We start from the raw sequence: 115,343 nt of genomic DNA on the forward strand, positions 1-115,343 counted from the left end.
CGGTGCTTCATCCAGAGAAGCGAAGTCGATTCCGGCGCTGCTCTTGGCGAAGACCACCGTGGCTTCGTTAACGGCTGTAGTCTTGGCATGAGGCATCGCAATGCCCCCGCCGATTCCTGTACTGGACTGGGCTTCACGGTCCAGAATTTTATCTTTGAACAGCTTCGCATCATTAATGCGTCCGCTGGCCGAGAGACTTGCAATCAGCTCGTCGATGGCGGCTTCCTTGGTCGTAGCCTGCAGCTCCATGATCATTGTGTCCTGGATCATCAAATCTGTAATTTTCATAAATGCTCAACTCCCCGAATGTACTTGAACTTCTTACCTTTGTAATTCATAGCGGAGACATTACAATCAGCGGCCGAAGCTGTTCAATGAGCGCCCTGTCTGCCAGATCATCGGAGAACGCTGTCGCACTCCCTGAAGCAACACCGGCCCGGAAGGCTTCCAGCACGTTCCCCGTCAGTGACAAGGTGCCCACGAACCCGGCAATCATCGAATCACCCGCACCCACTGAATTCTTCACCTGGCCTGCAGGAGCGCTGGCATGGTAGACTCCCTGCTCCGAAATAAACAATGCGCCTTCACCAGCCATGGAGACCAGCACATGCTTGGCACCGCCTTCCAGCAGCTTGCGTCCGTAAGTAATGATCTCCTCCCTAGTGCGGATCTGAACGCCGAACAGTTCAGCCAGCTCATGGTGATTCGGCTTAACCAGCAGCGGTCCCTGGGGCAGAGCATCCTGCAACGCTTGCCCGGTGGTGTCAATGACAAACTCCGCGCCCTTCTGCTTGCATACCGTAATCAGCCTGCTATAGAAATCTCCGCCAAGCGAAGGTGGCGTACTCCCCGACAGGATCACAATATCCCCCGGCTTCAGAGCATCCAGCTTGTGCAGCAGAGAAGCAGTCTCAGACTCCGTAATCACAGGCCCGGCCCCGTTAATCTCCGTCTCCTGACCGGCCTTAAGCTTGATATTGATCCGTGTGTCATCCTCTATAGGAACGAAATCGGAGGATATCCCCTCCTGGCGCAGCCAGGTCTCAATGTATCCCCCCGTGAAGCCGCCCAGGAACCCGGTTGCCGTATTCTCAACCTCTAACTGCTTCAGTACACGGGATACGTTGATTCCTTTCCCGCCGGGCAGCTTCATATCCCGCTTCATCCGGTTGAGCCCGCCTAGTGTAAGCTCTTCAACCTCCACGATGTAATCGACGGAAGGATTAAGTGTCACAGTGTAAATCATCATTCATCCCTCATTTATAATGTTTGTCTTGCGATCCAATCACACCAACGTATAATCAACGTCCAACTTGTCAAGCTGCCGGCGGAAGCTGTCCGGGGTATCCGTGTCGAGAATACAGTGGTCCATCTCCGTCAGATCCGCAACCTTGCAGAAGGAGATTTGCCCGATCTTGCTATGGTCTGCCAGCAGGATCGTCTGTTTCGCCACAGCGATCATCTTGCGCTTGGTGGCGGCTTCCAGCATGTTCGGCGTCGTGATGCCTTCGCGTATATCCAGCCCGTTGGTCCCCAGGAATGCCTTGTCAACCCGTACCATATCCAGCGAGCGTTCCGTCATCGGTCCGACAAAAGCCAGTGTGTCCGGCCGCAGCATCCCCCCTGTAATCGAAACCTCGATATGGCGGCAATCCTTCAGCTCATTAAGCGCCATGATCGAGTTGGTGATTACCTTGAGATCACGGAACGATTTCAGCGCCCGGGCAATGTGCAGAGTGGTGGTTCCCCCGTCCAGAAGAATCGCATCGCCTTCCTCTATCATCTCTACAGCCTTGCGTGCAATCCGCAGCTTCTCCTCCAGGAACCGGTCTTCCTTATCGGGAACAGCCGCTTCATAGTTCACACTCTGCAGAGACACCGCCCCGCCATGCGTGCGCTTCAGCAGCCGCGCTTCCTCCAGCTCCCGCAGATCCCGGCGGATGGTGGATTCAGAGACGGACAGCTCCTGGCCCAGCTCCTGAACAGAGGCTCTTGTATGCATCTCGATATACTGCAGAATCATCCGCTTGCGTTCCTCTTCATACATGCAGCTCACTCCTTAGGATGTGCAGCTAACCGCTGCCGGATTCCTATATACACATCGTCTATTTGAGTTGGATTATAAGATGGACTGGTTAACAGTCATTCGTGACTATTATTGATCGGTTATGCTCATTTATGATTGTAACAGCGTTTTCATAAGCTGTAAAGAGCTTTTTTATACTTATTCCCCTCCCTCAAAAGGCTTCAATTTCACTTTCGTTTGAAGACCTTCCTGCTTAATTCCGTAAGCATTGGCGCATCCATGCTCATTATTGCTCATTTCATCCCGGATCATTCCGGTTCATTCCGGGCGTGGGCAGCAAATTACCTCCTATTCGCCTATTTCATAACGGCAGTCCGCGACATATTTATATTACATATGGGGAAAAGCGGGTGAACAGGAGATGGCCTACAACAGGAACAATGGATACGGCAGCGCAGGCGGCATTGGCAACAATGCCGGCGGCAATTACAACAACGCAGGAGCAGACAGTGACGGACTCCTGGAAACCGAGGAGCTCAGTGCTGAGGATTATGCGATTATTTCCGCCGGCTTCGGTGTTCTCGGGGAACTGTTCGCCTTTCTCTCACTGGTTAAAGCCAAGCAGGTGACCAAGGAAACCGGCGGACAGGTAGGCACGGGTCTGGACCCGTTTCTGTTCGTGCAGTCGCGCACAAAAAAAACAGCCCGACGAAAGTCCCGCCGGCTGCGCTGATCTCTGGTTAGTCTGAACCCAGTGGTATTACATTATGCTTCGCAAAAATAACCTCGACACTCTCCCGCAGCTCCTCATCGGAGAGGAGAACGATCACAATAATATGCTCCAGATTAGCATGTCTGGCATAGGCCTCTGCGTCCTCCTGCGGAATTCCTATCCCGATCAGACTGACCGCAAGACTATCTGTCTCCAGCTCTGCCCCCGCCAGCTTGCGTGCTGCCGGACCTGCGGCGACCGCAGAATCGGCCACCATATCCAGCCCCACTCCAAGGCCGCGGGCTGTACCGAACAAGCCCCCGTTCCCCAGCCCCGTTTGTGCAGCGCCAATTCCGGTATCATGGCTGATGATCTCCAGTGTATTTTTCTGCTTCGTGACTGCGGATATATGCTTGGCCTTCATTCCATTCTCCTTCAATTCTTCGATTGCAAGCGCAGCATCACTCCGGTGTCCAAAAATCCCCAATACCAATGTAGGCACTCGGCATCCCTCCTGTAATCTTGGTATTACCACTCTGCCTGAGGCTTGAACCTGGCGGGGTTATGGCCCGAAGTGAATCAATCTCTTCTAATTCGGTTATAAAGATACGTATACATAAACTATCTTAAGAGACAGGGGGGCTGCTGTGCTTCAAAGCAAGTATTTCCGGACCTGCCTGGCCATTATCGCCTTTTTGACGATTCTGTATCTGGGCTCCAAGGTCATTTTTCTATTCACGCCGCTCGTATCTATCATTAATCTGCTGCTCGTACCGATGATGCTGTCAGGCTTCATGTTCTATCTGCTGCGGCCGCTCGTCAATTACCTGGGGACCAAAAAAATCAACCGCGGGCTCGCCGTTCTGCTGATTTATCTGGTGTTTGCCGGGCTGTTCGTCCTATTCTGGGTGCTGGTCTGGCCGACACTGCGCGAGCAGATCCAGAATTTCATCGACAATACGCCTTTTCTGGTAGAGGGTATACAGAATCAGTTCAACAAGCTGCAGAATGATCCGTCACTCTCCCGCTTCTTCAAGGGCGACACGGATATGACCACACGCCTGACCGATTATCTGAATGAGGCTATTAACTGGGTAACCAATTCGATGTCCAATCTCATCTCAGTCGTCTCCAGCATTGTGGTGGTTATCGCAACCTTGCCGATCCTTCTCTATTACATGCTGAAGGATGGCCACAAGCTATCGCCGATTCTTCAGGGTCTGGTCCCGAGAAAATACCGCAAGGAAGGCCAGGATATCCTGAAGGCTATCGACACTGCGCTCAGCGGCTTCATCGTTACGCGGGTCTTGCTCAATGTGGTGCTGGGCATCTTGCTCTACATCGGATTCCTGCTGATCGGCCTGCCTTATTCGCTCCTGCTGGCCGTAATCTCCATTCCGCTGAACTTTATTCCTTATGTCGGTTCACTGCTGGCGGCGGTTCCCGTTATTATCGTAGGGTTCATTGAATCCCCTTCGATGGCTATCTGGTCGCTGGTTGTCGTTCTGATCGCGCAACAGATTCAGGATAATGTGCTGTCTCCGATCATCTACGGAAAGTCACTGGATGTCCATCCGCTGACAACCGTTGTGCTTGTACTGGTAGGCGGCGACTTCTATGGTATTATCGGCGTGCTCATTGCGCTGCCGGTATATATGATTCTCAAAATCCTCTTCATGAGTATTTACGAGATCATTGTCGCGGAACGTGTGGACCAGGCCGTTGCCGAGTCCGGCGCTCCGCCGGGGATTGAGATTGAGATCACCAAGGAGGATAAGGTGTAACACGTTCTCTGGCGGACCGCCTGGGGAGATTGCTTAGGTGGGGGCTGCTGAGTGCGGACCGACATGGGATTGCCGGGGTGGAGGCTGCTGTGTGCGGACCGACACGGGGATTGCCGGGGCGGAGGCTAGTGCGGACCGACATGGGATTGCCGAGGTCGGGGCTGCTGAGTGCGGATCGCCACCTATGTAAGCAAGTGGATAAACGTATCCTAATTTGCCCATTTCGGAGGATTACCCGGAAGCAAGTGGATAAACGGCATCTAATTCTATTGGTTTTTGCTAACTTGGGTGAAATGTGACTATTTAAGTGCTGTTTTTCCAACTGCTGTTCCAGACGCGGCCATTCGTTCATCAGCAAGTGGACAAAATCCAACTAATTTCTGGTATCATTACAGCGGGCCTCTCGCGCTCATGCTCTAAGTAGCATCACCTGGGGTCATTCACGTTCATGCTCAAATCAGCGCTTCTTCCACCGCATTCATCCATGTTAAATCGAAAAGGCGGGCAGGTCTCCGATATAGAGACCTGCCCGCCTTGCTGCATGTGGTAATACCTCCGCGCCGGTATCTCAGCCCCGCAAGGAGCGGACCACGAAGATGTGGTTGCCCTTAGGCAGGTTCTGGCCGTCACGCAGCGTAACCGCACCTTTGGTATGGGCGACGATGGTCGCATTAAGCGCAACCAGCTGCTCCCCTCTCCAGACGGTAACCGCTGATTTGAAATAGACGGCATTGTCAAACTGCTGGCGTTCTCTCATTATGTATCCTACGGAATGGAGAACCGGGGGCAACGCCCTCTCTTTGGGAGCCAGGGCTTTGATATACACTATATCGCGAAAAGGGACGGCAATCTCCTGATGCCCGATGACGGCTACCGAAGCTGCAAGATCCCATCTGCGCAGAACGCCTTTCATGATCGTATATGGCTGCTCCCCGCAGTACATAATGACCGGTCTGCCTACCCAATGCTTCATGGCTCCACCCCCTTCGCTGTGCCTGTGCTGCTTATACGTTCGGTATGGACCAGTCTATGCCTGTAAGCCCATGCTGCTCCAGATACTGGTTCGCCTGCGAGAACGGACGGCTGCCAAGAAATCCGCGGTGCGCAGAGAACGGACTCGGATGTGTAGACTGGATAACCTTATGTTTGCTGCGGTCGATCGCCGCTCCCTTGAGCTGGGCATGACTGCCCCACAGGATGAACACCATCGGTTCCGTGCGCTCATTCAGCTTCTCCATAATCGCATCCGTGAAGGTCTCCCAGCCCAGACCCTTATGCGAGTTCGGCTGGCCTTCCCGTACCGTCAGCACTGCATTAAGCAGCAGCACCCCTTCTTCCGCCCAATGCAGCAGAGATCCGTGATTCGGCACCGCCACCCCGAGATCACTATGCAGCTCGGCATAGATATTGCGCAAAGACGGCGGAATCCGTACACCAGGCTCTACCGAAAAGCTTAGGCCATGCGCTTGTCCCGCGCCGTGATACGGGTCCTGTCCCAGAATGACTACCCGGGTCTTACTGTAAGGCGTCAGCTTCAGCGCCGAGAACAGCTTGTCCTTCGGGGGATAGACCGTATACTGCTTGTACTCACGTGCCAGGGCATACCGCAATTCCTCAAAATAAGGCTTCTGCGTCTCCTCCTGCAGCACCTCATCCCAATCATTCCCAAACATCCTATTCTCCTCCCACATACTCTACGGTTAGTATTGTTTCATTATCTGTTATTAACCAAAATAAGAGGAACTTATTTGCGGCCATAGTCCGCCTTGATCTCTCCCCATACCTTCGTCTGCCATTTCAGCACCTTGTTGTCATAGGTATGGCTCCGCAGCCAGCTCTCCGCCCGGTCAATCAGTACCCAGATCTCCTCTGTAGACGCGTCGCGGGGCAAGGTTGTGGCTACCTTCTTCTGCTTGACCCATTTCATCGCATTTACCGAATCACTATAGACCGTTTTGCTGCTGCCTTCTTGCTTAAGCAGAGCCAGCGCATGAACAATCGCCAAGAACTCTCCGAGGTTATTCGTCCCCTTGCGGATCGGACCACAGGAGAAAATAACGTCCCCGGTCTGTGTATCCACACCCTTGTATTCCACAGGTCCGGGGTTCCCCCGGGTTCCGACATCCACCGAGATGCTGTCATAATCAATCTCTTCAGAGGTCTCGACACCTGCACTCCGGCTCCAGGTCCGGGCTGTCTTGCTCTTGCCGGACGCACCGGAGGACGCAGCACCTGTGCCCCAGTTACCCTTCCAGCCTGCCTTGAAGGCCGTATCCGCAGCCGCTTTGCTCTCATAGGACTTATATTTCGCTCCGGTATAATGATCTGTCTGCGCCTGGCATTCCGCCCATGTGCTGTAGACTCCAGGCTGCTTGCCTTCCCATACAACATAGTATTTCTGCTTAGCCATTCCTCGCGTTCCCTCCTGACGGGCATAACAATCGTCCGAAATCATATTGTAATCCAAACAAACGCGATATTGAAGTACAAATACACCTCAGAGCCTGCTGGTAATCTGAAATATAAATTGGATAATTCGCAGCAGGCGCGTTCATACTATTACGGCAGTGTTATTCCAGCACGGCAAGCGTAGTGTCAACAATTGTCTGGAGCTTGTCTTTATCCCTGGTGGCCTTGACCATCACCCGCAGTCCGACAAGGGCATTATGCAGGTAAGCGGCAAGCGCCGCAGCCTCGTAACGGGAGGAGAGCTCCCCGGCTTCCTGCCCGTGCAGGATCAGCCGTTCTATCAGACCTTCAGTGTTCAGGAAGGCCTCATTGGCTCTGGCAGCCGCTTCCGGATCATGGTTCGACAGCTCAACTGCCGTATTCACCAGCATGCAGCCTTTTGGTTCCGCTTCAGCTCTAAGGATCGTTGCCTCAAATAAGAGGCGGAGCGCAGCTCTGGCGGAGGTAATCCCTTCGATACGGCTCTCCAGCCGTGAACTCTGAATGGATGCAAACCGCTCCAACGCTTTTATATATAAGGTATGCTTGTCTCCAAAGGTATCATACATGCTTCGCTTGTGAATTCCCATGCCGGCTACAAGATCCTGCATCGAGGTTTTTTCGTAACCCTGCTGCCAGAAAATATTCATTGCCTTGAGCAAAACATCATCAATGTCAAATTCTTTGCTTCTCGCCATGATCATGCTCCTTTCGGGGTCTATTTTACCATTTATAGAACGCTCGGTAAATATTATGTTGCCAATGTTAAATACATCACATTAATTCCGCACTAATCATTCTATATTAATTTTAAAGCAAAAGCACGTTCAAGCATTACACACCCCAAGGAGGTTATTCACATGAGAAAGATCGCAGTACTGCTTGCGGCATTCACCCTGACCCTGATGCTCGGATGCGGCAACTCGAACAACAACGCGGCAAATACAAATACGCCCGCAAACCCAGGCAATACCGCCGCCGCTACAGACGCCCCGGATGCTGTAACCTCGGCTTCGGTGGTCAATAACGGGGAAGATTTCAAGAAAGCGATCAGCAAAGACGGCACCTGGATTGCAGCAACCCTGAACGACCTGACCTTCACCGAGGAGCTTGTGGTAGACGGACAGTTCATCAATAAGGAAGAGCCTGCCCGCAAAATCGCGCTCTATACCCAGGATGCCGATCACAACATCACGAATTCCTTCAAGCTCACGGCGCCCAAATTAACGATCCGCAGTGAGAATGCCCGGATTCAGGGCGGCACCTTTGTGGGTGATGTCTATGTGGAGGCGGACGGCTTCGCCGTAGTGAATGCGACTATCGAAGGCAATGTGTATTTCTCCGATGCCAAGTACCAGGCTACCTATTCGGCAGCGGACCAGGGTAAGGTAACCGGTGTAACTGAAGTGAAACAATAATCCGGTCTGTTCAGGGGTGCTCCGCTTCGGGCAAGTTGGCCGGGGAGAGCGCCCCTTTTGGGTTTTTATCCGCGAAAAAGAGGTGTTGTCCTGTCATGATCACTATCCGTAAATACGCCATACTCCCCCTTCTGCTCCTGATGCTCTCCTCCTGCAGCGGACAAGAAGCGCAGCATGAGCTGCAATACCGTATTCAATCCGGCCATGATCTTAGTATTCTTGCAACGACCGATACACATTATTTATCGCAAAGCCTGAGGGATCTCGGACCTGCCTTCCATCAGTTCCTGGCTGCCGGAGACGGCAAGCAGCTCGGATACAGCAATGAGATGCTGGAAGCGCTGGGTTATGACATCGGTATCCGCAAGCCGGACGCCGTCATCATCAGCGGGGATCTCAGCAACAACGGCGAAGAAGCCAGCCACAAGGACCTGGCCGGGCATCTGAAGAAGATTGAACGGGAGACCGGAACGCGGGTATACGTGATCCCAGGCAATCATGATATCCGGAATCCCTGGGCCCGGAAATTTCAGAATAAGCGCCAATACGCTACCGATTCCGTTAGCGCCAAAGAGTTCCGCAAGATCTATGGCAGCTTCGGTTATCAGGAAGCCCTGCTGACTGACGAGGATTCGCTCAGTTATCTGGCCGCCCCGTCAGAGGAGTTATGGCTGCTTATGCTGGATACTGCACAGTACGGGAACAACACAGCCCTGGGCCATCCCCAGCTGGAAGGCAGAGTAAGCGCCCATACCCTGGAATGGATTGATAAGTGCGGGGAGATGGCAGCATCCCAAGGTGCGCAGATTGTAGCGGTCATGCACCACAGCCTGATGGATCACAGCGACTTCATTCAGGAAGGCTTCACCGTGGAGGACAACGAACAGGTGATTGCTGCCCTTATGCGCAATGGAATTCAAATTACACTTAGCGGACATATTCATATTCAGGATATCAGTGAATATCAGGAGGACGGCAACCGCATATATGACATTGCGGGCAGTGCATTATCGGTTTTCCCCCATCAATACGGACTCTTAAGCTACTCATCCGCCCGTCAGACGCTGGATTACAGCACAGCCCGATTAGGCATGGAGCCTTGGGCTGCAGCCACAGGCCAGACAGATCCGAATTTGCTTGGCTTCAGCGCCTACAGTGAAGCTAGTTTCCGCAAACGGTCGGCTTCCCGCAGTCTTGCCCGGTTGGCAGAGGACCCCGCTTACGCCAATTATACGGAGTCTGAGCTCAGCGAGATGGCTGATGTGGTGGGAATGCTGAACGAGAATTATTTTGCAGGCACCGGCAATGCTGCCGTGATTGCCACAGAAGGCTACCGGCTCTGGCACAAGGCTCCCGCCAGCGGGATGAGGAGTTATGTCCTGGGAATGGCCGCACAGGAACCGGAGAATAACCACAGGCTGCATGTGCAGCTACAGGAGAGGTGATGTTTGAAGAAGTGGAAATAGGTGTAAAATAGACAAGTATAAACACACCTATTTTGCTGAGGAGATGATCATTATGTTCACACGTATGGATGAGATTATGATTGAAATCCCAGACGTTGAGAAACCGGACCCTAACGCCGCTGCGGCTGTACAGGAGCTGCTTGGCGGTAAATTTGGTGAAATGTCCACCCTCAACAACTATCTGTATCAATCCTTCAACTTCCGTTCCAAGGAGAAGCTGAAGCCCTTCTATGATCTGGTGATGAGCATCACTGCAGAGGAGTTAGGCCATGTCGAACTGGTCTCCCATGCTGTGAACAAATGTCTTAGAGGTTCAACAGCATATAAGAAGCCCGACTCCACTCCGCTGGATGCGGTCAAGGATGCAAGGCTGTCCTACCACTTCCTGGCCGGAGCCCAGGGTGCCATGCCATTCGATTCCATGGGCAACCCGTGGACCGGAGCCAATGTGTTCAACAGCGGGAATCTGGTCGAGGATCTGCTGCATAACTTCTTCCTGGAGTGCGGTGCGAGAACACACAAGATGAAGGTGTACGAAATGACTGACCATCCGGCTGCACGCGCCGTTGTCGGCTTCCTCCTTGTCCGCGGAGGCGTTCATGTGGTTGCCTATGCCAAAGCACTGGAGATTGCCACCGGCGTCAACGTAACCAAGCTGGTGCCGATTCCGTCCCTTGACAATAAGGCATTCAATGAAGCCAGAAAGTACGAGGAAAAAGGGGTTCACACCAAGCTGTACACCTGGAGCGATAAGGATTTCAGCTCCATTGACCAGATCTGGAAAGGCACCCATCCGGAGGACGGCCTGCCGCTTGAGGTGATCAAGGGTGTTCCTGAAGGCGTGCCGATTCCTGAGGCTCCCGAGTCCAAAGAGGAATTCGCACCGGGGATCTCCGAAGAAGAATTCAAGGAAATTGCCAAACGCCTTAAGATGGCGGGCAATATCAAGGACTGACGCACTTACGTATTGAACTTGAAGCTTCATCGTCACTGCGGTGAACATTTGGACTTCCGGCCGCTGTTGTCCCCAGATTTCTTAATTTATTCCGCTCTTCACGGTGGAAATCCGGGGACTGCTGATGCTTACGATGCTAGCTTTCCTACGGAAAGCTTTCAGGCGGTCGCTACCGCTCCTCCAGTTCCAAATTTCCCCTCCGCTTCTTTTGCTTTTTGTTTTTTTCTTTAGTGCTTCTTATATAGGGAACAAAAAGCGGATGCAGCGGCAGTCCTCAGAGGGCTGTCGCTGCATCCGTTTTGTTGTGCCTTATTGTATGTTCACAGTCACATCCTGGCCTTCAAGCAGTAGAGATGTGCTTGCAGCTTCCCGGCCGTTCACCAGCAGCGTGATCTGATGTCCGCCGGGATAATGACGGCGGGTGGTCAGGTCAGCCCAGCGGTGCGTCCGCGTTCCGCTCAGTCTGGAACCTCCAGAGACGGTTTTGTCGGATAACAGGAAGAGCTTGCGCGAGGTCTTGCCTGCGGCCTTCACGAAGTCGATCCCGTACTCGATGCGGATACGCACCGGCTCCCCCTCCCGGATGGTGAGCGTATATTGCAGCTCACAGCTGTCACCGATCCTCAGCACAGCCGGCTGAGCCGCGAGGACAGCCGCGGAGACAAGTGGCGCGCCGCTCTCCTCGGGAGCATAGCCGAACAGCTCCATAATCTGCGGATCTGCCTTACGGATCAGCGAGCGGCAGCCATGCCGCACGATCCAGTCCGTGTTCTCATTACCGCCCTTCCAGCGGCGGGCTGTCGCTATAACGATATCAGGGTGATCCTTCGCGATATCATTCAGATGGTTGGCAACACTTTTGCGCACATAGCGGGACGGATCTGCCTTCAGCTTCTCCAGCACCGGCAGCACCGGAGACGGGTCGTGCTTGAACATCGGCAGCGCCTGGCCCCAGGGCAGACGGGGACGGCTGCCTTCACTGGCCAGCCGCCGGACATGCTCGCTGGGATGCTCTGCCCAGAGCAGCATCCGGGCCATCACTGCTTGCGGATCACGCAGCAGGAACGGCCTGATGGCAAATTCCGCTGAGGATTTCTCAGTAAACCGTTCCAGCGCCTCCATCGACAGCTCCCAATGCTCCCCGCTTCCCCCGTATACCTCAACGAAGTCGGGGAAGATCAGATACGGGAAGCCGACACAGTCTTTATCTATCGCATATAATATTCTCAGCGCTTCTTCATAGGCCGGGGGCAGGAAGCTGCCCAGCGTCTCCGTGATCCGCCGCATCCGCGCCTTAAGCTCCAGCTCCTCCCAAGGCTCCTTCATGGCTGCTGCAACGAAGCGCTCCACCTCAAACGAACCGTAGACGGTATGAATTTTCATACCGAAGCTGTGCAAGAATTCCTTGTTGTACATTGCTTTCAGGGGTTCCGCCATTCTTCAATTCCTCCTGCTGATGTTGTTCCATCCCATTGTTTGTATATCGTAACATACCAAACCGGACAGCCTTGTGTCATATTCCCCGGAGTGACTTTCTTCGGCTGGATATATATACACAAGGCTAAGCCTATGTTCAAAACCGTCAGCCTGTCGTAAAATATGATGAATAACCCGATGAAAGGACTGGGACTTTTGCCACAGACGCTTGTTAAAAATATTGATTTTTTCGTTGCCGCCCTGTCACAGACCTTTGTGTCCGCACTTCAGCTTGATCCCGACGGGATGTACTCTCAGGTAGGCACCGGGGTCGTTGAGAAGTTCTCCGAAGAGTATGTGCGGCTAAAAAGATACGACGGCACCACCTCGCATTACGCCCGGGACATCACGAAATTCCAGCGTAACCACAGCTGATGTTTCCCGCTCCTCTGCTGAGAATAAGCCGTTTTCAATAAGCCTCCCCTTCTTATGCTTAAGACAGACCCAGGACCGGAATCCGGGTCTGTTTTTGCAATTATTTTTCACAAAATATTAACGTGTGCATTCCATTAAACTATTGACTTGACGCTGCCGGAGAACTAAAATGAAATCGTTAACAATTCTATTTTCCCGGAGTGAACCTATGATTACCATCAAAGATATTGCCCGCGTTGCCGGCGTGTCCCATACTACCGTATCCAGGGCACTGAACGGCAACCCGCTGATCAAGAAGGCCACCCGGGACAAGATTGAACGGATCGCCGCAGAAATGAACTATGTGCCGAATTACAGTGCCAAGAGCCTGGTCACCAAGCGATCCTTCATCATCGGCCTGTTCTTCTCCAGTATTGAGCAGGGGACATCGGCCAGCTTCCTGGTGGATGCCATCAAGGGCATTACGCATATTCTCGACGAGAACTATAATCTGACGGTCAACGGGATAGACGGTGTTCGGCATTACAGCAACATTCAGCCGCAGCGCTTCGACGGCATTCTGGTCATGAGCCAGAGCGATGAGGACAATGCCTTCATCTATCATGTGAAGAAGATGGGCATTCCGCTGGTCGTGCTGAACCGCCAGCTGGAGGACCCAAGCATTATGAATGTTGTGGCCAATGACCGCGAAGGTGTCAAGGAAGCTATTGATCATGCTGTTCAGCTAGGACACCGCAAGCTGGCTATTATTGAAGGCAAACCCGGCTTCAAATCCTCAAGCGAACGCAAGCAGGGCTTCCTGGACAGCCTGATTGCCGGACGTCTTCCGCTGAATCCCGAGTATTTCATCTCCGGAGATTACAGTATTGAGAGCGGATATGCGGCGATGAGCAGGCTGCTTAATCTGGAGGATCGGCCTACGGCTGTATTCTGCTCCAATGACGATATGGCGATTGGCGCCATGAATGCCTGTTATGCCCACAAGGTCGATGTGCCGGAGCAGATCTCGCTGATCGGATTCGACGATATCATGTTCGCCCGCTATACGAATCCTGCCCTGACCACCGTCCGCAAGCCCATTGCAGAGATCAGTGAGCTGGGCATGACCATGCTGATCCAGCTGCTTCAGCAGCCGGAGACCCTGCCGCAGCAGCTATTCGTTAAGACCTCGCTGGTTGTACGGGATACAGTGGCGGGTGGATAGCCCGGCCGGATGACAAGCTGCTATTTTCTGCAGGGTACGGAGCCTTCCTGGACAAGAGAAGGTGATCCGTATCCTGTTCAAAATAAAATGTTAACGTGTGCAAATTATCTTGTATGTTAAAGGAGATCATGACCATTATGACAAACCGTTTATCCAGAAGCACTCATCCGGGGTTACCCCTGCATCGTGAACGGATGATCCAATTCGGCGGTGGCAACTTCATGCGTGCTTTCGTTGACTGGCAGCTGCAGCAAATGAACAATCAGGGATTATTCAACGGAAGCGCTGTAATCGTCCAGCCCATTGCCCAATCCGTCGGCAGAGTAGCCGAGCATATGGCTGAGCAAGACAATCTCTATACGGTGCTGCTTAACGGCATCATGGACAACGAGACCGTCAATTCCCGCGAGATTATCAGCTCTGTCAGCCGGGTGATTAACCCATATATGGATTATGAAGCTTATCTTGCCCTCGCAGAGAATGATGATCTGGAATTCATTACTTCCAATACTACCGAGGCCGGCATTGCCTATCTTCCCGGTGACCGTGCGGACAGCACGCCTCCGGTGAGCTTCCCGGGCAAGCTTACCGCACTGCTCTACCGCCGGTTTGAGCTTGGCAAAAAAGGCTTCGTTATCATCCCCTGTGAGCTGATTGACCGCAACGGCGAGAAATTGCAGGAGATCGTAGAGCGTTACGCAGCCGACTGGAGCCTGGGCGGGGAATTCCTGCAATGGCTGAAGTCAGAGAACACCTTCTGCTGCAGTCTGGTAGACCGTATTGTCCCGGGCTATCCGCATGAACAGGCCGCTGCTCTGGAAGCTGAACTCGGTTATACCGATCTGGTTATGGCGACAGCTGAGCCTTTTCTCTTCTGGGTGATTGAAGGCCCTGAATCCCTGACGGAGCGTCTGCCGCTGGCCAAGGCAGGACTAAATGTTGTGATGACTCCTGATATGACGGCATACCGGGAGCGCAAGGTTCATCTGCTGAACGGTCCGCATACCGCTATGGTCCCTCTGGGTCTGCTCGCGGGTCTTGAGACCGTTGAAGATGTGATGAATGACGGGACCTTCTCCCGCTTCGTGAAGCAATTGATTGAAGAAGAGCTGATTCCTATGCTGGATCTGCCCGCTGAGGAGCTGTTGTCTTACGCCGGTGCTGTGCAGGAGCGGTTCAGGAATCCGTTCATCCGCCATGAGCTGACCTCCATCTCGCTCAACAGCATCTCCAAGTTCAAGACACGCCTGCTTCCGGTAATGCTGCGATACCAGCAGGAACGCGGCAGACTTCCAGAGCGGATCACGCTCGCCTTTGCTGCCCTGCTGCTCAGCTACCGGGGAGACCGGATTGCCCGGCAGGACAGTGCGGAAGTGCTGGCCGTGTTCGATCAGGCCTGGAGCGAGCCGTCTAGCTTCGTGAATACCATTCTTGGCGACACCAGCCTCTGGGGACAGGATTTGACCCTGCTTCCAGGAATGGGCGCCGCCATCACCGCCCACCTTGAACGGCTGGAGCGTGAGGATTCCCGCACGGCCTTACAGGAACTCGTCGGCTGAACCATTTTCCGCAAGACAAACTTTTAGGAGGGCCAACATGAAGAACTTAATGAAGATGAACCCGAGAGATACGGTAGCTGTAGCCTTGCGGCCGATTGCGGCCGGGGAAGAACTGGTCATCGACGGATTGACGGTGCGGGCAGCGCAGGATATTCCGCAGGGTCATAAGATTGCCCTGACTGATTTCAGCAGCGAAGATATCATTACTAAATACGGTTCCCCGATCGGCCATGCCACGGCTCCGATTGCGGCGGGTGACTGGATTCATACGCATAATATCAAAACCAATCTGTCCGGCGAGGAAGAATACGAGTATGTGCCTGACGTTCATCCGGTGATCTATCCGCGCCGTGATCTGACCTTCCAGGGGTACCGGCGGAGTAACGGCAAGGTCGGAATCCGCAATGATCTGTTCATTATACCAACCGTAGGCTGTGTGAACGGCATTGCCGAACAAATGCTTCAGGAATTCAAAGCCGAGCATCCCGGTCTTGGCGGATTTGACAACTTAACGGTGCTGAAGCACCCGTACGGCTGCTCCCAGCTTGGCGATGATCACCGGATGACCCGCAGTATTCTACTCGACGCGGTCAACCATCCCAATGCCGGTGGCGTGCTGGTCTTCGGCCTCGGCTGCGAGAACAATATTGTCTCCGAGTTCCGCAGCATGCTGGGCGATTATGACGAGTCGCGGGTGAAGTTCCTGGTGGCCCAGGAGGTGGGTAATGAGCTGGAAGCCGGTCTTGTGCTGCTGGAGGAGCTGTACGTAGCTGCTGAGAATGATGTCCGTGAGCCGGTGCCGCTAAGTGAGCTGAATATCGGCCTGAAATGCGGCGGCTCCGACGGATTCTCCGGCATTACGGCCAACCCGCTGCTGGGTGCGTTCTCTGACTTCATTATCTCTCAGGGCGGAACGTCGGTGCTGACAGAGGTACCCGAAATGTTCGGTGCGGAGAAGGTGCTGATGGCCCGCGCAGAGAGCCGGGAGGTCTATGAAGATATCGTATCGCTGATCAATAACTTCAAGCAGTATTTCCTCTCTTACGGCGAACCTGTCTATGAGAACCCCTCTCCCGGCAACAAGGCCGGCGGCATCAGCACACTGGAGGACAAATCGCTCGGCTGCACGCAGAAGGCCGGATCGTCGCCTGTGGTGGATGTATTGCAGTATGGCGTGAAGCTGCGCAAAAAAGGGCTGAGCCTGCTGCAGGCTCCCGGCAATGATCTGGTCGCCGCCTCTGCGCTCGCCGCTTCGGATTGCCAGCTTGTGCTGTTCACTACCGGCCGCGGCACACCGTTCGGCAGCTTCGTGCCTACCGTTAAGGTGGCAACCAACAACGATCTGTTTGCCAAAAAAGGCCACTGGATGGACTTCAACGCAGGTCCGCTGCTGGAAACGCCGATGGCCGATGTGCTGGAGGAATTCATCTCCTATATCATTGATGTCGCCAGCGGCCAAAAAACCCGGAACGAGCAGAATGAAGTGCGTGAGCTGGCTATTTTCAAAACAGGCGTAACTTTATAGAACTTATCCAAATCCATCCAAAGGGAGATCCTATCCATGTTTCTAAACGAGGACTTCATGTTATCCGGCGAAACGGCGCGGCAGCTCTATCATAACCATGCCAAAACCATGCCGATTATCGACTACCACTGTCATCTGGACCCGCGCGAAATCTATGAAGATCAGCCATTCGAGAACGTGACCGCCGCCTGGCTCTACGGTGACCATTACAAATGGCGGCTGATGCGCGCCAACGGTGTCCCTGAATCGCATATCACCGGCGACGCCTCTGATTACGATAAATTTCTGGCCTGGGCCCGCACGCTTCCCAAAGCGGTGGGCAACCCGCTATACAGCTGGACCCATCTGGAGCTGCGCCGGTTCTTCGGCGTGGAGGAGCTGCTGAACGAAGCCTCAGCTCCGGCCATCTGGGAGAAGGTGAACCGCAAGCTTGCGGAACCGGCCTTCACCCGGCGCGGCCTGATCCGCAGCAGCGGTGTGAAGATCATCTGTACTACCGATGACCCTGCCGATTCGCTGGAGTACCACAAGCTGCTGAGAGATAGTGAGACCGCCTTCCAGGTGTTCCCGACCTTCCGGCCTGACAAGGCGCTGAACATCGACGCCGAAGGCTTCGGAGCCTGGATCGGCAAGCTGGAGCTGGCCTCCGGCCAGCCGGTCAAGAGCTATGCGGCGCTGCTGGATACCCTGCGTAGCCGTGTGGAGTTCTTCCACGAGAACGGCTGCCGCCTGTCGGACCATGCGCTGGATGTGCTGCGTTATGAGGCGGGTGAGCCGGAAGCCGTTGAAGCTATTTTCGCCAAAAGACTGCAGGGTGAGCCGCTCTCGCCACAGGAAATCACGCTCTACCGCACAGAACTGCTGACGGCGCTGATCGGCTTCTATCAGGCCAAAGGCTGGACCATGCAGCTGCATCTCCATGCTTACCGCAATAACAATACGCCGATGTTCCAGAAGCTTGGACCGGATACCGGATATGACGGGATTAATGATCTGCCGCTGACCACTGCGCTGTCGCAGCTGCTTGACCGGGCCGAGAGCGGCAGCGGGCTGCCGAAGACGATTCTGTACTCGCTGAATCCCGGCGATTACCCGTCCCTGCTGGCTCTGCTGGGCTGTTACCAGAAGGATACTCCCGGCAAGCTCCAGCTCGGGTCCGGCTGGTGGTACAATGATACGCGCAGCGGCATGCGCCATCAGCTGACCCTGCTGGCTGAAGGCAGCCTGCTGGGTAACTTCGTCGGGATGCTGACCGATTCGCGCAGCTTCCTCTCCTATACCCGGCATGAATATTTCCGCCGGGTGCTGTGCGGGCTGCTCGGTGAACTCGCAGAACGCGGTGAAGCGCCGGACGATCTTGAGCTACTGGGTGCAATGGTCGAGGATATCTCCTATAATAACGCCGCCGGGTATTTCGGATTCCAGACTGCAGGCAGCGAAGCCGGGCTTCCCGTCTAGATGGAGGGCTGTTGAAAATGCCGACAATCTATATCGCCGGAGACTCAACCGCTGCCCAGAAGAGCGGCGGGGAATGGCCGATGGCCGGATGGGGCGAATTCCTCCAGGCGTATGTCAGCCGGGAGGTGCGGATTATGAACCGTGCGGTGAACGGACGGAGCACACGCTCCTTCCTTGCTGAGGGCAGACTTACAGATCTGGAGCGGGATCTCCTTCCCGGGGACTTCCTGCTGATCCAATTCGGCCATAATGACCAGAAGCTTGAGGACCCTCTTCGTTACACGGAGCCGCATACCGAATACCGCCAGAATCTCAAGAGCTTCATTGATTCCGCCCGCAGCCGGGAAGCGTTCCCCCTGCTGCTGACCTCTGTCAGCCGCCGCCGCTTCACCGCGGACGGTGAACCTGACCCGCAAGCGGTCGGGCTCTATCCACAGGTCATGCGTGAGGTTGCAGTGGAGACCGGAACCCCTCTGCTCGATATTTTTGCCGCCTCCCAGCAGCTCTACCGCACAATGGGAGCGGGAGCTTCAATGGAGCTGTTCATGCATCTGCCGCCGGACAATCGCCCCAACTACCCGGATGGCATTGCGGATGACACACATTTCTCCCAGGCCGGGGCGCAGAAGATCGCAGCCCTGGTGGCTGAAGCGCTTGTAGAGTCCGCTTCTCAGTCTTCGGCGCTTGCCGGGCTACAGCCGTATCTAAGGGTGTAGCGTGTTACACGGCTTCTCTTGGATAACGAATTGGGCCGCCTGTGGACCTTAAGGACACAAGCGGCCTTATTTGCGAAGAATAACCGCTTTGCACCAACTTAAGGACTGAACTCAAAGGAGATACCTAATGACCGTTCCGTTTCACTTGGGCGTCCGTGCCCACGACTTCAACCCATGTCCGTTGCCGCAGCTGGTGGATAAGCTGAAGGAGCATGGCTTCCCGGCGATTCAATTTGCGCTGCATAAGTCTTTTCCGGAGAGTGTGGCTGGACTGGGCGCCCTGAGTCCGGGGGCTGCCGCCTATTATGGCGATGCCTTCAGACAAGCCGGTATCCGGATTGCCGTCCTCGGCTGTTATGTCAATATCATTGATTCCGATCCTGCCAGGCGCACACAGGCATTGAGCGACTTCAGCACCCATCTGCGGCTGGCCCGTGACTTCGGCGCAAGTCTGGTGGGGACGGAGACAGGCAGTGTAGGTCAGGGATATACAACGGATAATTTCACAGAGGAAGCCTTTCAACAGGTGGTGGAGTCGGTTACAGCCATGGTTGCGGAAGCCGAGAGATTCGGGGTGACTGTCGGCATCGAAGCAGGCATCAATCATCCGCTCTATACGGCACAGCTAACCCGGCGGCTGCTCGATGAGGTGCCGTCTAATAATCTGCAGATCATTCTGGATGCTGCGAATCTGATGACGGCAGAGAATTACCTTCAGCAGGAGCAGATCGTTGCAGACGCGCTTGAGCTGCTGGGCGACCGGATCGCTGTCCTGCATCTGAAGGATTTCACAGTACTGGGCGGCGTTATCACCATCGTCCCTGCCGGACAGGGAATGCTGAATTTCGCTCCGCTGCTCCGCTACATGAAGTATAAGCGTCCGCATATCCATGGCCTGCTGGAGAGTACTCCTGAAGCGAATCTACAGGACAGCGCGCAATTCCTGCGGAGATTGTATGATGAGCTTTAAATGGTAAAACCCGTTCTAAGCCGAAACGACTACGCCGTCCTTATACCTTATAAAGGACGTACCCGTTTCAGCAGGAATAAAAAGAAAATGCCCCGGCCTATTTGGCGAACGGGGCATTTTGGGTGCTATTTTCATATTTGCAATTAAAATGCTGCACAGACTGCAACTCTTCTCCTGACGGATAACGTCTCTGGTAGAATTGTTGCACCAATGTCAGCATTCTTCTGCTAATAAGCAGTTTGGCGGAGACAATTCCTGCATTTCCTGCAACAATCATCCCCCAGCTACGGTTATTCGGGACAGCAAATTGCAAAATATACAACATTTCATCGAGACACATTATTGTGTTTGCAGAGCCCGCTGCAGCGTTCATTAGGTCCTCTGCCGGAACGCAGACGGAAGCTGCGTTATTCCCCGGCGGCAGGGGAGATTACGCCTTTTTTGAGAATAATATTCCCGTACAGCGCTTCTTCCCCGGTGATCAGAATGGCATAGCTGCTCTTGGAGCGGTTATAGAAGTCGAAACGTTCTTCATATTCGATCTGCGCTGCGCGGTCATGCCGGGTTAGAATCTCCTTGTACCTCTCCCATATCACCGGAACCGTGGGGTCCCCCTCCACTACAGCCATGAAGGCTGCCTGAGCCGGGGCATAATGATCCAGCGGGAGCAGCTCCAGGATGGCATCCAGCAGTTCGGGAATGCCGATTCCGTCAGCTCTTAAGACTCTGGAATGCAGCGCATGTCCCGGATAGTTGGCATCCGCCAGGACCAGTTCATCCCCGTGGCCCATCTCCATCAGGGTGCGGACGAGCTCCGGGGAGAGCAGCTTGGGTATTTTTTTGAGCATAACCTTCCCTCCGTTCCTCTCCCTGATCACATTCCGTAGAACGACCTCAAGGCTACCAGCTCATCAATCCGGTGTTGCGGCAGCTCACGCTCTCCGCCGATCATGCGGGTAAGGAAGGTCAGCTTCGCTGTATATTCAAGCCGCTCCATGTTCATGTAAGCAGCCATTACATCCTTGCCCCAGGTCAGGGCCCCGTGACTCTCCAGCAGAACTGCGGTTTTCTTGCCAAGGAAGGGGGTTAGCGAATCCGGGATTTCTTCGGTTGAAGGCGTCCCGTATACCGCCAGTGGAATATCCCCCATGGCTATTACCGATTCAGGCATCATCATCTTGTCCAGGGCTTCACCTTTGATCGCAAAAGCGGTCGCGTACGGAGGATGCGCATGAACCACGCCGCCCATTTCGGGCAATTCATTGTAAATCTTCAGGTGCATCTTCACTTCTGTGGACGGCCGGTAGCCCTCCGCCGCTTCCAGGATGTCACCCTGCAGATTTACTTTGACGAGCATATGCGGCTGCAGATAGCCTTTGCTGACTCCGGTTGGCGAAGCAAGCACCTCGGTTGCCGACAGGCGGGCCGAGATGTTGCCGTCATTGGCCGCAATGAAGTCCTTGTTGAACAGATTCCGGCCGATATCACAGATTAGCCGCCGCAATTCTTCTTCATGCTTATTCATAATTGCCTCCTTGATTACAGTGGGTAGAAATAATTAGTTACAGCCGGCTGATACCGGACGGGCGTGCAGGAACGGGCTACAACTCTCCGGGCTTCCGGGGCTTCGATAGCTCCCAGCGCCGTCAATTGCACCACGATGTTACCGATTGCACTCGCTTCTACCGGTCCGGCGATGACTTCTTTGCCGGTGGCATCCGCAGTAAGCTGGCACAGCAGCTTGTTCTGGATGCCTCCGCCGACCATGTGAATGCAGCTCACCGGGCGGCCTGTAATGGCCTCCAGCTCGCGGATCGTGCCTGCGTATGACAAGGCCAGGCTCTCCAGAACGGAACGGATGATCTCCGCACGGGTCTGCGGCACCGGCTGTCCGGTGCGGATACAGTAAGATTCGATCCGCAGCGGCATATCCCCCGGTGTGCTGAAGAGGGGATCATTCGGGTCCAGAATGGCAATATCCGCCTTGGAACGGTCCAGATTCACAGCAAGCTCCGCTGCCTCCTGATGGGTGAGCGGCTCCCCCGCTTCGGCCCAGCTCCGCTGGGTCTCCTGCAGCAGCCAGAGGCCGGTGATATTCTTAAGCAGCCGGTTCGTGCCGCCGAAGCAGCTCTCATTCGTGAATCCGCAGGCGAAGGCTTCATCGCTCAGCACAGGCTCCGTGGTCTCCAGGCCTACCAGCGACCAGGTACCGCAGCTAATGAACGCGGCGGCTGGCTGCGGAGGATTGAGGCCGCTAATGCGGTCAGTACCGGCAGAGCCAGAGTCATACGGGATGGAAGCCACGGCGGAAGCCGTATCATGCGAAGCCCCGGCAATGATCTTGAGCGGGCCGGTGCCGAGCTCTTCCTGGAGGGCAGGCCGGAGTTCCCCCAGCACGGTGCCAGCCGGAACCAGCCGGGGGATCAGCTCCGCCGGCAGCTCCAGCCTGCGCAGCACTTCCTCCGAAGGTGCCGTTGAGTCCGCATTCAGCAGACCGCTGGTGCTCCAGATCGTCTGCTCGGCGGCTGTAACGCCGCTGAACATATAATGGAACAGATCGGGCATCATCAGCAGCTGCCTGGCCGTACCCCGCAGCCCCGGATTCCCCTGAAGATCAGCAAATAATTGATATACCGTATTAATCAGGCTGGACTGGTTGCCCGTCAGTTTGAATTGTTCTCCGGGAGGCAGGGCCGTCTCCAGGACTGAAGCGATACCCTCCATCCGCTGGTCCCTGTAATGATGCGGGGCATACAGCAGCTCGCCCTGATCATCCAGGAGACCGTAATCGACCCCCCAGGTATCAACACTTAGCGACTGGAGCGGCCCGTATCTTCCGGCAGCCGCAGCTATTCCCTGCTTCATCTCCTGCAGCAGCTGCTGCACATCCCAGTGCAGCTGTCCTGCAACCTCTACAGGACCATTAGGAAAACGGTGGATTTCCTCCACCTCCACTTTTCCGTCCGCGAAGCTGCCCAGCATAACTCTGCCGGAGCTTGCCCCAAGGTCAATGGCCAGCAGCTTAATTCCGTTGTCATCCATTATCTGCACACCTGCTTCACTTTGAAAATTTAGTAGAGCGGGCCAAAGTTACGGCAGGCTCTGTAATCGGCACTCTCCAGATCCTCTGTGCCGAACAGCGACCAGACGCGCGGGCGGAAAATACGCGATTCTTCCACATTATGCATACTGACCGGAATCCGCAGGATCGAGGCCAGCGTAATCAGATCCGCTCCGATATGCCCGTAGCTGATTGCTCCGTGATTGGCGCCCCAATTATTCATTACATCATATACAGACTGGAAGGAGCCTTTGCCTGTCAGCTTGGGCGCGAACCAGGTCGTCGGCCAGGTCGGGTCCGTTCTCTGATCGAGCGTATCATGCACTTCTCCCGGCAGCTCCACAGTGAAGCCCTCCACCAGCTGGAGGACAGGTCCCAGGCCTTTGACCAGATTCAGCCGGGCCATCGTAACCGGCATTCCGCCTTTGGTCAGATAGTCTGTGGAGAAGCCGCCTCCCCGGAAATATTCCTGCGAGGCCGGGCGGAACTGGGTCTGCGCGAGACAGGCAACCGCTTCTTCATCCGTGATGTCCCAGAACGGCTTGATGGCCGGTTTGCCGTCCATGCTCTGCTCCCCGGTGCCGTCCAGCGCCGCCGAGCCGGAATTGATCAGATGCAGCAGACCGCCTGCCGCAACTCCCTCCAGCTCATAGCCGGTCACGCGCTTCACGGCCGCCGGACTCCAGAACGTACGCACATCGGCAAAAATCTGCGCCGTGTTCGTCAGCAGATAATTGAACAGCATCGTGACCCCGTTCAGGCTGTCATTCTCGGTAGCGACAATATAAGGCGCCCGTCTGCCGTTCCAGTCGAATGAGGAGTTCAGAATCGTCTCCATGAAATCACCGTTCGGGAAGTGGTCTGTCCATTGACGCTGACCCTGGAAGCCGCCCAGCAGGGCATTGTGCCCATTCGCTTCTTCCTCGAAGCCGAGCTTCGCAAGCTCCGGGTTGCCGATCATCAGATCGCGGGCAATCAGCGCCATTTTGACACAGGTCTCCCACTGTTCTTCCTTAATCTCTTCACTGAGCTGCAGATGCGGCGGGTTATTGTCCGCTCCCACACGGCAGTTGTCCTTCACCCAGGCCAGTGCCCGCGTGAATTCCTCAGGATCATAGATCCCTTCCTCAAATCTCCGTACATATTCAGACATGTCAATATACTCATTGCGCATGCCAAGATACTCCTGGAAAAACTGCTCGTTCACGATGGAACCGGCGATTCCCATGGACACGGAGCCCATCGACAGATACGACTTGCCTTTCATCAGGGCGGCCGCCAGCGCGGATCTTGCGAATTGCAGCAGCTTCACCTGCACATCAGCCGGGATCTCCTCGCTGCTGGATTCCTGGACATCCTCCCCGTAGATCCCGAAGGCGGGAATGCCTTTTTGCGCATAAGCAGACAGAACAGCCGCCAGATACACCGCTCCAGGGCGCTCCGTTCCGTTGAATCCCCATACCGCATGCGGGATCGAAGCATCCATGTCCATCGTCTCTGAACCATAACACCAGCACGGAGTCACAGTAATGGATACGCCTACTCCCGCACCTGCGAACTTCTGCGCCGCCGCCGCCGCTTCCTTCACGCCGCCAATCGTAGAATCGGCAATAATACATTCCACCTGAGAACCATCCGGATAATATAAATGCTCCTGCAAAAATGCTGCCACGCGCTGCGCCATGCCCATCGTCTGGGCCTCCAGCGATTCACGTACCCCGCGTCTTCTGCCGTCAATCGTAGGCCGGATACCAATCTTCGGATAATGTGCTGTCACTGCTGTTCCTCCCCGTGAATGAATAGATGATTGGATAAAATAATTACATTGGAGCTGCACACTCCGATTAGTAAGCGCTATCAAATACAGCCTGCTGCTGTCTGCATACTATGGCTATTGCCCGCCGACTAATCTTTTTCTTCTCCATCATAGATTTCCAACCCCTTAAAGTCAACACTATTCCACATTATAATTTGATTTTTATGTGGATTTATGTGATATAATCTGAATATAGTGTGGGATTATTGCTGTTTGAATGGTTTATGTTTTGTGGCGGGTTGTAGTACACTAGTAGTTATAAGCAATAGAACTATGTAACTAAGGGTGGGCAACGATATGAAGGCTTTTGAACGGCGGGATCTGGTCATTAACGAACTCTATAGGCACAAAAAAGTCCACGTAGCGGACCTCGCACAGAAATTCAAGGTGTCGGAGGAGACGATCCGGCGCGATCTCGACCGGCTGGATAAAGAGGGCATTGCCAAGAAGAATTACGGCGGGGCTATTCTGAATGCCCATACCAACGAGGACCCCTCCTACTCTCACAGGCATCAGGTCAACCTTGAGGCGAAGCGGCTCATTGCCGCATGTCTGCTGGAGCTGATCAATGACGGTGACAGTGTGATGACGGACACCAGCACGACGGCTTTTGAAGGCTTGCGGAGAATCGTAGAGGACAAAAAAAATCTGACCATCATCACCAATTCCCTGGCGGTATTGTCAGAGTTCCAGCATTCCGGGCAGAAGCTTATCTCCACGGGGGGCATATTGGGGCCGGAGACCAGCTCCTTCGTAGGTCCGACGGCTTCACAGACCATTCTGAAATATAATGTGGATGTGGCGATCTTCAGCTGCAAGGCGCTCTCCATGACCGGCGGACTCTGCGATTCCAACGAAGCGGAGACCGAGCTTAAGGTACTAATGCAGCAGCAGGCGAGCAAAGTTGTACTTCTGGCGGACCATTCCAAATTCGACCGGATCGCCTTCATCCGGCTGTTCAGCTTCGACAAGGTTGATTATATCGTCACCGATCAGCAGCCGTCCGGGGAATGGATTGAGTTCCTCAGCAAATATCAGGTTTCTCTGCTCTATCCTGCTGTACAGGGTTGAAGACTTAACGCTTGTTCTGGAAAGCCTGAGCCGAAACATAGACAAACCGTTCCGCTCTAGCCATCATATGGAACTTCTGCTCCGGGAAATGGCGGTACAGGTGATCCACGAAATATCCCGGATTCTCCGCATTGCCGGCGAACAGGTCATAATGCAGCGGGATGACCGTCTCAAAACCGGAGGTCGCCGCGAACTCCGCCGCCTCCCGGTAATTCATATTGCCGACAATATGGCGGCTGCCCCGGTAATAGTCGCGTCCGTTAATCGGCAGCAGCGCCAGGTCAATCTTCCGGCTGCCGACCTCTTCAATCAGCTCAGGGAACAGAACTGTATCCCCGGCGTGATACAGCGTGACTCCGTTCAGCTCCAGGATATAGCCGACGTACTTGGGATGGCCCTGCTCATCGCGCTCCAGCTCCTCATGAGCCGCTGCAACCGGAAAGACCTTCAGACCATGGGCAGGTTCTGCTGCATCGGCAGGCACAGCAGCGGTAAGCCGCTCCTGCGGAATGCCCAGTTCCTGCAGACGCTCCAGGCAGACTGCCGGAGCCATGAACTTCGCCCCCGGATTCAGCCCGGCAAGCACAGGCAATGCTTCTTCATCCAGATGATCCGAATGGTCATGGGTAATCAGGCAGACGTCCATATTCGTAATCTCCCCGGACAGGGCCGGCGGCGGGAAGGTCCGGTCCGGGTTCGGTGATACATAAGGATCAATATACACCGTCACCTCCGCTCCCTTGATAATGACACTGGCTTGTCCCAGAAACCAGACGGCCAGACAGCCATAGGGCACCGCGGTGGCCCGGATCTCTTCGATTAGTTCTCTTCCTGCTAAAGGCATAACTGTATACTCCCTTCCTCTCGGTCAAATTCCAGATTGTTATATTAGTGTATACCCGGCTGAAGCCAAATGGAAGCGCTTGTCCAAATCCCTGCTTGTTACCGGTGCCAAATGATGGGTACAATTATTAGATAATGTACTTCAACATAAGCAACAGGTAAAGGACAGGTGAAATGAATGCAGAATTACGGATTCGCCAGAGTCGCCGCCGCCTCCCCGGAGCTACGGGTGGCCGACTGCGTATTCAATGCAGACCAGATTATTGAAGTTATTCATTCAGCCCGCGCTCAGGAGGTGGAGTACCTGGTACTCCCTGAGCTGTGCATCACCGGCTACAGCTGTGCGGATCTGTTCCTGCAGCCTACATTGCTGGACGCTGCACTTGAAGCTCTGCTCCGGATCACTGCCGCAACGGCAGAGCATCGGGTGATCGTCATTGCCGGTCTGCCGGTATCCATTAAGAGCAGGCTGTTTAACTGTGCGGCGGTCCTCCAGCAAGGCCGGATTCTCGGGCTGGTTGTGAAGACCTGCATTCCCGGGTATAGCGAATTCTACGAGCCGCGCTGGTTCGCCGGTGCCGAGGAGCTGGAAGTGTCCGAGCTGCGGATCGGCGGTGCTGTAGTGCCGGTAGGCAATGACCTGATTTTTGCCTGTGAGAGTAACGGTAATCTCTCCTTTGGCGTTGAGATCTGCGAGGATCTCTGGGTGCCGGTTCCGCCAAGCAGCCTTCTCGCCCAGGCCGGGGCCACGCTGCTGTTCAATCCGTCTGCCAGCAATGAGCTGGTCGGCAAGGCTGATTACCGCCGCCAGCTGGTGGGCAGCCAATCCGCTTCCTGTGTGGCCGGGTATGTCTATGCAAGCTGCAATACCGGCGAATCAACAACGGATGTGGTCTTCGGCGGACATTCGCTGATCGCAGAGAACGGCCAGCTCTTGGCCGAATCAGAACGCTTCACCCATGAGAGCCGGATGATAACCGCCGACATCGACCTGCCCCGGCTGCAATATTCCCGCACCGTGATGGGAACGTTCCGTGCCGGCAAGGGCGGCCGCAATTACCGCGAGCTGCTCTACGCTTCGCCGGTCAGCGGGAAGAGCCGCCGGGAGCTGAAGCGGTCCGTAGGCGTCAATCCGTTCGTACCGGGCAATCCGCTCCAGCGGGACGAACGCTGTCAGGAGATCCTCTCGATTCAGACCTCCGGCCTGATGAAGCGTATCCGCCACATCGGCACCAAGCAGGCCGTGATCGGCATCTCGGGCGGCCTCGACTCGACGCTTGCGCTGCTGGTTGCCGTGCGGGCGATGGAGCTGCTCGGGCGTCCGGCCAGCGATGTGCTTGCCGTCACGATGCCCGGCTTTGGCACAACAAGCCGGACCTACGACAATGCCGTAGGCTTGATCAAGGCACTCGGCGCCTCGCTTAAGGTCGTTGACATCAAAGCCGCCTGCCTCCAGCATTTCGAGGACATTGGCCATGACAAAGATGTGCATGACGTGACGTACGAGAATGTGCAAGCCCGCGAGCGCACACAGATTCTGATGGATCTGGCCAACAAGAACGGCGGCATTGTCATCGGCACGGGCGACTTGTCCGAGCTGGCGCTGGGCTGGTGCACCTATAACGGGGACCATATGTCCATGTACAGCGTCAATTCGGGTATTCCGAAGACACTGATCCAGTATGTCGTCGCCTGGTATGCGGATCACGAAGCGGATGAGACAGCGGGCAAGTTCCTCTACAGCATCATCGAGACCGGGATCAGCCCGGAGCTGCTGCCGCCTTCGGCCACCGGAGAGATCGTCCAGCTTACCGAGAATATTCTGGGACCTTACATTGTGCATGATTTCTTCTTGTATTATATGCTGCGTACAGGCGCTTCCCCCGGCAAAATGCTCTATCTCGCCGAGCACGCCTTCGGCGGAGCTTATCCCAGAGAGCAGTTGATCGCCTGGCTGAAGGTGTTCGTCACCCGCTTCTTCACCCAGCAGTTCAAGCGCTCCTGCCTGCCGGACGGGCCAAAGGTCGGTACGGTCAGCCTCTCGCCGCGCGGCGACTGGCGGATGCCGAGCGACGCTTCCGCCGCCCTCTGGCTGCGGGAGATTGACGAGCTGTAGCCTGTAACACAAGACAAACGCAAAGAGGCGTCCCCGATCATCATAGGATGAGGGGGACGCCTCTTGCTTTTTGCTCTATTGCCAGCTTCAATTATTCATACACATTATCAAGAATCAGTACTTCATCACTGCCGAACGGGGTCTGAATCGTTACGGTATCCCCGGGACATGCCAGCAGCAGCCCTCTGCCCATGGGAGACCAGATGGAGATACAGAATTCATCCAGCTCGGCTTCACCGGGGATTACGATCCGGTACGTCTCCGTCAGCGTCTCCTGACCAATCCGCAGCGACACGCGGGACCCGACCAGAACTATGGAACGTTCAAGCGCTTCGCCGTCACCGGACAGAATCCGCTCCACCGTCTCCTGATAATTCTTGATTATGGCCTGAACCTCGGCCCGCTCAGCCGGTGATTCCCACTTGCCTCTGTCCAGAATAGAGAATTTATGCTCATCAAGATAGACCAGCTGCTGTACTAGCTCTTCGCGCAAAGAAACCGTTCCGAGACTATGGCTCATAGTAGATTTCACCCACTTTCTTCATCAGGTCATGCTCGAAAATACGCTTGTTCAACCTCATAGCCCTCAGTCCTCCCGAATAGTAAAATAGATCCCGCGTGGGGATCTATTCTCTATGATAGCATCTTTCTATGGAAAGACAATCTCATGTAGTTATGCTCCTGTAATGTCCCTTATAATGTCACAACTTCGCTGCTGCCCTGCTGTACATATTCAGGTCCTGCAGCTTGATCAGCACCTTGCCGAACCGTCCGCCTTGGCGGATAACCACTTGTTGCCCCGGATACGCTGTATGCAAATAGTCCGTCACTGCCTTGCGGACCGACTCTGTCCCGTCCAGCTGATGCAGCGGCAGCAGCTCCATGACCTCATCAACAGCCGCCTCCAGCGGCAGCTCCTTGCTTTTTGTTTCCCGGGTTACAATAGATTCATAGCTGTAGCCCTTCAAATATAACAGCTGAAGCAGATAAGCCATGTCCGAAGACTCCATATGAGTCTCTTGTCCGGTCAGCAGTTGCAGCACTTCATTCTTCAGGCTATGCTCCTGAACACCCGCCGATGTACTGATATAACAGTATTGCCGGGCACAGCTAATCACCTTCTCCGTGCTCTCCCAGTCAAATACGGCCGGACACATGGATACAAACACCAGATCGAAGGCGTTCAGCCAGCCCCGGGCGGCAATGTCGATATGCTCAAACGCTTCACGCACCAGCTCCACCTGCCCGGGAGCCGCTCCGGCAGTGTTCTTCAGAAACAGCTCGGATAATGGAACGTTAGGCTCTACCGCTGTAACCTTGGCCCCCCGCTCGATAAAAGGGACGGTGAAGCCGCCCGAAGCTGCACCCACATCCAGTACGCTTAAGCCTTTGAAGTCCACGCCCTGCCCTTCCATCCAGCTGATAATCCGTTCGCTTCTGTCCCTCCCGGCGCTGCTGAATACCTCCTCGTTAAAAACCTCTGCCTTATGATCGAAGCTCTTGTGCGGGTCCATGCCCATCTTCTTGAACCTGTTGGCCATTGCCTTGGGATCTTCCTGCCAGGCCTTCTCCCAGACTTTAGCATCGAATAAATAGTTGTTCATCACTACTTCATCCTCTCCTGATGTTTTTATGCAGACTTAACAGACTTTGAATATCTATAAAACCCGCCAAGTAAAAACGGCTATACCGCCCTTTAGGGGACGGTATCCGTTTCAACGGGGAATAGCTGTAAAAAACAGCACACAGCCTAACGCCAGAACTTAATGCCAGGACCTCATTTTGTCGGCAAGCTCGGACATCATCTTGCCCCTCAAATAATCTTCCATCTGCCCTTCAGCCTTGACCATCTCCTGCTGAATCAGACACTCACTGGGATGGTCCAGAGTGCAGTCGAACAGCGAAGCTGTGCCTTCAATGGCATGGATAATGTCCAGGAAAGAGATCTCTTCCTGCTTGCGCCGCAGACGGTATCCGCCATTCGCCCCGGATGCAGATTCGATCAGCCCGGCCTTCACCAGCTTGGTCAGAATCTTGGACAAATACGTAGGCGATACGTTCTGCCGCTCGGCAAGCTGCTGCACCCCTACCGGCTTATCGGGAGTATGCGCCACCAGGAACAGCATCGTGTGCAGCGCGTAGTTCGTTGCCTTGGAGTATTTCATGTCTTGTTCCACCTTACATATGGACTTTGGTTCAATCACAGACTTTATTTATCTATAATATATTTTATACTGCACAATTGCAAGTGTGGGGACCTTATATTTACAAAAAAAACAGAGTCCCGTCATTTCTCAGGAACTCTGTACTCCGCTCACTTTTGAAAGGTATATTCAAATCTGTACTCCCCCGAGCCTAGCGTAAGCTTCACCGCCTGCGCTAGCTGCTCTGCGGAATGAATGCCGCGGACCTGCTGAAGCTGCTGCCCGCTCTCCAGCACCCCGGGCAGCGCCGCGTCCGGCAGATACACAGTAGCCGAGGTATTCGGCGGAACTACGGCGATCAGCTCTATCCGGCCGGAAGCTATCGTCCATTCGGAACGGATCTTCCCGTACATGGATTCCAGTCCGGCGGCAGCCGAGGTCAGTCCTCCCCCCGGATGAGGCTGGATCAGGAACTGCTTATAGCCCGGATAATCCTCCATCTGCTCGATACCGGCCACATAACGGTACAGGAAATCCCCTATCGCCCCGTAAGCATAATGATTGAAGGAATTCATATTCTTGCTCCAGAAGCTGCCGTCCTCCTTAATCCCGTCCCAATGCTCCCAGATCGTGGTTGCCCCGCGGGTGATCTGATACAGCCAGGACGGATAGTCGGTCTGCAGCAGAAGCTTGTAGGCAGCCTCCATATGGCCCGCGTCAGCCAGCACCAGATTCAGATAAGGTGTGCCGACAAAACCTGTTGTCAGGTGATACCCGCTCTCTTCCAGCAGCCCGATAAGCCTCGCAACCGTATGTTCCTTCGCCGTCCCTTCGACCAGTCCGAACATTAATGCCAGCACACAGGCCGTCTGGGTAGCTGCACCGCCCTCTCCCGCCGGGATGATGAACGCCTGATTGAACGCAGCCTTGACCCCGCTGTGAAGCAGCGAGTAATGCTGTGCGTCTTCTGTCCGGCCCAGCACCTTCGCGGTCTTCTCCATGAGCTGAACCGAATAGGCATAGAAGGCTGTGGCGATATAATTGCTGTCTGTAGCCCCCACATGACTGTCCGGCTTGGCGTCCAGACCCAGCCAGTCTCCGAAATGGACGCCGGTATTCCACAGGAACTCATCCGTTCCCTGCCGGCGGATATACTCCACCCAGCCCTGCATACTGCTGTATTGCTGCTCCAGAATCCGCTTATCGCCATAACACTGGTAGATCGTCCACGGACAGATGACCGCCGCATCGCCCCAGGCCGCAGAGGAATACTCCTTCTCCCCCAGCACATGGGGAATCACGTATGGGACTCCGCCGTCCTCCTGCTGATCCGCTGACAGATCTTTGAGCCATTTGCTGAAAAAGGGCGCCACATTCATCAGATATGCTGAAGTGCGGATGAACATCTGCGCGTCCCCGGTCCAGCCGAGCCGTTCGTCCCGCTGCGGGCAATCGGTCGGCACATCGACGAAATTGCCTTTTTGACCCCAGAGGATATTGTGCTGCAGCTGATTCAGTAGTGGATCGGAGCAGGTGAAGGTCCCGGTCGGCTCCATATCCGAATGCAGAACCACACCCGTGAAATTCTGTAACTCAGGCTGCGCGGGGAAGCCGATAAGCTGCACATAGCGGAAGCCCTGGAAGGTGAATCGCGGCTGATAGCTCTCTTGGCCCCCGCCTGCGGCAATATAGGTTACCGTCTGCCTGGCCGTACGGAGATTCTCGGTGTAGACATTGCCCTCCTGATCCAGCACCTCGAAATGCCGCAGCTGATATTCCTGCCCCGGCTCCCCTTCTACCGTGAACCGCAGCCAGCCGACCATATTCTGGCCCAGATCAAGCACGGTCTCACCCGCCGGAGTATGAATGAGGGCTACCGGTGTCAATTCCTGCACCGCCCTTACCGGAACATTCTCCTGTGCGAGCAGAATCTGTTTGGTATACGGAAGGATCTCCGCCGGCACCCAGCCCTTGTCGTCGTACTCCGGCTGGCTGAAGCCGCGCTGCTCCAGGCGGGCATCATAGGTCTCCCCATGATACAGCTCCGACATCAGAATCGGACCCGGCGATACCTTCCACTGCGGGCCCGTTCCGATGATCTGCTCCCCGCCATCCTCATAGGTGAGATGAAGCTGCAAGAGCAGCGCCGTACGGTCGCCATAGAGATGCTTTTGCTGATTCCAGCCCAGGTTACCTTTGTACCATCCGTTCCCGAGCCAGGCGCCAAGGACATTATTCCCCACCGCCAGCTGCCCGGTCATATCATACGTCTGGAACTGGAGGCGCTCTCTATAGCTGGTCCAGCCGGGGGTCAGAACCGCATCACCGACTCTTGCGCCGTTCAGCTCCAGCTCATACAGGCCGAGACTGGTCACATATATTCTGGCCTTGGTCACCTGCCGGTCCACCCGGAAATTCCCGCGCAGCAGCGGTACTTGATCTGCGTGAACGTCCAGACAAGCCAGCGGAGCCGTAATCCATTCTGCCTCCCACTCCTCCGGCGAGAGCAGTCCCATCTCCCACCAGGCCGTCTCCGACCACCCGGTTTGCCGGTTCTGCTGGTCCCATAGGGTAATCCGGTAATAATACCGCTGCCTGGACTGCAGCTCCAGCTCCTTCAGCTCCAGATGCAGAGACTCCCCGGACTCCACCCGGCCTGAATCCCATAATAAGCTGCTGCCGAAATCCTGTTCACCTGCAATCTGAATCTGATAGGCCTGCTGCCTCACATCACGCTCATCCGCTCTCATCTGCCAGCTGATTCTTGGATAACGGATATCCAGCCCCAGCGGATTCTCCCTGTATTCCACACGCAGTTTTTGGACAGCTATCATGGACCTCACCCCGTCTTTTCTAGGATTGACCCTATAAATATACAACGCTTTTCAGCTATTATAGAACCCAAGATTCGCTGCAAGACACGTAATCCTGAAGAAGGATTGATGTTAGCAGCAAATAGTGTTAGGCTATCAACGGTAAACTCATCACTACTTCAGCTCCACAGAAAGGTAATTCTATGATAAAAGTTGAACAACTGTCCTTCTCCTTTCCGCAAAAGGAGCTATATACAAACATCTCGTTCACGCTCGAAGAGGGGCAGCACTGCGCTTTCATCGGAACAAGCGGCAGCGGGAAAAGCACACTAATTGATATCCTGATGGACCCTGACCGGTACTTGTTCGATGGCAGGCTAGAGATGGAGCCCGGCTGCAGCATCGGGTATGTAAGCCAGTTCGCCCAGCCGGACACCTCTGCGGATACAACCGTTTTTGAATACATCGGGGCATCCTTCATTAAGCTCCAGAACGAAATCGAGTCGATCTGCTCTGAAATGGAAACGTCATCCGACATAGAGCCGCTGCTGGACAAGTATCAATTGGCGCTGGACGCCTTTGATGCCATGGGCGGGAATGATTTCGAGAGCAACATTCATAAGCAGCTGAATCTGGCTAATCTCATGAAGCGAAGAGATCTGAAGGTATCCGATCTGAGCGGCGGGGAATTCAAGCTGGTTCAAGTCATGAAGGAAATGCTTAACCGTCCCGACCTGATGATCATGGATGAGCCTGATGTATTCCTCGACTTCGATAACCTGAATGCGCTCAAGCAGCTGATTAATTCCCACAAAGGCATCCTGCTGGTGGTCACGCATAACCGGTATCTGCTGAATCATTGCTTCAACAAAATTATTCATCTGGAGAACATGGAGATTCAGGAGTACGACGGGCGGTATATCGAATATAACTTCTCCCTGCTTCAGACCAAAATCGAGCTGCAGGAGCTCACTCTCGCTGAAAAGGAAGAAATTGAGCGAAACGAGAATATCATCGACAACCTTAGAGCTATCGCCACTTATAATTCAGAAGCCTCCCGGGGGAGAGCACTGAAGGCCAGAGTGAAATTTCAGGAACGGCTGGAAGCGCGCCGGATTAAAGCACCCTTCGTAGATATTAAGCAGCCGGAGATCCATTTTGGAATAGATCATGATGTTCAGGACCTCACGGTGTTGAAGGTCGATCAGTATAGAGCCGCCTATGATGAGCTGCTGCTCGACAAGGTGAGCTTTGAGATGAAGTCTACGGATAAGGTCGCCCTGATCGGTCCCAACGGTACCGGCAAAACGACGTTGCTGCGGGATATTGCCAACAACCATCCGGATTCTATTACGCTCCATGCGGATGCGAAAGTCGCTTACCTCTCTCAGCTTCAAGGCGAAGTGCTGAAGGATTCCAATACCCTGCTTGAAGAATTCATTGATGCCGGGATGTCCACTTATGATGAGATCCGGGCGCATCTTGCAGGCTATGGCTTTGAAGGGGAAATCCTCAACCAGCGCATAGAATCTTTATCCGGCGGCGAGAAGAATCTGCTTCAATTGGCTAAGGTTGCAGTGAGTAACGCAGACCTGCTGCTACTTGATGAGCCGACCAGCCATTTAGACACCTACACCCAAATCGCACTGGACCAGGCCATCCAGGACTACAAAGGTGCGATTCTCATGATCTCCCATGATTTTTATTCAGTGGTCAACGGGATGGATTATGTGCTGATCATTGATGATAAGACTGTTAGAAGAATGACAATCAAAAAGTTCAAAAAGATGATCTATGCCCGGCATTTTGATAAGGACTATCTCGAGCTGGAACAGCAGAAAAAAGCATTGGAAACCAAAATCGAATTAGCTCTAAAAGCTACTGATTTTGAGCTTGCCCAAAGTTTGATGGATGAGCTGGAGGCGCTGATTAAGCTGCTGTAGACGGGTCTGGAAGTCTTACAATATCATAGCGGAGGTTCGGGCAAGACAGTGCACCGGCCCGCCCAAGTTTGCAGAGTCAGCCTTTGGCGGCTCTGTTTTGCTGTGTGCTTCCCTTGTTCGCCCTGTGCATTGACAGCAGCGAAAAAAAATCGTTAAACTGGACTTATCGCTTGGATCACAGCAGGGGGCAATCTGACATGAAGAAGCTTCTTCTATATCTGCATAAAATCCGTTTCAAAATGTTCGTAATCATTCTTGCCTGCATGCTGACGGTTGCGCTGTCCATCAGCCTGATTGCCTACAGGTATATTACAGACCTTCTGACCGAGAAACAGATGAGCCAGATGAAATCCTATGCCGACCGGCAGTTCGAGCAGCTGGAACGGATTATGTCGGACATCAGAGCCCCGCTGGGACAACTCGCCGGAAAGCTGGCCGAGACCGACCAGTCCAGCGAAGCTGTAAAGGGCGTGCTCCGGATGTACCAGTACTCGGTGTATCCTTTTTCAAGAGGCATGTATTTCATTGCCCCCGATTATTCCATCTATGAAACAGCACAGACCACCGTGCTGCCTGATGCCCTTATGAATCAGCTTTTTGCCGGAGCAAGGTCCTCCTGGACCTCCTTGCAGACCTACGGCCCCTACCAATCCGAGAATAAAGGCCTTGTGCTCACCATTGCCGTAACCGTTTACAGAGGCATGGATATTCAAGGAATACTGGCAGCCGATATCGACCTCCTGGCCATCAACGAGCTGATCACCGGTATGAACCCGTCCCCGACAACGTCCACTTTACTGTTCAACCGGGACCTGCAGCCGATCCTCAGCTCGGTCAAGGTCAGGCAGGATGAATACAGCGGTCTATTTCCCCAGATTCAAAGCTTTCTTCTGCATAACGCGGACGGTGTCCTCCCCCTCTATAATGATCACGAAGAGTTCGTGGCGCTATTTGGCGGTCCCAATTCACAGGGCTGGCGGCTGGTCAGCTTTGTCGATAAGCAGGATATTCTCGCACCTGTCACCCGGCTCCGCTATTATGCCATCTACCTGGTCCTCTTCTTCATCCTGCTGTCACTGATTCTCTCTTTCCTGCTCGCCCGTTACATTGACGGCCCCATCTCCGGCCTTATCCTCCAGATGCGGCGGATCCAGAAGGGCAACCTCGGGCTGCGCGTCCAATTGAAGAGGAAGGATGAATTCCGTACCCTGGCAGATTCCTTCAATATTATGCTGGACCATATCGGTGAGCTGATTGATGACAAGCTGCGGACAGAGAAGCTGAAGAAGCAATATGAGTTCCGTGCCTTACAGGCTCAGATCAATCCGCATTTTCTCTATAATACCCTCAATTCTATTAATGCCCTGGTCGATCTGAAGCGGACGGATGAAATCGCCAAGGTTCTGCATGCGCTGGTGAATCTGCTGGAATATTCAATGGGCAAAGGGGAAGCATTGACCAGTCTGGAGAAGGAGCTGGAAGGGTTAAGACATTATATCTACCTGCAGCAGATCAGGTATCAGCACAAATTCGAAGTCAGCATTGACGTTGACGAAGCGCTGCTGGACTGCAAAATCATGAAGCTGACCCTTCAGCCGATTCTGGAGAATGCCATATTCCATGGAATCCGGGATAAACGGCGCGGAGAGGGCCATATTACAGTGCGCGGCAGGCTATTCAACTCCAGACTGGTGCAGCTCTCTGTGGAGGACAACGGCACCGGAATTGCCCCGGAACGTCTTGCCGGACTGCTGGACCCGCTAACGCCCCCACCTGCTGCTGCCGGAGACATCCCCCATTATTCTTCGATGGGCCTGCGGAATGTACACGAACGGCTGCAGTTGCATTTCGGTGAAGCTTATGGCCTGAAGATTGAGAGCGCAGAAGGCGCTGGTACGATAATCAACATTACCTTCCCGGCGGTGAGAGGAGAACAGACAGATGAGCAGTAATCCGGTTGTACTGGACAAAATCCGCTGTATCGTGGTGGATGACGAGGCGCTGATCCGGGAACGGTTCCGTTATGCTTATCCGCTGGAGGAGCACGGGTTCGAGATCGTAGGTGAAGCGGAGGACGGCGAAGAAGCGCTGGAGCTATGCAGACAGCTCAGCCCGGATATCGTCATAACAGATGTGGTCATGCCAAGGATGAACGGCCTGGAGCTGACGGGGCAGTTGAAGCAGCAGATGCCAAGGATCAAGGTCATTATTCTGTCCAGCTTCCAGGAGTTTGAGTTCGCCCGCAAGGCCGTGATGTTAGGGGCGCTGGGATATCTGCTGAAGGTAACCTCAGGCTATCAGGAGCTGCTCGAAATCCTGGACCAGGCCCGCAGCGATATTGAGGCTGACCGTGAAAAGATGCTGTTGTCCATTGAGGAGCGCAGGCAGCTCCAGGACAGCCAGCCGCTGCTCCGCAAGCAGCTTATACTGGATATCCGCAGCGGAACGGTCCATTCTCTGACCCGGCTTAGCGGGACATGCGATTATTTGCACTGGCAAAAACCGGCACCGGCCTTCGCCCTGGGAATGGTCAGTATTGACGGTTACCACCGTCTGTCCCAGACCTTTCACCCGAAGGACCTCACACTGTTCAAATATGTGATGATGAGAATGATTGAGGAGCTTGCCGGGCAGAACGTCTCCTGCAATGTATTCGACTGGGACTCGCAGAGCATTGGTCTCTGGATACTGCTTCAGGAACCGGAGCGGCATACAGAACAGCATAAGCTGTTCTATGAGAGCATCCTCCATCACGCCCGCAAATACCTGCCCTTTACCGTATCGGTCCGGGTAAGTGCCGTACATCCGATGGATGCTTCACCGGAGGCATGGCCGGCAGCATTCGGCAGTGCATTTGAAGAATTGGAGCAATTGAATGCCGTGTTGTTCTATCACGGTCATGGCGGCTATCATGAGCATGACTCAGCGTACGGAGCCGGGAAAGAGAATGCCCCTGCCCCGGTGAGCCCTTCTTCCCCTGATATTCCGGATAACCCGGAGCTTCCCGACCCTGCCGAACGGCTTGCCGGACTGGACGATCCCTCCCACCTTCAGCGGCTGGTGCATGAGGAATACATCCGGCCCATCGTCCGGTGGAAGCCGGAGCCGCAGGTGCTGCTCCGCTGGATGAAGGAGCTCACCCTGCGCTGGACGGCTTCCGACTCCCATTCCCGCAGCCGCTATCTCACCGGTATTGACGGTATCGAAACCATCCATGATACAGAGGAATTTCTATTAAGTCTGTTCCTGTGGAGAGCGAGTGAGAGCCGCCTCTCCTTCGACCAGCCAGTGCAGCGCTCCGAAATCCGTAAGGCGCTGAGTTATGTAGCGCACCATTACCAGGAGCCCATCAGTGTGGCGGATGTCAGCGGGTACACAGCCATTAGCCCCAATTACTTCAGCCACCTGTTCAAGTCCCAGACCGGGATCAATTTCTCCGACTATGTCACCCGTTACCGGATTGAACGGTCCAAGCAATATCTTAGGGAAACCGATAAGCAGGTGGGTGAGATTGCCGAACAGGTCGGCATTCCCGATTATAAATATTTCGCCAGAATCTTCAGGCGGCTCACCGGCAAGACCCCCAGTCAATACCGGGAAGAGGAGGGTGCCCGGAAGGGCAAAAAGTAGTTTTTTCAAACACGAAAAGAAATCACCCTCCTTTCATGTGGCTGGCCGGACAGCAGCGATCCTACCTCCACCCCCGAATTCCTTCCGCCGTGCAAAACTTGAAGCCCAGCTTACCCAAAACCAAAAGACAAAAAACCAGCGATCCCAATAACGGGAATCGCTGGTTTTTTAACGTTTGAAGCTTTTGAGAAATTTGATAGCTGAATGGTCAGTAGAATATTTACTTTAGGACTGCTCTTCGCTGCCCGGTTATAATTCTACAAGGCGTCTCCTGCAACCAAGAGCTCAAAAACAGAGCCTGCGGCAAACAGCGTTCCATTCTTCGGCTTAAACGTAACGGAGGTCACGGCGGCGTTGTTCTTCCACCGGCCGCCGTACAAGGCCAGCCGCCCGCCGGAAGCGCCGATCAGGGACAGAATATGCTTATGCCGGTCAGTGTCGGCATGCCGGACAATGGCAAGCGCTCCGCAGCCGTACTGCCCGGCTTCCGCTTCGCCGCCAGGGATAACCCCGATTTCATTATCGCTTTGCAGCGCCGTCTCATGAGTATGCTCACTGGCTGACGCCCGGCGGACAGCATAGCTGGCAGCGGAAGCATCACCGTTCAGCTCCATCAGCAGCCGGTCCTCTTTCCCGGCGCCATTGGTTCTGGCAACGGCCACCGCCCGCAGTCCTACAGCTCCTGCCGGAACCTGGAGCGTAACGGAGGCTTCGCCGGAGGCGGATACAACATGCCGGGCAGCCGGTACTTCAGATTTATAGGCGCTGATGATCGACCCGGGCAGATAATATTCCCCGCCTATGCCTGGGAAGTAATGGAGGTGATTCAGCGCGTCCGTGTTCCTTCTGCGGCCGTTCTCCTGGCTGACCGGATAGAAGACCTCTTCAAATTCGGCATGCTGGCTCATCCACGGCTTATGGAAGACGGTACTCCGGTACTCCGGGTACATGACGACCAGATTGCCGAAGGAATCCGCAGGGGCTGCAGCGGCGGTTGACCAGCCCACCCGCTTCTCCGTGAAAAATTCATCAATGATTTTATTGTCCGCTATCCCCTCACCGCCCAAACGCTGAATGGGATAATTGGCGGAGACCGTATCATTATTAAGCTGCTGATAGACCCGGTCGCCCTGACGGGTGACCAGGTTCTGGCTGGATCTTAGATGCATCAGCAGGAGCAGATGATTGGCATCTGAAGGCAGGGTGCCAAAGGTGAATTTCTTCGACCGTTCGTCAGGCAGACGGTCCGCAGCCAGCCGTGCCTCATCTACCGCATACAGAGTCACAATAGAACCGGCCGCCCACTGGTTGACGCCGCCGGGAACATTCTGCCAGGGCCGCAGGGTAATGGAACTGATAGCCGCCGTGCTCTCCCAGGCCCCCGAATGACGCTGCAATCTTGTCTCCAGGGAAGAGCCCATCGTCTGCCATAACTTCAGGTTGTCGGTGCGGAAGGCAAACGGAAACAGCAGATAGCCGCCTCCGTAACCGGCAGATGCCGGAGGAACGTCCACACCCTGTGCCGCATTAATATTCGTAGTGCTTACTGTTGTTACTGCCGAGCCGGCCGCCGTGAATTCCCTGCGGTTATAGTGGCTGGCCGTATCGCCATTCAGAATGACCTCGCAGAATCTGCGCTCGGTGTAGGTCTGCGCGGCGTTCACCTCAACTACCAGATGGCGCGTGCCAGCAGGCACGAGGCTGGCCAGGGAAGTGAAGGTTACGGCAAGCTCCGGTGCACTCTCCACCCGGATTTCAGCAATACGGACAAGCGGCAGTGCAGAAAGAATAGTCATGAATAATCGCTCCTTTGGATTATAGGATGGATAACTTATGCTTGCTTGTTCAAAAACAGACTGCTTAGTGATCCGGCAGCCGGGCAGCAGCGGCCAGACCGGCGGTTATCTGGTCGGCAATGAAGGTATCCTCTGGATTCAGCCCGCTCCCCGCTTCCCCCGATAAGCCTTCCGGCCATACGTCATCCGCAATATAGGCAAGCGCAGCAGTATCAGGAATCCGGCCCTGCCAGCGCAGCTCTCCTACTGCCGGAACCATCAGCAGCTCACCTGAAGCTGCTGTACCGGCAGCTTCCTCCGGCCAGCGGATATCGAGGTATGCCTCCTCCGGATAATAACCCGGCCGCAGCCGCAGGAGCAGCCGGGAGGCGGTCCACAGCCAGGGGCTCCAGCGCCCGTCTGCCTCCTGTCCGAACGGCTCTGTACATGTGAGAACTGCCGTCAGCGTTCCCGGTGCCGCAGGGCGGGTATTCCCGTATCCACCCGCAGCCGGAACTAATTCTCCCGCATAAATGATGCAGCGCCCGTTCTTTGTAGCGAGCTCAACTACCTTACGCTCCCCTTCCTTCCATGACCCCAGGGTCCTGGCTTCATATAGGACGCTTACTCCGGCTTCCTCCAAGAAACGGTCTGCTGCCAGTTGTGTCCGTACAGGCTCCAGCTGTGCACCGTTCCACGCCCCCTCCCTACGGAGCAGGCCGATCAGCCTGCTGACCGCATGATCCTCCTGTTCTTTTGCCCCTTGGAAGGCAGTGACACGGCATCTCGTAACCTCTGTCAGCAGGGCACTGCCAGGCGCAAGCAGCACCACGCGCTTGCCGCGCAGGCCCAGGGCAGCCGCACAGATGACCGCTGCTGTTCCCGCACCGATGACTGCAAGGTCGAAGGTTCCAAGCAGCGGGACAGCGGACTCCTTGTCCAGCGTACCTGCTGCACTGCCGGGAATAAGGCGGGCAGCCGCATTGCGCACATACCCTCTTGAATCCGAGACTGAGGCTGCGGCAATATTCATACTCACCTTGTCATCCTCCCCGGCCTGTGACAGAAATGCGGCGGCCCTAAGCTCCAGACTCCAGCGGAGCGATTCAGGCCGGTCGCCGTGCATCCGGTAATCCTCCCCCAGTCCGGCGGACCCCAGCCAGGCCTTAACCGCAGCCGCCGCTTCTGCTCGCTGCTCCCTGCTTAGGAGCGGCAAGACGGAAGACAAGTAGTCCAGCAGAAAAGTGCTGTGCACAGCACCCGGCTGTTCCGCGAGGGCAATAACGGCCTCCTTCAGCCCGGCAGGGCTTCTCAGCATACGCAGGAGGACAAATGAAGCGACCCAGAAAGGCACACATTTCGGATGATTGCTGAGCTTGTTGCTGTCCCTTGCAGCTATAAGGCCAAGCAGATAAGGCACAGGCTCCTCCCTGCCGAGCATCGCCAGAGTAATGGCTGAGCAGAAGGCGGCACCGGCAGCCTCATCTTCAAGCTTGCCGGCCAGTAACGGGATGATCTCCGGGCCGCCGGCTGCGGCTGATGAACGGCCCAGCAGCCAGACCGCCTTCCAGCTCTCTTCCGTCCCGAAATATCCGGCAAGCTGCTCACTATACCTCACGGCCTTGTCCGCATCCAGCTCCAGACCGGCCAGATCCCCCTGCCTGAAGCGGAGATTCCGCCCTGTGCTCCGCTGCAGATCTTCTTGCTCCAGCACGCCGCGCTCTACCAGCCGCTTCTGCAGCAGGGAACGGTCCAGTTGCCGGGGGGTGCAGTCCGCCTTCAGGCTTAACGCCGCTGCTACCCCGGCCGCTTCCCCGGTTTTGTGCATATCCTTCTGCATCCGTATCCCCATACTGACATCTCTTTCCGCTGACAAGGCACGCCCGGCCACCAGCAGCCGCTCCAGCCCTTTTGGCAGCAGCGCCCCATACGGAATATCGCACCAGAGCCCCTTGACGAACAAGCCCATGACTGCAATCCACAACTGGCTGAATTCACTCTCATTGCCTGTATCGAAGCCGTGATTGTCGAGATGAGAATAACTGCGGGCGATAACCTCCGGGGAGGGCCGGTCTTCGATGTAATCCCGCAGCACAATGGTTGCGTCCCCTTCAATAAGTCCGCCTTCCCTCACACCGAGCATAGAGGAGACGGCGAAATAACGCGCCCCCTGTTCACCTCCTTGCCTGACCCACTCCCTGCCGCGGATGAAGGCTCTCGATACGTCCCACGGATCATAAGGGTCTACCCAGCCGGCATCCAGATTGTCATAACCAATCTCGCCGTCCAGGACTCTGCGCGGGATGAACGAATAGTTATGATAGATGCCGTCCAGTTGACGGCCGTGCCGGAGCTTGCCGCCGGCCATGCGCACCAGATGGGCGTTGCCGGTGCTGTCGATGGTAACCCCGGCGCGGACTTCAAGCGGCCCGGCAGGAGTCAGAAGGCGCACACCTGCCACCCCGTCTGCTTCCTTGATCACCTCATAGACAACAGAATCCAGCCACACCCCGATTCCTAGGTCGCGGCAGAGGGCTGCAAGCACCACCCGCTTCGCGTCTGGATGGAAGCCCTTGGTCTTCCCGCCGAAGACTGCGGCTGCTTCTGCAGTCCTGCGGTCGATCCCTTCCTGCAGCCCTCCGGGAGACCCGTAGTAATAACGGTGGATTCCTCCCCGGGTAGCGACTCCGCCGAGTGCGGTATCGCTCTCAACCAGAATAACCCTGGCGCCTTCTTCGGCGGCCGCAATGGCCGCCACACAGCCGGCTGTTCCTCCCCCAACAACAAGCACATCCGCCCGCACGGCTTGTAACTGACTCATGCCCACACCTCCCGTTGCTTAGCCTTTGATGGAACCGGCCAGACCTTCAATGAAATACCGCTGCAGGAACAGGAATACGATGATAATCGGTACAACAGACATGACTGCTCCCGCCGCCAGTCCGGTCCAGTCCACGCTATTGGTCCCGAAGAAGTTGTACATGCCGACCCCCAGCGTACGGAGCGACGGCTTGCTTAACGTAAAGGTCAGCGGGACAAAGAACGCATTCCAGGCCCCGATGAAGCTGAATATAGTCACCGTACCCAGGATCGGCTTAGACAGCGGCAGCATAATGCTGAAGAACATACGGAAGTAACCGGCGCCGTCAATCGTGGCGGATTCCTCCATCTCTTTGGGCAGCGAGGCGAAATAGCCGACGAACAGCAGGATCGATACGATCTTGGACGGGCCGGACTCGGCCAGGATGACTCCCATCAGCGTATTGTTGAAGCCCAGTCCGACGATCAGCTCGAACAGCGGAAGAATCGTGAAGCCTTTGGGCAGGAACATCGAGATGATCAGCATCGTCATAATCAGCTTTTTACCAGGCATGGCGCCTCTGCCCAGCGCATACCCCGCCATCGAGGTAATTACAAGCACAAGCATGACTACCGATGCAGTGACAATAACCGAGTTGAAGAAGTATTGATAAAAGTTAGCCAGCTCCCAGGCCCGTACGAAATTATCGAAGGTCGGCTCTTTGGGGATAATGTTAATCCCGCCCAGGAACATTTCGCTTTGCGACTTGAAGGAGGAGGAGATGATCCAGATAAACGGATAACTCCAGATTAAGGTGAAGCCCAGCAGCAGGAGCTGGACGGGCAGTTGTCTGAGCAGACGGGTTAGCCGATACATGGTTACTCCGCTCCTTTCGTGCCGGATCTGCGGGCATATTTGCCGGTCAGCGCCTGGATAATGACTACTACGAGAACCGCCAGACTGAACAGAATGCCTGCAGCCGAGGCAAAGCCGTACCGGGAAGAGCCGCTCTCCGGCTCGAATGCATAACGGAAAATATAAGTCTGGACTACATCGGTAGCTTTGACAGGGCCGCCTTCGGTCATCGTGCGGACCAGATCAAACGGATCCAGATTGTTGATAAAAGTGAGCAGCGTAATTACAAGGCCAATCGGTGCGAGCATAGGAATGGTGATACGGAAAAAGCTCTGTATCCTGCCTGCCCCGTCAATTTTGGCCGCCTCATACAGCTCAGCCGGTATTGTCTGCAGCCCCGCAAGCCAGTAAATCATCGGTGTGCCGAAGCTTTTCCAGACCGAAACAGCCAGCAGTGTGGGCAACGCCAGAGCAGTAGATCCCAGAAAGTTAATCGGCTCGCTTATGATACCGGTGTTCAGCAGCATCTCGTTGACTGCACCGCCCAGCGGATTCAGCAAAATTGAGAAAATAACACCGATAACCGCCGTTGTTGAGATCACAGGCACAAACAGCAGCAGCCTGTAGATATTCCTCCCCGCCAGAAACTGGTTATTAAGAATCACCGCCACGACAAGCGCCAGCGGCATCTGGATCAGGACATGAGTCAGTGCGAAGAGGAAGGTGTTCATAAAAGCGTTCCAGAAGCCCGGATCGGCGGCCACTTCCCGGAAGTTGCCCAGACCTATGAAATCTGTCGGCCAGCCGATGCCATCCCAGTTGAAGAACGAATAATACCAGCTTGCGAGCATCGGCCATAAGGTGAAGGCGGAAAAGAACACCAGCATCGGCAGCACGAACAGGTAATGATAGCGGTGCTTCTTGATTTGTTTGAACAGCTCCGCCCTTCTGGAGAACGGAGCCTTGCCGGCGGGAGCAGGAATCGTCTGCTGCGGTGTGCCGTAGCCCATAATGTATTCACTCCTGTCTGTTCTATAGGGTTTCCGGACCCTAAGCAGCGCTTATTCGATGATATAGTCCTGCATAGGGTCCCAATCCGGGTACTTCAGATCCTCTCTGGAGAAGGTAATACCGCCGTCATTAGCCATCTTGATCTGCTCATCAATAACCTTGTTGGCCTTGGCATCATATTCCTCTGCGAGCGGAACCGGGTCTTCATTACTCATGACCGCCTTCAGGAAAACCTCCTGGATTTTGGGCTTCGGCATCGCGTCGCTGATGTTCTTCGAGAACTGGTCATAGTTCTGGTTGTTGGTATTCACCGCCGGTGCCATCCTGATCGTCTCATCCATCACCTTCACCATTTGCTGCATATCTGCCGACATCTCAATGCCTTCCATAGCTGCCGGCATCAGCACCAGCTCTTTGGCATATTCATAATTCGCCCGCTCGAACTCTTGCGAGCCCAGGAAGTCCAGCACCTTCCACGCCGCTTCCTTCACCTTCGACTGGGAGCTCATAGCATACCGCGGCTCTGCAATCGTTGGTGTATCCCGGTATCCGCTGCGGCCCGCATCCGGAACCGGCGCTGCCGCAATGCCCATATCCATGCCTTCGTTCAGCTTGCGGATTTCCTCCGCCTGCCAGGCTGCGCCGATGAACATCGCCACGCGTCCGGCTGCGAACTGCTGATGCATCTGCGCTGTATCCCAGTTCTCCCAGCCCGGCGCCACAATCTTCTGTGCGTTCAGCTGGCGCAGGATCTCTACCACCGGTGTCGCTGACTTCGCCGAGAACTGTCCGCTCTTCAGGTTGATGATGGTATTGCCCTCGTATCCGATTACACCGCCTTCAAGCCCGGACCCCAGGCCGGACACGCTTAATCCGAACACCGCCGGAGCCTTGCCCATCATGGCAAAGCCGTATACCTGCCCTTTGCCTTCCTTCGTTATCTTCGTTGCCGCTTCCACGAATTCGCTGTGTGTCTTCGGGGGTTCACTGTAGCCGTACTGCTCCAGAATGGCCTTGTTGTAATACAACGGTCTTACTTTATCGAAGCGCGGGTCGCGGACCGGGACACCGATGATCTCCCCGTTCACCCGGGTCTGGCTGGTGCGGCTGAAGGAGCCTTCCGGGAACCGCGCCAGGAACGCATCATCCATATAGCTGTCCAGCGGTTCCACCCATTTGTTGTCGTAGACGGTTCTTGCCTGCGGCTGGCCGCCTTCGATGAAGAAGATATCCGGGCCTTCATTGGCGGCAAAAGACAGCTGAAGCGCATTGTTATACTGCTCCGTCGGGTTGGCGATGACCGTCACTTTGACGTCTGGATTCGCTTTCATGAAAATGTCCATTTGTTCCTTGTAAAAAGCCTCGTCCCCGGGTCTGGCTGAGACCATGGAGAAATTAACCTTCTGCACCACAGCAGCAGTAGCTGCAGGCGTGGCCGATGAACCGGCCGGAGCCGCCGTGCCGCTGCTTCCCGCACTGTTATTGCCGCCGCAGCCGGCAAGCACTCCTGTCAAGGCAAACATCGTGGTCAGCGTTCTCATCCATGAACGTTTTGTTGTCAATTGCATACACTCCCCTTTGGTAGGCTCGGTGATTGATGGAATCATTCTGTATCCTTACAGCCTTATTGTAGCAAGTACCGCAATTTCAGCGTATCCCATCCTTCTACGAACAGGGTGGATATATCTATCCACTTGATACGGTACGCCAAGTAGCAACGGCTATGCCGTCCCTTTAACGGGCAGCAACTGTTTCAGTGAGAAATAGAAGGATAAATTATCATGCAAAAAAGCAGTGTTTGCCCTGACAGGCAGACACTGCTTTTTTTATAGAGTAGACACGTATAGTGTACCCCCTCGAACGGCCACTCAGGCAAAGACAATATGCACCGTATGAATCTCATACGGTTTAAAATCAAGGCGGATCGCCGGTCCGTCCACCGCTTCTGTCTCCAGCGGGCGCTCCATCAGATCGCGCAGCTGCCAGGAGACGGCGGAATAATCGCTGCTGACATTCGCTGTGCAGCGTGTTCCTGTATACTCATGCAGCCTGACAATACATCCGCTGCCATCCTCCGCCAGCTTGACGGCATCGACGGCAATGTTCGGGGCATCGCAGGTGATGAGGGATTTGCCGCTTCCGGCGGCATATCCTCCTTCTACGTCCAGGAGCGGATGATTCAGCGCCCAGGCCTCCTGCACCGTTCCCGCTTCAGCCCAATCCCCCTGATGCGGAAGCAAGGCATAGGTGAAACGGTGCTCGCCCTGGTCGGCCAGCCGGTCCGGGCTGGTTGCTGATTTGATCAGCGACAGCCGCATCGTATGATCCTTAATGTCGTATCCGTATTTGCAGTCGTTCAGCAGGCTGACGCCATACCCCCGCTCCGACAAGTCGGCCCACTGGTGGCCTACACTCTCGAACCGTGCATAGTCCCAGCTCGTATTCCAGTGGGTCGGACGCTTCACATTGCCGAACTGGATATCATAGGTGGCTTCCGTTGCCCGCACGGCAACCGGGAATGCCGTCTTGAGCAGCTGGTGCTGTTCATGCCAGTCCACCAGCGTCTCGAAGTCCATCCGCGCGCTTCCGCTATAGACCTTGACCTTCTGGATAATCGTGGAATCCATGTACTTCCAGGTGAACTCCAGCACTGCCTGCAGCGGGCCGCATTCGGTCAGCTTGACGGAGCGCAGATCGGTGACCACCCGCATTTTCTCCTGATAATACAGATCAATATCCCAGGCATCGAACATCTTCGGCTTATCTTCAAATACCTGCAGCACGTTGCCGCATTCACCCGGTGCCAGCACCTCGCGTGCAGCGCTGCGGTCGAAGATCCGGCTAAGCTGACCAGCCTCATTCCACTCCAGAATATAGTGAGGAGTGGTTAATGTTGAATCCTGATGACTAAAGGGAACAGACTGCTCCCGGCTCTCTCCCGGTACACCGCCCGCCGTAGCTGTGATCACTGCACTGCCCATCGCCGGTACCGCAGCCGTCTCGACCAGCCAATGACCGCCGGAGCGCTGGGCTGGCAGGTAATTCCCAGCGGCATCTGTCCAGGTGACGTTCTCTGCGCTGTGAGGAATGGCTGCCAGCCTGGTGCCTGCAAAGAACGCACTGTTAAAGATCGTATATTCGGTCCGCAGCGGGGCATCTGCCGGGTCAGCAGATGAGGCTAGGCCGACAGGGCCAGCGTCCTCCGGCTCAGCAGATGGGGCGAGGCTGACAGGACCAGCGTTCTCCGGCTCAGCAGATGGGGCGAGGCTGACAGGGCCAGCGTTCTCCGGCTCAGCAGATAGGGCGAGGCCGACAGGGTCAGCGTTCTCCGGCTCAGCAGATAGGGCGAGGCTGACAAGCCGCGCAGCCGCAGCATCCCTTGCCTCCAGACCAAGCTGCTCTGCTTCCGCATATTCCACCCGTGAATCCTGATACACCTCATGAATCGAGGAGCCGGGAATAATATCGTGGAACTGGTTGCGCAGAATAATCTGCCAGCCTTCCAGCAGCGATTCCACAGGATATTGTGTGAATCCGCCGCTCTCCGCCGCCCATAGCATTTGCAGCCACTCCGCTTCACGGTACAATAGCTCCAGCTTGCGGTTCATTCTTTTATTATAGGCCTGGCTGGTATAGGTCCCCCGGTGATACTCCAGATATAGCTCCCCGTCCCAGGTATGCACATATTGATCGGTGCCGTCTATGGTTTCATGGAGCCGTTCGAAATATTCCGCCGCCCGCCCCGTCTTCACCTGGGGAAGACCCGGCATCGTATCCAGCCGCCGCCGCATCTCCAGCATCTCGCGGTTGACACCGCCGCCCCCGTCCCCGTAACCATAGGACAAGAGCAGTTCGCGGTTCAGGTTCTTGTCACGGTACTGGTCCCATATGCCCTGCACAGAGAAGGGCTCGATCAGGCCGTTATACGTATAATACCAGGCACCCGATTCAGGCCCCTCCGGTGTGGTGATGAAATGGGTCAGCACCTCGCTGCCGTCAATTCCTCTCCACTGGAACGTATCATGCGGCATCCGGTTGTATTGGCTCCAGCTGATCTTCGTCGTCATGAAGGTGTCAATACCCGACTTGCGCAGAATCTGCGGCAGCGCCCAGCTATAGCCGAACACATCGGGCAGCCATAAATATTTGCAGTCCACTCCAAACTCCTCGCGGAAAAACTTCGTCCCGTACAGAATCTGGCGCACCAGTGACTCCCCGCTGGTCAGATTGCAGTCCGCTTCCAGCCACATCGCCCCTCCGGCTTCCCAGCGCCCTTCCTCCACCCGCTCTTTAATCTGGCTATAAATCTCCGGGTAATCCTGCTTAATATACGCATAGAGCTGAGGCTGGGTCTGCAAAAAAACGTATTCCGGGAACTGCTTCATCAGGCGCAGTACGGTCGAGAAGGAGCGCGCCGCTTTCTCGCGGGTGTGGGTAAGCCGCCATAACCAGGCCACATCAATATGTGTATGGCCGATGGCTGTTACCGTAACCGGATGCTCCTGCTCCAGCCGGGCCAAGGCTTCCAGCAGGCTCTTCTCGGCCTCCTGGACGGAAGCATAGAACTCAGCACTTCCGGGTCTGGACCAGTCCAGCATATTGAAGGCGCGGTTCAAGGCCATCAGCAGCTCTTGCTTCTCCACCTGGCTCTCTTGAAGCTGCTTGAAGGTGCCGATCGCCGCTCTGCCGGTATAATACAGATTGTCAGCCGATTCATCCAGATAAGCCAGCTCTGCCCGCTTGATTTTGTGTTCCTGGGGAATCAGCTGGCCGTCCCCGTTCAGACCCGACCATAAGCGGAAGGTGAAATCCAGCTCCCTGCCGGCCGCACCGTCTTCAAGAAACACCTCCTGATGGTTCGAGTCCACCCCCTGATACGGCTTGCCGTCCAGGAACAGCAGAGATTCGAACCCGCTGTTGTTGCCCCCGCCCGTGCGGCCGAAATCGAACAATCCTACAATACGTCTGCCCTGCCAGTCAGCAGGAATCGTTATTTTCCTGTGCAGCCACAGATAGACATCACTGCCGGTCCAGTACTCCCCCGTCCGCAGCTTCTTCTCTCCTGCAAGTGTGGAAGGATAGACACCGTTCTCCCCCTCCAGATCCTCAGTAACCTGCCATTCATCAAGCGCGATCCGCTCACGGTACCGGTAACCCTCCAGCTCTCTCAACCGTGCGGCCAGCTTCTCTTCTGTCCAGAACATCTTCATTCTCATTCTCCTCCCATATATAACACGTGTTATTAAATGAGCAAAAGGAAGGTGCTGACTTGCACCAGATGTGCACGTTATGCCCGCTTCCGGCCGATTGAGGTACACTTCTGCTCCTCATTTCCGCCTGATGCTCGCTTTTGCCGGATTGAGGTGCACTTCTGCTCCTCATTTCCTCCTGATGCTCGCTTTTGCCGGATTGAGGTGCACTTCTGCTCCTCATTTCCGCCTGACGATCACTTTTGCCGGATTGAGGCGCACTTCTGCTCTTCATTTCCGCCTGACGATCACTTTTGGCGGATTGAGGTGCACTTCTGCTCCTCTTTCCCGCCTGACGCTCGCTTTGGCCGGATTGAGGTGCACTTCTGCTCCTCATCGCCACTCCCAGTCCACTTATTGGCACTTTCAGTGGGATTTATCCCTTTCATTTCTGCTTCCAGCCCACTTTCGGCACATTCAATGGGATTTTTCCCTCTCATTTCCGCTTCCAGCCCGCTTTCGGCGCATTCAGTGGGATATATCCCTCTCATTTCCGCTCCCAGCCCGCTTTCGGCGCATTCAATGGGACTTATCCCTCTGAGTTCTGCTTCCAGCCCGCTTTCGGCGCATTCAATGGGACTTATCCCTCTCATTTCTAGTTCCAGCCCGCTTTTGGCGCTTTCAGTGGGATTTATCCCTTTCAGTTCCGCCTTTAGCCTAATTCCAGAGGATCCCCTCCACCTAAGAAGGGGGTGGCACCTAGCAGACTATAGTAGCTTCAGTCCATCCAGCAGCGGCTCCTGCTGCAAGGCTAGAGTTGCTGCCACCGTGCTTCAAGCGCGTTTACGCGCTTTCTCCTGCCCGTAGTACCGCAGGCAGCCAAATTTTGTCCACCTGTTCTTTGGCGCCATCCCAGTCCACCTGTACTCTCGCGCCGTCCCTGTCCACCTGCACTCTCTCGCTGCTCCCGTCCACCTGCACTCTCTCGCTGCCACCGTCTACTTGTACTCTCTCGCTGCCCCCGTTCATCTGCGTATGCAGGCAGCGCACGGCCTCCTCTCCCATACTGACGTATGGAATTTCTACGCAGCTTAGGGACGGCAGGCTCAGCCGATGGCCTTGAATCGTATTATCTGCCGCCATTAGCCGCAGGTCTTCACCAATCCGCAGGCCCAGCTTATGAGCCGCGCGGTACAGGTCGGGAATCGCACTCGACCAATTGACCAGGAGCGGCGCATAGGGCTGTCGAGTATCCCGCTCCAGCTCCTGACGACTATCCCGCTCCAGCTCCCGATGACTATCCCGCACCAGCTTCTGACGACTATCTCGCACCAGCCCCTGACGACTATCCCGCGCGAGTCCCTGCCCGCCATCCGGCGCCAGCCTCTGCAGGCACTCTGTCCATCCATCGCCATGTTCCTCCAAGCGAATCACAAGCGGCTCGAATCCATGTGCGCTGCACCAGCCCGTGTAGGCCTCGCGCCGGTTCCGCTCCGCCCAGTTATCCTCTTCAAGCTCATGGTATACCTCGGCGTAGACCGGCCCCAAGTGCTGTGGTGTACCCTCCCGCATTAAATAATTCAAAGCGGTCTCCACACTGCCTGAATAATCAGCGAGTACTGAGTACACCCCGGGTACCTCGGCATATCCCTCGACGGAGACATAAGGGATTCCGGCGCTATTTATGCGGGATGCCCACTCCTCATCCTGGTAGCTGGTATGATCCAGGGTCACAATCCCGTCGATCTTTCGACGATGATACAGCTCCAGCAGCTCGGCCCTGCCCTCAGCGTTCCCCTTATGGCGCGGCGAGCAGAGCAGAATATGATACCCGCTCTGCTCACACTCCCGCTGCATGCCTTCCAGCAAGCGGGTGAACAATGGATGGCGGGTATCTCCATAAGCGGCTAACGTCATGCTTCTTCCAGTCTTCATGCTGCGCGCTCCGGCGTCCACATGGTAGTTCAGCTCCCGGATGGCTTCCAGCACAGCTTCGCGGGTATCTGCTCCAACCCCTATGCCCGGCGTATTATTCAGCACCGCAGAGACTACACTGCGCGACACTCCCGCCCGCTTAGCTACATCAAAGCTGGTTACTCTTTTTTTGCCCATATTAGCACCTCGGAGAGATTATAACACGTGTTATAAAAATTTGTATAGCGCTTTCTTCCAGCCAGTCTTATATCCTGCCTTATATCCGTTCTTATATCCGTTCTTATATCCCGGTGGAAGAAATTCATCAAGCAAAGCATACCCAAAAGAATGCCCCGCAGCCATGAATAATCAATCATTCATGGCTGCGGGGCACCCGCGTGCTGTCCATAGAGGAGACCTTCCTGAAGCATCGGTCCTGCTTCCTTTGTGTGCGCTACTCTCTTCTGCTTGGCAGCTGCTTATTTCTGCAGCTCCTGATCCTTTTCCTTCAGCAGGTCAGCGTATTCTTCCTTATATTGCTCCAGCTTCTGCTTGAGCTCGGCATTGCCGGGACTCGCTTTCAGCAGACTGCTGGTAGTCAGGATATTACTGACAACGGAGTCAATCCTGGCGTCGATCAGCTCAATTTTGCTTTTGGACACATTCAAGGCAGGATCAGGTGTACTCACCGGCACAGGACCGACCAGGGAGCTCTTCTCGTCGGATAACGGAGGGGCCGATCCCTTTTTATCATCCAGACTGATCGTTTTGCCCGCTACTGTTACCTGGAATCCGGCCAATTCGCCGATTGCACGAACAGGCGCATAGCTTTTGCCGTCAATGACGATGGCCGAATCGGCCAGCTTTTTGCCGTACACCTTCACGATATACTCCGCCTGAATGGCCTTTCCTACAAGCGTTGCAGAAGCGCCCAGCGCCTGCGCACCCACCATCAGTATCGCTCCGGCAATGAATCCGGCCGCAATCTTTTTCATAAGAAATTCACTCCCCGTAGAAGACTATAACTATCATTCTATCATCTTACAGCCGCCAATGCTGTCATTTGCTAATAAATCAGCTTATACCGGATTTTTCCAGCAGACTGTTGATAGAAAGAGTAAGACGCCTTATCCGTCAGATCAGGCAATCTTGAGGATTGACAACTCTCTTGTTCCTCTCTATTATAATTAAATGAGAATGATTATCATATTCATTTAAGCCATAAAACACCCAAGGAGCCTCACCTATGCCAACTATCAAGAAATTGTTTCTTCCGTTAACCCTGCTTCTCTTGGCATTCATCCTGGCCTCCTGCGGCCAGCCGGATAACACGACAACCGCTGCTCTAACTGCCGCCGCAACAATTGAAGCAACCGAATCTCCTGCGGCCAGCCCGTCTGCGGCGGAAGCTGTGGCCACAACGCGGACGTATACGGATTACAAACAACGGAAGGTCGAAATTCCCGCCAATCCCCAGAACATCGTGTATGTCGGCAGCAATCCGGGTGATCTGCTTGCGCTTGGGGTCAAGCCTAAGGGAGCTTCACTTAGTGTCATCGGGACACAGGTTGCTTACCCCGATCTGCTCGAAGGTATTGAAGATATCGGCTATCCTTTCTCACCTGAGAAGATCCTTGCCTTATCCCCGGACCTGATCATCTTCGACGACTGGGACGAAGCCGGGATTGAAGCGTTAAGCCAGATTGCACCGACCGTGGTTGTTGGACTTGACGGCACCTTCCCGACCGAAGAACGTGTCCGTCAAATCGCTGAATTGTTTGACCTTACAGCACAGGCGGATACCTGGTTCAATAATTATTATGCGAAGGTTGCCTCCGTGAAGAAGCAGCTCAACCTGACGGAAGGCGAAACCGCAACCTCTCTGCTGGTGCTTGGCTCCGACCTGTACATCATGGGCAACAAAGGCTTGAACGAAACGCTGTACGGTCAGCTCGGATTCAAGCCTGGTGAAGGCGTGCAGAAGCTGATTGATGCCAATGAACGGTTCGCAACTATCTCCGATGAGGTACTGACGCAATATATAGGCACGCATATGTTCATCCTGACGGACACCAGCAGCAAGACGGTTACGAGACAGACAGCGCTTATGGACAGCGGCCTATGGCAAGCTATTCCTGCCGTCAAGGAAGGCCGTGTGTACACGCTCGACAGCAAGTATAACTTCGATGACCCGATCACGCTCGACCGGCTGCTGGATGAAATCGCGGATATTTTTAGCAGCAAGGGCACCCAGTAAGCTTCTAACCGCGATCTGAGGAAAAGGGATGCCCCGGGCCATACGACGGCTGCGGGGGCATCCCTTTGGTATGAGTAAACCAGCTTAGCTTGAAAATCTTGCAGCTTCTTCTCTCTGCGGGCCAAGCGCTGACAATATCCGTCCGCACAGCTCCATCGTCTGTACATTATCCCGTCCGCTGGAGAGCGGTGCTTGCCCCTTCCGGCAGCAATCCATGAAATGCTCCATTTCCCCCACAAAACCGCGAAGGTATAAGTCCCTAAGGCCGCCGGACATTGCAGATGCCGAAGGTGACAGGACGGTATCCTCTTCAGCCAGCGATTGCCAGGGCAGTGTGCTACCAGCGTATGATCTATGGATCGTGAGTCTGTTCATCTCATCAGCCGCGGCAAAGCCTTCGTCAAACGTAACCAGCACACTCTCGCTCTCCCTGGACCAGGCGCTCATGCCGGAGAAATAGATACTGCCCACCACACCGCCGGCACACTTCATGGAGAGGCTCATCGAGATATACTCCCCGCTGCTGCCTGACATGCCTGACACCTGAATAACCTCCCCGAACAAATAACGGATCAGATCAACCATATGAATAGCCGCAAGCTTAATAAACTGTTCCTCATCCTTGCAGAAGGGGGTGCTGTCCACTGCGAATTTCACCTGAAAAGATCTGGCGGCACCCAGACTTTTCTGGTCAATCAGCTGCTTCAAGTTCATATAGACCGGGGCATACCGCTTCATAAAGCCTACCATCAGGACAACCCCGGCTTGCTCCGCAGCCTCTGCCAGCCCCAGCGCCTCCGCTGCATTCCAGCCCAGCGGTTTGTCTACATAGACATTTTTGCCGGCCCGGAGACAGTCCAGCACAAGTGAAGGCTGATCCCCGGGCTGGGCCACAACCACAACTCCGTCACAATCTTCATTCTCCAGCATGGCCGTATAATCCTCATAAGGTCTGCCGCTGCTGCCAAAACGCTGAAGCGCCGCTGCCGAACGCTCCATACTGCGGGTTGCAACGGCCTGAATCTCCGCCTTCGCTTCCACCGCCGCAGGATAGATATTCGTGGCGGCATGGAAGCCTGCCCCGATGAAACAAAGCTTGGTTGTATTCACTGGCTGAATCACTCCTCTTGGCATATAACTTCGTATTTGCCTTCATCTTAACGCAGACGGCCGCCTAAAAAAAAGGACAGGCGTCCTATCCCTAGGAGTACCTGTCCTTGTCCTTGTCTCAGTCCTTATCCTTGCCCTTATCCTTGCCCTTATCCTTGCCCTTATCCCTGTCCTTGCCCTTATCCTTGCCCTTATCCCTGTCCTTGCCTCACTGTTGTCCCCTATACCTGCGTCTCACTCAGCTTCAGCGAAACCGCGCTTTTCGGAGCCATGGAGAAGGTCAGCATCTCTTCCCCCTGAAGCTTCACGGCTACAGTCTCTTCCGCTTCTCCATCGTTGAACAAGACTACCGCAACCGATCCGTCCCTGTTGCGGAAGGCAACGGAGCGCAATTGCTCATGGCTGGCGGTGGTCCCGAGGCGCAGCGCCCGGGGCCGGATGACTTTGCTGAAATGGGCCAGCGCATAGTAGTCCAGGGTATACGTAAGCTCCCTGGTCTGCTGGTTGACCGTCACCACCCCGCGGCAGGTGCTTTTGCCGAAGCCGGGAACAGCCGGGCCGTTCTGTTCATCCAGCGCCATATTCCAGAGTACGAACGACTTGCTGTGATTCCGCAGGATCTCTATTCCTGTACGCATCACGTTGGAGAATGCCTGCTCAAATGGCGGAATCCACTCCCCGCCGGAGCCTTCGGTGAAATGCACCTCTGTATCCGGGTAAGCCGCCAGCACTTCCGATTGTGCGGCCGGAGCGCCGCCGTACCAGTGCCAGGCTACACCATCCACTTCGGCTTCGGCCTGCTCAAGAACAGTCAGCGAATAGTCCGGCCGGTCCCAGTTGTGATCGTAGCAGAAGATCTTCGTATTCAGCCCGTGCTTCCTGAAGCTTGGCTTCAGCTCTCTCTGGATGAACTCCAGCTGCTCCTCCGGCAGCATCAGCATACTCGGATAATGATGCGGTTCGTAGAGCGGCTCATTCTGCACGGTAACGGCGTAGACAGGCAATCCGTGAGCCGCGAAGGCCTGAATATAGCGGACAAAATAATCGGCATACACCCGGTAATTCTCCGGCTTCAGCTGCCCGGCGATCATCGAGCCGCTGGTCTTCATCCAGCCCGGTGCGCTCCAGGGCGAAGCCATCAGCTTGATCTCCCGATTCAGCTTCAGCGCCTGCTGTAATAACGGAATAATGTCTGCTTCATCATGGGCGATCGAAAAGCGTTCCAACGAAGGATCGGTCTCCTGTTCCGGCAGATCATTATAGCTGTAGACCGATCTGGCATAATCCGATGCCCCCATGGGATTCCGCAGGAAGGACAGGCCGATGCCCTCCTGCGGATGAAAAAGCTTGCTCATGACCTCTGTTCTTTGTGCTTCGTCAAGCACCTGATGGATCAGATAGGCAGCCGAATCGGTGAAGGATGCCCCGAAGCCATCCATCTCCTGATAAGTCTGGCCCGCATCAATCTCAACGGTGACCGTAACCGCTTCAGCAGCTATCTGCGGCGGCTCTGCTGCGGATTTTTCCACAAACAGCTCATCTTCTCCGCTGGACTGATACATGATAATATCCCGCATGTTCTTTTCCTCCCTCCTGCGCCTCGCTTATTGAATGCCCAGCTTCTCCTTGTTGGCCTTCATCTTGCCGCTGCGGACCTCCACGATCTTATCCCAGCCGTTCTTATCCAGGAAGGCTTTGTACTCAGCCAAGGTATTGTCAAAGGACGCGTCGTCCTTCGCACGGATCATACTTACCATGGAGGTGTTCCAGTTGGTATTGATCGCGCTCAGGCCGCGGGCATCTGCCGTCCCCTGATCGGGATTGATATTCTCCAGGATGAAATGCGGCTTCAGCTTGCCTTTGCCCCATTCCTGCATTTGCTTGATCGATTCAGGGAAGGCATCCTTGCTCAGCGCTTTGTGGCGGTCATGTCCGAAGAACATAAATTCACCCATCCGGTAATCCTTCTTGAACTTATCCGCATTGTTAAGCTGCAGATCCTTCACTTCCGGCATCAGTTCAACCGTTCCGTCAGCATTGGTCTTGTAGGTCACGCCTTCAACCCCGTAATTCATCAGCTTCTGTCCCTCTTCGCTCAGCAGATACGTGAAGATTTGGATCGCCTTGGCCGGGTCCTTGCAGTCTTTGGTGATGTAGCTGATCATCCAGCCCGTAATACCGGATTGATTAAGGGTAGGCTGATGTCCTACTGTGCTCTGCGGGCCGTCGATGGCAATATACTCTTTTCCCGGATTGGCACTCATGAAAATCTGCAGGTTCCCGCCCTGCTGGGGTGTACCATCGAGCAGCATTGTGGCGTATTTACCGGATTTCACCTTTTCCTCAAACCCTGTGCCGTCATCTGCGAAGCTGTCATCACTGATCGCCCCGTCTCTGTAAGCCGCATTCAGCGTCCGCAGCCAGGCCAGATAATCCTCATCCAGATTGCGGTTGTAGAACTTGCCGTCTTCGGTCTCCAGCGGAACCCCGATGAAGTCCTGCAGTACATCCCCCAGCGAGCCGGTACCCTCCCCAATCGCATTGAAGCCGAAGGGAATCATGTCCGGGAACTTGGCCTTGATCTCGCTCAGCACCTGCTTGAATTCTTCCGGGGTCCCGAAGGACGGGCTGCCCAGCGCCTCATAGACATCCTTGCGGATCACAAAAGCCGTCTTAGCCGGAATGTTACCGCTGTCATAATCGGCCTGTGTATTGGAATAGTTAGGATAGCCATAGGTTTTGCCGTCCTTCAGCTGGAACCAGTTCAGGGTGTCGGCAGCAGCCACCTTGTTGAAATACGGATCATATTTCTCAGCCAGCTCGTTCAGCGGTAGCGCCCAGGTAGCGGCTTTTTGCACAACCGGAGAATTCGAGTCAAAGATCGTCAGCAGATCCGGCATATCGCCGCCTGCGAAGAAGGTGTTCAGCTTGGTATCGTCCCCGGTAATGAACTTGATATTGATGTTCAGATCCTCTTTGATCTTCTTGGTTACAACATCCTTGCCGAAGTCCGTATTCCACCAGTCCGCGTTGACATACCAGGTTAATTCTGTAGTCTCACTCTTCTTATCCAGCTTCCAGGCCGGGGTCTCCGGGTCTGCTGTGTAGCGGTCTTCAATCGACACCTCGCTGGCTTTCTTGGAGCCGCCGTTTGAACTGCAGCCTGCCACAACCAGCATAGCCGAGAGCAGGAGCAGCGCGAGCTTCAGACTCTTTTGACCCGGGAACTTCTTCATCTTAATCATTGATATACCTCCCTATAATATTAAATTGACTTCCTTGCCCTACTCCTTGACTGCCCCCACCATCATGCCGGAGATAAAGTATCTTTGAAGAATGGGATACATCGCAACAATCGGCAGGGTAGTAATGACAATGGTTGCCAGTTGAACCCCTTTGGTGGTGGTTTCAATTACGACGGAGCCGCCGATGTTCTGCATGGACTGGGTCTGTGACTGCACAATAATCTCATACAGCTTCATCTGCAGCGGGTACAGTGCCTGATCGGTGATATATAATTTCGTGGTCATGAAGTCGTTCCATTGCCCCACCCCGTTGAACAGGGCGATCGTGGCCATAGCGGGCATGGATAGCGGAATGAAGATTTTGAGGAAAATATGCCAGTCGCCTGCGCCGTCGATCTTAGCCGACTCTTCCAGCGAATCCGGGACGTTCCGGAAAAAATTCATCAGAATCACAACGTCGTAATAGCTGAATAATGCCGGGATAATATACACCCAGAAGCTGTTCAGGAGACCGAGGGATTTAATAAGCAGATAAGTCGGAATCATCCCGCCGGAGAAAAACATCGTAATGACGCCCATCGCCACATACAGCTTGCGGCCGCGGATGTATCTTTTGCTGAGACCGTAGCCGATCATGGCGCAAAAGAACACATGGGTGATGACCCCGATGAGCGTTTTGGCGACGGAGACAATGAAGGATTGCCCGATGCTGCTGTCATTAAATACCGCCCGGTAATTCTCCAGGGAGAATTCCTTGGACCAGAAGATGAATCCTCCCTCGGCCAGCGCCTTGCCTGAACTGAGCGATGAAATAATAACGTTCCATAAGGGAACGAGGATAATAACCATGAACACACTGAGTACAATCATATTGACCGCATCAAAGATCCGGCTGTCGAGATCTTCTTTAACCACCTTTCGATTCACACAAAGACCTCCCTCTATAACACCGATTGATTATCGTTCAATTTACTGGTGACTTTGTTGGCTGTTACGAGCAGGATCACCGACACAATCGAGACACCCAGACCCACGGCTGTGGCATAAGAGAAGTCTCCCTGCGTCATCCCCATGCGGTATACATAAGAGTTGATAACCTCAGCCTTGGCCCGGTTCTGGGAGTTCATCAGAACCAGCGTCTGATCCAGATTCGAGCCGAGCAGACCGCTTACCGTCAGAATCAGATTCAGGCTGATAATCGGCTTCATGTTCGGAAGGGTGATATTCCAGATTTGGCGGAGCCGGCTGGCTCCATCTATTTTGGCCGCTTCATAGTAGGTCGGATCGATCTTGGCCATAATCGCCAGATACAGAATCGTGCCCCATCCGGCTTCCTTCCAGATATCGGACAGTGTGGCAATCCACCAGTACTTGCCTGCATCTAGCAGAATGTTGGACGGCTTCGAGATCAGCCCGAGATTCAGCAGCAGCTCATTGAACAGGCCTGAGGTGGAGAACCAGGTGATCAGCATCCCGCCGAGTACGATCCAGGACAGGAAATGCGGCAGATAGGAGATCGTCTGGACGAATTTTTTGAAGCGGCCCATACTCAGCTCGTAGATCATGATGGCGAGAATAATCGGAATGATGAACCCGATCCCAAGCTTCAGGAAGCTGATCCCCAGGGTGTTCACGACCGCATCCCAGAAATATTCGTCTGACAGAATAATCTTGAAGTTATCCAATCCCACCCAGGGTGCGGTTGATAGCGTATCAATGACCGTGTAATTCTTGAAGGCGATGCTGAGGCCATAGATCGGTATGTAGCAGAAAATAATCATAAAAATAATGCCCGGCAGCACCATCGACTGAATCTCCCACTGCCTTTTGTAATCGCTTGCAAATTCTTTGATCCGCTGCCCCATAGACTTCTTGGCGGACGGCGGTATTGAAGCTGAAGGTGCTGGAGCTGTTTTACTCATGTTCTTCTCCCCTCCCAATCAAGAAATGGTCATGCAAATGTCCGGTTCAATAAAAACGTTTTTATTTTTGGGCAAGCAGAAACGCCTGCACCGACCTTCAAAAGGATGGCATCCGTTTCAGCGAGAAAGAAAAGCAAGATTTATTGCGCGAAGCATATAAATTCTTATCTTTCAGAAAAATCCCCCTGCTATTCATGTAGTTAACACCATTCCTGCACGCTAAGTGCGGTCCTTCCGCTCCAGCTTCACATGACTTGAGCCTCTTACGATAAGTTCACCCTGCAGCTTCTGCACGGCGCCTTGCTCCTTCTCCTGAATCATCCGGACCAGATGGTCGATCGCCAGCATCCCCTGCCTTGCAATCTGATTCCGTACGGTCGTGAGCGGCGGCGAGTAATAGGGGGCAATGTCAATATCATCGAAGCCCATCACACTAACGTCCTGCGGGACCTCATAGCCGTAGCTCTTAAGCGCTTGAATACAGCCCATCGCACTGATATCATTCCCAGCCAGGAAGGCGTCGGGTAACTTCTCGGGATGCACGCGGATGAAGGACTTCACGGCATTATAGGTGCTATCCTCCTCAAAATAACCCTGAATAATATAATCCTCATCCACCGGGAGCTGATATTGGCGGAGCGCCGCCAGGTAACCTTCACGCCGCTGCACGCTGTCGAACATCGTATCTACGCCGGAGATATAGGCAATGTTCTTATGCCCAAGACTGATTAAATACTTCGTCGCCTCATAGCCGGATTCGTAGGAATCAAAAATAATGCTGCCCATCCCCTCGTCTTCCAGCACCCGGTCCAGAAACACCGCCTTAATCTTGTCTTTCTTCATGGCGGCAATGTCCTTCTCGTCAATGCCCAGCTCTTCATAGATAATGACACCATCCACACGCCGTCCGAGAATATTGCTCATAATGACATGTTTGTCCTTGGTGACAAATACATTCAGGCCATAGCCCTGGCGGTCGCATTGACGGGCCATCGACTCTACCAGCTTGTAGAAGTACGGGCCTGACACACTTGTGGTGAAGAACCCCAGCATCTTGGTGGTACCGGACTTCAGCAGCTTGCCGTTCAGGTTCGGAACATAATTCAGGCGCTGGGCGACCTTCAGCACATGGGATTTGGTCTCCGGATTGAGGACATCCACATCATTCAAGGCGTTCGAGACCGTGGAGATGGAGACCCCCGCTTCTCTGGCTACGTCTTTGATCGTTATCTTTGCCATATCATTGTTCCTCTTCAATAAAAACGTTTTTATAGTTTATAAAATAGCATGAAACCGTTTTAAATACAACACTTTTTGTCATGAGGGTTGTTCAGCCACCTTTTCCGCTAATTATTGCCCGCCGAACGCAAACATAATTTCAGCTTCGCACACCCGTTCACCGTCTACTGTGGCGGTCCCGGTTCCTTTGACAATCATTTCTTTGACCCGGGTCACTTCAAATTCAAGGCGCAGCTGATCCCCCGGCTTCACCTGACGCTTAAAACGGCAGTTGTCGATTCCCGTGAGCAGTCCGATTGTGCTTCCGCTCTCTTCCTGCTTGGACATGGCTAGACCGCCTACCTGGGCCAGCGCCTCTACGATCAATACGCCCGGCATCACCGGATATCCGTGGAAATGGCCATGGAAAAACGGTTCGTTTATACTCACATTCTTAATCCCGACCGCCCGCTTGCCTTCATCAAGCTCGGTGATCCGGTCTACCAGGAGAAACGGATACCGGTGGGGAATCCGCGCCTGAATTTCATTAACGTCCAGCATACAGTAACTCCTCTGTGTTCAAATTTATCTCATTTTACTATAAAGTATCAGGATTTAGCTATGCCGGAGTTGGGTCGATGATGATGCGTTCAGGTGCACTTGTGCTCTTTATTTCCGCCTGCCGCCTGCTTTCGGCAGATTCAGGTGCACTTGTGCTCCTCATTTCCGCCTACCGCCTGCTTTCGGCAGATTCAGGTGCACTTGTGCTCCTCATTTCCGCCTACCGCCTGCTTTCTGCAGATTCAGGTGCACTAGTGCTCCTCATTTCCGCCTACCGTCTGCTTTTAGCAGATTCAGAGGGATTTATCCCTCTCCTTGCCCCACTCTGCCCACTTTCGGCGGATTCAGAGGGATTTATCCCTCTCGATATGGGAAGTTCGTTAGTTAAATTGGACTTATAAACTTTGAAAGACAATTAACTTTTCCATACACCAAAAAACCTTGAAGATTCAAGGTTTTTTGGATGGACACTATGGATGAGTGTCCGGATATCAACTTAATAGTCAGGTGAGTGGCGGATAGCAGGACTCCCAGCCGCGTTGTTACCGGAATACTTGACCGAACCTGCCTTCCACGGTAGAAGCAACTCTTATTACACTCACCTCACGCTGTATGCTTCTAATATCTATGATCCTCACACGGTAACTCTACTCCCTACACACTATCTACTTTTTCTCCCAGCAACTTTACTCCCTACATACTATCTACTTTTTCTCCCAGTAACTCTACTCCTTACATACTATCTACATTCCCTCACAGTAACTCTACTCCCAACACACTACCTACGTTTCCTCACACCCCCACGCAGCATCCCGCTATCTGCTCCGGTTACACCTGTCCAGCTGGAGCGGGGACCGCATTCTGCGGGTTGCCCTCTTGTCCCAGCTTCCGTAGCTTGCGGTTGAAGCCGATGAAGAGGATTGCTCCCAGAAGGCTTGTAATTACCTCGGTAATGGTCATCGACCAGATCACCCCGTGCAGGCCGAAGAACTGATGCAGCAGGATAATGACCGGAATATAGAGTACACCTTGCGTAACCGCGACAACTGCGGCCTGTGCGCCTTGGCCTGTAGCCTGGAAGATACTCATGAACAGACCGGTGAACCCGTTGAACAGCGCGGATACCAGCATCGCCCCCAGGATATAGGTTCCCATGCCGATCACTGAGTTATCGCTGGAGAACAGATGCAGGACCGGCCCTCTGAATGAAAAGACCAGGGCTACAAATACTAACGAGATGCCCGCAATATAACTGAAGGCGTACTTCATGCTGGAGGTAAGTCTGGCCCTGTTCTTGCTGGCATAGCTGAAGGCGAAGAGCGGAATCAGGCCCAGGAACAGCCCCATGGACAGGAACTCCGGAATCTGCACAATTCTCAGCGCTACCCCGAACCCGGCTACCACATTCTCACCATACTGGATGGAGTAGTTATTAAGCAGCAGGGTAGACACGATCAGAAAAGCGCATTGCAGCAGCTCAGAGATGCCGACCTTATAGATCTCCAGCTGATCCTGCAGGGATATTCTGAACTGCTTCAGGAATCCCCGCAGATTCTGGCTCCGCTTCTCCAGGTAATAGAGATAATAGACCGCAGACCCCAGGTTAGCCAGGCACATGGCCAGCGCCGCACCGGCGACATGCCAGTCCAGGATCAGAATGAATAGCGGATCAAAAATCAGGCTGAGCGCTGTGCTGATAAAGATACCATACATGGACTCCTTCGACGCCCCCTCCGCGCGGACCAGCTGCTCCAGCGCAAAGTTGAGCACGACCGCGAAGCCGCCGGCGAACAGCGTCAGGGCATAGGTCTTCGTGTAGCCGAAGGTTGCCGCATCCGCCCCAAGCAGCCGCGTGAGCGGGTTAATGGCCAACATGGCCAGCAGGGCGATAACAAGGCCCGCAATAATGCTTGCATAGAAGGTATATCCGGCGATCTGCTTGCCTTTTGCGGTATTGTTCTCCCCGGCCATCCGGGTGACGAAGGTTCCGCCGCCTACCCCGAACACGTTACCGAAAGCCATCAGAACGGTGAAGATCGGCAAGCCCAGTGTAATTGCCGTCAGCATACTTGTGTTATGCAGGAGGCCGATGAAATACGCATTGATCACATTGTAGACCGTTCCGACTGACATGCCGATCATCATGGGAACCGACAAATGGAAGATCGCCTTCTTCATTGGAGCGGACTCCAGGTAATATTGATTGGACACTTCTTGTTTCATAATTAATACCTCCATACGTAATTACAGGCTTTGATTGACTTTGGACAGCAGTTTCAGCAAGGTGGCTGCCTCCTCCTCGGTGAGCTGACGGGTAATTCCTGCCTCCACCTCCGCGAACATCTGGTTGAACTCCTCCACCAGGACAACCCCTTTCTCCAGCACGGTAAGCCGCTTCTGCCGCTCGTCCTTCTCATCGGTGACGCGGGCGATGTAGCCTTTCTTCTCCAGACCCTGGAGCATGCTGGTGATGCTGGCTCCCCGCCGCTTGAACTGCTCCGCCAGATCCTTCTGGATCACGCCCTGGTCCTGATTCTCATAGATATATCCGATCATCCGGCCTTGCGCGGAATTCAGTCCCAGCTCGTTCAGCCGGACATCGGCAGAGCTCTTAAGCTTGAGGCCAATCTCACGGAACAAATCGGAATACGGTGTATGCAGAATGGGTTCAGTCATGTTCAAGTCCCCTTTTCATTTTAGATAGAATTCTAAGTAATAAGTCAAATATAATACATAGAACTCTAACTGTCAATGTTCTAACTATCCAGGTACCGAAGCAGACCCGGCTCTCCTCCTTCCGGCATTCTTCATTGCGCTGCTGTAGTCTGAATGTACAGCCGGAATGTAAACTGAGTTTAAACTGGGGCCCTCTCGAAACGGCAAATACCAGAGGCGGACCCCGTGCATGCCGGGAGCCAACCTCTGGTACGCCGTACTAATGCTTCAAGCCATAACGCCGGTACCGCATCACTCTGCGGTACATGGATTTATCCTTGAGCTGATTAAAAATATAAGGATCGGGATTCATGTTCACTTCAATAATCCACGGCTTCAGTGAGCGGTCTAGTCCAATGTCTACACCGAACTGCCGGTGATGTAGAAAAGTCTTCTTCAGTTGTACCGCTATGCGTGTGCCCAGCCGGTTCATATCCCCCTTAAGCTGCACAAGCTGCTGCGCAGACAGATGGGTGGAGAGCAAATGCTCCACTGCGGTCGGTTTGCCGCCGCTGTGGTAATTGGTCACAATTTTGCGCGGATGCCCGAGCCGGCCGATAATCCCGGTAGCTTCCCAGACCCCCTTGGGACTGAGCTGCACCATCACCCGGATATCGAAACGGCGCCCGTTATGCTTCAGCAGATGGACGCCTTTTTGCAGCAGATAACTCCTCTTACCGAGCTTCTTCACGAGACTGTGATGAAAAGCCTCAAAGGTAGTGAACCGGCGGAGGGTCTCCTCATACTGGTACGTATATCCCTCCTGCTCTCTCCGCTCCGCGCGGATTACTCCAATGCCATACGTTCCCCGTTCCGGCTTGATATAGATCATTCCGTAACTGTGCATCATCTGCTCCAGATTGCGCCTGCTCATTCTCCGGGTATCGGGGATGAAGGACTTAATCCACTCGTTCTTAAGCAGCAATTGTGTCTTATACCATTTGCTCTGTCCTGACTGAACCTTTTTGGCGGTCACTTATGCACTCTCCTGTCCGGGATGGGAGCCAGCGCTCCCTTTTTTACATATAATTACATATTCACTGTATCCTATGCCGATGGAGTTGCCCTTGAATATATCATTTGTCCCGTACGGAAAGATTAACTTGATCAGGATGATGGCCCTATCAACTGCCGCTCCCCAGGCATACCCTAGTGAAGACGCTCAAATGTCAATATATGTATGGAGATGAATCCATGTCCGTTGCTACGGTAAGTGTGACCTCAAGTGCTCCTTCGATCGACATCCTGATTCCTGCTATCGAAAAAGATCTCGCCACCCTCCCTTATGTGATTGATAGTCTTCGTCGTTATGTCCAGCACCCTATCAGCAATATCTACATTGTCTCGCCGAATAACAGTAGAATCAGACAACTGTGCTCCCGCAAAAGCTGTGTTTTTGTCAATGAAACCACCGTCCTGCCGTTCACTAAAAAAGCTATCCGCTATTCCTCCACCCGCTGGAACCGCTCAGGCTGGCTGTATCAGCAGCTGCTTAAGATGAACGGGGATCATATCTGCCGCGAGAAATATTTCCTGGTCGTTGATGCGGATACGGTGCTCATTCGTCCCCATCGGTTCCGTTCCGGCGGGAAAAGCATCTTCTATTGCCGTAACTGGAGCCAGCCGGAGTATTTCCGCACCTACCGCAAGCTGCTTGGTGCCGCTGCCTCCGCTCCCAAATCTTGTGTCACCCACTATATGCTGTTCGAGTCCGCGAAGCTGGCCAGTCTCAAACGAACCATTGAAGCAAGGCACGGAATGTCCTGGCATGCCGCCATTATCCGCAGTATCAACAAGAAGAGACAGTTCGGCTTCTCCGAATTCGAGACCTATGCCAACTACGTGTACAGCGGAAACCGCACCGCCGTGCTGCTCAAGAACGCCAAGAATAAATCGCTGAAGATCCCGGCAGGCTCCCTGACGCAATCGCAGATTCAGAAGTATGCCGGGTCTTACCGTTCACTCTCCTTCCATCAGCGCAAGGGATATTCCACTCCGGGCAAGCCCTAAGGAGGCACGCAAAGTGATGCATACTATCCTTCTGTGCGGCGGCTCCGGCCAGCGGCTATGGCCTCTGTCCGGCAGCATCCGCTCCAAGATGTTCCTGCAGCTGCTTCCTGCACCGGACGGGGGCACGGAGTCCATGCTCGGGCGGGTATGCCGTCAGCTCGCTCATGCCGGACTGGACGAATCCCTGCTCCTGGTAGCACACCAGGAGCAGGCCGCCCTCACACAGCGGTATACAGGAAGCCGATATCCGGTAATCGGGGAGCCTTGCAAGCGCGGCACCTTCACTGCAGCCGCCTTGGGCGCCCTGCACTTGCTTGCTGCCGGAAAGGCACAGCCGGAGGACATCGTCTGTATCGCTCCGGCCGATATGTTCGCGGATGACGGCTTCTTCCGCCAGTTTCACCAATTTGAAGATATCCTGGCCGCCTCGCAAGCTGAGCTCCTCCTGCTTGGAACAGGGCCTGCTTATCCCTCGGAGCAATACGGCTATATCGTCCCGGCACAGGGTGACTCCGGCGTGTATGCTCCGGTATTATCTTTTGCAGAGAAGCCTGATGTGGCTGGAGCCCGGGAGCTGATGCGACAACAGGCGTTATGGAACTGCGGGGTATTCGCTTCGCGGCTGAGCTTCCTGCTGGAGCATCTGGAGAGGCTGGGGCTGCCTGCCGAATCCGCGGCATTGACCGCGTTGTATCCGGGGCTCCCGGTCCGCAGCTTCGACAAGGAAGTGGCGGAGCGCAGCACCAGAGCTGTCGTCGTAAGACATGAAGGCGAATGGTCCGACCTGGGAAGCTGGGATACGCTGACGGACCGGCTGCCTTCACAGGTCATTGGAGAAGGCGGGCTATGGGGAGAATGCGGGAACAGTCAGCTTATTAACGAGCTGGGGATACCGCTGCATGTCATTGGTGTCCCCGGTATAGTCGCCGTAGCCAGTCCCGATGGCATCCTGATCGCCGGCAGGAAGGAAGCAAACCTCATCAAGGATATTCTGATGGAGAATTCAGCAAAGGAGATGCGGTATGGAGAAACGGGCTGGGGCAGCTATACTGTCCTTGACCGTGAGTCGGGCGGCCCCGGAGTTGTCATTACGGTAATGCTGACCCTGCTGGCGGACCATGACATATCTGAAAGGGTCTGTCCGCATTCCGCCAAGACCTGGATGATTGTGTCCGGTCATGGAGAGGTAAGCGTGAATGGACACGCATCCGCTGCAGCTGCGGGCGGTAGCTATACCATAGCCAGGGGACAACGACATACGGTCCGTGCCTTCAGTCCAATGAAGCTTATAGAGGTGCGGATAAGTGAAGCAGACGATGACGGGAAGGACTACGGCTGACAGGAAGCTCCCGGGCTTCTTCTCAGATCCCGCTTCACAATCAAAAGGGATACCGCAAACGCCAACCACCCGGCTATTTGCGGTATCCCTTATTCGCAGTGAAAGCTGTTGCCTGTCCTTAGACCATCCGCTGGCGGATCGCCGGATAGTGCAGATTCTAGAGTGACGGCGGCAGGAACTGGAACCACTTGAAGTCAAACCGGCTGCCCGGCAGGAACAGGAAGGTGACGGTCAGGCTGCCGCTGACCGGCATGTCCAGGCTGAATTCACGCTCCGTGTAGCTGCCGCTTCCGGCGAATTCGATCAGCTGCTTCGTTTCGCCGCCGGAACCGCTGAACAGAATCTGCAGGGTATTGCCCGCAAGCGCCGAGCGTCCGCAGATGACCAGCCGTGAGCATTCCGCTGCTCCGAAGTCCATTCCGGCAAATATAAGCGACACATTGTTGCCGATTCCCTCGACGGCATCCTCCGTTATAGTGAAGGTATCCCCGTAGACCGCAGTGTTGGCCAGCGCATTCAGACGCTCGAATGCCTTAGGCTTACGTACAAACGAGAAGCCCTTCAGATGAATCTTCTTGCGCACCACGAAGGACAGAGAGGTGATGCCCGTCAGCCGTCTGGGAAGCGTATAATGCTCTTCCTGATATACATTCCAGCGGGATGGCTTCTGGTAAGTCACAGTGGTGAGCCGCTCGGCACCAGGCGCTCCGGGTATACCTTCCCATATCTCCATCGGAAATTCCTGATCATCGAGCGAGAAGACCGGCAGAATGATCTCATCGGCTCCATAATCCCCGAAGTCGATCCGTTCGAAGCAAATCCGGCTCTCCCCTTCGCGGGCCGTGGCGACCCCCCGTTCATTGCCGTTGGTCAGATTCCGGCTTTGGCCGCTGCTGAACCCGGAGGAGACAAATTCATACGGATTCAGATAGGCCTGACCCAGTCCTGTCAGCTTGAATTCCATTTGTGAATAGAGCCGTATCCCGTCAGCGCCATTGGCTGTTCCGCAGCGGATATACACCTCTCCGTCTCCCAAGGCCGTAATTACCGCCTCATGCCCATTCGTCTCAATCGTGGCAATATTGGTATCAATCCCGGCGGCATTGGTGATCCGCCACTCGACATTCTGCCACGAGGCACCCTGCGGATGAAGCCTGACGCGGACTGGAAGCGACGGCTGCTCCGGCGTCAGAACATTGCCTTCGGGACAGATAATCTCCAGCTTGCGGACCGGGATCTCTCTATCCCGGGCGCTCTCCGGATACCCGGATGCAGCATCCGCCTCCAGCGGGTTATACGCGTACAGATAAAGCTCATCTTCGGCGGCCGTTCCCGGTGCTGGAAGCACCGATTGCAGGGTAAGCTCAGCAGAAGCCAGATTCTCAGAAGCTGCCCGCAGGGTAATCATACCGGCATCCAGTGTTCCGGCAATCACTGCCAGCAGCTTACCGCTGAACAACCGGCGGCTTACTCCCTTGTAGGAATCATAGTCCGTGCTGTCCCCGTTATCCAGGCCAATCAGCCGTCCCGGACCTTCAATACTGAGATGAACCCTGTTATTGGCATTCGCTACCGGGCGTCCCTCCTGGTCCAGAGTGCTGATCGTTACAAAGATAAGATCTGTGCCGTCTGCTGTGATTACCCGCTTGTCGGGAGCAAGAACAAGCGAAGCCGCATCTCCGAAAGAGGAGATTTGCTCTACAGCAACGATCTCCCCCTGCTCATCATAAGCCACCGCCCGCAGGATACCGTCCGCGTAAGGCAGCTGCCATTCTCCAAGCAGCTTGTGTCCGCGGGCATGATCAATCTCCACAATGCCCTGCGAGATTTCATTCACGAACAGCTCCATACGGGGAGCATTGGAACAGACACGCACATCAATCAGCTGGCCCGGGGAGAAATCCCAGTACGGGAAGATATGAATCATCGGATGCGTACGGTAATCTGTCCATTCCGCCTGATAGATGTAGTAGGAATCCTTAGGGAAACCGGCGGTATCCAGCTGCCCGAAATACGAATTCTTGGTGTGATACGGAGTAGGCTCCCCGATATAGTCAAAGCCTGTCCAGAGAAACTGCCCCAGCGAGAAGCCCGCATCCCGGTCAGCGGTGATGCAGGCCTCTGTACTCTTGGCCCCCCAGCTGGTCGAGCTATTCCCGAGGGAAGAGCACTGCTGGTCATCATCGGCCAGCACAGACTGGGCCAGCGGGAAATGGTAGATTCCCCGGCTCTGCACCGTCGAACAGGTCTCACTGCCGTAGATGATCCAGTCCGGATGCTCTTTGTGATGCTGCCCGTAATATTTCTCCGCGTAGTTATAGCCTGCCACCTTAACGATATCTGCGCATCGCTGCGCATTCTCCCAGGGCATATAGTTAGAGCCGATGGTAACAAACGCATTGCGCTGCGGATCATGGGCCAGCACCTCAGCCTGCAGCTCCCGGGTAAGCTCCTGGCCCCGGCTATCTGCGTGAGTGTCATAGATCTCATTGCCGATACTCCACATCAGCAGGCTAGGACGGTTCCGGTCGCGACGCACCCAGCTGGCAACATCACGCTTCCACCACTGCGGGTAGAACCGTGCGTAATCATAAGGTGTTTTGCTGCGCTCCCACATATCGAAGGCTTCCGACACGATCAGCAGCCCCATTTCATCGGCCAGCTCCATAAGCTCTACAGCCGGCATATTATGCGCGGTACGGATGGCGTTGACTCCCATCTCCTGCAGCAGGACGAGCTGGCGGCGCAGAGCCGCCCTGTTCACGGCAGCCCCCAGAGCGCCCAGATCATGATGCTGGCAGACTCCGTTTATTTTGACATGACGCCCGTTGAGGAAGAAGCCCCTGTCACTGTCCAGTTCCAGGGTCCGGAAGCCGAAGTGCTCCTTCTCCGTTTCAATGACCTCATCTTCTGCGAGCAGCTCCGATTGCAGGCTATAGAGATTGGGACTGCAAATATCCCATAACAAGGGCTGATCCACCGTCAGACGGCTCTTGCTATATACGGTCAGCCCCTCCTGCACAGGCACCTCCGTGGTATGCCCGGCAATTACCGCTCCTTGCGCATCCAGAAGGCTGTGCCGCAGCCTCAGCCTCGTACCCTGTGCCGCAGCTTCTTCAGAGAGATACAGCTCCGCATCTACATCCACTGTCCAGGACCCGCTCGCTCCTGCTCTGGCAACAATATAAATCCCGTCAGCGGCGATACGGGTCTTCGGCGTCGTCTTGAGCCAGACCGGCCGGTAGATTCCGGCCCCGGAGTACCAGCGGGAATTGGGGGCTTCGTGAATCACACGCATATATATCTCATTCTCTCCCGCTATCAGGTACGGGGTAATGTCAAATTCAAAGGTAGAATATCCGTATTTCCACTCCCCCGCCGCCTGCCCGTTCACATATAGTGCCGAGTTCATATACACTCCCTCAAAACGCAGGGACACCAGCTCATCATCAGGCACTTCATCGAAGCGGAGGCTGGTGCGGTACCAGCCCTCTCCGTTCTCATAGAGGTTACGGGTATCATAGATCAGCCAGTCATGCGGCAGCGTAACCGGCATCCATCCGTTATCTGCGGCGGCCTCCGCGAGCCCTGTATGAAGCGGCTGCTTGCAGAACTGCCAATTGTTGCTAAGTTTCTTCCTTATACTCATTGCTGTGCTTCCTCCTCTGGATTCCCATAGCCGGGCTTAGCGGTTCAAATAACGTTCATAGGCGGCTTGCTGGATTTCAAGTGCCCGTCCGATGCCCAGATCCTTCATCTGCTGAACATACTTGTCATAATGGTCTATGGAATCCATGCCCAGGATGATCTTGAGTTCGGTTTCCTTCACAAAAGTATGGATGTCGTTCATTATACTGCTCATCTCATCCGCTTCTTCGGCAGTCGGCGTTACGGGAGGCAGCAGGTGGCTCTCATGATTGGTCTGCTTCCAGATGCCGATGGATTCGGTTGTTGCCGGATATTTGGCCGGGAGGTTATTGTCCTGCTGGATCATCGGGAAGTTGGTGCCGTGCGAATATTGCGTCATGACCTGGTCGCTGCCCAGCCCGTCCGGATTCTTGACCACAAGATCGGTATAGACAGGCTTGCCGTCCTCCAGCGTATACGTAATGCCTTCAATCCCATACGTATTCAGCATGCTGCCTTCCCTGGTAAAAGCATAATCCAGCCAGCGCATAGCGGCCTCGGGATGCCGGGTTGTAGCCGAGATGGCCGCAGAGCTGGTCCCGGCATAAGCATTATCCAGCTGGCCGAACTCCGGAAGTCCGCCTTTGACAGCAGAGGGGTAGGGAGCAGCCGCGAAATCTGCCTCTGGATCACCGGCCTGCACGGCCGAATTGTATTTCTCAATATAGTACTGCCAGCCGATCGTTGCCCCGCTGACACCCGAAGTCATCTTCTTATCAACGGTAGCTGCATCAATCGAGGCGAAATCCTTGTCAATCAGCCCTTCCCGGTACCACTGGCTCATCGTGTTCAGGTACTCCTTGTAACCCGGCTCCAGATAACCGTAGACCACTTTTCCGTCGTTGACGTAGAAGTTCCCCATTACACCGAAGGCCCCGGCGAACCCGCCGGTCCGTTCCCCCAGGAACATGGTGCGTAAGGTTAAGGGGGATGCGGCCTGTTTCTTTTCTTTAAAAGCAGTCAGCACAGTATGCCATTCCTCAATCGTCTCCGGGAGGCTGAGATTCAGCTCATCGAGCCAATCCCTGCGGATAATCGGCCCGCCGTAGACCCTCCCAATCTCCGAGCGGATGAACGGGAAGGCGTAGTAGGTGCCGTCATCGGTTTTGATCATTTTGTCGATATCCGGGTTCTCCTGAAGGGTCCGCTTCAGATTAGGAGCATACTGGTCAATCAGATCATTGAGCTTCAGAATATAACCCTGCTCCACAGCTTGATCCGGACCGCCCGGGTATTGCAGCCAGGTATTGAGGAAAATATCCGGCAGCTCGCCCGATGCCAGCAGCAGACTGAATTTCTGGTCGGTCATGGGTGCTCCGCCAAGCTGCCGGATGGAGATGCCTGTGCGCTTCTCATATTCTTCATCAACCGGCAGGCGCTCCGGCGTGCCTCCCGGCTGTTCGTTCATATATGTCAGCTCCAATCCGCCCGGCACCGGATAAGTGAAACCGCCGGCGGCTTCACGCGAAGCAGACGTATTCCCGGCAGGAGAGCTTGGAGCGCTGTCAAGGTTCCTGGGGCTGCTGCAGCCTGCGGCAAGCAAGGCGAGACCCAGCAGAGCAGCAAGCGGCTTGTTCCATCTCAATGATGTCATCAATTGATAAGACCTCCTTAATAAGGTTAGTCTGAGGACTTGGTGCCTCTCCAATGTAAGCTGAATCTGGTAACCATTCAATATTCAAAATGGGGAATTGATGGTCAAAAACGCAAAAAGGCGGACAGCAGCAGAATATACAAAACCTCTTTGCCGGCCGGAGAGCCGCAGGGAGCTTCCCCGGGCCTTCTTACCTTCAAAGAGGTTCTGTTGCTATACCATATGAAAAACGGGCTGAACCGGAATGAAATGTACCGGCACGCCGGGATACCGCAAGGCCAGCCGCTCTGCCAGCAGCTTCATCCCCGGCGCTTCACTCTCGGCGTGGCCCAGCATAATCAGCGCCCTGTCCCGGCCCTGCCGGAGTGCATCCCGGATATACTCGGGGGTCTCCCACTCCGGGCCTTCTCCGGCGATAACCAGGTCGAGCGACTCCTGCTCATACAGCGGGATTGTCGATGCACCGCCGCCACGGTAGCCGACCAGCACGCCTACCCTGCTGCACCGGGCAGACAGATTACCGGCCGCACGGATATAAGGAATATGCAGTTTGCTTTTCAGATATCCGGCGATCTCTGATACCGTCATCCCGGGGATGGAGAGAATCGACACATGGGGCAGATTCCGCTCCACATACGGCTCCCATTCCAGCTCCCGCAGCAGCCCTTCCATAATCCCGTCCGGTGTATAACGGTGCACATAGTCATGGAAGCGGTAGATCCCTATCCCGGAACCTGCAATCAATGCCGATTTCTGCCGGAAGACAGAATCATTCTCCAGCCCTTCGCGCCGGTCCTGATGACTATAATACACACCTTCATGCGTAATAATCAGATTGGCGCCAAGTGTAAGCGCCTGCTCAATGACCTCGTGGGAAGCGGAGAAGGCGGTCACAATCCCCAGCACTTCCGTCTCGGGGGCACCCGGCTCCAGCTTGTCTACAGTATTGTGCGGCTCCGGGATCCCTGCTTCTAAATGCCTGATAACCTCTCCGAAGGTCAGTGTCATGCTTCCCTCCTCACGACCGGGGTACACAGTCTGTATGATCTTGTTCATGTCCCTTACCCTCTCAGGTGATCAATAGATGGTGCGGTTGCCGGCATCTTCAATTCCGCTCTTGCGGTAGAAGTACGTATTGATCTGATCACGCCACTCCTTGGCATGGGCGGCCTGTCCCTTAAGGCGTTCCTCCACCTGTGTGTATAGGCCGTCCGCGATGCTGCCCTTCAGTCCGCTCCACGCGTCCAGCAGCCCTTCGGCACGCTCCGCACCCTCAAAGTGGGTGTCGTAAATATGCTGAATCACTGTTTTGCCGGAATGCAGCACATGGGTATACGGCACATGATGGAAGAATAGCAGCAGCTCATCCGGGCATTCCTCCAGTGAATCATAACGGAGGGCGTTGCTGCCCATATACTGGGCACTATAGCCGGTGCCGGTAGCCACGGTCCGGTCTACCCCAATGCCCTGATGATCCGCATAATGGTAGGTGCCCCACATGGAATATTCATAGCCGTCCACATTCGGGCCGTAGTGATGCTCTGGATTGATCATCCAGCCCACTCCAAGCGGTGCCGTATAGGACTCATAGATCTCCCAGGAATCCAGTAAAATCCGGCTGATCACGCCAGCGGCGGCAGCCTCTGTACCAAATGTCAGAGCGATCCACTCGGCGGCAATAGCTTCTGAGCTCAGCTCCGGGTTCCAGGCCAGACGCCCGAAGCCATAGAGGTTAGCCTGGGCCAGCAGATGGCCGGTCCAATTCCCGTCATTGCCCACATTGGATACCGCAGCCACTCCGCTTAAGCGGTTGCCCCACAGCGAGCCGTCAACGATCCGCTTCACCGGAGCCGTTCCGCCCTTGGCCAGCGTATCGAATTCCATAATCTCCTTCCACTGCGGGACCAGATAGCATACATGGCGCTGCTGTCCGGTGTACTCTTGGGCAATCTGGAATTCAATGACCTGATTCGTCCGCTCCAGTGCCCCGAACAGCGGGGATACCGGCTCTCTGACCTGGAAATCCATCGGTCCGTTCTTGATCTGCAGAATAACGTTGTCGTTAAATTGGCCGTCCAGCGGTTTGAAATGATCGTAGGCTGCTCTGGCCCGGTCCGTCTTGCGGTCACGCCAGTCCTGCTTGCAGTTATATACGAAGCAGCGCCAGATCACGATGCCGCCGAACGGTTCGAGGGCTTCCGCCAGCATATTCGCGCCATCGGCATGATTCCGCCCGTAGGTGAACGGACCGGGACGGTTCTCTGAGTCAGCCTTGACCACAAACCCGCCAAAATCAGGAATGACGGCATAGATTTCTGCTGCTTTGGACTTCCACCATTCCCGTACTCCGGCTTCAAGCGGATCTGCCGTTCCCACTTCACCCTCATGCATAGGAGCCGCGAAGTTCACACTCAGGAACAGACGGATGCCATAGATACGGAAGATACCGGCGATTCGTGCAACATCCGGCAGGTAAGTGGAGATGAACAGCGTCTCGAGCGCATGGACGTTCACATTATTGATGGCAATGGCGTTGATGCCTGCTGTAGCCATCAGCCGTGCGTAATCCGTGATTCTGTCCATGTCTTGCGTGAACTGATTATTATCATACAGGAAGGACCGCCCGGAATAGCCGCGCTCCACGCTGCCATCGAAATTATCCCAATGGTTAATCATACGCAGCGAGTTCACCGGATTCACCAGCTCATCCAGATTCTCGATGTCGTTGCCGCTGGCGATGAGGCGCAGCAGATGGAAGACCCCGTATAGGACACCAGCCGGAGAGGAGGCTCCTATAGCGATGCACTTCAGGGACTGGCTGGTGCGGATCACGAACCCTTCGTCCCCCACCGCTTGAACGGTCTTGTTATCGTACATATCCTTAATAAGCGGATGACCGCCGCCAAAGGTACCGAACGCTACCCGGAATCCCTCCGGCTGCGGAGCAGACACCGCCTGGATGTCCAGCAGGGAAGCGATGCCTCTCTGCCATTCACGAAGTGCAGCCTGGAGCGTATCATGCTCTTCCGTAACGGATACGGCTCCGCACCATTTCGAGTATTGCATATATAGAGGTCCTTGCGGCAGCTTCGGATAGCTTAACCACGCATTGTATCCGCTGTCATTTCGTGCGGCATTCCCATTCCCGGATTGTTGTCCCATGTCCTTATCTCCTCCAGTTCATCTTGTATACTAGATGCTGTTCAGGTTCATCCTACCACGCAGCCGGCAGCCCGGAACATTGTCAAATCAAGCTATTATTTACCCAAATCAAGCAGAAACGGCTTCACCGTCCTTAAGAGGGCGGTACCGTTTCTGCGAGAAATAGAAGGATAGTTTATCGAGTGAACCTATACATTCTTATGTTTCAAGCTGAACTCTTGTATACTTTAATGAATAAAGCATGGCGTACATCCATTCATTCTAATATTCTATTCCAATGTAAAATGTCAGGGGGCGAATCTATTGGTGGCAGCTTTTGTACCGCCTGTACCGGGGCAAAGTCTTAGTGAGACCATCATCCCGGATGTGAAGACCACACTTAACCTGTTCGGCATGCACCTGCGCAAAGTGAGCGCGGAATGGGATTATCCGCAGCATGCCCATCCCCAGTATGAATTCAATTATGTGCTTGAAGGAGAGCAGCAGCTGATTGTTAACAACCACAGCTTCCTCCAGCGTGCCGGGGATCTGGTCCTCTTAAGGCCGGGCGATACGCATTCCAGCCGCAGCGGAAACGGCAGGCCTTTTACGTATTTCTGCATCCATTTCGATATTGATGATAAGCTGCTGATCTCCTTGCTCAGCCGTCTGAACCCTGTGCTGTTCACCTCAGAGAGCCATATTGCCCACAGATTGGGACCGGTTCTGAGCAGGCTGGTGGAGATTGCAGCCTCAGAGCCGGGCGGCATCACCATGTCTCAGCGCATGAGGCTGCAGGCTGCCGTCTTCGACCTGTTCGCCCAGCTCTGGGAAGTCTTCTCACTGGAAGCCGATATCTCCTCCCCCGGCACCTATGAGAAGATCGAGCTGGCCCACCAGATCCGCAGCCGCCTCCAGGGGCTCGTCTATCAGCAGTTCAAGCAGGAGCTGCCGGGTGACAGCCATTACGGTATAGATGATATCGCCTCTGAACTGGGGATCAGCGCTTCCCACTGTTACCGGGTGTTCCGCCAGGTATTCGGCATCTCCCCCCGGGTCTATCTCTCTGAGCAGATGCTGCATGAGGCCAAGGTGCTGCTGGATGACCATAGCCTGTCTGTCAGCCAGATTTCCGGCCTGCTCGGCTACCGCGATATCGCCCATTTCAGCCGGCAGTTCAAGCGCTGGAGCAGCCAGTCTCCCCGGGAATACCGCGAGTCCGGTGAATAGAACACTGCGTTTCAGCGGGCAGGGTGAACGGACTACTTTTTGATATAAGTAGCGAAATGCTCCTGAAGGTTCTTGGAGTCGATATCTGCACGCAGATGGTGATGGACCAGCTCGTCGATCCGGGCGGTATCTCCCTGCACGATATAATCCAGTAGCTGCTGATGCTCCTGCCGAATCGCTGCCAGCTTCTCGTCCTTCAGCATATGCAGCTTGCGGTAGCGGATATAATGCACATTGAACTGCTGCAGCACGCCCCACAGGAATTCACGGCCGGCCAGGCCGAACATGGTGCGGTGAAATTGATCATCGAGCTGCAGGAACACCTCTGCTCCCTCCTCCTGCTCAATACATCTCTGCTGCTGCGCAAGATTGTCCTTCAGCGTATGCAGTCCCTTTAACGGGAAATTCCCGGCCAGCGACTTCATAATTTCCTTCTCCAGCACATTGCGGAGGTAGATAATCTGTTCCACCGACTCCAGATCTATGTACGAAACGAGATTTCCTTTTTTGGGATAAATGTCGACGTATTGCTCCAGGGCCAATTGCTTCAGCACATCGCGGATCGGCGTTCTTGACAGCTGGAAGCGCTCGGAGAGTGCAGTCTCACTGATCATCGCCCCCGGCTTCAGCTCAAGAGAGAGGATCTCCTGCTTCAGATAGGCCATTATTTCTTTTTTGGAAGTCATGGAATAGACCAACTTTCTGTACGGGATTCTTCTCCCCCCATTATATAGAAAAGAGATACGAATTACATTGACAAAGATGAGAGCGTATTCTATGATCATTACGAATCATATCTTGTATACAAGTTAATTCTACCACACAATGATTCATCCGTAAGGTCAATTGTCCCAAGGCTTCAGATGGTTATCATTTGTATTTATGTTTATCTACAAGGAGGAAATGACAATGAATATGACTTGGAGATGGTATGGCGAGGGCAACGACAACATTACCCTTGATCACGTGCGTCAAATTCCGGGAGTAATGGGCATCGTCTGGTCACTGCACCATAAGGTTGCCGGTGAGGTCTGGGAGATGGAAGAAATTCAGAAGGTGGCCGATCAGATTACAGCCAAGGGCTTCAGTACCGCGGTTGTTGAGAGCGTCAACGTTCATGATGATATCAAAATCGGACTGCCGTCCCGCGACAAATATATCGACATCTATATTGATACGATCCGCAAGCTGGCCAAGGTTGGCGTTAAGGTCATCTGCTACAACTTCATGCCGGTGTTCGACTGGACCCGTACAGAGCTGTACAAGGAGCTGCCGGACGGCTCTAATGCACTCTTTTATGAAAAGGCTGCCATTACCGATAATCCGCGTGAGATGGTGGACCGGATTCTGAAGGGTGCCGGAGAATTCACGATGCCGGGCTGGGAACCGGAGCGTCTGGCGAAGCTGGATGAGCTGTTCGCGTCTTATGCCGATGTTACCGAGGACATTCTGTTCGACAACCTGAAGTATTTCCTGGAGCGCATTATTCCGGTGTGTGAAGAAGTGGATATCCGTATGGCGATTCACCCTGACGATCCGGCCTGGCCGATCTTCGGACTGCCGCGCATTATCCGCAGCCGCGATTCTATCCGCCGGTTCCTTGACATGGTAGACAGCCCGTATAATGGCCTTACCTTCTGCACAGGGTCGCTTGGAACCAACCCGCAGAATGATCTTCCGGCGATGATCCGCGAGTTCCATGACCGGATTTATTTTGCCCATATCCGCAATGTGAAGGTATTCGAGAACGGAGACTTCATCGAAGTATCCCACCGGGGGCAAGATGGCAGCGTCGATGTAGCGGAGGTTGTCAAGGCTTACCATGAGAACGGATACACCGGCTATGTGCGTCCGGACCACGGCAGACATCTCTGGGGCGAGGAGAAAAACTGCCGTCCGGGTTACGGTCTATACGACAGAGCCATGGGCATCATGTACCTGCTCGGCGTATGGGACAGCCTGGAGAATGCCAAGGGGGCGAAATAATGCTGAGCCTCACCAGAAGCAGCATTGCGGACCGCGGAGCCTGGGAAGCCGCAGGTGTAGAGCTGCCGCAGTTCGATTTCGCAAGGGTCGCGCAGAATACGCTGGAGAAGCCGGAGTGGATTCACTTCGGCGCAGGCAATATCTTCCGGGGCTTCGTGGCCAATGCCCACCAGAAGCTGCTTGACAGCGGTAAGGCAGACACCGGCATTATCGCTGCCGAGACCTTCGACTTCGAGATGATTGATAAGGTCTACAAGCCTTATGATAATCTGACTCTATTGGTGCTGATGAATGCGCGCGGCGACTTCCAGAAGCGAATCGTCAGCAGCATCGTGGAAGGCATCACCGCAGACAAGACCCGGGAAGCGGATTACAGCCGCCTGACTGAAGTATTCGAGAATCCCAGTCTGCAGATGGCCAGCTTCACCATTACGGAAAAAGGCTACTCCCTCACCGGTCCGAACGGCCAGTATCTCGGCATCGTCGAGCAAGATATTGCCGGCGGACCGGATCACCCGGTCCATGCGATGAGCATAGTCGCTTCCTTCGCTTACAAGCGTTATCTCAAGGGCCAGTATCCCATGACCTTCGTCAGCATGGACAACTGCTCGCATAACGGCGACAAGCTGAAGAACGGCATGGTCACCATCGCCAGAGAATGGGCAGCCAAGGGCCATGTGGAAGAAGGCTTCGTGTCCTATCTTGAGGATGAGCAGAAGATTACGTTCCCGCTGTCCATGATCGACAAAATCACACCGCGTCCGTCCGAATCCGTTCAGGAAGCGCTGCTTGCGCAGGGCATCGGCGGCATGGATGTGATCGTCACCTCGAAGAATACGTACACTGCACCATTCGTCAACGCTGAGATCAGTGAGTATCTGGTGATCGAGGATAAGTTCACGAATGGCCGTCCGGCGCTGGAAGAAGCCGGCGTCATCTTCACGGACCGTGATACGGTCAACAAGGTGGAGACCATGAAGGTGACTACCTGTCTCAACCCGCTGCATACGGCGCTGGCTGTAACCGGCTGTCTGCTCGGTTACACACTGATTGCCGATGAGATGAAGGACGCCACGCTTCGCAGACTCGTGGAGACCATCGGCTACAAGGAAGGGCTGCCGGTTGTGGTAGATCCGGGCATCCTGAGTCCGAAGCAGTTCCTGGATGAAGTGCTGCAGGAGCGGTTCGCCAACCCGTTCATTCCGGATACCCCGCAGCGGATCGCTACCGACACCTCACAGAAGGTCGGCATCCGCTTCGGCGAGACCATCAAGTCGTATATCCGCCGAGAGGATCTCGATCCTTCGCAGCTGACTGCCATTCCGCTGGCGATCGCCGCCTGGTGCCGGTACTTGCTTGGCGTGAACGATGAAGGCGCCGTGTTCACGCTAAGTTCCGATCCGCTGCTGGATTCGCTGCAAGCGCGGCTCGCAGGAATTACGCTGGGCGCGGATGCTGCTGAGGCCGCAGGCGTGCGGGCGGTGCTGGAGGATCAGGCCATCTTCGGCGTAGACCTGTATGCCGCCGGACTGGGCGGGACTATAGAGGCCATGTTCACCGAGATGCTGGCCGGACCTGGCGCGGTAAGGGCTACGCTGGAGAAGTATATCGGCTGAGCGTGGCCGTATATCCGGACACACGTAGAAATGGCTGTACCGCCCATAATTAAGGGCGGTACCTTTTCAGCGGAGTACTATTATAGAATGCTCCATGGAGCAGACGTCTAAGTCCATATTGAAAGACCGGGAGCAATGCTCCCGGTCTTCTTTTTGCAGCTGTAAGCTGCTCATTCACTCCGAATTCTATTGCAGCAAATACATTAGAATGCGATTCACAGACCTATTTGCCCTTATTCTATTGCAGAGAGTGCAATTAGAAGCTATCCTCAGTCTACTCTACTCCTGTAAATCAAACTCACGGTACTCAAAATAATCAAAATCCGCCGGATGCAGCGTCCCGCTAAGGTCCTGTGCACACATACCGATGAAGGTGCCGGTGAACCGGATATAGGCCGGGAAATCATCGGATAGATGATAGATTTCCAGCGCAGCGCCGATTTTCTCCCAGGCGGAATCTCCGGTACAGTAATAGAATTGCGCCCATTCGCCGTCAATAACCACCTTCAACCCTACGCTTGCTCCCGGCTCCAGCGGAACTTCAGGCGTGAGGGTATCTTCATAGACCCCGTCCTTGGAGCGGATGATGCCCAAGGATTTCCCATGGACTTCATCGTGAGTGATCCGCAGATAGAGATAATCCTTCGTGTCATAATAGACGATCAGACCGGCCATCTGCTGGAAATGCTGCGGCTCGAATTCAATTGAAGTCTCGGCGCTGCAATGAAAAGCCTGCTGGCGCTGTGCAACGAGGCTCTGGCGGTGCATGGAGCTCATGGATTCTCTGCCCCGCAGGCGCAGAGTTCCGGGACGCTCCTGAAGCGAGAGCCATGAATCATCGGCAGGCACACGCAGGGTACTCCAGCGGACGTCCAGCTGCGGAGCATCGAAGTCGTCGCGGGGAGCCGCTGCGGCAAAGGGATGCGCCGGAAGATCCGGGCCTTCCACCGTAAGTGCAGGAGCGTTCCCGCCGCCGGGCAGGGCCAGCCACCCGTCTGCCGTGAATGTGACACGCTGAATCGCGGTCTCCCGGCCCAGATTGCAGTAGTTGTCCTTCACGGGACGACCGCACAGATGCACCATGTACCATTCTCTGGTCTGCGTCTCGACCAGACTGGCATGCCCCGCCTTTTGCAGCGCAAGCTCACGGTTACCGGCAGAGGTTAGCAGCGGATTGTCGGGAGCGGTCTCATAAGGTCCTTCGATCTGCTTCGAGCGCGCTACAGTCACCGCGTGATTATACTGCGTGCCGCCCTCAGCCGTAATAAGATAATACCAGCCGTCCTTCCGGTACAGATGCGGCCCTTCGGTAAGCTTCAGCCCGGTTCCCTTGTAGATCGGAATGACCGGACCGGTCAGCCGCTTCTCAGCCGGAGAATATTCCTGGAGCACAATCCCGGCGAAGCTGTTATTGCCGGTGCGGTGATCCCACAGCATGTTGACCAGCCATTTGCGCCCGTCTTCATCATGGAACAGCGAAGGGTCGAAGCCGCTGCTGTTCAGATACACCGGCTCAGACCAGGGACCTTCGATATTCCCGGCAGTCACCAGATAGTTAGGCGTATCCTTGAAGGCACCCTGTCTGCTTTTGACATCGGTATAGATCAGATAAAAGAGTCCATCAGCGTAAGTCAGGCAAGGTGCCCAGATGCCGCCTGAATCCGGGTCTCCCTCCATGTTCAGCTGAGACTTGCGGGTGAGCGCATACGTCAGCGGCCGCCAGTTCACCAGATCGCGGGAATGATGAATCCGCACACCGGGATACCATTCAAAGGTTGAGGTAGCAATATAATAATCTTCTCCCGCCCGGCAGATCGAAGGGTCCGGATGAAATCCGCGCAGAATCGGATTATGAATGATGTTTCGGCTCATTATTTCTCCCCCAATGCTTGCCGTCCTGCTTCCAGTAAGGCAATGATTTTGTCGGTATCGTAGATACAGCCCTGCCAGGTTCCGCCGCTTGCCGCCTGAAGTGCAGCCCACAGCCGGGTATCATCCGGCAGGCCCGGATCTACCGCAAGGCCCGGATGTGGCGTCCGCGAAGCCAGAATCAAGGTGCCAGCTTCCTTGGACAACGGCTCTTCGCCTTCGCCCACCAGATTCACGCTTCCTTCCAGCCGCACCGTATCAATCAGTACCTCTATCCAGTCATTATCCCGTAGTTTGCCCAGGGGACCGCCGGCCAGCGCTTCCGGTCCCATATGACCGATACAAGCTCCGGTAGATACACCCGAGAACCGGGCATCCGTGATCAGCGTGACATATTTGCCGTAAGGCAGATGCTTGAGCGCGGAGGTCAGCTGATAGGTCTCCTCCATGCCGGTCCCGCTGGGTCCACGGCCGATGACTGCCAGAATATCTCCGGCCTGAACCATGCCCAGCTTGATGCTCCGGATGGCGGCTCTCTCTGTAGTGAACACCTTCACTCTGCCGGTATGGCGGTAGACTCCTTCACTGTCCAAGACGGCAGGATCAATAGCCGCCGACTTGATGACCGCTCCTTCGGGGCAGAGATTCCCGGTAGGGAATGTCATCGTGGAGGCCATGCCCTGACGCTTGGCCTCTTCCGGGCTCATGATCACAGAATCCGGGTCTACGCCGTCCGCCTCCAGCAGCCGCTGCCGCATCTCCGTCCGGCGCTGCGAGGTCTCCCACCAGTCCAGATTCTCGCCCAGTGTCCGTCCCGTCACCGTAAGCACGGACTCGTCGATCAGCCCCAGCTTCCGCAGATGGAGCATCACTTCAGGAACGCCTCCTGCCAGGAACACGCGGATGGTCGGATGCGGCACCGGACCGTTCGGCAGGACACTGACGAGGCGGGGAACCATCCGGTTGATCCGGTTCCAGTCCTCAACCGTCGGAACCTTCAGACCTGCGGCATGGGCAATGGCCGGCAGATGCAGCAGCAGGTTCGTAGAGCCTCCGAAGGCGGCGTGCAGCACCATGGCGTTCTGTATCGCCTGGTCCGTAAGAATATCACTCATTACTATCCCGTTCTGGTCCATCTGCTGAAGCGCCCGGGCGGACTGGCGGCCGATATTCTTCCAGACCGGCTGCCCCGAGGGCGACAAGGCCGAATGCGGCAGCGCCATGCCCAGCGCCTCTGCAATCACCTGGGCGGTTGCGGCAGTGCCGAGGAATTGACAGCCGCCGCCCGGCGTCGCGCAGGCCCGGCAGCCAAGATCCGCCGCTTCTTCAAGGGATAGCTCCCCGTTGCTGTACCGCGCCCCGATACTCTGCACCTTCCCGGCATCCTCCCCGTCAACCGGCGGTAAGGTAACACCGCCGGGAACGATGATCCCCGGCAGCTTATGCATTCCGGCAATAGCCAGCAGCATGGCGGGCAAGCCTTTATCGCAGGTGGCTACCCCGACCACACCCTTGCGGGTAGGCAGGGAACGAATCAGCCGCCGCAGCACTATGGCTGCATCATTCCGGTAGGGAAGGGAATCGAACATACCCGTGGTTCCCTGGGAACGCCCGTCACAGGGATCGCTTACATAACCTGCGAACGGAATCCCCTCATTGGCCGTAATCTCCTCAGCGATCTCCTCCATCATTACGCCGATTTCCCAGTGGCCGGTGTGATACCCGAGCGCCAGCGGACTGCCGTCCTCGCGCCGGATTCCGCCCATCGTTCCGAGAATCAGATATTGCGGCCGGTTCAGCAAAAGCGGATTCCAGCCCATCCCCGCATTCTGTGTCATGCCGAAGATTTCACCGCTTGGGGCGTTCCTCAGCACCTCCCCGGTAATGGGCAATTGGCCTGCCGGTCCTTCGGCAGCGGTATGTACAGGGACAGCTTCAATAACGTCTTCCTTCATAAGCTCTTGCACCGTCAATCTCATATGAATTCCTTCTCTCCCTCAGAATGTAATGACACAGATGTCTAATGACGCTTAAGATACCTAGACTCCTAAGACTCAAAAATACTTAACACAACGAGAGCTTCCCCGCCAGTAGCTGTACCTCCCGGACCGCAGCCTCCTGCTTCGCAGTGAATGCATGCTGAAGCATTGAAGTGCTTACCGCAGCAATAACCTTGCCTGCGGCATCGAGAACCGGCGCAGCCACACAGCTGATGCCTTGAATAATCTCTTCCCGGTCCATGGCATAGCCGGACTGCCGAATACCGGCCAAGGCCGCTGTGAACGCAGACCAGTCCGTCAGCGTGTGTGAGGTCACCGCTGATAAGCTTTTGCTTGGATAACGCCGTTCGAGTTCTTCCTCCGGCAGCAGCGCCAGCATCATCTTGCCCATCGCTGTCGCATGTGCCGGGAACCGCATCCCTGGACTGGACTCCAGTCTCACAAGGGATTGCCCCTCCTGCTTGGCCAGATAAATAATCTCATCCCGGTCAAGCACCGAGAGCTGAAAGGTCTCCCCCACCGCCCTGACACTCTGCACCGACTCTGCCAGGAACCGCTCCACGAGATTCGTGTTCTGCTTAAGAGATTCATTGTATACCGTGTTATAGTAGGACACTCCCGCACCAAGCGCATACCGCTCGCCCGCATCCTTCGCCACCCATTGCAGCGTTTCCATCGTGCGCAGCAGCGAGAACATTGAGCTTTTGTTAATGCCCGTTTCCTCGCACAGGTCAGTCATTTTATGCGCTCCGGGCGTTCTTGAGATTGCCTTAAGAATCAGATCAGCCCGTTCCAGCGCCGGAACCCAATACTTCTGGTCCACACTCTTCTGGTCCACACTTTCATTCCCCTCTCATAAATCCATTGATTAAGCCTTTCGAGTTCACTATAATAATCATATGTTTATAATACCAAACCAGGAGGCAAAAATAAAATGAAAATTATCCACCCCATCGCAGGTGTAATCCCTCCCGTTCCCACGATTCTGGATCAGTCCGGGAAATTCGACCGAGCCGGTATGAAGCTTCTGATTGACAGCCTGGTCTCAAAAGGGGTTCATGGTCTGTTTTTCCTTGGGACTGCCGGAGAATTCAGCCTGTTCACCGCAGAGCAGCGCGAGGAGATCGCCGAGCTCTGCCTTGAATATACCAATGGCCGCCTTCCGGCCTGGATCGGCACCGGCAGCAACACGGTCTCCGAGACCCTCCGGCTGTCCCGCCATGCTGCTGAACACGGAGCAACCGGCATCGTCGTCATTAATCCGTATTACTATAAGCTGAGCGGAGACGCGCTGTTCGCACATTATGCTGCTATTCTGGAGGCGGTCGATGTGCCGCTCATGCTGTACAACTTCCCGGCGCTGACCGGCCAGGATCTGAGTCCTGCCTTCGTCAGCCGCCTTGCCGCAAAGTATCCGAATGTAGCCGGCATCAAGGAAACCGTGGACCAGCTAAGCCATATCCGGCAGATGATCATGCAGGTCAAGGCTGTGAGTCCTGACTTCTCCGTCTTGTGCGGCTTTGACGAATATTTGCTGCCAACACTGGCTGCCGGTGGAGACGGGGCGATCGCTGCCAGCGCCAACTTCGCTCCGCAGCTGATGCTTGGCGTGTACGACAGCTTCCAGAAGGGGGACCTGGCAGGCGTCCTTCAGTTCAACAAGCAGCTCGTTGAGATTCCGGCGCTGTATGGCATAGATGATCCTTTCATCGCTTCTATCAAAGAAGCGGTTCGTCTATCCGGCGTCCCGGTATCCACCTACAGCCTGGCTTCACCAGGAGTCTGGAGTGCGGAGCATGAGCAGAGTCTGAAGGAGATTTTCAGCCGGGCGGGTATTGCTCAGGGCTAAGTAGCGGAGAAACTGGGGGAACACCGAGGGTATACCGAAGGAACGCTGATGGGATGCCGAGGGAACGCTGAAGGGACGCTGAGGGGATACCGGAGGAACGCCGGGGCGGATACCGAGGGAACGCTGAAGGGATACCGAAGGAACGCCGGGGGGGATGCCTAAGGAATGCTGAACGAATGCCGAAGGAACGCCGGGGGGGGGCCGAAGGAACGCTGAGGGGATACCGAGGGAACACCTAAGGTATGCTACCCCCGCCGCCCGCAAGCAAGTGGAAAAAGGTAGCTTAATTTCTCGGTTTCGGCGGATTGTGGGTAAGCAAGTGGATAAACAGCAGCTACTGATGGCCGATTCAGCTACTTTGGGTAAAGTGCGAGGATTTAAGTGCTGTTTATCCAACTCCTGTTCTCGCAGCGTGGAATCGTTCATTAGCAAGTGGAGAAAATCCAACTGCTTACGTTGCAGCGTGAGAAATAGCGAGAAATAGCAGGATCATTTGTAACGTGCAACTTTAGATCCAATTAAGGGATGCTGAGGGAATGCCGGGGGGATGCCGAGGGAACGCCGGGGGATGCCGAAGGAACGCTGAAGCGCTACCGCCCCCCGCCTGCAAGCAAATGGAAAAACGTATCTTAATCTCTCGGTTTCGGCGGATTGTGGGTAAGGAAGTGTATAAAGAGCATCTACTGGTGGCCGATTCAGCTACTTTGGGTGAAATGCGAGGATTTAAGTGCTGTTTATCCAACTCCTGTTCTCGCAGCGTGGATTCGTCCATCAGCAAGTGGAGAAAATCCAACTGCTTGCGTTGTAGCGTGAGAAACAGCGAGATATAGAAATAAATAGAAAGAAATAGCGAGGAATAGCAGGAACATTTGTAAAGTGCAACCTATAAACCTAAAAATACTATTATTCCAAAAGACTGCCCCGGGAACCTTCCCGGGGCAATCCCATTCAAAAATTAGTCCTGTTCGCTAAGCTTCAGTAATCTGGCGATGTTCTCGCAGGTGCGCTCGACGTTGGCCGGTCCTTCGGCCAGCAGCTTCTCCAGGCCTGAAGCGCCCGGGACAATTCCGAAGATGGCGTCGATGCCTTCCGAATAGAGCGGCTCAATGCCTTCGCCGATGTATCCGGCCAAGGCGATTACGGTCTTGCCGCTGGCTTTGGCGGTGTGGGCTACGCCATACGGGGTTTTGCCGAATCTCGTCTGGAAGTCGATGCCGCCCTCGCCTGTAAATACAAAGTCAGCCTCCACCAGCTTCTCCCGGAGTCCCGTATATTCAATCATCATTTCGATTCCCTTCTGCAGCGTCGCCTGCGTGAAGATCATAAGACCTGCACCGAGCCCTCCGGCAGCACCGGCTCAGGGAAGATCACGTACATCCTTGTGAAGCTGCTGCTTCACTACCGCCGCGTAGTGGGCCAGATTGGCGTCGAGCTGCTGCACCATATCGGGCGTAGCCCCTTTTTGCGGACCAAATACGGCTGATGCTCCCTCGTCGCCACAGAGCGGATTCGTCACATCACAGGCGACTATTAGCTGGACCTGCTGCAATCTGGCATCAAGGGAGGTAATGTCGACTCTGGCCAGTCGGCCCAGACTGCCGCCTCCGCGCGGGAGCGACTCTCCCGCTTCATCCAGCAACCTCACACCCAGCGCTTCAGCCATTCCTGCGCCGCCGTCATTGGTTGCACTTCCGCCGATGCCGATAATAATTCTGCGGATGCCGCGGTCCAGACATTCCCGGATCAGCTCGCCTGTCCCGTAAGTCGTGGTGACCAGCGGATTCCGCTCAGCCTTATTCACCAGCCCAATCCCGCTGGCCGAGGCCATCTCGATTGCCGCTGTCTGGCCGTCACCAAGAATTCCGTAGGCTGCCGTCACCAGCTGTCCCAGCGGCCCTGCTACCTGCGCATAGTGAATCTCTCCGCCGGAAGCATCGACAAGTGCCTGCACCGTCCCTTCTCCTCCATCTGCCATTGGAACATGTATATAGGATGCGCCGGGGTATATTTTGCGAAGTCCGGCTTCCATCGCCATACAAACTTCCTTCGCGCTCATGCTTTCTTTGAAGGAATCCGGTGCCAGGACAAAGGTTCTCTCTTTCATTTCCGCACCTCATCTATGATATGGATATTATAATTCATCCCTTCATTATATTTCTCCCCAACCCTATAACAGAAGACAAAAAAAGCCAAATGAGTTACATTTATTAGCAGTAGTTCTCACGGTATACTCTACTGTAAGCGTTATCACAAAATCATATGCGGAGGGTATTCTATTCGTGTATACGCGTATCATCACCTTGATGAACAACCTGAAGCTGCGGACCAAGCTTTTCCTCTCATTCGGCTGCGTCGTCCTGGTTCCGGTGTTAATTGTGGGGGTGTTCCTGACCAGTGAGCTGCGGAATATGGCGATGAACAATGCGCTGAAGCAGATTACGGCCAACGTCGACCGGGTGAAAAAAAGAACCGGCGAGATGCTGAACGTTCCGCTGGACATCGCTTACCGTCTGTCCAATGACAGCCGGCTGGAGGAGGCCGCGAACCACCGTTATGAATCGGTCTATGATGTGGTGCAGGCCTATTGGGATTATCCCGACTTCCGGGATTTTGTCCGCCTGTACAAAGAAATCTCCAGCATCCGGCTGTACATCGACAACCCGACGGTGCTGAATAACTGGGAGTTCCTCCAGGCTGATCCGTCCGTCACACAGGAGCCCTGGTACCAACTTGCCCTCGCCCAGAAAGGACTGGTCTTCTGGAATTATATCCGCGACAACCGCAACGGGCAGTATTATCTCAGCCTGATCCGCAAGGTGGATTTCCTGAAGCAGCGGACCACCGGCGTACTGATCGTGAATGTCAACTCGAACCAGCTTAACAGTATCCTGAACCAGGAGACCTTCGAGACGATTATTGTCGATGAGAATGACAACATCGTCGCCTCCAACCGTGCGGATACGCTTGGCAAGACACTGGGCGACATCAACCTCCAGCCGCTGTCCTCCCTTACCGGACATGGACTGGCGGACATAACGATTGACGGCAAGCCCTCCAAAATGCTGATTGATGACTGGCATCCCGGAGGGAGCCTGAACAGCCTGCGGATTATCTCGATATTCTCGGTAGAGGATATTGTGGGCGAGCCCAACCGGATTATCTCCCTGGCCTCATCCGTCATCCTCTCCTCCCTCTTTCTCGCAATCATCCTAATCTACTACTTCTCCCGGCTGCTCACCGGACGGATGCTGCACTTAAGCAAGCATATCTCTAAGGTCGCCTCCGGGAATCTGGCAGCAAGGCTTGTGATCGACGGCAAAGATGAGATCGGCCAGCTGGCCCGGCAATTCAATCATATGGTGCGCAATATCAACGACCTGATGAGTGAGGTGCAGGAGTCCAACCGGCAGAAGAATGCCATCGAGCTGAAGCAGAATGAGATCAAATTCAAAATGATGGCCAGCCAGATCAACCCCCACTTCCTGTTCAATGCCCTGGAATCCATCCGCATGAAGGCCCACACCCGCGGCCAGACCGATATTGCACAGGTTGTCCGGCTGCTGGGCAAGATGATGCGCAAAAACTTAGAGGTCGCCGGCGGCAGGATCACCCTGCAAAGTGAGCTGGAGACCGTCAATTGCTATCTGGTGATCCAGAAATTCCGCTACAATGACCGGCTCGCCTACGAATTGTATGTAGATCCGGCAGCGAACGGGGTCCGGATTCCGCCGCTGATTATCCAGCCGCTAGTGGAGAACTGTGTCATTCATGGTCTGGAGGACCGGATGGACGGCGGAATGGTCAGGGTCGATATCCGGGTGGAGGATGATCTGCTGAAGGTTCAGGTATCGGATAACGGAGTCGGCATCTCCGACGCGCGGCTTGATGAACTCCGCGAGATGCTGGACAACAAGGATGACTATGAGTCCCACAGCATTGGAATGCGCAACATTCATCTGCGGCTGAAGCTGACCTACGGCCCGGAATGCGGGCTGATTCTGGCCAGCCAGAGCGGATACGGCACACAGATTAGCTTCGCCATCCCTTTAAGGAGTGATTCCTATGTATAGTGTGTTAATTGTTGATGATGAATTATCTATCCGTGAAGGACTCGTCACTCTGCTGGACTGGGAGAGCCTGGGCTACCGGGTGGTCGATACGGCGGCTAACGCGATTGAAGCCAGGCATAAGGTCGAGCTGTACTCCCCGGATCTGATGATTGTGGATATCCGTATGCCCGGCAAGGACGGTCTGGAATTGATCGGGGAGCTGCGGGAGGATCAGGCGGATCTGCATATCCTCATCCTGAGCGGCTACGCCGACTTCAGCTATGCCAAGCGTGCGCTATCCTACAATATCGACAACTATCTGCTTAAGCCGGTGGACGAAGATGAACTGCAGGTGTATCTCACCAACCTGTCCGGCATACTGGACGCGCGGACTACAGACCGCAAGAATCATGCTGCCGTTAAGGTCTGGAACCGGGAGATGCTCGCCCAATCCCTGCTGATGGAGAGCAGCGTGCAGCCCGCACCCGCTCTGATGGAGTCAGCTCAGCAATCGGGGCTGCTCTGGGATTCCTATCAGGTTGTCCTGATCCGGCTGCTGCTGCAGGATCATGCGGACAACGGGCCTTCCAGCAGCGTCAAGTCCAGGCTTGCCGTAAGCTTCGAGGAGAACAACTGGGGCATTGTATTCTCACTGGATTCTTATCTCGGCGTACTGCTTCAGCCCTCTTATCAGAAGGAGCTTGTAAGCAAATTAATGGCCCAGCATATCCGTGAAGCCGCTGCCGCAGAGGGGCTGGAGTGTATCATCACCGCCGGGGACAGGGTGGATACTCTAGGCGGGCTCCCGGTCTCCCATCAGTCGGCGCTGGCCCGGATGAAGGAGCATTTCTTCTATGATGAGCCGGGGATGATCGGCCCGGATTCTCTGAAGCTGAAGCTGGGGCCGCCTGCGAATCCCCAGGATACGGAGAACCGCTTGGCCCCGGTGATGGACCGGCTGTATTTCGCCATGGATACCGGTAACCTGAGTGTGATCCCTTCCCTGATTCAGGAAGCAGGCGGCCTCATGACGGCTGCCGGATGGTCCGAGATGGCGGTGAAATCCTACTATGTCCGGGCAGTCACTTCAATATCGGGCAAGCTCTCTGTTCATTATAAGGAGCTGGGCCTTGCCCAGACCCGGATGGACGGACAAATCCAGCAAATCTACAGACATACCTCTCTCCCCCAGCTCCAGCGTTATATCTCTGGTCTGCTGGAGCAATATGCAGCCGGGATTACCCGCGACGATATGGATGTGCTGATGAAGCGGATGGTCGATCTGATCCACCGGCATTATGATGAGAACCTGAAGCTGGAGACTCTGGCAGATGTATTCGCCTACAGCAGTGCCTACCTTGGCAAGCTGTTCAAGAACAGCATGGGCTGCTCCTTCAACACTTATCTGGATACCATCCGTATAGAGAAGGCCAAGGAGCTGCTGGATCAAGGCTCCAAAATCCATCAGGCGGCCAGCAAGGTCGGGTTCAGCGATGTCGATTATTTTCGTGAGAAGTTCAAAAAAATAGCAGGAATCTCTCCCTCCGCTTACCGGAGAAAAGACACGGAGCATGAAAACGACCTTTCAGAAAGCGCTTACGAAAACAACTGATTCCCCCCTGTTTTTACACTTAAATCTTCGGGTGTTCCCTGGCCTGCCGGGAGATTATGATAAAGCTATATCGAAGGAGGGACATAAATGAAAGCGATTACCACCATGACGAAGCCGAAGCCGGGAACCCCAGCTACACGCTTCTGGGCGAAGTTCCGGCAGCAGAAATATCTCTATATGATGGCTGTCCCTTTTGTGCTCTGGGCGTTTGTTTTCAGCTATCTGCCGTTATGGGGGTGGATGATGGCCTTCCAGAAGTATAAGCCGGGCAAATCCTTTTTCGAGCAAAAATGGGTTGGCCTCCAGTACTTCCGGGAGCTGTTCCAGGATGAGCAATTCTTCAATGCCCTGCGCAATACCCTCGCGATGAGCATTATGGGACTGCTGGCGGGATTCATCATTCCTATCGTCTTCGCTATTCTGTTGAACGAGGTTAGACTGCAGGTGCTGAAGCGCTTTGTGCAGACGGTCTCTTATCTGCCGCACTTTGTGTCCTGGGTGGTTGCCGCCGGGATCATTACCAAGATGCTCTCCACCGACAACGGGGCTGTGAATGACCTGCTGATGGGCCTTAATATAATCAGTGAACCGATCCAGTTTATGGCGAAGGGCAACCTGTTCTGGGGGATTGTTACCGCATCGGATGTCTGGAAAGAGACCGGCTGGAACACCATTATCTATCTCGCCGCCATCTCGGGGATCGGACCGGAGCTGTACGAAGCCGCCAGGGTAGACGGGGCCAGCCGGCTGCAGCAGGTACGCAACATTACACTGCCGGGCATCCGGGCGACCATTGTCATCCTGCTCATTATCTCCATCGGCCATCTCATCAGCATCGGGTTCGAGAAGCAGTTCCTGCTCGGCAACAATCTGGTGCGTGACTATTCGCAGACCCTCGATCTGTATGCGCTGAATTACGGGCTTGGCATGGGACGGTTCTCTTTCGGAACGGCCATTAATATTTTCAACTCCGTGGTGAGTGTGATTCTGCTCTTTACCGCCAATGGCATCTTCAAAAAAATAACCAAGGAAAGCATCATATAGGAGGCCCTTATGCGAATCAAAAAACTGGCCGCCGCATCCTGGTCGGACCGCATCTTCGATTTGGTTGTCTATCTTGCGATTACTGTGGTGACCGTTGCCACGCTGTACCCTTTTCTGAATGTGCTGGCGATTTCCTTCAATGACTCTACGGACAGCATCAAGGGCGGGATCACGATCTATCCCCGGGTGTTCACCTTCAAGAACTATGAGACGATCTTCGCCTTCTCGGGACTGATTACCGGGTTCAAAATATCCGTCCTGCGCACCCTGATCGGGACGCTGCTCGGACTCATCAGCGCCTCCATGCTGGCCTTCACCTTAAGCCGCGTGGACTTCCAGGCCCGCAGGTTCGTCTCCACCTTCCTGGCCTTGACGATGTACGTATCGGGAGGTCTGATCCCCTTCTACATCCTGATTAAGGATCTGCATATGATGGGCACCTTCAGCGTGTATGTCCTGCCGGGTCTGGTCAGCGCCTTCAACGTGTTCGTCATCCGTTCCTTCATCGACGGTCTGCCGTATGCCTTGCAGGAATCCGCCAAGCTGGACGGAGCCAATGACTTCACTATCTACTGGCGTGTCATTCTGCCGCTAACCAAGCCTGCGCTGGCGACCATCGCCCTGTTCCTGGCGGTCGGCCAGTGGAATGCGTGGATTGATACCTACCTGTATAACGGCTCGAAGGACTCCCTGACCACTCTGCAGTTCGAGCTGATGAAGGTCATTCAGAGCACCACCACCAACGCGGATAATTTCCGCGGGCGGAATATGACCGAAGTGATGGCCCAGATCTCCCCTGAATCCGTCAAAATGGCCATTACCATCGTCGTCACCGTACCTATTCTGATTGTATATCCGTTCCTGCAGCGCTATTTCGTCAAAGGCATGACGCTGGGTTCGGTCAAAAGCTAGTGCGCCTTAATCAGCGGTATCCTCAGGCCCCGGCCTGTATACAATATGTTCTCACCAGACAAAGGGAGGGTTTCTATTCATGACAAGAAAGACAGCGAAACCGTATGTGGTGCTGATGGTTCTGACCTTGCTGCTCAGTGTGCTGGCAGGCTGCGGCGGGGGCAACAATAACAACAAGAATACGGCTGAGAATACCGGTGCCAAAGCCACGAACAGCGGCAACGCTACGGCAACGGCAGAGGCTACGGAGGCAGCCGAAGACTTAAGCCCCCTGACTCTGTCCTTCTTCGCGGAAGACCCCAATCCGAACTGGAACAACATGAAGGATGAGGTCAGCACCGTCATTACGCAAAAAACAGGCGTTACCCTCGATGCCGAATTCGCTGTCGGTGATCCGCAGCAGAAGATTGCGCTGATTGCAGCCGGCGGTGAATATCCCGATATTATTTCGGCCAAAGGCGATATCGGCAAGCTGGTCGATGCCGGTGCCGTCATTGACTTGACCGAGCTGATCGACAAGCATGCCCCCAACATCAAGCGGGTGCTGGGCGAGAATCTGGCCCGGGCCAAATACACCAATGAAGACCAGTCGATCTATGCCATCCCGACCTGGGCAGCCGTGGATGAGAAGAAATTCGTGGCCGGCGGCGGCTTCGAGCTGCAGCACCGGGTAGTGAAGGAAGCCGGGTACCCGGAGATCAAGACGGTCAAGGATTATGAGAACGTCATTAAGGCCTATCTGGAGAAGCACCCTACCGATGAGAACGGCAACAAAAACATCGGCGTATCCCTGAACGCAGACGACTGGCATATGTACATTTCTGTAACCAACCCTGCGGTGGCGACAACAGGCGGCTCCGATGACGGTGAATATTTCATTGATCAGGAGACTCACGAAGCGATCTATCACTTCCGCCGCCCGGAGGAGAAGGAATACTTCCGCTGGCTGAACCACATGAACGATATCGGCCTGCTCGACAAGGAGAGCTTCGTACAGAAATACGACCAGTACAAAGCCAAGGTAGCAACAGGGCGCGTACTCGGCCTGATCGACCAGGACTGGGACTACAATGACGCGCAGCAGGCTCTGAAGACTGCGGGCAAATTCGAGCAGACCTACGGACACTACCCTGTCACCTTAACCGAAGAATACAAAGAAACCAGCTTCTGGCCTACCGGCTTCATGGGCGGCTATGGAATCTCGATCTCCTCCACCAATCCTGATCCGGTCCGTACGATCAAGTTCCTGGATTACCTGGCCTCCGACGAGGGACAGATCCTGAACAACTGGGGTATTGAAGGCAAACACTACAAAGTGGAGAACGGCAAACGGGTGGTGCCCGCCGAAGTTCAGGACCGCATCAACAATGACAATACCGCCTTCACCAAGGAAACAGGCATTGGCTTCTACTGGAACATGATGGTTCACTACGGCGACGGAGCCAAGGATGCTACAGGCAACTACTACACCAAGAACTTCCCTGAGCAGCTCGTGCTGGGCTATAGCGATGTTGAGAAAGAAACGCTGGCGGCTTACAAAGCCACGACCTGGAAGGACCTGTTCCCCAAAGAAGAGGAATTCAAGGAAAAAGCATACGGCGCAGCCTGGAACATTGCGATCCCCGGCGAGGATGAAGTCTCCATTCTGGGAAATAAAATGAAGGATATTACGTGGAAGCGCATCCCGCAGGCCATTCTGGCCAAACCGGCTGAATTCGATAAAATCTGGGATGATTATATGGCCGATCTGGAGAAAGCCGGCGTTAAAAAGATGGAAGCAGGCTACACCAAATATGTGCAGGACCGTGTGGCGTTGTGGACCAGCAAATAAGGATTCATATAAGTTGAGCCTAAATGCACAGATCAAAGGAGTAGTCGCCACTGCGGAGATTTTGGACTTCCGGCCGCTGTTGTTTCCAGATTTCTTGATTTATGCCGCTGTTATGCGGTGGAAATCCGGAAACTGATGATGCTTCCGAAGTGAGCTTTCCTGCGGAAAGCTTTCAGGCGGACGTCTACGCTCCTACAGTTCCAAAATCTCCTCCGCTGCTCCCTCCTTTATCTGAAGATTTATAGATCAACCTATATTTCACTACAGTAGGACACCCGTGCGGGGAATTGCACGGGTGTTCTTTAATCATACAGCCATAATAAAACAGCGAACCTCCAATGAAGGGAAGTCGCTGTTTTTACATTTTGACCCTTTGACCTCTTAGAGATAATTGGCTTCATAGACCCGTTGCTGCCGCGCCTCGGCCAGGATCAGGGCTTGCAGGCGCACCCTTTCCCAAGAAGCTTCCAGGTTGTCCGCCCGTTGCCCGCTCATCATCTCCGCAAAAGCTTCAAGCTGGCTCACATAATAGTTCATCGGCTCGAATTCGCACAGGGTGCTGCGGTTGTCCGGGAGATCGTGCCGGATTTTGATTTTGTAGAAGCCTTTGACCGGACGGAAGAAATCCGGGACTGTCAGGACTGTCTGATCGAAATACAGCGTATGACATGCCCGGAAAGGCAGCTCGAAGGAAGTGAGGCACTCGGCCTTCAGGCCGTTCTCATAGTCCAGCGCCGCCTGAAAGGTCCAATCGCAGCCATCCGGGCCATCGAAAGCCGACTGCGCCCTAATCCTGCTGGGCTGGAGCCCGGCAAGGGTCTGCACGAATTGCAGCCAATAACAGCCCAGATCGGCAAAAGCCCCTCCGCCCTTAGCCTGCACACTGCGGTAATTCCCGGCATGTCTGTTCTTCGCGGGTACAGAGATTCTTGTACTGATCCGGTGTAGAGCGCCGAATTCTCCCGAGTCCACGATGGATTTCAGCGCCTGCTGCCAAGGGTGGAAGGCAATCATCAGACCTTCGGCGAGCTTCAGATCAGCATAGCTTTGCTTCACCAGCCGTAGCCGCTCCGCTTCTTCGGGATGCAGGCAAATCGGCTTCTCCACCAACACATGCTTCCCCGCCTGCAACGCCCGGATGGCCCATTCTGCATGAAGCTCATTGCTGAGCGCAATATATACCCCGTCCAGATCGCCAAGCTCCAGCAGTTCATCCAGACTGCCTGCCACATAAGGAATCTGGTAAGCTTCCGCCATTGCTGCCGCTTTATAAGCGGTCCGGTTGGCGATTGCGGTAATGCTGATCTTCTCGATAGCCCGCGCAGGCTCCAGCATGGCAGGTACGGCAATGCTCGAAGCACCCAGGATACCTAGCTTGTAGACAGGCTGTTCCCCCTCAGTCTTCATACATGTGTCAGCGCAGCATAGGTGTTCAGATACAGCACATTGCATTTGGAGCAGGCCGGTGACAGCCCTTCATCCAGAATCCGCCGCAGCCTGTCGTAGCGCGCAGAGTTCCATATTTCTGTCAGCGAGTACTCCTTCACATTACCAATGGCCAGCTCGCCAAAAAATTTGCAGGCACTCACCATGCCATTCGGTGCAATATCCACCCGGGTGCTGAGCGCGAGACATTTGGACGTACTGCGGGATTTCATCGGCTTACCGGCTACAAAATCCTCGATTTCATCAAAATCAAGCCCCGGCTGGTAACGAATCCGGGTATTATGCCAGGTGTTGCTGTTGATCCGTCTCAGGTCTTCGGTCAGCCTGGAGATGTTCTCCGGCTTGATGTGGTATTTGAAGGCATGCCAGCTGCTCCGGTGATCCGGCGGAAGCTCCGCCAGCCACTGAAAGTGCTCATCGTAGAAGCGGTCCATCGCAAAACTCGTTTCCTCAGAGATATACCACGGGAAGCAGAGCAGGACCAGATCCACACCCTTTTGTTCAAAAAACTCCACCAGCTCATACAACCGCCCAATCATGTTGTCATTAATCACATTGTGCACCGAGATCCGGCCGCGGAAGCGGCCTTGCTCACGCAGCTCCAGCAGCCGTTCAACACTCTTGACCACCTTATTAAAGGACCCTTTGCCGCGCAGGAAATCATGCTCTTCCTCGAACCCCTCAATGGGGATCAGCAGCTCCAGATTATCGGAGATGGCGCACAGCTCCTCTTCAAACTTAGGAATCATATAGGCGTTGGTGCAGATCGTGGTATCCCGGGGATGCTCTCTCAGCAGCTCCAGAATCTCCTTGGCATTCCGGTGGAACAGCGGCTCGCCCCCCCACAAGTACAGACGGGACTGGGCTTCATCTGTCTCCTCCAGCAGCCGCTGAATCATACCCAGATCCATATCCAGGTTCTGCTCGTCGGCGTCCATATCATGATGGTAGCCGGATTCATTCCACTGATAGCAATGCTTGCAGCGGAGATTACAGCGGTTGGTCAGCTTCAGGGACATAATCTCCGGCATGACAGTTTTGAAGCCGGGGTCCAGCTTGCGCTCTCTGTGCGGAACTACGACGTTCTTAATGGTACGCTTCAAGGCCTCGAAGGACTTGGCATCAAGGTTCACTTTACTGGTTGGCTGCATTAGCGTCTCCCTTCCGCTGCGGATAATAGCTCCGCATAACTTGACGTATAATCCGGATATTGGCCTCTGGCCGACCGGAGGTTGTCCGACAGCTTGCGCAATTCATCATAATCATAGCCGCTTCCGGCCCAATCCCCGTAACGGATGCCGTAACCAAGCTCCACCCACAGATCACTGTTGATCTTCTCATGCGGGCCAAAGGGGTCCAGCAGCACCAGCGGGGTACCCGAAGCAAGTGAATCAATCAATGCGCCGCCTCCCGGCTTGCTGATCACGGCGGATGCCTGCCGGATCACTCCGTACATCCCGTCCTGATAGTTACGGCAGGGCGGGAAGCTCCCTGCTCCTGTGCCGGTTACCTCGGCAAATGGCGGGAAGGTATAACGTCCGCTATCATCACGCTTCCAGGTCCGCCACTGCGGGTCATTCATATAATAACGCCGCCCGCGGACGGCCTGTCCAATCTCCTGAACGCTGTAAGCGGCGATGTCCAGTTCATAGCCTGCCGACTCCAGGGCATCGAACTTCTCGCGGAAGGTTCCGATACCCCAGCCTCCGCCATGAACCACCAGCCTCCCGTTCCTGGCCGCAGCGGGCAGCGGTTCCGCAGGCTCGGCATCAATGCTGTACAGGATCTCACGTGCCGCGGGATCATACATGCTCACTTCACGGTAGCCTTCCGCGTAACCGGGGTTCAGCTTGCGCAGATTCTTCCAGGATGGCGACAGGTCGGCATCAATATACAGCAAATCCGCATACACAGGCATCCCGGCAATCTCGCGGTACCTGTCCATCACATGGACCCAGTGCCCGGACAATACGATGAAATGCTGTCTTTGCTCCTGCTTCCATTGCCGGAACAAGCGTTCAACGGCGGCGGGATCCAGGCTGCTGCGGATATCGGAGGGTATTTTCTGTGAGGTCAAGGCTACGGCAAAGCTCTGCTGGTACGCTTTGCGGCTGTCGTCCGTCCGCTTTTTTTTGCTGTCAGGCATTAGGCTCTCAAAGACTTCAATCTCCGCCTGGATGCCAAGGACTGTGAATTTCCGTTCCATCAGCAGGCCGGGGACATAGAAGCCCAGTCCAAACCCGGAGCATAGAATAGTCACGGTGTTATTCATGGGAGGGTTCCTTTCTTTATCGCAGTATTGTGTAACCGGTGCGCAAAAGAGATTCATCCAGCGTGCGGGTGAGCCAACGTTTGCTGTCCTCATTCCGGTAGGCGAGTGCTGCATACAGCTTGCCCTTAGTGGAACCGGTAGCGCGGGACGGGTCAAGCGGCTGGAGTGCCGATGAGGTCAAGGGAATCACCCCTTCGCCCTGGTCCAGTGTAAATAAGCTGCCGTTCTCCTCCATCCGCTGCAGCAGTTCCGCATAATGAACCTTGCCCATAGCGGCCAGGGGTACCTGTACCAGACAGGTGTGCCTCCCCTCCTGCTTCAGACGGCGGTCCACATGATGCTTAATCAGGCTCATCGACTTGCGGGCGTTGATCTCTACCAGCGGCTCCAGGCTTCCGTCGCGCAGCACCATGGAGTCTACGCACACATCACCGTAATAACCGTCGGCATACAGCTCGCGTCCTATGCTGTGCATGGTCTCCCAGTATCCTTCCCGGTCCAGCTTCTCAAGCAGAGACGGCCCGGGAGAATGGGACTCCCCGAAGGCAAAGCCCTGGTTCACCAGTTGCTGAACGGACAATATGGAGATCCGGCCTTCGGAGTCAATATGAAATTGGCAGGAGAAGTCTGTCTCCCGGTCCAGCAAGGGCTCGAGGACAAACCGGATTCTTTTCCCCTGGTTCCGGCTGGACTCCAGATACCCGGCCATTCTCCGCAGCATCCGCTCAGAGTCTACGAGCTGATTGCCTTTGCCGGATACCCCGTACTCGTCCTTGATCAGAAAGGCCCCCTTCTCAAGCAGCGCTGCTCCCGATTGCAGCAGCTCCTCCATACTACGGACCACATGAGCAATATTCGGCAGCTGCAGCCTGTCCCGCATGGCCGCAGAGTAGGTTTTGGTGTTGACTGCGCGTACAGTCTCTTCATCCGGGAGAACGGGCAGAAGCTTGTACCGCCTTACGGCCTCATACGTTCCGGGAAGCACAGCAAAGGGTTCAAGCAGCGATCCTGGCGGAATTAACCCGCTTAGCTCCGGTCCAGGGTTCAACCTGCCCAGCAGTTCAAATACATTCAGTTCGTCCAGTCCTGTACCGGGTTCCTCTGCTCCCAGGGTCATTGGATGGAGATTGGTCCGGAAAGAGTAGCCAAGCGATTGCAGATAGTCATATTGAGCCTGGTCCATCCCATGGCGGGTTAGAAGAATATCGCCGTTTCCGCAGAAGGCAAACAGCATTTCATCCATGGCCTGTACGATCCCCAGTGCCTTCGCATCAGGAATGGCCGGCAGGGAAGCCAGGTCCTCCTCCCGCCAGTACCGTTCCGATTCCAGACTGCCGCAGTGCACAGCGTTCTTCATTGTACGGCAAGCCCGGCCACATAAGCCGAGAACCGGTCAACGGATTTCAAATGTTCAAGATCAAAGGTATCGAAATCTACTTCTACATTGAATTCGTCCTCGACTCTCAGAATAAAATTGATGATTTGCAGCGAATCAAGTGCGGCGTCCAGCGTCAGATCGGAAGCTCCGCTCAGCGTCTGAAGCAGGCCCGGCTCCTCCTTGATTTCTGCAATAATCTCAATGACCTTCTGCTGCATGTGAATACCCCTTTCAGTAGGCATAATTAGAATGAATAAGATGAATATACCAAATCCCTAACTGTTAATATATGGTTGAATGCGCCAAAATATTGAGATATACTAGGATGGGTTCCAGGTTCACACCCTGAGGAAGCAGGAAACGGAGGTTTGTTTATGGAAGTTTTTCCGGTATTTACTGGGGAATATCTATTTGACTCCTGTTCGCCAGTACAAATGCTCCTGACTCACCAAACGGTCACTTCCGTACGTCATCAGCATGATTTCGTAGAGCTGGCCTATGTGGTTCAAGGGAAAGGGATTCATCTGGCGGGTGAGGATAAAATGCAGGTGATGCAGGGGGATATGCTCGTGATACCTCCCGGGGTTTCGCATGTCTTTCACCCGCAGGATCTGAGCGGGGCAGAGCCGCTGCTCATCCTCAATTGTATGCTCAGGCCGGAGCTTGGAAGGATGCTCAGCGAGCTGGCCGGGCCATTCTCTGAAGAGGATCATTTGCCGCTACTGAAGCTGCTGGAGGTGAAGCAGTGGTTCGGATACAGGGAGAAGAACAAGGAGCTGTCCTTCCTGCTCCGCCGTATGCAGGGGATGCAGAACAATAACACGCTTCAGGATCAGCAGCAGTTATACCCGCTGCTGCGGCAGCTGGCGAAGCTCATTATGCCCGCAGCGGCCGTCCCTTTCGTTCAAAGGCCAGGGCTGGACTATGATCCGCTGCATGATGTCATCCTCTATATGATCACGAATTACAGCGAGAAGATCACGCTGAATGAGATGAGCTCGCAGATCGCGGTGAGCTCCCGCCAATTTCAGCGGTTACTCAAGAATAAGACCGGCCGGTCCTACATCCAGATTCTCCAGGAGATCCGGATGAAATACAGCTGCATTCTGCTGCTGTTCACGGAGCTTGGGGTACAGTCTATTGCCCTTGAGGTCGGAATTTACGACATGAAATATTTCTACCGGCTCTTCCGTGAATATAGCGGGATGACTCCCGCTTGTTACCGAAACCGGTTGCATCATCACTATGTGTCAGCGAAGGAGATGATGAGCAGTGTTGAACATTGCTCCCGTTAAGAGTACTCCTTACCCAACCCTGCGCAGTTGTATTGATGACTGTATCCAGTCTGTAGCGCTATGGAAGGGACGGGACAGCAAGTGTATGTACGGCAATGCCTGGCAGATGTCCCTGGAGGAGCAGCAGTTCCCGGATCAGCCGCTGATTGAGCGGATACGCCTGCCGCGGATCAGTACAGATTACCTGTCTGCCTACCACGGCCTTACGTTCAGTTATATCGAGCGGGAGGGGTCGGCGTTGGAGAAGAGCTATATGCTTGATCTGCTAGAGAGCCGGTTAGCTTCGGGAATGCCGGTTCTAGTCGGCTTCGATTCCTATGACTGCCCCTGGTGCGTGGCCTTCCGCAGGCTGCATACCAGCCATGCCTGTCTTGCCGTGGGTCTGGACCGGCCCGGCAATATCATCTACCTGACGGATGCCTACTACGGCAAAACACTTGAAGCCGTGGATTTCGATATCCTTGAGCAAGCCTGTCACTTCTATGCCTTATTCGAGCTCGGAGAGCCTTCGCATACCTGCACAGATTGGCAGACCACACTTCAGGGAATGCTGAACAGCCCGGCTAATGAGATGCTGCCGGATCAGGTTGGCGTCAACCTTAGAGCTTATGCCAATGCCTATCTGGAGACAGGGATCGCCTCTGATGGTTCGGCTGAAGCCAGTTCTAACTTCAAGATCTACGCCAATGCCCTGCCGATCAGCCGGATCCGGTTCAGCCAGTTCCTGGAGCTGCTGAACCGCGGGGCCAATACGCCCGAGCTCTCCCGGGCTGCTGAGGGCTACCAGCATGCAGGAGAGCAATGGGATCTGGTCAATCAATTTATCATCATGGTGATGTGTTCCGGCAATAAGCCCGCGGCGCGGGTGAAGATTCATCGAAGAATGTGTGAGATCATCAGCCAGGAGGAGCAGCTTCTGGAGGAGCTGGTCCAGTTGACGATGCAGGTAAGCTAGATAAGCACTTAAGTATTGAACTTGAAGCTTCGTCGTCACTGCGGTGAACATTTGGACTTCCGGCCGCTGCCCGTCCCCAGATTTCTTGATTTATTCCGCTCTTCGCGGTGGAAATCCGGGAACAAAGGCGGTCGCTACCGCTCCTACAGTTCCAAATTTCCCCTCCGCTTCTTTTGCTTTTTGTTTATTTCTTTTGTGCTTCTTATATAGATGCCATATCTAAGTGGAAATTGTACATCTAATTTCGCTCCATTGGCGCAATTCTAATAAGCAGTTGGAAAAATGTAGCTTAATCGCTCCCATTCTAGCTAAATCCCTAAGGTTCAGCGGATTAAGTGTACTTTTTCCAACTGCTTCCCCACATTACTCTAATTCAGCAGAATTAAGTGCCTTTTTTCCAACTCTGTCCGTCCTCACCTATACGCCTACACAAAAAAATAGAGCAGCAGTCCACCAAAAGGTGAACCGCTGCTCTATCCTATTTGCGCACCGAAAGTACGAACTTCTCCAGCGCACTTATATCCGTAATACTCTGATTACAGCCGTGATTATCCATACATACGTATTGGCCCACCGAAGCAAAATTATCTGCCGCAGCAATCTCCGGTTTGATCTTGACCGTCAGGAAGGCAAGCTCCTGCTGGCGGTTGCAGAACAGGCAATACCCTTTCTTGTGCGTCGGTATCAGTCTGCCTTCTACACCAATGAACTGACCTTCGTACGGGTAGACGATGAACAGCTTGTTCGTGGATATATCAACCCAGGCCAGATACGTCACATAGCGAAAATCAATCGACTGCAGATCAGGTAGCTTCATCTTCTTATTCTTGGGAAACAGCTTCTGAATCTGCTTCAGGGTAATCGGCGGAAACGGCTCCAGATAAGACTCCAGCCCGCTCGTATACTGCTGGAAATCCTCAGCCTTCTCGAAGGAAGAGATGGCTCTCAGCATGTGCTCCTGATCGGTGGTCAGGGAAGCAAAGGCCCCCGTCACTTTCAACTCAGCACTGTATCTCACGGTCTCCAGGACCCGGCGGTCCGCTACAGAACGCAGTGTTTTCAGAACAAAATCCGCTTGCTTCTTAATGTAATTATATTGATGGTTTCTAATAAATGTTGGTTGCACAGCTCTTCAGCCCCTTATTTGTATTGATCAAACCAAGTAAGGTGCAGAGCCTGCGATTAGAAACGATAAAATCAGTTTGGGCGATCAAGATCTTCCTGCCGCACCCCACGCAAAGTATCGCCCCGGATCAGGCTCTGCATGAGGACTTCCTAGCTAATGAGCAATTCGTTGCCATCAGTGTAACCCCCTATCAACGTACATGCCAAAATTATAGCAGGAAATCCGGCAACGGACAATTGATAATCCAGCCGCCTTACGTCTCACAGGCATGGGGTTTTGTTAGGCTGTATTTTCAGCTATAATTTTTGAGGTTTTTCTGAAAACATGTCACATTCCTGCCTCATCATCCGTTGTACAGATTGAAAGGGGGGAGAAATCTTGGAGGATGAAACTATACATCATACCATTCGTGAGGTGCGGGACGGCAATCTCGATAAGTTCGAGCGTATCCTGCTTCACTATCAGAAGCGGCTGATTCTCTACTGTTATCATATGCTCGGCTCTTATCCCGAAGCGGAAGACGGCGTCCAAGAGGTCTTTCTCAAAGCTTACCGCTCTTTGTCCGCTTACCGGCCTGATGTGCCGTTCACAGCGTGGCTGTACAAGATCGCTTACCATCACTGTATTGATGTGATCCGCAGACGGAAGCTGAGCAAGGCGCTTAGCCTTTTCTATCAGGATGAGCGGGAGTACCGGCCGGTGGATCAGCAGATCGAGGCCAAGTTCCCGGATGAGAAGGTTCAGCGGGCCATGGCGATGTTATCGGCTGAAGAACGCAGCTTGTTGATCCTGAGAAGTGTCGAGGAGCTGAGCTATCAGGACATCAGCCTGATGCTCCATCAGAGCAGTACACGACTTAGGAAAAAGTATGAGCGGAGCGCCAAGAAATTCCGCAAATATTATACAGAGGCAAAAGGAGAGGATTATTATGCCGTCTTACAAAGACACGGAGCTGAAAGAAATCCTTCTTAAGGAAGACCTTGGAGATGTCGATCTGAGCGGCCGCGTGATGAAACAGCTGTATGCCGAACAACATAAAAAGGAGCGTTTTTTCATGAAATATAAAGTTGGAATACTGGTTATTACAGGTATGCTGCTGACCGCATCCTCCGGGTTCGCTGCGGTTCACTACCAGAGCTTAAGCAATAAGAAGGGAGAGATTACTCTACAGGTTAAGCCTGCCGCAGAATTCCAGGAGGTTCAGGCGGAGGATATCCGGCGGCTTGATTACAGCAGGGAATTAGGGGAAGAACTGCTTGAAGAGGGCACCGCAGCCATCTTCTATGTCCTGCCCCATAACCCAGACGGAGTGACGGATACCCGGTTCAAGCCTGTCCGCTACACGGACCTGGCGTCACTCCAAGCCAAGCTGTCAGGACAATCTGTGACGGTTGCAGAGCGGCTTGGCGACGGATATTCCTTCCATAGTGCTTCAGTTCATTTCGAGCCGGTCAATCTGGTCCATCCCCCTGCCCCTGAGGAAGCCGCCGCTACAGCGGACAGACTCCGCAAGCAGGCTGAGCAGTCCGGCAAGGATTATGCCATGCTGCCGGTGGAGCTGTCAGACCGTCTGCTTAGTCTGACTGCCGCTTACCGGAAGGGTAACCAGGAAGTCACTCTACACATTAGCAGAACCAACGGCCCGGTTACACAATACATCGACGAACAAGTTGATTTCACCTCAGAGAAGCTGGTCGTCAAAGGAGTGGAGATGCTCTTCACCAAGTACAGAGGCGGAAATAATCTGACATGGACAGCCGGAATTCCGGGCAGCCGGGAGATGCTCCATTATCAGCTCGACGAGATGAGCGGCCAGGATTACACCAAAGATGAGCTGGTCCGGCTGGCAGAAACGTTATTGAAGTAAGCCTTGTAGAGATAAGGGCGTAACCCTGTAACCCCTTCGGCTGGCATAAGAAGGGCTGCATCCTCCCTATTGCGGGAGATGCAGCCCTTCTTCTCTATTGCAAGGGAATAATAACTTCTGCCCCGCCGGTCGTAAGAACCTTAATCTGATCCTCGTCCAAAGTAACGTTCAACAGAGACAGCGGGTCATGCTCCAGGATATTTCCCGGCAGTTCCGTTAGCTGAGCGGAAGGAACAGGGACAGCCGAAGGATCGCCGTATATCGCTGAGACCAGCCAATGAATTCCCGGCTCCAGGGAAGCGGTCAATGTCGGCAATACCGTCCGGGGGCGAAGCAGATTCGTATTGGCATTCGGCCAGATCAGCTCTGCCCGCATATAGCCGGTTAACCCCCGGATACCGCTCGTTCCCCACGCCGTTGCCGCCGCCGCACCCGATCCGCTGAGCTGCTGCGCAAGCCCGGTCTCCTGTCCCAGGGCGAATCCGCCCTCAGCGGCATCCAGCGCCCGGCCTGTCTCGATCCGGTGTACCCGGATATGCCAGGGCAGACCCGCCACTACCCATGTTCGCACCTCTACGTCCGCCCAAGGCTTCCAGACGGACCGCAGGAGATTGTCCAATATCTCCGATTCCAGGTTCCGGCGCCGTACACGGTAGAGATGCTCCCCCGCTTCGCTAAGCGCAAGCATGGAATCGAAGGCCCCCTGCGACAATCCCCATTCCGCACGGGGCACACTGAATCCGAAGCCCGTGGAATAGACGAATTTCTCGTATTTGGCCGAGGTATGGGTATGCTCATTGGTTGACAGATGCCCGCTGTTGAAGGCTGCTGTATGACCGGAAGCAGGCTCCCGTACCAGGACCAGATGTGCGGGCTTCTGCACACTCACTGCCGGAATCTCCGGCAGCGGCAGCTCCTGCTCCTTCCAGAACGGATGCTCCGCACCGAGGGCCAGCGGCAGGAACGTCTTCAGCGCCCAGTAGGGTGAGCCGGGGGCATTGTAATTCTCCGCCATAACCAGATTCGGATATGTATAACCGATGGTCAGCACACCGGCGGTATCGAAGATCGGCTGGCTGAACCACCAGCGCAGATTGCGCAGGATGATCCCTTTGACAGTGCCGGCGGAGAAGCCTTCGACCTCTGCATAGGCCAAGGCGCTCCAGAACGCCGACTGGGCGAACCGGTAGGCCAGGCTGCGGCCGTAAGGAAGCGCAGAGCCGTCCGGGGCGAACCAGGCCACGAATTCAGCGGCGAACAGCCGGGCCCGTTCTTTGAACTTCCGGGCCCGCTCCGGGTCCTTCTGCCCCATCAGCTTCGCATACAGCAGCGAATAATAATGGATGGCGAAGGGTCCGTAATAATCACAGTGTCCGTCCACACCGTCACTGTACCAGCCTTCACCCAGATAGAAGGCATCCATCCGCTCCAGGTTGCTCTCCAGTTGAACCTCATCATAGGGACGTCCTATCGTGCGGAACCCGACATTCACCAGCACGTTGAAGAACAGCCAGTTGCAGTCATAGCAGGGATGAGAATTGATCTGATTCAGCCAATTATACAGATGCTCCTGCTCCTGCGGGGCAAGCGGGGACCAGATCTGTTCCGGGATCGCTGCGAGCGCGAAGCCGAAGGCTGCCATCTCCACCAGCCGCTGGTCGTAGTCCCGCACCTCTCCCCAATATTCTTCATGGCCGGGATCGGTGCCATGCCGGATACCGTCCAGCACTGTGGGCCAGAGCTCACTGTCCCCGCCTCCTCCCAGCAGCGGAATCAGCCCCCACAGCACCCGGGAGAATCCCTCCATTCCGGCAGTCGCTGCCGGATAACTTGCCCCTGTCCGGCCGATGTCAAGTCTTGCACCGCCCTTGCTGTACAGCGGACGCAGCGGATCTGTAAGCTGTTCAAGCGCGGCCAGCAGATCCTCCCGGGTCTGTAGCGGATTGTCGCTTATCCTGGTCATCATAATCCCCCTACTCCCAGTAGAACGGGCCGGCTTCTTTGATCCGGGCCAGTGCTTCGACATAGAAGAAATCGCCGTAGATCAGCGGCACATCAATATTCCGGTTCTCCGGGTAATTGCTCGTGCCGTGAAGCAGCAGCCCCTGTTCCTCTGCATCATCCCATGTTCCATAATTCCGGTAGAGGGATTCCGTAATTCTCAGCGCCCCATTCCGGTATACATGAGCCTCCGAGGCCTCCAACTGGCTGGCCATCAGCAGCAGACCGCTCGCCGCGCAGGAACCTGCCGAGGTATCACGGATCTCGCCAACCTCACCCGGAGCACGGAAATCCCAATGCGGAACCTGATCCTCCGGCAGACGGGTCAGGAAGAAATGCGCGACCTGCTTGGCCGCATGGAGGTAACTCCGCTTGCCCGTATGATGATAGGCCAGCGACAACCCGTAGAGTGCCCAAGCCGAGCCGCGCGACCATGCCGACTCGGGTGCATAGCCTTGTCCGCCGCGCTTCTCCACCACTTCGCCCGTAACCGGGTTGAAATTGACAATGTGATAGACAGAGCCGTCCGGCCGGATGAAATGCTCCAGCACCGTATCCATATGCGCTTCGGCGATATGCCGGTAGCGCGGGTCTCCGGTGACTTCGGAAGCCCAGAACAGCAGGCTGGTGTTCATGCTGCAGTCGATAATGGCGACTCCGCTGTTGTCCTCGCCTTCTCTCCACGGATTCCAGGCCCGGATATAGCGGCCTTTAAGATTGAAGCGGGCAGCCAGATAATTGGCAGCCTTAAGCGCCCGGACCCGCGATTGCTCTGCGCCGGTCAGCTTGTAGTTGGCTACGCTGGTCAACAGCCACATGAAGCCCAGATCGTGGTCCAGCTTCACGTATCCGTCCAGCACCTCGTCCAGCCGCTGCTCGCAGCGCTCGGCAATCGCCTTCAGGCTCTCGTCGCCGCTCCCGGCATAGAGCTGCCAGAGCGTTCCCGGCCAGAAGCCGGCCGTCCACCAGCTCGGCGCCTCCAGTACATACTTGCCGCCTTGGCTCGCATGGGGGAACTCGGCCCCGATGCTCACACTGTTCCTTCTCGTCTTCTCCAGCGCCTTGCTCCAGGCCTCATCTACCCAGGCCTGCTGTGTGGTTCCGCTCATCTGAATCCCGCCTTTATCTGAATGATATACCCCGTATCGTCACTTATATAAATTGAAAAGTAAAAGCCAATACGCCCTCTGCCCCGGGCTGAAGCACATGGAAGTCCAGACTATGCCACGGCGTCTCCCGGCCAAAATGATCCTTGTACGCATGTACCGTAATCTCCGGCTGCACGATCTGCGGATCATAAGCCACCAGAACGCCACCGCTGCCATCAGCTCCCGGCAGCAGCACGCCGCCCGGCTCCGCCAGCTCCGGTCTGCGCCAGGTGACAAACCGCTCCATCCAGCCTGCCGGAGTCCCGGCATAACGGTAGGTGTCAGTCAGCTCAAGACGCGGCAGCTCTTCCTTATGCCATACCAGCGAGCGGACCAGGGACTGCAGTCCAGCTACCGGATAGGCGCGTGCCAGCTCCAGCATCAGCTCATCCTTATCCGGCGCCGCAGCGGCATGAAGCACCTTGGAGCAGAATCCGCGGCCTGCCCCCTGGTACTGGCCGTCAATGACCGGGACCGAATGGCCCTGTGATCCGTTGCAGTCATACCCGTAACGGCCGGCTCCGAAATAGTCCGCCGTATACTCCCCGCTGCCCAGATCGGCGGCGAAAATCTCTCCCCGGCCGCTCAGAATGAATTGGCCCAGATCATTATGATTATGCGGCTCATCGTTGTGGCCGCCCTTGGCGGCAAAGCCGAAGGCGCCTGCTGCGGACACATGCCGCGATACCAGCCAGGCGGCATCGGGAAGATAGCTGCTGCCCGCTTCCCAAGTGATGTTCTCTTTACCCGCTCTCGTCCAGATCAGGTTGCGCAGAGCCGGGGCGAAGCGGCTGCAGTGATCCTCCGTGAACGGGGCGCGCAGCGCAGACGGCGGGCGCAGGACACCGGCATAGACCTCCGCCAGATAATGGGAGAGTCCTCTATGCACCCTAACCTGAGGCACCGAGTCGGAGAAATTGGCGACATAGCTGCCGTCGATGAAGCATTGCTGCTGGAAGCGGGCAATCTGTGCCACCTTTTCCTGCTTGAACCAGTCCAGTCTGCCGCCGCTTCTTGCACGCAGCAGATCGCTATAATAAGTGAAATAGCCGAACCCGTAATTCCAGTAGCCCAGCCCCTCCTGACAAGCCCCGTCCTCCCCGAAGCCCTGCAGATAATAATTCATGCTGCTCTCCGTCTTCAGCAGGATATCCGTCAGCCTGGCCGGGTCCTTCACAAGCAGCAGTGCTGCCGCCCCGATGGAGCCTGCGCAGACTGCGGCCCAATTGTGGGTCGAGGTCTCCCAGAAATACGGGCCATGCTCAAGGAACGGCTGGAAGATTCTGCGCTCCAGCTCACTGCGTATCCGGGAGCGGAGCAACGGCGGAAGACGTTCTCCGAGCAGCAGCGATATTTCACTTAAGGCAAAGCCCGTCTCGGAGGAGAACAGATCAATATGCCGGTTAATCTCTGAGGCATCATGTTCTGCGGGCAGATGGGCGGGTACACACCAGGTATACTCATCGCATATCGCCCACAGCACATCGGCCAGCTTTTCCAGATGCTCCGTATTCTCCGGCTCCAGCAGACTTAAGAACACATAGGTATTCAACCTTCTTCTCCGTTCAAAATAAGGACGTTCATACTCCAGCCTCGAACCGGTCCGTCCATACAGGGTAAATAGAGTGTACGTAAGCTGCGGTATAGGCTGCCCGTCCAGCCTCTGCGCCTCTGCGCGAATCTCGGCAAGGTCTGCCTGCAATATTTCCGAGGATAACGCCTGTGTCCAAAAAGCTTCCGAATCTCCCTGCGTATAATATAAGCTTAGATCTGCCGGTATCATGTCCTGTACGATGGCAGCAAGCTCCTGTTGATTCATAACTTCTTCTTCCCCCTTCTACTCCAAGGCATGATCACGCATCACATTTTCACCGTCTGCGATGCTCAGCGCCGTCCATTTCATGTCTTCCCCCGACCAGAAGGGATCTGCCGGAGGCAGCCCCAGCGGCAGGAAGACAGCGGCGCACAAATAGAGACTGCCCGTATTGATATAGCTCTCTGCCAGCTCCGGCTGGTAGCCGTAGATGCCCGGACGGAGCCAGCCGTTCTCATCCAGCGTGCCCGGATACTCCATGATCCGGCGGATCACGGCGGTCAAAGCGCAGCGCACCTGTGCCGGAGGCAGCGTGTCTTCCAGGAAATGCTGGAGCGCCGCCTGGGACAACAGCTGGAACGCACCGAAGCGGTAGACGATCGAACGCCCCAGGAATGGATACGTTCCATCCGGTGCGATACTCCGTTCCAGAACGGAGGCATACCTCTGCGCCCTGTCCATGACGAGTGGCTTGAGCAGAGCATACTGCTCTGTTTCCTGTTCAAAAAGAGCCAAGATATCCACCAGCATCGGCTGAATCACAAAGCTGTTGTAATAATCCCAGTGAAAATCCTTCCCGTCTCCGTATACGCCGTCGCCCTTGTACCAGTCCATGAACATATGGACGGCATACCCTACCCGCATCCGGTCATAATCCGGGTCGCCCAGCATATATAATGCCGCTTCCACCATCGCACTGAACAGCAGCCAGTTGCTGCCGCTTGGAGCGGTCCGGCGCGTCTCTTTCAGCGCCAGGATCAGATGGCCTCTGACCCGTTCGGACAGACGGGCTGTAACCGCTTTCGGCGCACGCACCAGGGCATGGGCCAGAAAGGCCGCATCGACCAGCGGCTGGCCTTCCGTCTTGAACTCCATATAGTCAGGCGACTGCGGATCGACAGCCGCATCTATGGCTTCCAGCATCAGCCCGGCATAACGGGCCCTAAGCTGTTCTTCTTCGCCCTCAAGCCCTTCAAGCTCCAGCCATGGAGCCATCCCGCAGGCCAGCCGTGCAAAAGCCTCCAGATGCGCAAACTGGCTCCGGTCACTGTGAAACTCCGTAGGAAGCAGTTCCTTCAATCTCCGCGCAGCCAGGGCTTCCAGAACCGGCCCTCCGATCTTCAGCATCGTATCCAGCCAGTAGGTACGCTGTTCCATCCCATCCATCTGCCATTCCACCCTTTCAGGTATTCTTCTTCTCTAGTGTATTGTGGTATTATTGCAATGTCTTTGCGAATAATGATGATTTATTGCGTATATTGTGATCAGCAAGTTAGGAAAGGGGCCACCCGGATGAAGCACGCCCGGTATTATCAATCGTTCGACGGGGATATTCTGGCAGGGATCGGCAATTCCCCGATCTCGCCGACGCGGGATTTCCATATCCATGACCACTATGAAATTTTCCTGTTTCTCGGCGGCAGCGTGAACGGATTCGTGGACCAGTACAGCTATCCGCTCCAGCGGGGCGACGTTCTTCTCTTCAACAACCATGAGATTCATAAAATCATCAACCGGTCCCCGGAGCCCTACGAACGGCTCACGATTCACTTCAAAGCTCCGCTGGTCTACCCGTTCTGTACGGCGACGACCAATCTGCTCGCCTGCTTCCAGAACCGCCAGCCCGGCGAGAATAACCTGGCCCGGATGGAGGAGCCGCTGCTCTCGGAGTATACCGACCTGGCCCGCCTTCTGATTGCGGCCTTGGAGAATAAGCAATATGGCAGTGAGGTGCTGGCCCTGACTTACCTGATTCAAATCCTGGTGCTGGTCAATGAGCTGTACAGCCGTACCCGTTCCGCCGTTCCCAGCATGATCTCTTCCCATATCCAATCCGCCATGAGCTATATTGATAACCACCTGCATCTGAACCTGTCGCTGGGGCACATCGCCGGAGAACTGAACCTGGATAAATACTATCTCAGCCATCTGTTCAAGCAGCAGACCGGCGGAACCGTCTACCGTTATGTCCTGCTCAAAAAAATCGCGTTATCCAAGCAGCTCCTGGCTGCCGGAAACTCCGTATCCGATACCTGTTACCTGTCCGGCTTCAATGATTATGCCAACTTCATCCGCACGTTCAAGAACATCACCGGCATCCCGCCCGGCAAATATGGAAAATAAAGACGGCACCGCCCCTATCAGCTGCGCTGCCGTCTATACGTAAGAATT

Annotated in this window: 90 protein-coding genes and 1 pseudogene (1 of these 91 cut by a window edge); 35 read left to right on the forward strand and 56 right to left on the reverse strand. The window is 54.8% G+C overall.

Annotated features, from left to right (window positions below):
* The 3 genes in view from KDC22_RS22060 to KDC22_RS22070 are tightly spaced (at most 46 nt apart) and all read right to left on the reverse strand, a layout consistent with a single transcriptional unit that may run on beyond the window.
* Positions 1 to 288: the 5' portion of a PTS fructose transporter subunit IIABC gene (locus KDC22_RS22060; RefSeq protein WP_211720316.1), read on the reverse strand. It extends 1,662 nt beyond the left edge of the window; the window shows 288 of its 1,950 coding nt (coding positions 1-288); the start codon lies at positions 286 to 288; its stop codon lies off the left edge, out of view.
* A 46-nt stretch (positions 289 to 334) separates the two neighbouring features.
* A complete protein-coding gene (pfkB, locus tag KDC22_RS22065) occupies positions 335 to 1,246 on the reverse strand; it encodes a 1-phosphofructokinase (protein WP_211724137.1) in 912 nt (303 codons plus the stop codon).
* Between the two features lie 39 nt (positions 1,247 to 1,285).
* On the reverse strand, positions 1,286 to 2,047 hold the full coding sequence (locus KDC22_RS22070; RefSeq protein ID WP_211720317.1) for a DeoR/GlpR family DNA-binding transcription regulator: 762 nt from the start codon (positions 2,045 to 2,047) through the stop codon (positions 1,286 to 1,288).
* Between the two features lie 400 nt (positions 2,048 to 2,447).
* Between KDC22_RS22070 and KDC22_RS22075 the strand changes: the two genes are divergently transcribed.
* Positions 2,448 to 2,759 (forward strand): hypothetical protein, encoded by a 312-nt coding sequence (locus KDC22_RS22075; RefSeq protein WP_211724288.1) that lies wholly within the window; start codon positions 2,448 to 2,450, stop codon positions 2,757 to 2,759.
* Positions 2,760 to 2,766: 7 nt separating this feature from the next.
* Here the strand turns inward: KDC22_RS22075 and KDC22_RS22080 are convergent, their stop codons facing one another.
* On the reverse strand, positions 2,767 to 3,240 hold the full coding sequence (locus KDC22_RS22080; protein ID WP_173129744.1) for a general stress protein: 474 nt from the start codon (positions 3,238 to 3,240) through the stop codon (positions 2,767 to 2,769).
* A gap of 145 nt (positions 3,241 to 3,385) precedes the next feature.
* On the opposite strand from KDC22_RS22080, the gene KDC22_RS22085 reads away from it, so the two are divergent.
* On the forward strand, positions 3,386 to 4,522 hold the full coding sequence (locus KDC22_RS22085; protein ID WP_173129748.1) for an AI-2E family transporter: 1,137 nt from the start codon (positions 3,386 to 3,388) through the stop codon (positions 4,520 to 4,522).
* A gap of 568 nt (positions 4,523 to 5,090) precedes the next feature.
* On the opposite strand, the gene KDC22_RS22090 is transcribed toward KDC22_RS22085, so the two are convergent.
* The 4 genes from KDC22_RS22090 to KDC22_RS22105 form a co-directional block, all read right to left on the reverse strand.
* Positions 5,091 to 5,495, reverse strand: a complete 405-nt coding sequence (locus tag KDC22_RS22090; RefSeq protein WP_211720318.1) for a hypothetical protein — start codon at positions 5,493 to 5,495, stop codon at positions 5,091 to 5,093.
* A gap of 31 nt (positions 5,496 to 5,526) precedes the next feature.
* On the reverse strand, positions 5,527 to 6,195 hold the full coding sequence (locus KDC22_RS22095; RefSeq protein ID WP_211720319.1) for a uracil-DNA glycosylase: 669 nt from the start codon (positions 6,193 to 6,195) through the stop codon (positions 5,527 to 5,529).
* A 71-nt stretch (positions 6,196 to 6,266) separates the two neighbouring features.
* On the reverse strand, positions 6,267 to 6,932 hold the full coding sequence (gene rnhA / locus KDC22_RS22100) for a ribonuclease H (protein ID WP_173129755.1): 666 nt from the start codon (positions 6,930 to 6,932) through the stop codon (positions 6,267 to 6,269).
* Between the two features lie 160 nt (positions 6,933 to 7,092).
* On the reverse strand, positions 7,093 to 7,668 hold the full coding sequence (locus tag KDC22_RS22105) for a TetR/AcrR family transcriptional regulator (RefSeq protein ID WP_211720320.1): 576 nt from the start codon (positions 7,666 to 7,668) through the stop codon (positions 7,093 to 7,095).
* A gap of 162 nt (positions 7,669 to 7,830) precedes the next feature.
* Between KDC22_RS22105 and KDC22_RS22110 the strand changes: the two genes are divergently transcribed.
* From KDC22_RS22110 to KDC22_RS22120, 3 genes are all read left to right on the forward strand, one after another.
* Positions 7,831 to 8,388: a hypothetical protein gene (locus KDC22_RS22110; protein ID WP_211720321.1), complete on the forward strand. Its 558-nt coding sequence runs from the start codon at positions 7,831 to 7,833 to the stop codon at positions 8,386 to 8,388.
* Between the two features lie 95 nt (positions 8,389 to 8,483).
* Positions 8,484 to 9,833, forward strand: a complete 1,350-nt coding sequence (locus tag KDC22_RS22115; protein WP_211720322.1) for a metallophosphoesterase — start codon at positions 8,484 to 8,486, stop codon at positions 9,831 to 9,833.
* Between the two features lie 73 nt (positions 9,834 to 9,906).
* Positions 9,907 to 10,809 (forward strand): manganese catalase family protein, encoded by a 903-nt coding sequence (locus KDC22_RS22120; protein WP_173129759.1) that lies wholly within the window; start codon positions 9,907 to 9,909, stop codon positions 10,807 to 10,809.
* A gap of 309 nt (positions 10,810 to 11,118) precedes the next feature.
* Here the strand turns inward: KDC22_RS22120 and KDC22_RS22125 are convergent, their stop codons facing one another.
* A complete protein-coding gene (locus tag KDC22_RS22125; RefSeq protein WP_211720323.1) occupies positions 11,119 to 12,246 on the reverse strand; it encodes a DNA alkylation repair protein in 1,128 nt (375 codons plus the stop codon).
* A 162-nt stretch (positions 12,247 to 12,408) separates the two neighbouring features.
* Between KDC22_RS22125 and KDC22_RS22130 the strand changes: the two genes are divergently transcribed.
* The 7 genes from KDC22_RS22130 (at position 12,409) to KDC22_RS22160 (ending at position 20,092) form a co-directional block, all read left to right on the forward strand.
* Positions 12,409 to 12,660 (forward strand): hypothetical protein, encoded by a 252-nt coding sequence (locus KDC22_RS22130; protein WP_246552857.1) that lies wholly within the window; start codon positions 12,409 to 12,411, stop codon positions 12,658 to 12,660.
* 208 nt (positions 12,661 to 12,868) lie between these two features.
* The gene (locus KDC22_RS22135) at positions 12,869 to 13,864 is read left to right on the forward strand and encodes a LacI family DNA-binding transcriptional regulator (protein ID WP_173129762.1); all 996 of its coding nucleotides are present in this window, start codon (positions 12,869 to 12,871) and stop codon (positions 13,862 to 13,864) included.
* Positions 13,865 to 14,001: 137 nt separating this feature from the next.
* Positions 14,002 to 15,423 (forward strand): tagaturonate reductase, encoded by a 1,422-nt coding sequence (locus KDC22_RS22140; protein WP_211720324.1) that lies wholly within the window; start codon positions 14,002 to 14,004, stop codon positions 15,421 to 15,423.
* Positions 15,424 to 15,460: 37 nt separating this feature from the next.
* Positions 15,461 to 16,948 carry a UxaA family hydrolase gene (locus KDC22_RS22145; protein ID WP_211720325.1) on the forward strand — a complete coding sequence of 496 codons (1,488 nt, stop codon included), beginning with the start codon at positions 15,461 to 15,463 and terminating at the stop codon, positions 16,946 to 16,948.
* Positions 16,949 to 16,984: 36 nt separating this feature from the next.
* Positions 16,985 to 18,406: a glucuronate isomerase gene (gene uxaC, locus KDC22_RS22150; RefSeq protein ID WP_211720326.1), complete on the forward strand. Its 1,422-nt coding sequence runs from the start codon at positions 16,985 to 16,987 to the stop codon at positions 18,404 to 18,406.
* 17 nt (positions 18,407 to 18,423) lie between these two features.
* Complete coding sequence (locus KDC22_RS22155) at positions 18,424 to 19,122, forward strand: rhamnogalacturonan acetylesterase (RefSeq protein WP_211720327.1); 699 nt, start codon at positions 18,424 to 18,426, stop codon at positions 19,120 to 19,122.
* A 127-nt stretch (positions 19,123 to 19,249) separates the two neighbouring features.
* The gene (locus KDC22_RS22160) at positions 19,250 to 20,092 is read left to right on the forward strand and encodes a sugar phosphate isomerase/epimerase family protein (protein WP_211720328.1); all 843 of its coding nucleotides are present in this window, start codon (positions 19,250 to 19,252) and stop codon (positions 20,090 to 20,092) included.
* 97 nt (positions 20,093 to 20,189) lie between these two features.
* On the opposite strand, the gene KDC22_RS22165 is transcribed toward KDC22_RS22160, so the two are convergent.
* From KDC22_RS22165 to KDC22_RS22185, 5 genes are read right to left on the reverse strand one after another with little or no spacing between them, the layout of a single operon-like run.
* Positions 20,190 to 20,465, reverse strand: coding sequence for a hypothetical protein (locus KDC22_RS22165; RefSeq protein ID WP_211720329.1), 276 nt, complete (start codon positions 20,463 to 20,465; stop codon positions 20,190 to 20,192).
* A gap of 34 nt (positions 20,466 to 20,499) precedes the next feature.
* On the reverse strand, positions 20,500 to 20,940 hold the full coding sequence (gene fucU / locus KDC22_RS22170) for an L-fucose mutarotase (RefSeq protein ID WP_211720330.1): 441 nt from the start codon (positions 20,938 to 20,940) through the stop codon (positions 20,500 to 20,502).
* A gap of 26 nt (positions 20,941 to 20,966) precedes the next feature.
* Positions 20,967 to 21,617 (reverse strand): class II aldolase/adducin family protein, encoded by a 651-nt coding sequence (locus KDC22_RS22175; RefSeq protein WP_173129776.1) that lies wholly within the window; start codon positions 21,615 to 21,617, stop codon positions 20,967 to 20,969.
* Between the two features lie 14 nt (positions 21,618 to 21,631).
* On the reverse strand, positions 21,632 to 23,134 hold the full coding sequence (locus KDC22_RS22180; RefSeq protein WP_211720331.1) for a rhamnulokinase: 1,503 nt from the start codon (positions 23,132 to 23,134) through the stop codon (positions 21,632 to 21,634).
* 29 nt (positions 23,135 to 23,163) lie between these two features.
* Complete coding sequence (locus KDC22_RS22185) at positions 23,164 to 24,930, reverse strand: L-fucose isomerase (RefSeq protein WP_211720332.1); 1,767 nt, start codon at positions 24,928 to 24,930, stop codon at positions 23,164 to 23,166.
* Positions 24,931 to 25,266: 336 nt separating this feature from the next.
* Between KDC22_RS22185 and KDC22_RS22190 the strand changes: the two genes are divergently transcribed.
* Entirely contained in the window at positions 25,267 to 26,040 is a 774-nt protein-coding gene (locus KDC22_RS22190; RefSeq protein ID WP_211720333.1) for a DeoR/GlpR family DNA-binding transcription regulator, read from the forward strand.
* Between the two features lie 4 nt (positions 26,041 to 26,044).
* On the opposite strand, the gene KDC22_RS22195 is transcribed toward KDC22_RS22190, so the two are convergent.
* A complete protein-coding gene (locus KDC22_RS22195; protein WP_211720334.1) occupies positions 26,045 to 26,884 on the reverse strand; it encodes an MBL fold metallo-hydrolase in 840 nt (279 codons plus the stop codon).
* Between the two features lie 177 nt (positions 26,885 to 27,061).
* Between KDC22_RS22195 and KDC22_RS22200 the strand changes: the two genes are divergently transcribed.
* Positions 27,062 to 28,999 carry an NAD(+) synthase gene (locus tag KDC22_RS22200; protein ID WP_211720335.1) on the forward strand — a complete coding sequence of 646 codons (1,938 nt, stop codon included), beginning with the start codon at positions 27,062 to 27,064 and terminating at the stop codon, positions 28,997 to 28,999.
* Positions 29,000 to 29,090: 91 nt separating this feature from the next.
* Here the strand turns inward: KDC22_RS22200 and KDC22_RS22205 are convergent, their stop codons facing one another.
* The 4 genes from KDC22_RS22205 to KDC22_RS22220 all read right to left on the reverse strand — a co-directional run bounded on the left by KDC22_RS22205 (position 29,091) and on the right by KDC22_RS22220 (position 33,977).
* Positions 29,091 to 29,492 carry a GreA/GreB family elongation factor gene (locus KDC22_RS22205; protein WP_211720336.1) on the reverse strand — a complete coding sequence of 134 codons (402 nt, stop codon included), beginning with the start codon at positions 29,490 to 29,492 and terminating at the stop codon, positions 29,091 to 29,093.
* A 208-nt stretch (positions 29,493 to 29,700) separates the two neighbouring features.
* Positions 29,701 to 30,603: a class I SAM-dependent methyltransferase gene (locus KDC22_RS22210; RefSeq protein WP_211720337.1), complete on the reverse strand. Its 903-nt coding sequence runs from the start codon at positions 30,601 to 30,603 to the stop codon at positions 29,701 to 29,703.
* A gap of 159 nt (positions 30,604 to 30,762) precedes the next feature.
* The gene (locus KDC22_RS22215) at positions 30,763 to 31,164 is read right to left on the reverse strand and encodes an RrF2 family transcriptional regulator (protein ID WP_211720338.1); all 402 of its coding nucleotides are present in this window, start codon (positions 31,162 to 31,164) and stop codon (positions 30,763 to 30,765) included.
* Between the two features lie 149 nt (positions 31,165 to 31,313).
* Entirely contained in the window at positions 31,314 to 33,977 is a 2,664-nt protein-coding gene (locus KDC22_RS22220; RefSeq protein ID WP_173129798.1) for a glycoside hydrolase family 78 protein, read from the reverse strand.
* Positions 33,978 to 34,159: 182 nt separating this feature from the next.
* Here KDC22_RS22220 and KDC22_RS22225 point away from each other — a divergent pair, with 182 nt between their 5' ends.
* The 3 genes from KDC22_RS22225 (at position 34,160) to KDC22_RS22235 (ending at position 39,529) form a co-directional block, all read left to right on the forward strand.
* Positions 34,160 to 35,899, forward strand: a complete 1,740-nt coding sequence (locus tag KDC22_RS22225; RefSeq protein ID WP_211720339.1) for an ABC-F family ATP-binding cassette domain-containing protein — start codon at positions 34,160 to 34,162, stop codon at positions 35,897 to 35,899.
* A gap of 197 nt (positions 35,900 to 36,096) precedes the next feature.
* The gene (locus KDC22_RS22230) at positions 36,097 to 37,851 is read left to right on the forward strand and encodes a cache domain-containing sensor histidine kinase (RefSeq protein ID WP_211720340.1); all 1,755 of its coding nucleotides are present in this window, start codon (positions 36,097 to 36,099) and stop codon (positions 37,849 to 37,851) included.
* Entirely contained in the window at positions 37,841 to 39,529 is a 1,689-nt protein-coding gene (locus KDC22_RS22235) for a response regulator (RefSeq protein WP_211720341.1), read from the forward strand. The genes KDC22_RS22230 and KDC22_RS22235 overlap by 11 nt, the downstream gene beginning before the upstream one ends.
* Before the next feature lie 257 nt (positions 39,530 to 39,786).
* Here the strand turns inward: KDC22_RS22235 and KDC22_RS22240 are convergent, their stop codons facing one another.
* The 8 genes from KDC22_RS22240 to KDC22_RS22275 form a co-directional block, all read right to left on the reverse strand.
* Positions 39,787 to 41,325, reverse strand: a complete 1,539-nt coding sequence (locus KDC22_RS22240; RefSeq protein WP_211720342.1) for a hypothetical protein — start codon at positions 41,323 to 41,325, stop codon at positions 39,787 to 39,789.
* Between the two features lie 64 nt (positions 41,326 to 41,389).
* A complete protein-coding gene (locus KDC22_RS22245; protein ID WP_211720343.1) occupies positions 41,390 to 44,125 on the reverse strand; it encodes an FAD-dependent oxidoreductase in 2,736 nt (911 codons plus the stop codon).
* Between the two features lie 18 nt (positions 44,126 to 44,143).
* Complete coding sequence (locus tag KDC22_RS22250; protein ID WP_173129818.1) at positions 44,144 to 44,980, reverse strand: carbohydrate ABC transporter permease; 837 nt, start codon at positions 44,978 to 44,980, stop codon at positions 44,144 to 44,146.
* 2 nt (positions 44,981 to 44,982) lie between these two features.
* Positions 44,983 to 45,969: a carbohydrate ABC transporter permease gene (locus tag KDC22_RS22255; RefSeq protein ID WP_211720344.1), complete on the reverse strand. Its 987-nt coding sequence runs from the start codon at positions 45,967 to 45,969 to the stop codon at positions 44,983 to 44,985.
* Positions 45,970 to 46,020: 51 nt separating this feature from the next.
* Positions 46,021 to 47,532 (reverse strand): ABC transporter substrate-binding protein, encoded by a 1,512-nt coding sequence (locus KDC22_RS22260; protein WP_211720345.1) that lies wholly within the window; start codon positions 47,530 to 47,532, stop codon positions 46,021 to 46,023.
* A gap of 306 nt (positions 47,533 to 47,838) precedes the next feature.
* Positions 47,839 to 51,174: an alpha-mannosidase gene (locus KDC22_RS22265; RefSeq protein ID WP_211724138.1), complete on the reverse strand. Its 3,336-nt coding sequence runs from the start codon at positions 51,172 to 51,174 to the stop codon at positions 47,839 to 47,841.
* Positions 51,175 to 52,002: 828 nt separating this feature from the next.
* Positions 52,003 to 53,271 (reverse strand): LacI family DNA-binding transcriptional regulator, encoded by a 1,269-nt coding sequence (locus KDC22_RS22270; protein WP_211720346.1) that lies wholly within the window; start codon positions 53,269 to 53,271, stop codon positions 52,003 to 52,005.
* A 281-nt stretch (positions 53,272 to 53,552) separates the two neighbouring features.
* Positions 53,553 to 54,068 carry a hypothetical protein gene (locus KDC22_RS22275; RefSeq protein ID WP_173129830.1) on the reverse strand — a complete coding sequence of 172 codons (516 nt, stop codon included), beginning with the start codon at positions 54,066 to 54,068 and terminating at the stop codon, positions 53,553 to 53,555.
* Between the two features lie 251 nt (positions 54,069 to 54,319).
* On the opposite strand from KDC22_RS22275, the gene KDC22_RS22280 reads away from it, so the two are divergent.
* Positions 54,320 to 55,330, forward strand: coding sequence for an ABC transporter substrate-binding protein (locus KDC22_RS22280; protein WP_211720347.1), 1,011 nt, complete (start codon positions 54,320 to 54,322; stop codon positions 55,328 to 55,330).
* An 84-nt stretch (positions 55,331 to 55,414) separates the two neighbouring features.
* On the opposite strand, the gene KDC22_RS22285 is transcribed toward KDC22_RS22280, so the two are convergent.
* The 7 genes from KDC22_RS22285 to fabZ all read right to left on the reverse strand — a co-directional run bounded on the left by KDC22_RS22285 (position 55,415) and on the right by fabZ (position 63,386).
* Positions 55,415 to 56,440 carry a Gfo/Idh/MocA family oxidoreductase gene (locus KDC22_RS22285; RefSeq protein ID WP_211720348.1) on the reverse strand — a complete coding sequence of 342 codons (1,026 nt, stop codon included), beginning with the start codon at positions 56,438 to 56,440 and terminating at the stop codon, positions 55,415 to 55,417.
* A 221-nt stretch (positions 56,441 to 56,661) separates the two neighbouring features.
* Positions 56,662 to 58,017, reverse strand: coding sequence for a glycoside hydrolase family 30 protein (locus KDC22_RS22290; RefSeq protein WP_211720349.1), 1,356 nt, complete (start codon positions 58,015 to 58,017; stop codon positions 56,662 to 56,664).
* Positions 58,018 to 58,044: 27 nt separating this feature from the next.
* Complete coding sequence (locus KDC22_RS22295) at positions 58,045 to 59,676, reverse strand: type 2 periplasmic-binding domain-containing protein (protein WP_425517070.1); 1,632 nt, start codon at positions 59,674 to 59,676, stop codon at positions 58,045 to 58,047.
* Between the two features lie 48 nt (positions 59,677 to 59,724).
* The gene (locus KDC22_RS22300) at positions 59,725 to 60,612 is read right to left on the reverse strand and encodes a carbohydrate ABC transporter permease (protein ID WP_173129847.1); all 888 of its coding nucleotides are present in this window, start codon (positions 60,610 to 60,612) and stop codon (positions 59,725 to 59,727) included.
* A gap of 14 nt (positions 60,613 to 60,626) precedes the next feature.
* A complete protein-coding gene (locus KDC22_RS22305; protein ID WP_173129850.1) occupies positions 60,627 to 61,607 on the reverse strand; it encodes an ABC transporter permease in 981 nt (326 codons plus the stop codon).
* A 219-nt stretch (positions 61,608 to 61,826) separates the two neighbouring features.
* Positions 61,827 to 62,846 (reverse strand): LacI family DNA-binding transcriptional regulator, encoded by a 1,020-nt coding sequence (locus KDC22_RS22310; RefSeq protein ID WP_211720351.1) that lies wholly within the window; start codon positions 62,844 to 62,846, stop codon positions 61,827 to 61,829.
* A gap of 111 nt (positions 62,847 to 62,957) precedes the next feature.
* On the reverse strand, positions 62,958 to 63,386 hold the full coding sequence (fabZ, locus tag KDC22_RS22315; protein ID WP_211720352.1) for a 3-hydroxyacyl-ACP dehydratase FabZ: 429 nt from the start codon (positions 63,384 to 63,386) through the stop codon (positions 62,958 to 62,960).
* 14 nt (positions 63,387 to 63,400) lie between these two features.
* Between fabZ and KDC22_RS22320 the strand changes: the two genes are divergently transcribed.
* Entirely contained in the window at positions 63,401 to 63,787 is a 387-nt protein-coding gene (locus tag KDC22_RS22320) for a hypothetical protein (RefSeq protein WP_211720353.1), read from the forward strand.
* Positions 63,788 to 64,214: 427 nt separating this feature from the next.
* On the opposite strand, the gene KDC22_RS22325 is transcribed toward KDC22_RS22320, so the two are convergent.
* From KDC22_RS22325 to KDC22_RS22335, 3 genes are all read right to left on the reverse strand, one after another.
* Entirely contained in the window at positions 64,215 to 65,609 is a 1,395-nt protein-coding gene (locus KDC22_RS22325) for an MATE family efflux transporter (protein WP_211720354.1), read from the reverse strand.
* 21 nt (positions 65,610 to 65,630) lie between these two features.
* On the reverse strand, positions 65,631 to 66,062 hold the full coding sequence (locus KDC22_RS22330) for a MarR family winged helix-turn-helix transcriptional regulator (RefSeq protein ID WP_211720355.1): 432 nt from the start codon (positions 66,060 to 66,062) through the stop codon (positions 65,631 to 65,633).
* Positions 66,063 to 66,321: 259 nt separating this feature from the next.
* Complete coding sequence (locus KDC22_RS22335) at positions 66,322 to 67,077, reverse strand: YheC/YheD family protein (RefSeq protein ID WP_211720356.1); 756 nt, start codon at positions 67,075 to 67,077, stop codon at positions 66,322 to 66,324.
* 218 nt (positions 67,078 to 67,295) lie between these two features.
* On the opposite strand from KDC22_RS22335, the gene KDC22_RS22340 reads away from it, so the two are divergent.
* Positions 67,296 to 68,111, forward strand: coding sequence for a DUF6492 family protein (locus KDC22_RS22340; protein WP_211720357.1), 816 nt, complete (start codon positions 67,296 to 67,298; stop codon positions 68,109 to 68,111).
* 16 nt (positions 68,112 to 68,127) lie between these two features.
* Positions 68,128 to 69,450 carry a sugar phosphate nucleotidyltransferase gene (locus KDC22_RS22345; protein WP_211724139.1) on the forward strand — a complete coding sequence of 441 codons (1,323 nt, stop codon included), beginning with the start codon at positions 68,128 to 68,130 and terminating at the stop codon, positions 69,448 to 69,450.
* Positions 69,451 to 69,607: 157 nt separating this feature from the next.
* Here KDC22_RS22345 and KDC22_RS22350 read toward each other — a convergent pair whose 3' ends face one another.
* From KDC22_RS22350 to KDC22_RS22365, 4 genes are all read right to left on the reverse strand, one after another.
* Positions 69,608 to 73,099, reverse strand: a complete 3,492-nt coding sequence (locus KDC22_RS22350; protein ID WP_211720358.1) for a glycoside hydrolase family 2 TIM barrel-domain containing protein — start codon at positions 73,097 to 73,099, stop codon at positions 69,608 to 69,610.
* A gap of 36 nt (positions 73,100 to 73,135) precedes the next feature.
* The gene (locus KDC22_RS22355; protein ID WP_173130184.1) at positions 73,136 to 74,731 is read right to left on the reverse strand and encodes an extracellular solute-binding protein; all 1,596 of its coding nucleotides are present in this window, start codon (positions 74,729 to 74,731) and stop codon (positions 73,136 to 73,138) included.
* Between the two features lie 213 nt (positions 74,732 to 74,944).
* The gene (locus tag KDC22_RS22360) at positions 74,945 to 75,739 is read right to left on the reverse strand and encodes a Nif3-like dinuclear metal center hexameric protein (protein ID WP_173130187.1); all 795 of its coding nucleotides are present in this window, start codon (positions 75,737 to 75,739) and stop codon (positions 74,945 to 74,947) included.
* A 69-nt stretch (positions 75,740 to 75,808) separates the two neighbouring features.
* Positions 75,809 to 77,893, reverse strand: a complete 2,085-nt coding sequence (locus KDC22_RS22365) for an alpha-glucuronidase family glycosyl hydrolase (protein WP_211720359.1) — start codon at positions 77,891 to 77,893, stop codon at positions 75,809 to 75,811.
* Between the two features lie 303 nt (positions 77,894 to 78,196).
* Here KDC22_RS22365 and KDC22_RS22370 point away from each other — a divergent pair, with 303 nt between their 5' ends.
* Positions 78,197 to 79,102, forward strand: a complete 906-nt coding sequence (locus tag KDC22_RS22370) for an AraC family transcriptional regulator (RefSeq protein ID WP_246552861.1) — start codon at positions 78,197 to 78,199, stop codon at positions 79,100 to 79,102.
* A gap of 32 nt (positions 79,103 to 79,134) precedes the next feature.
* Here the strand turns inward: KDC22_RS22370 and KDC22_RS22375 are convergent, their stop codons facing one another.
* A complete protein-coding gene (locus KDC22_RS22375) occupies positions 79,135 to 79,788 on the reverse strand; it encodes a GntR family transcriptional regulator (protein WP_211720360.1) in 654 nt (217 codons plus the stop codon).
* A 223-nt stretch (positions 79,789 to 80,011) separates the two neighbouring features.
* Here KDC22_RS22375 and uxuA point away from each other — a divergent pair, with 223 nt between their 5' ends.
* Both uxuA and KDC22_RS22385 read left to right on the forward strand, forming a co-directional pair.
* Positions 80,012 to 81,088, forward strand: coding sequence for a mannonate dehydratase (gene uxuA, locus KDC22_RS22380; RefSeq protein ID WP_173129873.1), 1,077 nt, complete (start codon positions 80,012 to 80,014; stop codon positions 81,086 to 81,088).
* Complete coding sequence (locus tag KDC22_RS22385) at positions 81,088 to 82,704, forward strand: mannitol dehydrogenase family protein (protein WP_211720361.1); 1,617 nt, start codon at positions 81,088 to 81,090, stop codon at positions 82,702 to 82,704. The genes uxuA and KDC22_RS22385 overlap by 1 nt, the downstream gene beginning before the upstream one ends.
* Positions 82,705 to 82,983: 279 nt before the next feature.
* On the opposite strand, the gene KDC22_RS22390 is transcribed toward KDC22_RS22385, so the two are convergent.
* From KDC22_RS22390 to KDC22_RS22400, 3 genes are all read right to left on the reverse strand, one after another.
* Positions 82,984 to 84,576: a glycoside hydrolase family 43 protein gene (locus tag KDC22_RS22390; RefSeq protein ID WP_211720362.1), complete on the reverse strand. Its 1,593-nt coding sequence runs from the start codon at positions 84,574 to 84,576 to the stop codon at positions 82,984 to 82,986.
* Complete coding sequence (locus tag KDC22_RS22395; protein WP_425516963.1) at positions 84,576 to 86,552, reverse strand: YjhG/YagF family D-xylonate dehydratase; 1,977 nt, start codon at positions 86,550 to 86,552, stop codon at positions 84,576 to 84,578. Before KDC22_RS22395 ends, KDC22_RS22390 begins: the two co-directional genes overlap by 1 nt.
* A gap of 85 nt (positions 86,553 to 86,637) precedes the next feature.
* On the reverse strand, positions 86,638 to 87,411 hold the full coding sequence (locus KDC22_RS22400) for an IclR family transcriptional regulator (protein WP_211720363.1): 774 nt from the start codon (positions 87,409 to 87,411) through the stop codon (positions 86,638 to 86,640).
* Positions 87,412 to 87,507: 96 nt separating this feature from the next.
* Here KDC22_RS22400 and KDC22_RS22405 point away from each other — a divergent pair, with 96 nt between their 5' ends.
* Positions 87,508 to 88,422, forward strand: coding sequence for a dihydrodipicolinate synthase family protein (locus KDC22_RS22405; protein ID WP_211720364.1), 915 nt, complete (start codon positions 87,508 to 87,510; stop codon positions 88,420 to 88,422).
* Positions 88,423 to 89,377: 955 nt separating this feature from the next.
* On the opposite strand, the pseudogene KDC22_RS22410 reads toward KDC22_RS22405, so the two are convergent.
* Positions 89,378 to 90,526 (reverse strand): annotated as a pseudogene (locus tag KDC22_RS22410) (glycerate kinase).
* 175 nt (positions 90,527 to 90,701) lie between these two features.
* Here KDC22_RS22410 and KDC22_RS22415 point away from each other — a divergent pair.
* From KDC22_RS22415 to KDC22_RS22435, 5 genes are all read left to right on the forward strand, one after another.
* Positions 90,702 to 92,492 carry a sensor histidine kinase gene (locus KDC22_RS22415; RefSeq protein WP_211720365.1) on the forward strand — a complete coding sequence of 597 codons (1,791 nt, stop codon included), beginning with the start codon at positions 90,702 to 90,704 and terminating at the stop codon, positions 92,490 to 92,492.
* Positions 92,485 to 94,083: a response regulator transcription factor gene (locus KDC22_RS22420; protein WP_211720366.1), complete on the forward strand. Its 1,599-nt coding sequence runs from the start codon at positions 92,485 to 92,487 to the stop codon at positions 94,081 to 94,083. The genes KDC22_RS22415 and KDC22_RS22420 overlap by 8 nt, the downstream gene beginning before the upstream one ends.
* Before the next feature lie 87 nt (positions 94,084 to 94,170).
* Positions 94,171 to 95,127 (forward strand): ABC transporter permease, encoded by a 957-nt coding sequence (locus KDC22_RS22425; protein WP_173129899.1) that lies wholly within the window; start codon positions 94,171 to 94,173, stop codon positions 95,125 to 95,127.
* Between the two features lie 9 nt (positions 95,128 to 95,136).
* The gene (locus KDC22_RS22430; protein WP_173129902.1) at positions 95,137 to 96,039 is read left to right on the forward strand and encodes a carbohydrate ABC transporter permease; all 903 of its coding nucleotides are present in this window, start codon (positions 95,137 to 95,139) and stop codon (positions 96,037 to 96,039) included.
* 79 nt (positions 96,040 to 96,118) lie between these two features.
* Positions 96,119 to 97,870 carry an ABC transporter substrate-binding protein gene (locus tag KDC22_RS22435; protein WP_173129905.1) on the forward strand — a complete coding sequence of 584 codons (1,752 nt, stop codon included), beginning with the start codon at positions 96,119 to 96,121 and terminating at the stop codon, positions 97,868 to 97,870.
* A 381-nt stretch (positions 97,871 to 98,251) separates the two neighbouring features.
* Here KDC22_RS22435 and KDC22_RS22440 read toward each other — a convergent pair whose 3' ends face one another.
* The 5 genes from KDC22_RS22440 to KDC22_RS22460 are packed head-to-tail and all read right to left on the reverse strand — an operon-like array spanning position 98,252 to position 103,184.
* Complete coding sequence (locus KDC22_RS22440; protein WP_211720367.1) at positions 98,252 to 99,277, reverse strand: Gfo/Idh/MocA family protein; 1,026 nt, start codon at positions 99,275 to 99,277, stop codon at positions 98,252 to 98,254.
* The gene (locus KDC22_RS22445) at positions 99,274 to 100,467 is read right to left on the reverse strand and encodes a radical SAM/SPASM domain-containing protein (protein ID WP_173129910.1); all 1,194 of its coding nucleotides are present in this window, start codon (positions 100,465 to 100,467) and stop codon (positions 99,274 to 99,276) included. The genes KDC22_RS22440 and KDC22_RS22445 overlap by 4 nt, the downstream gene beginning before the upstream one ends.
* On the reverse strand, positions 100,467 to 101,588 hold the full coding sequence (locus KDC22_RS22450; protein ID WP_211720368.1) for a UDP-glucuronosyltransferase: 1,122 nt from the start codon (positions 101,586 to 101,588) through the stop codon (positions 100,467 to 100,469). Before KDC22_RS22450 ends, KDC22_RS22445 begins: the two co-directional genes overlap by 1 nt.
* Positions 101,589 to 101,604: 16 nt before the next feature.
* Positions 101,605 to 102,945, reverse strand: coding sequence for an ATP-grasp domain-containing protein (locus KDC22_RS22455; protein WP_211720369.1), 1,341 nt, complete (start codon positions 102,943 to 102,945; stop codon positions 101,605 to 101,607).
* On the reverse strand, positions 102,942 to 103,184 hold the full coding sequence (locus KDC22_RS22460; protein WP_173129918.1) for an acyl carrier protein: 243 nt from the start codon (positions 103,182 to 103,184) through the stop codon (positions 102,942 to 102,944). Before KDC22_RS22460 ends, KDC22_RS22455 begins: the two co-directional genes overlap by 4 nt.
* A gap of 156 nt (positions 103,185 to 103,340) precedes the next feature.
* Between KDC22_RS22460 and KDC22_RS22465 the strand changes: the two genes are divergently transcribed.
* On the forward strand, positions 103,341 to 104,261 hold the full coding sequence (locus KDC22_RS22465) for an AraC family transcriptional regulator (protein WP_211720370.1): 921 nt from the start codon (positions 103,341 to 103,343) through the stop codon (positions 104,259 to 104,261).
* On the forward strand, positions 104,239 to 105,216 hold the full coding sequence (locus tag KDC22_RS22470) for a hypothetical protein (protein ID WP_211720371.1): 978 nt from the start codon (positions 104,239 to 104,241) through the stop codon (positions 105,214 to 105,216). Before KDC22_RS22465 ends, KDC22_RS22470 begins: the two co-directional genes overlap by 23 nt.
* A gap of 478 nt (positions 105,217 to 105,694) precedes the next feature.
* On the opposite strand, the gene KDC22_RS22475 is transcribed toward KDC22_RS22470, so the two are convergent.
* On the reverse strand, positions 105,695 to 106,342 hold the full coding sequence (locus tag KDC22_RS22475; protein ID WP_211720372.1) for a FusB/FusC family EF-G-binding protein: 648 nt from the start codon (positions 106,340 to 106,342) through the stop codon (positions 105,695 to 105,697).
* A 378-nt stretch (positions 106,343 to 106,720) separates the two neighbouring features.
* On the opposite strand from KDC22_RS22475, the gene KDC22_RS22480 reads away from it, so the two are divergent.
* Both KDC22_RS22480 and KDC22_RS22485 read left to right on the forward strand, forming a co-directional pair.
* Positions 106,721 to 107,314 carry an RNA polymerase sigma factor gene (locus tag KDC22_RS22480; RefSeq protein ID WP_211720373.1) on the forward strand — a complete coding sequence of 198 codons (594 nt, stop codon included), beginning with the start codon at positions 106,721 to 106,723 and terminating at the stop codon, positions 107,312 to 107,314.
* Positions 107,271 to 108,209: a hypothetical protein gene (locus KDC22_RS22485; protein ID WP_211720374.1), complete on the forward strand. Its 939-nt coding sequence runs from the start codon at positions 107,271 to 107,273 to the stop codon at positions 108,207 to 108,209. Before KDC22_RS22480 ends, KDC22_RS22485 begins: the two co-directional genes overlap by 44 nt.
* Positions 108,210 to 108,303: 94 nt before the next feature.
* Here KDC22_RS22485 and KDC22_RS22490 read toward each other — a convergent pair whose 3' ends face one another.
* From KDC22_RS22490 to KDC22_RS22505, 4 genes are read right to left on the reverse strand one after another with little or no spacing between them, the layout of a single operon-like run.
* Positions 108,304 to 110,175 (reverse strand): DUF2264 domain-containing protein, encoded by a 1,872-nt coding sequence (locus KDC22_RS22490; protein WP_211720375.1) that lies wholly within the window; start codon positions 110,173 to 110,175, stop codon positions 108,304 to 108,306.
* Between the two features lie 7 nt (positions 110,176 to 110,182).
* Positions 110,183 to 111,319: a glycoside hydrolase family protein gene (locus KDC22_RS22495; RefSeq protein ID WP_211720376.1), complete on the reverse strand. Its 1,137-nt coding sequence runs from the start codon at positions 111,317 to 111,319 to the stop codon at positions 110,183 to 110,185.
* Between the two features lie 43 nt (positions 111,320 to 111,362).
* Positions 111,363 to 113,177 carry a heparinase II/III family protein gene (locus tag KDC22_RS22500; protein ID WP_211720377.1) on the reverse strand — a complete coding sequence of 605 codons (1,815 nt, stop codon included), beginning with the start codon at positions 113,175 to 113,177 and terminating at the stop codon, positions 111,363 to 111,365.
* 18 nt (positions 113,178 to 113,195) lie between these two features.
* Positions 113,196 to 114,338 carry a DUF2264 domain-containing protein gene (locus KDC22_RS22505; protein WP_211720378.1) on the reverse strand — a complete coding sequence of 381 codons (1,143 nt, stop codon included), beginning with the start codon at positions 114,336 to 114,338 and terminating at the stop codon, positions 113,196 to 113,198.
* A gap of 126 nt (positions 114,339 to 114,464) precedes the next feature.
* Here KDC22_RS22505 and KDC22_RS22510 point away from each other — a divergent pair, with 126 nt between their 5' ends.
* Entirely contained in the window at positions 114,465 to 115,295 is an 831-nt protein-coding gene (locus KDC22_RS22510; RefSeq protein ID WP_211720379.1) for a helix-turn-helix domain-containing protein, read from the forward strand.
* Positions 115,296 to 115,343: the final 48 nt, after the last annotated feature.

The organism is Paenibacillus tritici (assembly GCF_018207515.1).
In the GTDB taxonomy this organism is placed as follows: domain Bacteria; phylum Bacillota; class Bacilli; order Paenibacillales; family Paenibacillaceae; genus Paenibacillus_AQ; species Paenibacillus_AQ tritici.

Bases quoted from the DNA above. Each gene is read 5' to 3' on its own strand.
- pfkB (WP_211724137.1), bottom strand. From the start codon at position 1,246: ATGATTTACACTGTGACACTTAATCCTTCCGTCGATTACATCGTGGAG.
- KDC22_RS22070 (WP_211720317.1), bottom strand. From the start codon at position 2,047: ATGTATGAAGAGGAACGCAAGCGGATGATTCTGCAGTATATCGAGATG.
- KDC22_RS22075 (WP_211724288.1), top strand. From the start codon at position 2,448: ATGGCCTACAACAGGAACAATGGATACGGCAGCGCAGGCGGCATTGGC.
- KDC22_RS22090 (WP_211720318.1), bottom strand. From the start codon at position 5,495: ATGAAGCATTGGGTAGGCAGACCGGTCATTATGTACTGCGGGGAGCAG.
- KDC22_RS22095 (WP_211720319.1), bottom strand. From the start codon at position 6,195: ATGTTTGGGAATGATTGGGATGAGGTGCTGCAGGAGGAGACGCAGAAG.
- rnhA (WP_173129755.1), bottom strand. From the start codon at position 6,932: ATGGCTAAGCAGAAATACTATGTTGTATGGGAAGGCAAGCAGCCTGGA.
- KDC22_RS22105 (WP_211720320.1), bottom strand. From the start codon at position 7,668: ATGGCGAGAAGCAAAGAATTTGACATTGATGATGTTTTGCTCAAGGCA.
- KDC22_RS22110 (WP_211720321.1), top strand. From the start codon at position 7,831: ATGAGAAAGATCGCAGTACTGCTTGCGGCATTCACCCTGACCCTGATG.
- KDC22_RS22115 (WP_211720322.1), top strand. From the start codon at position 8,484: ATGATCACTATCCGTAAATACGCCATACTCCCCCTTCTGCTCCTGATG.
- KDC22_RS22120 (WP_173129759.1), top strand. From the start codon at position 9,907: ATGTTCACACGTATGGATGAGATTATGATTGAAATCCCAGACGTTGAG.
- KDC22_RS22125 (WP_211720323.1), bottom strand. From the start codon at position 12,246: ATGGCGGAACCCCTGAAAGCAATGTACAACAAGGAATTCTTGCACAGC.
- KDC22_RS22130 (WP_246552857.1), top strand. From the start codon at position 12,409: ATGATGAATAACCCGATGAAAGGACTGGGACTTTTGCCACAGACGCTT.
- KDC22_RS22135 (WP_173129762.1), top strand. From the start codon at position 12,869: ATGATTACCATCAAAGATATTGCCCGCGTTGCCGGCGTGTCCCATACT.
- KDC22_RS22140 (WP_211720324.1), top strand. From the start codon at position 14,002: ATGACAAACCGTTTATCCAGAAGCACTCATCCGGGGTTACCCCTGCAT.
- KDC22_RS22145 (WP_211720325.1), top strand. From the start codon at position 15,461: ATGAAGAACTTAATGAAGATGAACCCGAGAGATACGGTAGCTGTAGCC.
- uxaC (WP_211720326.1), top strand. From the start codon at position 16,985: ATGTTTCTAAACGAGGACTTCATGTTATCCGGCGAAACGGCGCGGCAG.
- KDC22_RS22155 (WP_211720327.1), top strand. From the start codon at position 18,424: ATGCCGACAATCTATATCGCCGGAGACTCAACCGCTGCCCAGAAGAGC.
- KDC22_RS22160 (WP_211720328.1), top strand. From the start codon at position 19,250: ATGACCGTTCCGTTTCACTTGGGCGTCCGTGCCCACGACTTCAACCCA.
- KDC22_RS22165 (WP_211720329.1), bottom strand. From the start codon at position 20,465: ATGAACGCTGCAGCGGGCTCTGCAAACACAATAATGTGTCTCGATGAA.
- fucU (WP_211720330.1), bottom strand. From the start codon at position 20,940: ATGCTCAAAAAAATACCCAAGCTGCTCTCCCCGGAGCTCGTCCGCACC.
- KDC22_RS22175 (WP_173129776.1), bottom strand. From the start codon at position 21,617: ATGAATAAGCATGAAGAAGAATTGCGGCGGCTAATCTGTGATATCGGC.
- KDC22_RS22180 (WP_211720331.1), bottom strand. From the start codon at position 23,134: ATGGATGACAACGGAATTAAGCTGCTGGCCATTGACCTTGGGGCAAGC.
- KDC22_RS22190 (WP_211720333.1), top strand. From the start codon at position 25,267: ATGAAGGCTTTTGAACGGCGGGATCTGGTCATTAACGAACTCTATAGG.
- KDC22_RS22195 (WP_211720334.1), bottom strand. From the start codon at position 26,884: ATGCCTTTAGCAGGAAGAGAACTAATCGAAGAGATCCGGGCCACCGCG.
- KDC22_RS22200 (WP_211720335.1), top strand. From the start codon at position 27,062: ATGCAGAATTACGGATTCGCCAGAGTCGCCGCCGCCTCCCCGGAGCTA.
- KDC22_RS22210 (WP_211720337.1), bottom strand. From the start codon at position 30,603: ATGAACAACTATTTATTCGATGCTAAAGTCTGGGAGAAGGCCTGGCAG.
- KDC22_RS22215 (WP_211720338.1), bottom strand. From the start codon at position 31,164: ATGAAATACTCCAAGGCAACGAACTACGCGCTGCACACGATGCTGTTC.
- KDC22_RS22220 (WP_173129798.1), bottom strand. From the start codon at position 33,977: ATGATAGCTGTCCAAAAACTGCGTGTGGAATACAGGGAGAATCCGCTG.
- KDC22_RS22225 (WP_211720339.1), top strand. From the start codon at position 34,160: ATGATAAAAGTTGAACAACTGTCCTTCTCCTTTCCGCAAAAGGAGCTA.
- KDC22_RS22230 (WP_211720340.1), top strand. From the start codon at position 36,097: ATGAAGAAGCTTCTTCTATATCTGCATAAAATCCGTTTCAAAATGTTC.
- KDC22_RS22235 (WP_211720341.1), top strand. From the start codon at position 37,841: ATGAGCAGTAATCCGGTTGTACTGGACAAAATCCGCTGTATCGTGGTG.
- KDC22_RS22240 (WP_211720342.1), bottom strand. From the start codon at position 41,325: ATGACTATTCTTTCTGCACTGCCGCTTGTCCGTATTGCTGAAATCCGG.
- KDC22_RS22245 (WP_211720343.1), bottom strand. From the start codon at position 44,125: ATGAGTCAGTTACAAGCCGTGCGGGCGGATGTGCTTGTTGTTGGGGGA.
- KDC22_RS22250 (WP_173129818.1), bottom strand. From the start codon at position 44,980: ATGTATCGGCTAACCCGTCTGCTCAGACAACTGCCCGTCCAGCTCCTG.
- KDC22_RS22255 (WP_211720344.1), bottom strand. From the start codon at position 45,969: ATGGGCTACGGCACACCGCAGCAGACGATTCCTGCTCCCGCCGGCAAG.
- KDC22_RS22265 (WP_211724138.1), bottom strand. From the start codon at position 51,174: ATGTTCTGGACAGAAGAGAAGCTGGCCGCACGGTTGAGAGAGCTGGAG.
- KDC22_RS22270 (WP_211720346.1), bottom strand. From the start codon at position 53,271: ATGGGCAAAAAAAGAGTAACCAGCTTTGATGTAGCTAAGCGGGCGGGA.
- KDC22_RS22275 (WP_173129830.1), bottom strand. From the start codon at position 54,068: ATGAAAAAGATTGCGGCCGGATTCATTGCCGGAGCGATACTGATGGTG.
- KDC22_RS22280 (WP_211720347.1), top strand. From the start codon at position 54,320: ATGCCAACTATCAAGAAATTGTTTCTTCCGTTAACCCTGCTTCTCTTG.
- KDC22_RS22290 (WP_211720349.1), bottom strand. From the start codon at position 58,017: ATGCGGGATATTATCATGTATCAGTCCAGCGGAGAAGATGAGCTGTTT.
- KDC22_RS22295 (WP_425517070.1), bottom strand. From the start codon at position 59,676: ATGAAGAAGTTCCCGGGTCAAAAGAGTCTGAAGCTCGCGCTGCTCCTG.
- KDC22_RS22305 (WP_173129850.1), bottom strand. From the start codon at position 61,607: ATGAGTAAAACAGCTCCAGCACCTTCAGCTTCAATACCGCCGTCCGCC.
- KDC22_RS22310 (WP_211720351.1), bottom strand. From the start codon at position 62,846: ATGGCAAAGATAACGATCAAAGACGTAGCCAGAGAAGCGGGGGTCTCC.
- fabZ (WP_211720352.1), bottom strand. From the start codon at position 63,386: ATGCTGGACGTTAATGAAATTCAGGCGCGGATTCCCCACCGGTATCCG.
- KDC22_RS22325 (WP_211720354.1), bottom strand. From the start codon at position 65,609: ATGAAACAAGAAGTGTCCAATCAATATTACCTGGAGTCCGCTCCAATG.
- KDC22_RS22330 (WP_211720355.1), bottom strand. From the start codon at position 66,062: ATGACTGAACCCATTCTGCATACACCGTATTCCGATTTGTTCCGTGAG.
- KDC22_RS22340 (WP_211720357.1), top strand. From the start codon at position 67,296: ATGTCCGTTGCTACGGTAAGTGTGACCTCAAGTGCTCCTTCGATCGAC.
- KDC22_RS22345 (WP_211724139.1), top strand. From the start codon at position 68,128: ATGCATACTATCCTTCTGTGCGGCGGCTCCGGCCAGCGGCTATGGCCT.
- KDC22_RS22350 (WP_211720358.1), bottom strand. From the start codon at position 73,099: ATGAGTATAAGGAAGAAACTTAGCAACAATTGGCAGTTCTGCAAGCAG.
- KDC22_RS22355 (WP_173130184.1), bottom strand. From the start codon at position 74,731: ATGACATCATTGAGATGGAACAAGCCGCTTGCTGCTCTGCTGGGTCTC.
- KDC22_RS22360 (WP_173130187.1), bottom strand. From the start codon at position 75,739: ATGACACTGACCTTCGGAGAGGTTATCAGGCATTTAGAAGCAGGGATC.
- KDC22_RS22365 (WP_211720359.1), bottom strand. From the start codon at position 77,893: ATGGGACAACAATCCGGGAATGGGAATGCCGCACGAAATGACAGCGGA.
- KDC22_RS22375 (WP_211720360.1), bottom strand. From the start codon at position 79,788: ATGACTTCCAAAAAAGAAATAATGGCCTATCTGAAGCAGGAGATCCTC.
- uxuA (WP_173129873.1), top strand. From the start codon at position 80,012: ATGAATATGACTTGGAGATGGTATGGCGAGGGCAACGACAACATTACC.
- KDC22_RS22385 (WP_211720361.1), top strand. From the start codon at position 81,088: ATGCTGAGCCTCACCAGAAGCAGCATTGCGGACCGCGGAGCCTGGGAA.
- KDC22_RS22390 (WP_211720362.1), bottom strand. From the start codon at position 84,576: ATGAGCCGAAACATCATTCATAATCCGATTCTGCGCGGATTTCATCCG.
- KDC22_RS22395 (WP_425516963.1), bottom strand. From the start codon at position 86,552: ATGAGATTGACGGTGCAAGAGCTTATGAAGGAAGACGTTATTGAAGCT.
- KDC22_RS22405 (WP_211720364.1), top strand. From the start codon at position 87,508: ATGAAAATTATCCACCCCATCGCAGGTGTAATCCCTCCCGTTCCCACG.
- KDC22_RS22420 (WP_211720366.1), top strand. From the start codon at position 92,485: ATGTATAGTGTGTTAATTGTTGATGATGAATTATCTATCCGTGAAGGA.
- KDC22_RS22425 (WP_173129899.1), top strand. From the start codon at position 94,171: ATGAAAGCGATTACCACCATGACGAAGCCGAAGCCGGGAACCCCAGCT.
- KDC22_RS22430 (WP_173129902.1), top strand. From the start codon at position 95,137: ATGCGAATCAAAAAACTGGCCGCCGCATCCTGGTCGGACCGCATCTTC.
- KDC22_RS22435 (WP_173129905.1), top strand. From the start codon at position 96,119: ATGACAAGAAAGACAGCGAAACCGTATGTGGTGCTGATGGTTCTGACC.
- KDC22_RS22440 (WP_211720367.1), bottom strand. From the start codon at position 99,277: ATGAAGACTGAGGGGGAACAGCCTGTCTACAAGCTAGGTATCCTGGGT.
- KDC22_RS22445 (WP_173129910.1), bottom strand. From the start codon at position 100,467: ATGCAGCCAACCAGTAAAGTGAACCTTGATGCCAAGTCCTTCGAGGCC.
- KDC22_RS22450 (WP_211720368.1), bottom strand. From the start codon at position 101,588: ATGAATAACACCGTGACTATTCTATGCTCCGGGTTTGGACTGGGCTTC.
- KDC22_RS22455 (WP_211720369.1), bottom strand. From the start codon at position 102,945: ATGAAGAACGCTGTGCACTGCGGCAGTCTGGAATCGGAACGGTACTGG.
- KDC22_RS22460 (WP_173129918.1), bottom strand. From the start codon at position 103,184: ATGCAGCAGAAGGTCATTGAGATTATTGCAGAAATCAAGGAGGAGCCG.
- KDC22_RS22465 (WP_211720370.1), top strand. From the start codon at position 103,341: ATGGAAGTTTTTCCGGTATTTACTGGGGAATATCTATTTGACTCCTGT.
- KDC22_RS22485 (WP_211720374.1), top strand. From the start codon at position 107,271: ATGCCGTCTTACAAAGACACGGAGCTGAAAGAAATCCTTCTTAAGGAA.
- KDC22_RS22490 (WP_211720375.1), bottom strand. From the start codon at position 110,175: ATGATGACCAGGATAAGCGACAATCCGCTACAGACCCGGGAGGATCTG.
- KDC22_RS22495 (WP_211720376.1), bottom strand. From the start codon at position 111,319: ATGAGCGGAACCACACAGCAGGCCTGGGTAGATGAGGCCTGGAGCAAG.
- KDC22_RS22500 (WP_211720377.1), bottom strand. From the start codon at position 113,177: ATGAATCAACAGGAGCTTGCTGCCATCGTACAGGACATGATACCGGCA.
- KDC22_RS22505 (WP_211720378.1), bottom strand. From the start codon at position 114,338: ATGGATGGGATGGAACAGCGTACCTACTGGCTGGATACGATGCTGAAG.
- KDC22_RS22510 (WP_211720379.1), top strand. From the start codon at position 114,465: ATGAAGCACGCCCGGTATTATCAATCGTTCGACGGGGATATTCTGGCA.